This window comes from Leptolyngbya boryana PCC 6306 (assembly GCF_000353285.1).
In the GTDB taxonomy this organism is placed as follows: domain Bacteria; phylum Cyanobacteriota; class Cyanobacteriia; order Leptolyngbyales; family Leptolyngbyaceae; genus Leptolyngbya; species Leptolyngbya boryana.
In genome coordinates, this window is record NZ_KB731324.1 from 2,751,437 (window position 1) to 2,866,779 (window position 115,343).

The following is a 115,343-nucleotide window of genomic DNA, read 5'->3' on the forward strand; positions in this document are numbered from 1 at the left end:
CGCGATCGCTCAGTCAATCTTTTCTCTGAATTGTTGCTCGATCGCTGTGACTTCTGCTTCAGTCAAGTTAAATTCTGCGATCGCTGCCTCTCGTTGCGCTTTAGCCAGCTTTAGCAACCATATGGCTTCAGACTCATTGCGTGGTTTGAAAACACTATCGGGATACGGGTATTCGTAACCGAGCGATCGCAACCGCGCCTCAATATCTGCAAGTTCTAGATCTGGTAAGGATTCCCAGTCAATTTGCTGAGGAACGAAATCCGTTTCAAACGGGCAGATGAAGAATTTCATAGCGATCAATCCTCGCTGTCGGTTGGTTTCTGAGGATTCGGGGCAGAGGAATCAGAAGTGTTTTCTTGTGTTATCCGGCGATCGCATCGTTGTGAGTCCTGATCCTGTTTCGATAACTCTTCGTGTATAGCAACGAGTTCCATAATGATGGCTGAGGATTCGGGGGAAAGTTTTGTGATCTTCATAGGTTTTCCTCGCTTGTCTCGGCTGAGGAGGCGCGATCGCTTTCGAGTTGCGCTTCGGTTTCAGATTCAGTACGGATCTGAAAGTTTGATTGTTCGGATTGAGATTTTAGACGGTCGCGTTTCAAGGATTGATACTTTTTGACAGCATCTAAGAGTGCTTTTTTCTGTTTTTCTGAAAAAACGATCATTCTTCTACTCCAGCCTTTCTTCCAGGCTCTTAAAGTCATCAATATTCTTCGCTATGCTCACCGATCGCACCTCTTAACTGGCTACTTCGGATTCGAGATTCTTCGGCTCTTTGGGCATTTATTTGCCCTCGTCATCGCTTGAAGTTGCGCGATCGTCTTTCTCTATGAGTCCTGCCCAAATTTGTCGAACACGGGCATTAATTTCGTTGAATGGGATCTGAACCCCTTCGCTATTCAATTGCTCGATCGCTTCGTAAAACAGGATTAATTGCTCAACCTGTGCGCCTTCATTTCGCCCATTGCGCTCTGCGATTTGCTGCAACATTTCGCGCAAATCAGTATCAAGCTTGTAATTCACCCTATCTACAGGTCGCGATCGCTTCGGTCTGCCCACAATTCCAACTGTCATTTGTACATCTCCTATTCAACTGTAAAAGTATTACTTCTGCTCACTATACCTGAATTGACTGTTTATCGTCTGTACAAAAAACATCAGTTAAAATTTATTCTCTCCTCTAAGTGATTATCTATTCTCATGTTTTTCATCTGTACAAAAAGCAGATGATTGAATTATATTAGTTTTGTCGGAGCGAGAGACAACGCTTCAGACGAAGGTGAAAGCCCTTCCCGGTAGGTTCGCTCAGAGTGATGCCCTACGTAGAAGAAAGACTTTATATCGTCCGGGGCACGGTAAAGGACGTTAAAGCGGAGTGAGAGCCGTCATCGAACACAACCGCAAGCGGGACTAAACCCGCTCATTAATGCAGCCGATCGTTACCGAGTTGGAGCGATACGTCAGTCCCAAGCCTGGATAAATGCAGAGGGGTGAGTAAAACGATCGAAGGTAATGACGATGGAATTTCATAGCAATATTTCTACTTTTTCAAACACAGACGGAAAATCTTTGCAGTTCGATGCGCGATTAATTGACATCGCGATCGCTGCAAGTAAAGACTGTCGGTTCGACAGTGTTGAGTTCAGTTCAGTTATGCAGGACGCATCTGGATGGATTCCTGAGATTTATTTGAATCTTGGGAAATTAAGCGATCCGCTTCGCAAGCTCATGATTGTTCTTCAGATTCGGGACGATATCCCGCAAGTTTCTACCTACCATCTCGATAACGCTTACGAAAACTTCGTCCCCTTCGAGAGCTTAGATCAGTGCGTGAAACTCGCTCGCGCTACCTTTCAGCAAAGCTGAGTAAGTTTCTAAAGCAGGATTGCACCCGCCATCGAACACAACCACAAGATTTCAGCGATCGCGCTTCTCCGATACAGAAGCCGATCCGGTGAAATCTTCACCGCTCACTTCACTACGAGGATTCAATAATGCTCACTTTATTGATTGCTGCATCGATCGGTGCTTATGCCTCACAGCGCGTTTCTCTTGTTCGCGATGGCGAAATTGCTTCGATGTCGCTCGACTATCAGCGAGTTTGGAATGACGCGATCGCATTCTTTGCGGCGATCGGCTTCATCTGCCCATCCGCAGATGAAGCCGATCGCAATGCTCGGAGTTACTTCGATGGGGCGATCGTGCCTTGGTTGAACAGCTTCGGGATTTCGGTAAGTTTGCCGACTCTGCAACTTCCAGCAATGCCAACTGCTCAGATTGACGCTTAATTTCCAATCAAAAAGCCGTCCCCAGACTCGCAATCGTCGGACGGCTAAACCCAAATCACCTAGGTTTCAGTCAATGTTAAACCCTTCTGAACAAATCGAACAGTATTTCGGACTTGATCGCTCTCCTTGGAAATTGCTCAATCTGCAAAGTCGATTGAAGAAAGCCAAATCGCCAGAAGCAAGAGCAGCAATCAATCAAGAGATTGAGAACACAGTGCGATCGTTAGCTCTGCTTTACTCCAATCTGCATCAAGAAGGCTATCAATCCGGACTTGAATTTGGCAAGCAGAACGCGCAGTTTTATGCGGATGCAGAGCAGTATCAGCAACGCGCACCACATCTAAAAATCGAAGTTCGTAGACACGATCGTACTCCGGTAATGGTCGTAAACGGTAGAACAATCGATTAGGTTCAGTCCCCCCGGATACTCAGAGCTTCATTCAATCAAAGGACAAAACTATGAATTCAATTCCAAAAGTTCAATTCAGCGAAATTCCCGATGGAATCGATCCAGAACTCTACAAAGAGGTTGCGATCGCAGCTTTCCAAGGCTTGCTATCAAATTCGGGTCTTATTCAATCAATGCAGGCGGAAGATTTTCATGCGATCGCAAAGTATCAAGATTTCGACCCCTGGCAAAACAGGATTGCTTATCTCGCTCTCGAATGCACCGATTCTTACTTGCGCAGGTTAGTCAAATGTTGAGCGATCGCAGCGTGAAATAACCTCCGTTGGTTCTAGTAACCACTCATAACCAATTCAGGCAGCTAGAACCAACTCAAACCAATTACAACCACTAACAAAGGACAAAAACAGGTAACTATGAATATTGTTCGGCAGCTAGAGCCAATCACAACCAATCACAACCAATTTCAACCACTGGGTTTAGACATTGGCAACGGGGCAACAAAGTTTGTGATCGATGCCCGTGAAATCCTTATCCCGTCTTATGTTCATGCCATTCATGACATCGGTTCGACTGATCCAGAGTTGGGATTGGTTGAATATCTCGGAGGTGATCGAACAGACTTAATCGGCTCCAAATGGTTTGCTGGAAAATCAGCCGCTCAAGTTGCACCTTTAACTTTTCAGCGAGTCGTTGATGATGCAAAAGGCAAGATTAAATTTGCACTTCAACTGCTAACAGGCGCGATCGAAACAATGCCTCATCAGTTGCGATGGAAGTTTGCGATCGTGCTTTCGTCCCAAGATTCACAAACGTTCGGGGATGAATTAGCCGATTCGGTGCAAGGTGTTCACAGCATCCGATTTCGAGGCTCTGACGTAACGCAGATTGAAATCGATGTGCTGTCAGTTGTTGAAGAAGGCATTGGAGCGATCGCCGTCGCCAGTGCTGACATTGATATCAAAGGAACAGTCATCGTGAACGACTTGGGGAACGGAACACTAATTGCGTCTGTGTTTCAGGGTGGAAAGCTCATCGATCGTAAAGTGATTCTGCGAGGCGTGGAACCGTTGATCGATGACATTGCCAACCACAAGGAAACCCGCAAAAAACTATCGACTCCAGCCAGAAAGGACTTGATTCGAGCAGGAATTGAGAACAAAACCTTCGACTATGGCAACGTCGCTGTGACTGGGTTCAACTTTGAGCAAATCTATCTTGCAGAACTTAAAGAGTGGATTGTTTCGGGCTTAGCTCAATTGCTCAAAGCGACCTCGGAATGGAGCGCTAACGCAGACGCTTCGATCGCCATTGGCGGCGGCGCACAACTGCCAAAAATCACGCCGTTGCTAGTTGCTAAGGGAATCACACCGATCGCTGATTCTCATTGGAGCAATGCGCGGGGATTGTTCAAATTGGCTCAACTGAAGTTGCAGAAAGGAGGCAAATAGAGCATGAGAGCAACGATCAAGGCTTATCAGCGTGATTATGTTCGTCAGATTGGTTCATTGATGGGGACAGACGATCCGACTGAGATTATTTCTCGGATCATTTCCGATCATCAAATGCGGTTGCTAGGTGTCTCTGTCCCAGAAATTCAGAATGATGCTGTGATGTCTCAGGGTAATAGTTCAGAAGTGGATGAGAGCCTGTTAGGACTACTTGGTTAATGAGCTTTGCTCAGACTGAATTTTCAAACTTGGAGAATCACCCATGTCAGACACGTTTGAGCAAATCAAAGCTTTCTATCGATCGCACTGGGAACAGCTTTCTATCTTCGATTTAAGTATGCTGGCTTCTCATTGTGCGATGAGCATTCCGACCGGGAACGCGATCGAGCTTTCCCACTTTGACGGATTTATGCGCCGTAAAAAGTCGATTACGCCCTGTGATCGCACCGATGCAATTGAGGTTTTGAAGCTTGTCACTGATTTCTTAGCTGAGCGTCTGAAGTCAATGCCACAAGCAGAGATTGAAGAACTCGATCGAGTGCAGAGGGTATTGTTGCAAGCTTCCGAACTTCCAAAACGACTCGATAACCGAGATTTATGAAAGTCGGTAATTTCGTTTATTGGCGCAAATGTCCAGGGCATTTATCACAATTTGCGAGAAACCAAGTCATTGAAGTTCAAGGCGATCGCGCTCGACTGAGATTCTTTGCAACTTGGTGCAACATTGCAGATTTGCAAATCGTTGAGCCGACTGAAGATGAGCAGAAATTCTGCAAGCTCTACCACATGTCGATCACGAACGATTGGGACGATTACGACGATTGGTAATCAGCACATCAAAAACCGATCGCTCCTACTTTGGACGGCGAAGCGATCGGCTTATCCATCCAAACTACTGAATTCAGAGGATTTTTCATTATGGATCGAGTCGGGATTTTCGCGGGAATTGCTGCACTTTGTCTCGGAGCAGGAATCACGATTTCACTAATTGGACAGCCTCAACAACATCAAGTACCGAGAGATCGACCAGCAATCACAGATTTCAACCAATATCGATAGGAGGAATCGCCATGAGACAAGACGATATTCAAGAATGGCTCGGTGAGAACTGGCTAGGGATTGCGATCGGCGGCATTTCCACGATCGTTCTAGCAACTCAAATCCCTTCAATTCAGGACACGATTCAGCGCAATCAATCCGTTGCACAAGCCAACAAAGCGAGACTTGAAGAGAATCAGAAGCTGGAAGCTCAAAAGCTGACATTACAAGCGTCTGAAGACATCGCGAACGAGCGCTATGACAAGGGATGCGAGGTAATCGTAACCCTGCAAAATCAGAGGATTGCAACCACGATCCAGGAAGGACAGCCGATCGTATCGGGAGCCTACTCGCATCTCTATCAAAACTCGAATCGTCCCCTGAATCCGCTTCACTTCGTCGGTCGAGATGTCACCGTTTGCGACTTGTACGGAACAACAGCAGTCATGCAGCTAGACCCTAGTAAAAAGTATGCCGTAGCAGGCGCGATCGCTGTGACCCGAGATCGCACCCGAATGAACAAAGCTCAACAACGGATGAAAGGGTTAGAGCGTCCCAACTTCAAAACGAGCAATAAGTAGCAGAAAAGCAGGGGTTAAGCCCTGCTTTCCATCGGTGCATTTGCTTCTCAAGTCAAATTACAACCATCGACCATCATGACACAGACGAATCCTAAGCCTGATTGGAAAACTCGCATGAAAGACGGAATCGCAGACAATGACAATCCTTGGCTGATGTTAGTAGCGATCGTCATTTTTGCAATTCTCATTGCTCTGGCGTTGAAATTGATTCAGGTGAATCTTGCACCTTACATCAAGGTGATGGGAATGCCTGACTTCAAACCGTCCAACATTCCGATCGTCGGTTGGGGATACGATGTCCTGACCCTGCTTTATGTGGCAACCGGAGCCGTAATTTTATGGTTTCTCATCAACCTTGCTCAAGTCGTTTGGATTCTGATCGCCCTGGATCGACGAGCGCATCGAACCGCAGTCAGAGAAAGTAAAAAAGAAGCTGCACTACAAGGAAACCAGTACGAATCAGATGGACAAGTCCGCAAACTCAAGAAACGAGCAACACGGGTTCCATTCTTTTTTATTGCCGCTAGTGGCTGGATTGCTCTTGTCGCGTTCGTTGCAGAGTTTCTGATCAATCTCAAAGCTTATCCACCGATCAGAAGTTGGAATGCGTTTATCGCTGGATTGACGATCGGGGATCTCAGCCCAATCGATATGAATCAAGTCATGCAAATCCTGTGGGGATGTTTCAGTACTGAGCTTGTCATCATTGCGCTGATTGTCGTGGGGCAATGGATTTGGAGCCACAAGAACGCTGACTAATCAAGTTTGTGATGGCATCGATTCAAGATGCCTCTGCATTTGCTTCTCAATCCAATTGCAACACGGAGGGATAATCATGTTTCTGTTCAATGATCCGGCAGAAGTCACCGATATTGAGCTAGTTCACGATCGCGCATTGCCCACTGAAACGAGTGTAGGGATTCCCTTGGCGACAACTGTCATTCTCGGAGTCGGGGGATTTGTTCTGACGGCTAATCCCGTTGTCGGGGGTGCATTAGCAGCGTTTCCTGCTTATGCCATGTTCAAAAAATTTAAGAAAAACTGGAAGGATAACGCCTTCGAGCGTCGGAATCCTGGATATGTCGCCCATCTCATCAAAACCGATGCAGACATGATCATCTGGATTGAGCATCACGGAGTGGATGAAGTGCGATCGCAATTATTGACGGCGCTGAAACATCGGCAGAAGTTAACAAGCTGTGCGAAAAGGACGCTCCATGCACTTTGTCCTGAATCCGAATTGCCACCGAAACGAGTTGAACAATTCCTATCGGCTCAACCTGCCCTACCTGCAACTGAAGGCGTTCGGATTACGACTCAGCTTGGTGAACCCAGTGCGATTAATGTTCCTGCTCAGTCGGTTCAAGAAGGCGTTCCGATCCCAAAGTCTATCTGTGACCATTACCTATCTGATTTGCGATCGACCTTCCTGTGTGCGCCACCGCGCACAGGTAAAGGGATTCTCGCGGCTCAATTGATGCAAGGCTTCAAAGAACGGTTTCCGAAAGGGTGCTTGCTCACCTGCACGATTAAGCAATTCGCGGGTGAGAACTGGTACTGGAGCTACTCAGACGCTCATCTGAATCCAGAGACTAAAACGCCGGATCAACAACTTGCAGCCGCACGGGACATCTTCAACCTGATCAACTTCTGGGAGGCGAGACAATCGAGTGCTGATCAGCCCTGCCTACTGGTGATTGATGAGATTCGCGACACGCTGAATCTCATCGGATCAATCCCGATGAATGCGGTTAGCTCTGATTATGCCGAGTCGAAGAAAACATTCGGGGAATGGATGCTAGGGGCTGCAATCAGTTCTGCAACGCTCAACCAATGTCACCACCGATTCATGCTGATCATTTCCCCAGTCGTTAGTCTTGCTGGACTCGGAGGCATCAAGGGAGTGAGTAAAGACGCACTCGGCTCATTTGTCGGAATCACGCTTGCAGCACCCAAAGCAATGCAATTTGCAACGGGGGATAATGGCACATTCAGCGCACCCAGAATCGACCCAAATGATCCAAGATTCCTGAATTGTCATGCACTGGCGTATTGCAAAAATGACAAGCAATGGTATCCGATCGAGTCGATTCCTAAAGCTGCATTAGACAAGTTAGCAAACTCGAATCCAACTCTAAAAAAGTGGAATTCCGTTAACCTCAATCCGCGCGTTCACCTCGAAAAAAGTTGGACAGTTGAGAGTGACTTTAAGCATGAAGTCATTGCAGTCGTAGAAGATAGCGACGCTGGTAATGGAGAGCTTGAAATCAGAACGGAAATCAAGCGCTTTTTATTGGCAAATGGCGAAGGCTCTAAACCTCGTGACCTTTCTAATAAAGCGCGATCGCCCGTCCGTAAAATGCCTGTTGAAGAAATCAAGCTTTATCTCGATGTGATGACACTGGAAGATGAAATCTACGAGGTTGATGGAACGTTTTTCGCTAACAGTAATTAGCCTCTGTAGCAGCCTGTAGCATGTAGCGAAAATATTCGTGTAGCAGAGCGTAGCAACGACGCTACAGATGCTACAGCCCCTTGCTACAGTGCTACAGCTTGCTACATGCTACAGTGCTACACCCCAAAATGCTACAACGCTACACTCTACAAATGCGCAATCAAACTATCAGCAAATACTCAACTATGCACCACAATTTCAAACAGAAGCTAGCCGCTAAAGGCTGGCAATTTCTACGCAACGGCAAAGGCTCACATCAACTCTGGCAGCATCCAGAGCGCGGTGTTATTTCGATATCGGTTCGAGCAGGAAGAATGCAGATCGCGCGATCCGTTGAACGCAAATTATTTGGACTCTGAAAATGAAACTCTCTGAACTTTTGAATCAATTACTCGATCGAGGCTTCAATCCTGAAATTCTCAGCAGTGGAGAGATACTTTGCCGCATTAATCTGGATTATGCAAGTTTCGGCTTTACCCTCATTCTCGGTGAATTTATTCGCTGCATTGCTTGGAGTACTTACGCTGGACAGAGTTACTTCGATCGCATCTTTCCCGATTTGGAGCAAGCGATTTTTGCGGCACAAATGACGGCAGTTTTTGACGATGCCAGACTGACTGAAGCGATCGCGCATATCGGAGGAAAATTGTGATGCAAGTGGCAGCTTATTTTGTTTCAGAGAACGATCTCTTTTGCCAAATTGGGGTTGAGTTCAGCGCACGATCTCGATCTGGCAATTCGCACAATTTCTTCTGGGTTCCACCATACAAAGAAAACCCAGAATGCTTATTCAAGTGGGTTCCAATGTACGGGCGATTGATCCGAACTGGCGTATGGAAAGAGTTGTCGATCGAATCTGCTCTGCCATCCAAAAGGCGAATCCAGGTTAAAGAGTTTTGGCAAGCTCAAGAAGATGTCGGACTATGGATCGCTCACTCAAAACAGTTGACTAATTTGAACGTCAATCTTAGAACATCTGCATAAATCAATCCCGGAGATCGCATTCCAACGATCGCCGGGATTTTCGTTTGTCAATGAGCGCGTTAACCCAAGATTTGATCTAAGAGGATGTCTGAGAAGACAATGAAATAGGAAAGATCTCAAAACGATAGGCTGTCAATTAGAACAAAACACGACAGCATTCTGAGATTTTTTCTATGTCGCGAACATTCGATTGATGCTACGTTGTTTGGATTAATAGTCTTTTCAGACATCCTCTAAAATAATCAGCCAGATCGCTGGAAAGAGCGATCTGGCTTTGTTGTTCACGGATAATCATTTAGAGAGCCATCAGTTTGGATAGCTTATCCAGGCCCCAAACTCTAAATAAATTGGGCAATGAAATCGACTACGATCTTTGTCGCAGAATCGCAGAGGACAACATTAGATCCAATGACAACCAACTCATACTGAGCCGGAATATTGAGGTATGTGTTAACTGTTTTAGGCAAAATCACTTTTTTAGCAATGCCAGGGGGCAAGCCTTTCCCACGAGCTAACCGCTTTTGAATTCCACGGGGCAGGGAAGAAATTTGGCTAGCGACCAAATTACGAGTGCTGACATTCAGAACATCATTGCGGATCACTCGGCCGCTGAGCAGCGCTGTTAACTGGGTTCGTTGTTCGGAAGAAAAAGAAAGTGTAGTGGTTTGGGTAGAAGACGTAGTGGGGTGCACTAGGATTGATTGTTCACCTTTTTTGCCCTTGCTAGGTTTTGCCTCAGCAGCAGGAATGCACAAGCTGCTCAAAATGGCGGCTCCTAATAATACCGCTGTAAATTGTTTCCAAGTTGCCATAATTCTTTTTCTCAGCAATAAGGTGAATAATTTCAGGCGTGTTTGACTTGTTTAGAAACACCCTAAGAATTAACTACGCTCAAAGACACCATGTAGTTGGTATAGTTCCCTCTTTTTTAGTGATAATTACTGCTCAAAATTGTGATCTAAATCAACGACTTTATCCACATCTAATGTACGGCTTTGGCTCAGAATCAGAAGCCAAATTGAAGGGTATTGCAGCAGCTTTTCTGCTCCTCAGACATCCTCTAAGGGAAATGGATAATCTCGTCCCATCGTTCTCTGTGTGCTGTTTCTGAAAAATTCGGCTTCTGCCCACGCCATTAGGAAAATAGCTGGTCCATCTTTTTTGTGAAGAACGCAGGGCAATCGATCGAGCTTAATGCCCAAACTAAGACTAGGCTTCTGTTTCAATTCATATTGTTTTTCGTTGATCGATTGACTAAGCGTTTCAAATTCAGTCATCAGTTTGAACAATTTCCGGCTGTTTTCGTTGATGCGATCGCCCAGTTCTCGCAACCGATGCACATCTTCACCCAAATCAATTTCGACCTGCTTCAACCGTTCTTGCTCTCGGAGTGTGGCGAGTTGTGATTCGATGCGCCGTTTTTGGGTTTCACCCTCAGCAATGCGCGATCGTATTTCTTGCTCACTGGACTGATCGGCGGCGAGTTCGGCGATCGTTGCCTGCAATTCTTTCTCAAGTTCAGCAATTTTCATTTTGAAGTCATTTCAAAAACATGTGTTCTATTCTGAACCAATTTAAGAGAAGGCGATCGCTGTCCTGTTCTCAGTATTAATGCCTGATCAATCCTGTGTACTAAAGCATAAGTACGTAGGGTAAAGGATTTACAATCAAATTAAATATTTTCAGTAAAGATACGCAAAACCTTAGTGATAAGAGATGAGAGACACGAATTGACGAACAGCCCTCAAAGCCCCTGAGTCTTGCTATGAGTCGTTTCAGTAATAATGGTAAAAATTATCTCTATTACGGAGATAATCTTGATAATTTGCGACGTTTCGTTCCCGATGAATCAGTAGATTTGTGTTACATCGATCCGCCGTTCAACTCCAAGCGGAATTACAACCAAATTTATAACCGTATTGGAAAAGAAGACATTGCCCAAGCTCAAGCATTCATTGATACTTGGATGTGGGACGACCTAGCAAGAAAGGGCTTCTCTGACATTGTTCAAAACTCGAATGGGTTATTCACAAACCAAGCAACTAATTTGATCATTGGGCTAGAAAAAGTGTTAGGGCAGGACAGTTTGTTAGCCTATTTGGTAAGCATGACACTCCGAGTTGCTGAAATTCATCGTGTTCTGAAGCCTACTGGAAACTTCTATTTCCATTGCGATCCAACCTCTAGCCATTACTTGAAGCTGATTTTGGATTCGATCTTTTGCTCCCAAAGTGGCGACTTTAAGAACGAGATTATCTGGAACTATTCGGGTTGGAATAGTAAATTAAAAGATTCGTTTAGCAAGCGTCATGACGTAATTTTCTTTTACTCTAAAGGTAAAACGCAGACTTTTAATTCCTACTCATTACCTTACGAATCAAAAGAGCAATACGTTAGTCGAAGAAAGCAAAAAATTTTCAGAGATGAAACCGGAAGAGAATATGTGCTTTCTGATCGTGGGGGCGGTCAACGAATCAAGCGTTATCTGGATGAAGCGATGGCTTATGGTCAGCCAATCGATGATGTTTGGAAAATTGATAAGCTCAATAATTCATCAAAAGAAAGACTCGGCTATCCAACCCAGAAGCCGGAAGCCTTGTTAGAACGCATTATCAAAGCCAGCACCAACGAAGGGGATATCGTTTTGGACGCATATTGCGGATGCGGAACAAGCGTTGCAGTTGCCCAAAAACTGAATCGTCGCTGGATTGGTATTGATATCACCTATCAAGCAATTAGTGTCATCCTGAAACGTCTCGAAGACACGCACGGTAGCCAAGTTTTAGACGATGTGATTCTAGATGGCATCCCGCGAGACATCAATTCAGCCGAGGCACTAGCAAATCGAAAAGACGATCGCACCCGCAAAGAATTCGAGAAATGGGCAGTTCTTACCTATTCCAAGAACCGCGCCGCAATCAACCAGAAGAAGGGAGCCGATCAAGGTGTGGATGGTCGCGCATTCTTTCCAATCACCGATAAAGAGTTCGGCAGCATTATTTTCCAGGTCAAATCAGGCAAAGTTGATGCGCGAGATATTCGCGACTTGGTAGGCACAATGAGCCGTGAGAAGGCAGATTTGGGCGTTTTCATCACGCTCAAATCACCCACGCAACCGATGATCAAGGAGGCGAAATCTGCCGGACTCTACCATTACCAATTCTTCGATCGCGATATTCCGAAAATTCAAATTGTCACTGTCGAAGAGATCATTAATGGGGACGCTAAATTTAATGTCCCGCTCGTTGCAGGCGTGCTGAAATCTGCGCCGCGTAGCAATGATGACGGTGGGGAACAGTTAGAACTCGTTGCAGGGTAGTGAGTTCTAACTGCTAACAAGGCAAGGGAAAGAAGTTGATCGATCTGGGAATCCCCAGATCGGCATTTCTAGATTATGGTTCTTGGTTTGACGCGGTTCGCATGGCAACCAACTTCATCAACTCATTGAAGTAGTCGTTATTGGCAGTTGATTCAAACCGTTGGCGGTTCAGAATAAAGAGCGGAGCAGGACGAAGATCAATGCGATCTAGAACTTTGATCGAGTCCAGTAATCTGATAAAACGCAAGACGGTATTGGGTGAGGTAGCAGCCTTCTCTGCAATATCTGAAGTCGTAAACCACTGACTATTCTGAATCGCTACAAATACGCGACAATGTGCTTCACTCGGGTGTTTGAAAGACTTCATAATACCCCCTTAACTTGCTGCCAAACGCTCAGAGCGCCCTCGCACCATCCTTCCAAATAGGCTGGAAGATCAGGATTTTCAAGGTACTGAACCCGACGAGAGTTCAACCACTCTCGAAGATCTTCAGTTAAGCCGTCAGATTCCAGCTGCCTAAATTCGTCATAGGACAGTTCAGCTGCGTCTTCCTGACCATCCACAACGCCATCTTGCTTCCAACTGCCCTCAGATTCCTGCTTTTCAATGCGTAAACGCTCTACCAACTTATCCATGATTGGTGCTTCCTTTAATTTAATTTCTTCAATCGTTACTGCCGTTTCGATCGCTTGCTGGCAAACTTGCGAGACGTTGATGTTGGACTTGACTGCCTGGAGTCGCTGGTACAGACGATCTGAGACAGTGATCGTAAGCCTTTCGCTCATTACAATACTTACCTCACTCAACTAATATGTATTCATCATATCAGTAAATATATATTCTGTGTGTACTTATTTTATTTTTTGAGATCGCGGCTTCTTTACCCTCCATTTCTCAAATCACAAAATGAGCTAATAACGATCTTCCTTCTTGCAGACCGGGATCGCTCTGATTCGTCAAAACTCTAACCCATGTGAATCTTTTGCTTTTTTTAATCTGTTTCATCAGTACTTCATCAATATTCCTGAGTAGCTTAAGATTTACATAAACTACGTATCTATACTGAATGCGGTAATTATTATTTTCAGCAAGTTCCTTTTTACAAATCATGCTGAAATCATTTATCTTCGGAAGTTCGATCGCTGCTCTATCAACTCTTTTTCTTCCTGCGATCGCTACTGATTGGCGGACAACGGGTGTATCGACTCGAACAAGAGAAACTGTTGCGATCGATATGGATTCAATAGATCGATCCAACGGTAAATATGATGTGCGGTTTCGATATTTGATTGGCAAAGATTTGGTACAAGCATCGGTGAATTGCGATTCTTCCCTAGTGACTCCGGATCAAGGGAAGCCATTCGTTCCAGACATGACAGGGGCAACGCGAGAAATGATTAAGCTAGCTTGTGGGGAACGTCGTGAGCTAGTGAACCGATATCAAGGCTACGGACAAACTGGCTATCAGTCTGTACCCACAGATCCCGGCTTTAGTTTTCGAGGTTTCTGGGTATCAAGTGAAGCGATCGACAGTACGAATGAGCTTCTTAGTACTTTTCGTAACCCTCTTGCTTACAGGTTTAAGTCGTCCCAAATTGCGGATGCCGTCGCTATGTACTGCCAAGCCCGCGATCGTGGATTGAGCGATCGAGAAATCGTAAACATATCAACAATGTCAGTCATAGAAATGACCGATGCAGATGACGACATTAAAGGTAGACTGCTCCAATATTGGGTTGCAACTCGAACAATTGCTAAGCGTCATGTCTGTCCACAATTTAGCAATTAGCTGGAATTGAATTCTGCAAGCGTCCTCGCTTAAACGAAAAGATATCGAAAAAATGAGACACGAAAAGCGATCGCCCGCTGAATAAATTTAGTCCAAAGCAGCCCATTGCTTCAGTCTTATCTCAGTCTCAATCCGAAAGCCCTTTCTAATCGGCAGTTTCAAAGCGTAGATTTTTCGGGAATTCTGCTCAGTAAGCAGAAGTTCAAAGCGCATGAATCGGTGAAACTATTGCCGGATAAAGATTTGGCTGATTTTGCGTTGATTTCACGGGCGATCGCTTAGTCCAGTGAATGAGACGGGTGAGACTACGAAAGGTTCAGTCACGATCGCCCTCCGATTTGGTGTCTAAATCATCGTTGCGGATCTCAGGTTGTGATTCCTGCTCCTGTTTCAGTTGTTCTTCGTGTATAGTAACCAGCTTCCTAAGTATCCTCGAAGTCTCAGGGGAAAGTTTGAACTTTTTGCCGTCCGCGTTAGGCACGTCTTCAGCCACGATCGTCCCTCCGTTGTGAGTGGTAACTAACGATAAAGCTTGCGGGTAACGCTTTTCAACACAATGTTAAAGAGTCGAAGTCCAATCAACAGGAAAACGCTTTGATTCTATGGGAAAGCCCATACAAAGCCCATAGTTTAGTTCTTACCACGTCGGGTAAAAAGCGTGAGCCAAGGTTAAACACATTCCCGATAAGGGTTTGAGCGATTTAGCGCACCCCTCATGGCTCAAGGTATTCTCGCAAATCAAAATGGACTTGGGGAGGACATTTAACACTAGAGCCGAGGGCGATCGCTCTGCCGAAGTGCTGACTTCCACTCTTAAAAACTGGGTGAAACCCTTGCCGCGCAATGGCTTGATACTGCTGACTTTGTGATTCAGTCCCACCAAAAACGACCCTAAAACGACTGAAACCCTTGCTAGTCGCGTCTTTTAGTCCCATATTGGGCGATCGCTGTCTTTTGTGCCGCACCCCAAACCGTTACCACGTCAGGAGTTGAGTGGTTTTATCGCTCACAGTGCCGCAGTAATGTAGACGGCGGATTTTATGACTTCATAACCTCAAACATGGTCACAGCAACCATTCCACATCTCGGTGGAGCAAAATCGTTACAGGAAATCTTGTAACGGGTATCGGGGGCTGTCCCTAACCCGCCAATGTCGAACTAATGCCACACACTCGAACACCCTGCAACCGTTTACTGATGGTGTTTCTGGGTGTTTTTTTATGTCTCGCCCGAACACTATTGAGCGTTTTTTGTCGAACCGTGAAATCCTTGCTGTGTAAGGATTGCGGCGATCCTTGTTTTATGCGGGTTGAGAGGCGGGAATCCTCGCCTTAAGTCTTGTCACGCGGCTCCATACCGGGATACTAACCCGATCCTTTAGGATGGGGACTTTGCAGTCGAAAAACTAACCGAAACTATTGATACGCATAGGCTTAAGACTGGGGGGTGATGGTAGTTTAACCGCTCCTCAATCCTGCGGAATGCTTGAAGCGTGAGGGATTGAGCGTGGTAGTCTACGCGCTATTTCCAATTACAAGATTTCCTGTAATTGAGCCGTATCAATGGATTGAGCGATCGCTCTCCTGCTGTTGCACAAACCCACATGAAAACACCTAGAAGCCTTTCTACGTAAAGGTTTGAGGGTGGTGCACTACCGCTGCACTAAACCGCTTAAAAATGGCTAAAGCCGTTATAGGGCGATGGGTTTAGGGTGCTGCACTAAATTCGACGTACAAGATCAGAATGTCCCCGTGGAGGACATTTAGCCAGCGATCGCGCCGATGAGGAACAGACTTCCTTACCTTGTAAGGCTTTGAGGTATCTAAAAGCTTTTCCGACGAGGAACAATACCAGGCGATCGCAGAATTTCGGTTGCTAAAATTAATTTAGTTGAATGCGAAAATCAGAAAATGACTCCAGCCGATGTTACTGCTCAAAAATTAATCGAATTAGGGTTAACTCCGATCGAGCAACACTTCAGATCTCGAGATGAGCAGGTGTATTTTTCGAGAGCCGCAATTGATAGATTGTCACTCCTGGATGACGAAAACTACTCCGCGCGTTCCGTCTTAGGCGATGGGTATCCAGACTTGAACAAGTTGCCCGCGATTTACCCGCGCCCATTCTGTCATGGGCTGGGGGATGCAAAAGATCCGACTCTTGAAGATATGAATTCATGGATGCAAGCATCTATAATCGTCAACCTACTCATGGGGCTTCAACCTCTAGAAGTTCCTCCTAAACAAGAAGTCTTAGATGCGATCGAACAGTTTGTAATTGCGTCGCTCGATACTGATGCAAATAAATTGCGTGAAATGATTGATCGAGCGCGATATGATGACAACCTTTTAATCCAAGTCGTATCAGCAGTCAACGCTCGGTTGGAGTCGGGGGAGAGTCTATCCTAGTACAACTGCCCGCCCGGTCTTTGCTGACGAGCGATTTCATTCTGCACAGCACCCCGAATCGACTCACCCAACTTCTGAGGATCGACGCTTGAATTGTCGCTGACAGAAACAGGGACAGTGATCGAGATTTGCTGCCCAGAGCTGAATTTAGCAGCCGCGCCCATCCCGATCGACCCGCTACTCCCATTACGGAAGTTCGGAACTCGACCTTTAACAATTTTGTCGAAGCCCAGAGCAAAAAACATCTGCGTTTCCATCCCGTTTAGGATGTACTCGTCTTTGTTGATAACTCCAACAAATGCGCCGTTGCCTTCACGTCTAACCGCCTGGGCGATCGGGTTTTTACCATCTTTGAATAATTCACCGTTTATAAACGGACGATTATCTGACGCAAATCCGCCCTTAGCAAAGTTGGGGACTAGATTCAGGACAGGAGTTGCGATATCTGGCATTGCAGCCCCGCCGCCCCCACCAAATAATCCGCCTGCGATGCCTAAAACTGAATTCAGGATGCCAAGGAACCCACCGCCGCCCTTCTTGCCGCCGCCGCCGAACAATCCGACGATTCCTTGAATCACACCGGGTAATCCTTGATTCAGTCCACTCAGTAGATTGTCACTCGTTTTGGTTCCCGCGCTGGCGATCATGTCGCTTGCAACTTTAAAGTTTTCAGCGATCGCGAAACTCGAATTTTCAGCAGTCGTGAACAAGTCCTGTGAATCCTTGCCGATCGAGCTAATCGCCTGAGAACTGAGAATCTTAGTGAATCGCATATCATCATTAGATGAAACGTTGCCGCTCCATCCAGAAACCTTGGCATTCCCAAAGCCGTATGAGTCTGCATTCAGGAAATCAATCGGTGAGTTGAACCCTTCCAGATTTGTTAGAGAGAACTTCCGATCGATAACATCGGCTAGATTGCTTTGTTCCATGCCGATTTGGGATTGAGCGATCGCTTCTGCAAATCGATTCCCCGCATCAATAATGATCTGCCCCGCTTGTTCAGTGAGTCCTTTGAAGTTTGTGCCTGCGTCGGTGGCAGCGATCGCTAGCTCTCTCCCCTGCTGATCGTATGTCTTAGTGGGTGAGATAGGCTCAAACATACCCTTGGCATCTTGCTCATTTGCCTTGCGACTCTTCCCGGTGATCAATCCGATTAATTCGTCTGTCAGGTATTTGCTTGCAAGGTTTGCAAGATTTCCAGCGATCGATTGAATCATTTTAGTAAATGCAGAGCCGATCGAATCTGTACCCGAAAGAATGCCACTAAAGAAGCCCTCGAACGCGCCTCTGTTCTGGCTAATGACCTCATTTAATACGCTGTACTGGCGTTTGATGTTGTCAATTTTTACGCTGAGAGTGCGATCGACATTGGATTGAGCAATTTTGCGCTCATCCGGTAACATCGGCGTTTCATTCAATCGCTTCATTTCAGAGGCATACTGCATTCTCGCTTCTACTAGGGATCTTTCTCGCTGAATGTCTTTAGCGAATGTGTCTAGTCCTAGGATTTGGAGCGATTGAATCTGAGCTTCTGCAAGATTGCTGAATGAATTGAAGACTTCTTGACGGGATGAAGCCTCTAACTCTTCTCTCAGCTTTCTAGCCTCGTAAGTGATTTTCTCAAGACGTAGAGCAGCTAACTCTTTCACGTTAGCAATGAGCTTTTCAACCTGCTCTCGGCTCAATTTGTTTTGTCGCCCGAATTCTTCCTGTTCAAGAATTGCAGGCTGAATTGATGACTCAACTTCAAATCTTTGAGCTTCTGAGTTAATGTCGATCGCTTTCATCGGATCTCGCATCCGTTCAGCAGCTTCAGCCGTCAATCTGAAACGTTCCAATGTCTGATCGTCAAATTGCTTCTGGATGACTTGAGTACGTTTAGCGATTTCATACTCTGCCTTTTGCCGCAGATCCAAAACGATGTCTTTGCGGTTTTGTTCAGCTTGAGCGATCGCTTTCTCATCAAACTGCACTGCCTCATTGATTTTCTTCCTAGCTTCTGCAATCTGATCGGATTCGATCTTGAACTGTTCAGACGTGATCCCCTTTAGAGAGTGAAGTTCTTTCAGTGCCGATTCTGCTTTATCTAATTTGTTTAGATCCGTTTGATACTGCCGTAATCGTTTTTGAGCTTCCTCGATCGTGTCTCTCGTATTGCGTTCAATATCCTCAATGTCTTGCTGGAGTTTCGATTCGACTGACGAGATACCCAAGCCGCGACGATTGTTCAGCGCGTTTTCATAAGCCTGACGAGATGCCGTAAACCTGTCTCTAGCCCCCTCAGTTGCACTTAGGAGAGCTTTGCTTCGATTTAGATCTGCCGTGGTTTGCAGGTTGTTATTCTTCGCGGTGGTTAGTTGCTCGATCGATGCGTTGTTCGCTCCGGTTGCATTACTGAGAGATCCTTGAATGCCGCTCAAATCGACAGGAGACATTCCGGCGATCGCTCCTCCTCTTCCTTGCCGCAATTGGGCAAAAATTTCATCGCCATACTTGAACCGCGATTTTTCTTCGCCCGCCCCCCATCGTGTAAATCCTTCGATCGCCTTTTTAACTTGTTCTGGTGTTGCGTTGGGATTTTTTAGCGTTGCAACATGATGCGGAGAATCTTGATTCGCTTCCTGAACGGCGTATTTCACTTGTCCAGCAAAGTCAGAAGGTAAGCCGCGATCTCGCACCCCTTTCTCCCACTGCATAATCCCGCGATGGGTTCCTCTGTCTGCCTTTTCCCATCCAGAACCGCCAGACTCCTGCATAAATGAGCCTGTCAAGTATGCCGCCGCGAGTGGCGTTAAGCCTTGCTGCTGAAGAATCGAAACTGATGTGTTGATCCGATTTGCATCAAATCCACCGACAGCACTGATCGGCGATCGCCCGGTTGCTTGCGGTCTTGACTGAGCGACTGAACTGAACGATCTGGACTGAGGGAGCGATCGCCCGTCGTCACCGTGCCCAGTTTTTAGTACAAGATTACCTTTCGAGTCGTAAACCAGAGCGTAATTGCCATAGTTTCCGCCTGAACCGTATTCGACCTTACCTCCGGGCATCGTCGGAAGCATGATTTGAGCGTTTTCGGCTGATTTGCCGAATCGATTATCGTTTTTATTGGGGATGTAATAGTCGATCGAATCCCATTCTGAATACTGGGAATGGGAATGAGCCGATTGCGCCCGCTTCAGCAACTCGCCACGTTTCGGATCTCGATAATCGTAAATTTCACCCGCAACAGCAGCATTAGAAAATTCAATCTTTTTCCCTTGCGCTTCATAAGCCTGCGCTAATCCATCCATGATGGCGATGCGAGTTGCATCAGACATAGACTTATGGAATTTTGTATCGATATGATATTCTGCTGATCCGCCATTCCGCGCAGTCGGAGCCGTAAACAAACCAGAAGCGATCGCTCCACCTGAATCACCACTAGAGCCACCCATCGGCAATCCACGAGCCAAATCTTGACCTTGCAACGTAGTATCTTCCAGGCTGCGAAGATTGGCAGTCCTTTCTCGAACTGCGTCGGCTACATTCTGCGCCTGCTTATTCGCAACGTCTAGTGATTCAAAAAGAGCACCTAGCAGATCATCGACAAATGATGCCTGCATACCGTTTAAGGCTTTATTCAATCGATCTTTTAGCCCTAACGATCTGATTTCAATCTCTCTCGATTTGATTGTGCTGTTGATATCCTCAACTTGCCGTTGAATGCTGCGATAGTAATCAGCGATCGCTTTATTCGAGTTGTATAACTCCTCGCCGACTTGAGCAATAGACGCGCTTAACTCAGAATCCATTCGGATTGCTTGCTGCTGCAATTCTTTGAGTTGAGCGGTACTCTCGAATACTTTGCGTTCTTGCGATCCTTCAGGAGCTTTTCCGGCTTGAATTGTTAATTCTTGCGCTCCAGCCTTGGATAAGTTGTACTGCCCTAGAACTTTGGTTGCATCCAGCTTTTGAAGTTGCGATTCTAGATCAGCAATTTTTGCTTTTGTTTGTGCAGCGTCCGCCCGCATCCGATCTTGTCCTGCGGTCGTTTTCCCGAATTGGGCTTGCCCCGGCGTAAGCTGCCCAGATGCTTGAGCATTGTTGATCGCAGTGTTTGCAAGATTTTCTTGATTCTGCAATTCAGCCGATGCGTCTTTCATGCGGGCGATCGTTGAATCCCACGCTTTAGCAAATCGCTCTAAACGAGTCGCACTAGATTCAAACGTGCGGTTAAAATTCTGCTGCTCTTGCTCTGCTTCCTTGAGGAGTTTTTTCAGTTCCTCGACTTTTTTGATGAATTTTGGATCTTTATCTAACTCTTCAATGTGGGATTTCAGGCTTTCGATAAATACGGCTGTATTTTTCTGGGCAGTCGCTTTCTTCTCAAGCAGAGATTCTGAGCCTTGCCGTAAAGCTTCCTCTTGCCGCTTCAGTGTGTTCAATCCTTGGATGTCATCGGGGTTCGTCGATCGCAATGCGCGTTGCTTAAGCTGAATTTCCTCAAGCTGTTTATCGATTTGCTTCAATCGCTGTATATCTGCACTACCGCGCAGTGATTGAGATTCTTTTAATGCGGTAGGGGTAAGGTTTTGCAGTTCCTCGATCGAGCGGGTTTTATCTTTTTCGCCTTTGTTTTGCTTGAATCGTTGCCACTGCATACCAAGATCAAGCTGCCCGGTCGTATTGCTTAATGCTTGGTTGAATCTTGCCCATCCTTGCAAGAATGGATTCTTTTCATTTTGAACATACTGATCATACGCAGCGTTTTTCTTCTGTTGGTTGAAGCCCATTATGTCGCGAGAGACATCAACATCTGCCTTCCCGCGAAGCTTTTCTTGCAATGCGTCTAGCGATTTTTTAGCTGTATCCGTTGATGTTCTGAGTTGTCCAGACTGATCTTGGAAAACCGACATTGCCTCTGCTGCTGCCATGATCGCCGCAGTCAGAAGAGTAAATCTCAACGCAAATGTTCCGATCGACGCTGCTGCTGTCCCAATTGACGATCCCATCGCACGGAACGCATTAGAAGCCATCACGCTTAGGCTTGGAAGCATTACAAACTGATTGATAACCGTCCAAAGCGCTTTCACTAATGTCACACCGAGCATGATCGACAATGCGGCGATCGATGACATCAAAGTATTTGCATTGTTATTAACGGCGCTTAATGTTTTAGCGATCGCTTCCGCCCCAAACGCTTGAGCAGGAAGAATTCCTTTTCCTACTGTCGTTTGAACTTGCATGATCGAATTATCAAGTCGGTTAAACGATGCCTGTGCTGATTTACTGGCTTCTTCTGCCGGGATTGCTAATTCAGCTTGTAATTGTTGACCAAATTTAGGGAGAACATCAGAAGTGACCAAACCTTGCTCAATCATCTTGTTGAGTTTGGGTACGTCCACATTCATCGATCGTGCTAACACTGCCGAGACATTCACGCCTTGCATGTTCTCAGCTAATTGCTGGCGTAATTCTTCTTGGCTCAAAGTGCCCTTTTGAACCATCTGCGCCCCGGCAAGATTGACTAATTCTTGCCTTTGAGCGTTGGCATTAGAAGCGATCGCTGCTGTCTGTAAGCCTTCATAAAACTGATTCGCCCCTACTCCTTCTAGCGGGGTGTCTTTTGCCGCTGACGCAATTCGCGAATAACCTTCTGCGGCTTTTGCTGCATTTGTACCGAGTTGATTTGCTTCGTCGTTAATTTGCTTGAGTTTGGCAATCCCTTTATCAATTCCTCCTTCAGTGAATAAGAGCGATCGCTCTAAATTCTGAACCTCTAATGCAGTCTGCGCGGATTGAGCGGCAAAGTCCGCTAAAAATGGGAAGACAAAAGAGAGAGCTTGAAATCCTAAGAACGCTCCGATCGCGCCACGAATTGGAGCCGGAATCATTCCAATTGCTTTCTGAACTAAGCCCGCAACTTTAGCTGCTTCTGGGGCAAGTCCGCTCAGAATGTCTTTAACCTCTTGCATAATCGGCGCAAGCTGTTGCCCTACACCAATCTGTCCGATCGCATCTAATCCCTTTTCTAAACCCGCTACCGCCATTTGCCCAATTCGGACGAATACGCGAGACGGTGATTTAATTTCAAGCTCGTCTTCTGCGCTGTCGATCGCTGCTCTAGCTAATCTCTCAGCAGCAGATTGCACACCAGCAATCCCCTGAGCTAATCCGGCATTCATACCAGACGCAATATTGACCCCGATATCGTTTCCATCCTTTTGAGATCCGGCTTTATTTACAGCGGTTTCAGTGCGGGTAATTTGCGCTCTAGCTTGCCGTGCCGCTTCTTTCAATGGTTTCGATGCGTTTTTACCGATCGCGCTCATTACAGAGTCAATCTCTTTCCGAGACTGAGCGATCGCTGCTTGCAATTCCGACGCAACTGCCGCAGATTCGGGACTACCAGAAGTCGCGAGTTTCGTTTGCTCTGCAAAGACTTGACGCAGTTTTTTGAGTTGAGCGATCGCGTTTTTCTGCGCTTGCTCAATCATGTCTTTTGATGAAGGCAACGGCATTGCTGACTTCATCGGAGTAACGTCAATGATTTCAGCGTCAATAATGTCGCCTTGAACGGACGATCTCATTGTCTGCTGCGGATGAGCAAACATCTCTTTTAATCCGTTCACAAGCTGATTGAGCTTTTTCTCTTGCTGTGCAACTTGTCCTTTTAGTTGAGCAAGCTGATTTCCCTCGATCGTGCTAGTTCTCTGAATTGGGGCTAGTGTTGCAATACCTTGATCAATTTGAGCGCCGATCTGCTTGAGATCTTGCTCAATGCCTGACACAAATAGCTGAGAACGATTAGGACGCGCGGACATCATTCTTTGAGCCTGGTCAATCCCGGCTTTTAGAACACCCATTTTCTGCTGAGTTGCCGCAACGATCGCAGACTGATCTCCGATGATTGCCTCCCCTGCAATTTTTGCGGGAGCAAGCATTGCCTGTCCGCCAACTACCGGAGTGGCAATGCTTGCTGCCCCACTTGCAAGGTTTTGAACAGCACCTTCAATCAAGTTAGTGATTCCCGCTTGCAATGCAGGAGCCAGCTTTGACCCGATTACTGGAATATGGGCGATCGCTTCTCCCATTGAGCTATTAACAGCGGTTGTAATCGCGTCTCCCATCGCTCCAAACGGCAATTGCAGCGCATGACTCATTGCGTTTGTTGCACCTTCTGCCATCACTCCACCACCGGGTAGAGCGTGAGTTGCCATATTAAAAGCGATCGCTGGTAGCGCAATCTGCTGCAATCCTGTTTTTGCGGTCTGACCAAACGGCAGAGCATTTAGAGCAAAATTCTCAACGCCTTTTAACGCTCCGTATCCTTTCCCAACCGTACCTTGCAAGAATTCTAAGACCTTGCCCGCGTCTTGACGAGCGATCGCTCCATATCCACGCCATGACAAATCACTGAATTGTGCAACTTGAGGGCTTGCGCCAGTATCGTCCTTGAAAGCCTCGATTGATGCGATCTTCTGATTTAGCAAAGCCAACCCGCCCGCGTTTGCCGCGTCTTTCGTTGCTTCCACAACTCGCCTGAAAACCGACTTTGTTCGAGATGCAAACTCAGTTGTAGACTTTTCGATTTTGGCTTTAGCGATCGCTACTTGATCGATGTCAAGTTTTGGATTAAACGGTTGCTTCAGCGCCGATTCAAGCTCATTTAATTGAGCCTCTAAACTATCGATCTCCCATGAATTCGGATCTAACCCGACTTCGTGATACTGCTCGATTAATTTTGCGAGACTTGAAACGAATTTCTGCTGAGATTGAACGATCGTCCCTTGCCCACTAGAAGCGTTCTTCGACAAATCGCTTAAGTAGCTCGACAATCCTTGAATGTGGCTTTGAGTTCCCGCTTCTTTCTGGAAATAGCTATATCCATCGACAGAATCACCCCGCATCGCAGAAATAGAGCGCCTGAAATTACCTAATTCAGCCTGAGTTTTGCCGCGATATCGATAATCTTGCAGCGCAGCGCTCATCGATTTATCTGTGTAAATCGGTCGCTCCGATTGCGCTTGCACCGCTTCTGGATAGTATTGCTTCGCCTTTGATAAATCGGGTAAGTACTGGCGATCGCTTGCGAAATGCTTCTCTAATTCAACGTAAAACTCTTCTAGGAATTGAACGTAATCTTCTGCCTCTTGCTTAACAGAACCTTTCGCCTTCTTACTAACATCCCGGATTGCACCGATATATCCTTGCAAATCTTGCAGTCTTGAAAATGAATCTTCTGGCTTGTAGAACCATGACTCACCCTGCATTCCCTGAGACTGAGCGATCGCGTCTCGGATATTGGCAGAATCCGAGGCTTTCTTGGTATAGAAGCCAAGCATATTGCTATAGCCTTTTTTTCCGGTGACATCAGGGTTAATTGATCCGATGCGATCGCCTAAGAATGCCTGAATGTCTTTCTGGACAGATTCTTCTGCCAAGAATTTAGGCAGTAAATGACCCAGACCGACACCTGGATAAACGTCTTGCACGTCTCCGGGCTTGAAAATCCCCATTCCAAACATTCGCTGATAGATTGGGTCTGCTGTCCCAATCTGAGCGCGGAATTTCTTTGGATCAGTAACGTTTGCCAGTCCTGCAAACGGCGTTGTAATCCCTAACCCTTTCGTGTCAAGTCCTAGCAACTCAAGCAAATGGACGGCATCTGCCGCAACGTGCCCACCGCCTGACGTACCGACTAGGTTGATCCCTTTTTCTGGGTAAGCTTGCTTGTAGGCGTAGGCTGTTGCAGCCATCGTGATCGCATCTGGGTTAATCCCTTTGACGATCGCCATCTCTGCCAGCTTCCCGATGTTTTTTACATCTAAATCACCAATTTCTCGTCCTAACCCGGCAAACAGTTTTTTGATGAAGTCATCAAACTGTGTCGCAAATCCTTCAGGGTCATTCGTCGCGGGATTAGCAACACCGACGATATAAGAGTTTGGCAGTACTGGTTTGAGTAAATCTCGGATGAAATTAGTATTCTCTTTCCCGCCCGGTGAGAAGTTTAATCCGCCTGTAGCGATCGTAATGGACTGAGCATTATCAATTGCGTCATTGCGATCGACATTGATTGAACCCTGCCGATTCAAGACCTCTTTTGCTGCGCCCTTAGCAACTTCACGCTTCCGAACTCGGACGGGGGCAAAGCCTGAATCAATCCCTAATGCCGCAATCTCTTTAGACAGAGCAATAATTTCTTTCTTGGCTTCTGCAAAATTGCCCGTGATTGCTTGCTTTAATGTCGTCCCGATCGCGGTTGCGCTTACTTCAGACAAGTCTTCCCACTTTTTAAGGACAGCGTTGAATTCTGATGTCAGGGCTTTTGACCCATCGCTTAAGCCGATCGATTTAACAAAATTCTCGCTGATGTTGCGCGCCAGCTCACTGTACCGAACACCAAAGCTGTCGCCTATTTTCTTGAGATTGATACCTAAATTCTTTTCAACACCCGCAACCATCCCGCTACCGACTCGCAGCGCAAATGATTGCCCGATACCTTCAATAAATCCAGTTTTCAAGCCACCAAGCAAGCTTGTGTCTTGGCGAACTTTAATGACTTGCTCTTTTGGTTTTGTCGATCGCTCTTTTGGTTCAAAGATAGAAGCATCGACTTTGATCTTCTGAGCCTTGATATTTCCGATGCGCTCTTCGATTTTTCGCAAATCAGAATCATCAATTGCTAGTTTGAATGTCTGATTTAGAGATGACTTAATCTTGGCTAAATCGTCGTTTAGCCCCTGTACGTCTCTGCGGAATGATGCAACCTGAGACTGAGCCGCATTCAAGTGGGATAAATCCGTCTTAGGCGTTAACGGATTAGCATCCCACGATCTCTGAATCTGCTTAACGTGCTGATCTTTGAGATTAAGGTGCTTGTTTAACTCGGTTAGTTTTCGATCATCTGTCGTTGCAGCTAAGTGAATTTTTGGCTTGCTGAGGTTATTAAAACTATTCTCGATCGACTTCTTAAATTGCTCAATCTCTTGAGTGTCCGCCTTAACTTTCAAGGGATTGTTATCTAAAACTGTTTGAGCTGACTTCTGAGCAGACTTCGCAGAATCACTCAAAGTTTGCAACCCGCGCGTATCAATTTGCGGTTTGAGATTCAAATTACTTTGCATCTGCAAGCCCATTTGTTGCGTCATCCGATGAGCTTCTTGCAGCTTCTGCTGATAGCTCGTCGAATCAAGCCCAAGTTCTAGAAATAGGGAGCCGACTGAAGTAGACATTGAAAAACTCCCTATGATTGCTCGACGATCGCTACGAGAGAATCAACCTCATACGGTAACAGCGTGATTTCACTTCTGAGTTGATTCCGATAGCCTGAAAGTCTTTGCGCCAGAGCAGGATTTTTCTCGCCAAGTAGTTCGACGAGCCGTGCCACTTCTGAACCATCCAAGCGAAGGTTCCCAGTGCGATTCTGATGGAGCGATCGAAAATCCGTGAGCTTTTTCAACAACGCCGATTTTGCAGTTTTGGATCGTGCGGCTTCAAGGGCAAGCGATCTCTCTTGCAGAAGAGTTTCGAGGGAAAGATTCATGATGATTAATTCATTTGATCCCTCCTGTTGTGACATCAAAGAATTCAGTTTTTTGACTGCCTCATGCTTATTGTCCAAAAAAGTCAAATTACAGCGCGCGCACGATCTTCGATAGCATCACCGTTACTTCATCAATTGCGGCTGCACTGTATTTCCCAGATCCCCTATAGTATTTTTGTTCAAATGATTTGCTCAGAATTCGGCTTCTATCCTTACTCAATCGGCATTTGAAGCGAACGGGGAACGGCTCAAAATCAGCTTTGCCACGGAGTCGAGTTGCGATCGTAAAAGGAATTTCTAGATCAATTTTGAACGTCGTTTTTGGATCGAGTTCCAACAGGGTGCAAATGCGCCGCCACTCACGGTAAGCAGGGCTAAGGTGCAAGTTCTTAGCAACTTTCGCCTTACCTTCGGGTGTTTTTGCACCCGTTGAGTGTTGCCACGGCTGCCAGTCGTGAATATTATGCGATTGGCTCGAATGCGGACGATGCTTGATTTTGATGCGATTCTTATTGCGTGGCATCCGTTCAACTCCAAACTATTTTTAATTTATCTAGAACACCCGTACTCTATTAGTTTGAACGATTTTTGGCAAAGGGAGAACTAAAATCGAGCGCTATAGTTTGAATATGAACAATTCTGAAAAATATGGATATCCTAAAGCACCTTGATTCCCTGAAGGATTTGAAGCTTGCCAATGCTTATGCCGACAGCGTGAGCAGATCGATCGACTTAACGGGCGATCCGAGAGTAGGGATTCGTGCCACAAAAGATCCCGGTTTCGGCGCGGCAACGTCTCTCATGATTTGCAAAGGCAATCTTGTTGAAGGATCAAAAGAACTCGCTGGCTATCTCGGAGCAGTTGACGATCGCGTTCGCGAGATGGAAGAGGACTTTTCTAAAGCCTCCGTTCGAGCGCTGACGGTGCAATTGGTGGTCATGGAATCCTTAACCCTGCAACTCACCAATCTTGCTGCGATGAATTTGAAACAGCCTCAAATCGCACCAGTCATTGTTTGAACTCGCGTTTAAGGCATCAAATTCATGCCGAAAGCTGATTCTAGCGATCGACACCATCAAAAATCCGAAGAAACCGACGCAATTTATTAAAAATTACGTTGACAAGCAACTCAATCAGTTAGGGGGAATAAATAGTGGAGAGATGGACTCAGGAACGGCGAGAGCGACAACGGCAGATGATGCTGACGCTCAAACCGTGGCTCAAATCAACGGGAGCCAAAACCCAAGCTGGGAAACGTCGAGTCAGTCAGAACCGACTGAAAACCGGGAAGCAATCCCAGTGGTATGTCGAAATCCAGCAAACGATCGCACAAGCCGATCGCGTGGCAAGAGAAATTCTCAGTCGGTTGGATGATCAAACAAGCTGACAATCGATTGCCCATCATTCTTCACACAAAAAATCCCGCTACAAGGACGGGACACCACAAATGGCAATGATCTTTTGTTCAGCTTCCCCAAATTTCGCGATTTTTGCGACGCGATCGCGGAAGGTGCGATCGTTCTTGAACTGGATACCGTGACTTTGCCTTTTTTATAAGTTCTGCAAATTCTTCAATCGCATAATTACGATCTCTCACTTGAGCGAGGGATTTTTAATGCGCGATCGCTGGAGCAGAACCATATTCTTTCCTCAGACGGTTTCTAGTTTCTATTGGGATTGATAAGAAGGAGTATGGATCTAACGTTGCTGAGGGAAAGCAAGGATGAATCGCATTGCCATTGTGGATGACAACGAGGCTTGGTGTTTTGCTCTAGCCCTTCGATTACAACAGCTAGGCTATGTCGTGTCTTCCTTTACCCAGCCACAAAACTTCCTGCCCCAGATGGATCGATTTGACGTAGTGCTCGTGGATTTCTCGATGCCAACTCCGGTTTACCAAGGGGACATGGATGGTCCTGAAGTGATCTCTCGAGTACGCCAGCAATTAGAGACACCACCCATCCTAATCTTAATTTCGAGTTTTTTTGCACCAGACAGCCTTGATCAAGCCACAGAACTTTTTCCTGAAGCCGATGCTGTATTGAGTAAGCAGACTGAGTCTACTGAACTCCTTGCTCAGATTCAGCAGCTCCTGATGCGTCGAATCTAATTCCAGGAAAACACTATGATGCAATCCAAGCTATCAGTCTGTACTGAAAGGACACAAAGCGAGTTAAGCGATATAAAGCACAAGACCACGATGCGACAAAAGTGCATCGTGGTCTTGGAGTTATTCATAACTCCAATTGGTTGTTACTCATCTGGAGCGGTTTAATATATAACGCTAAGTGCGCTGTCTTTTCTGTTTGTTAGGTAATTCACTCTAATGCTTCTAAACTATCATCGCGGTATTTGGAACTGGATCTCCCTCGCGAGGGAAGATGAACGCATAGAGAGAAATAGTCTTCCCAATTCCATCCTCGCTCGAAAGAGCGATGCGAGTGATCCACGACTCAGAATTGATGCAGTGAGACTAAGTATTAACGTCAGAATCAGCCATGTCTCTATTGTCATAGGAACTGGGGAACAGGTTGAGGATTTTCAGATTAGGTACAATCTCGTGAATCCTCACACAGTCATCCTGCCCAATCGACAGGATGACTGTGTGACAAATTCTCAGTTTTTGTGCGCGGGCTTCCCAAAGTTGGATGCGATCACAACCAACTTGCTGTTTTGACTGCTCTTGCCTCATTCCAGTTGAAAATTACGCACAACCCGGTCAAGCTAAACAGTTAAGATCTTCTGAGACTTGTTTTTGAGCATTTCGGTGATCATCGCCGCAGGGGCAGGGCGACTAAAGTAGAACCCCTGTGCTTCATGGCAACCCCGACTTTGCAGATAATCCAGTTGTTCTTGCGTTTCTATGCCTTCGGCTGTAACAGTCAGGCATAAGCTTTGGGAAAGAGCAATGATGGCATCCGTTACGGCTGCGCTATTAGGATTGGACATGATGTCTTGCACGAAGGAGCGATCAATTTTCAGCATGTTCACCGGGAACCGCGTCAAGTAATTCAAGGAAGAATAACCTGTGCCAAAGTCATCGAGCGCCAGCACAATGCCCAAGTCTCGCAATTGTCCTAGGATCTCAATCGACTGCTCAATATCGACCATCAACGCGCTTTCAGTCACTTCCAATTCTAGATAAGGCGCTGCCAATTCGGTTTCCTCCAAAATCTGTTTGACGATGTCTACAAGATTCGGTTGCTCAAACTGTCGAGCTGATAAGTTTACCGATATCCGCACCGGGTGGAGTCCAGCTAGTTGCCAAGCCCGAGTCTGAGCACATGCTGTTCGCAGCACCCATTCGCCCAGGGACTGAATCAAATCATTGGACTCAGCGATGGGAATAAACTTTGCTGGAGAAACTAACCCTCGTGTGGGATGCTGCCAACGGACTAATGCTTCCAACGCAATCACTTGCTGAGTCTGCAAATCGATTAAAGGTTGGTAGTAAACGCACATTTCGCCGCGCTCAATTGCCCCATATAGTTCGTTTTCTAACGCTAGTCGTTCCTGCAACTGAGCCGAAATTTCTGGGGAGTAGAACTGGTATTGCCCTCGTCCCTGCTGCTGAGCGGTATGCAGCGCCATATGAGCTTGTTGTAAAAATTGCTCAGTATCATAAGCAGTGACACTATTGATGCTGATTCCAACACTCGCAGTGAGATGAATGAGATGACCTTCGATGGGAAAGGGTTTCATCAGCGTGCTCCGCAGCAATTGCGAGAGATGAATGACACTCTCAAACGAAGAGATTTCTAATAAGGCAATAGCAAATTCATCGTCATTCAAGTGAGCCAGAATATTGGGATGAGTGATGCAGGAGATTAAACGCTGAGCGATCGCTCTCAATAGCATTCTTGAGGTTTCAGGTTTCCAAGCATGGCTCATCTCCATAAAATCATCAATTCCCACCACGAGCACCGCAATCAGTTGCGGGTTATTCTGAGCTTGAGTTTGAGCGAAGCGATCGCAGAATAAATTGCGATTGGGCAAGCCAGTCAGGTCATCATAGTAACTAATGTAGTGAATCAACTCATCCAACTGATGCAGCGTTTTTGAGGTGTTCGCCATTAATGTGCCTACCTCGTCGCTAAATTCTATGGGCAGTTTCGGTAATGTTTGCGTGCTCAGATAGTTCTGCAAGGTAGCAGAGGTCAAAATGACTGGCGCGAGGAGGCGATGTAGCGCATAAAGTGTAGCTCCTGTTCCTGCCAGAGTTGCGACTAATGCAATAGACAGAACTTGCACCATGACTTCCCACGTATACACATGTGAGATGACAAAATTAAGCAGTAAGGATAACAGGGGGATATGAGTTCCGAGAAAGGCAATTAATATAATTTTGGCAACGTAGCTTTTGTTGACGAGGCTGAAACGGGACAGAAACGAATACAAGTGGAGATTATGGGAAAGTGTCATGGATCTGGGCTGAGATAGTAAGGAACAAACAAGAGCTAGATTATTCTCATAGAAAAATTTCTTCTTCATGCGTTATGGCAACCAACGCCAATGAAAAAGAATGAGTTGCAACATAATGAAAACCGATCTTAATAGTCCAAAATCTTAGGATTCCCAAACGATCTGTCAGCAGAGACACTTCTCTTCTCTCTAAACAAAAAATCCCGCCAGATCTGACGGGGTGCTGGAAAATTAAGTGGATGCACTCAGGATTCCCAAGAATGGCTAGCGATCTTTCCCTGAGGGATGTTATCCCTGTTCGAGACACGGCAGAAGACTATGGTTAAGTTATCGATTTATGCCCCATAAGCAATATCTAATATGTCTGGGGCAAAGTAGATTTTAGGACGTGCGACAATGTCAGACTCAACAAGAATGTTTGCATTTACTAGGCGATATATGTCGGCGCGTGCAGTGTTGTATTGTATTCCACACATGTCCGAAAATTGCGAGACTGTGATAGCTGGTGACTCGAACAGATGGTCAACAAGGCGGCTGAGTCGAATGTTTCCTCCGGTGTGGTTGAGCAACTCCATGTATTGACTACGTAATTTAAGGAGCCTATCGAAGCGGTTTAGTGCATCTTTTGATTGCTCGATCGTTCCACGCAGGCAAAAGGCAATCCAGTCGTTCCAGTTACCTTTCGTGCTTACCTGAAACAAGAGATTGATGTACTCATCTTTGTACTTATCGAAAAAAGCACTCAAATACAACCAAGGTCTACTAAGTTTACATTGCTCATAAATCATTAATGACAGCACAAGTCTACCTACCCGACCATTACCATCGAGAAACGGATGAATTGTTTCAAACTGATAATGGACCATGAAGCACGAGATTAAAGGCTCAAGACTTTTTTCCTGATGAATATATTTCTCCAGGGTGTCTAAGCAGGGCATAACCTCGTTTGGCGGCGGTGGAATAAATCTTCTGTCTGAGCCGATATGGACTTGAGAACGACGAAAATTGCCTGGATCTCTTTGAGATCCGCGAACTCCTGATAAAAGTGTATGATGTATTCCCCGAATCAGATTTAGGCTAAGGGGTTTTTTCTCTAAAAGACTTAAAGCAAGCTCCAGTGCTCTGTTGTAGTTCCAAACCTCCTGCCAAGAATTAACGGGGTCATTAGCGGATTTTGGCTCTCTAGGTTCAATCTCAAACAGCAAGAGTTGCTGAGGTGTAGCGTAGGTTCCTTCTAGGCTGGATGAACGCAATGCTTCTCGTCGCTGTAATGGGCGCAAGAGCAAATTGTAATTTGGCATGTACCGACCTACTCCATCTAGCCTTGCCAGCTCCTCTCGCGCCTGAACTAGCAAGCCCCAAAGCTCAGTGGAGACTTGCCATTCACTTGGCAATGGCTCAGGAATGAATGCCCAGTCTTTCCTACCCTCTACTGAAATTTCCCAAAGCCTTCCGGGTGCACCGTCTACAAAGAGATCTTTGTTCATAATTGCAATATTTGAACGTAAATTGAAACTCATTTCGTCGAGTTTCAATTTTAGACCGATTTTTGAAATTCGTGATCACGAATTTCAAAAATCGGTAGCAACTGGGCTGGATTGCTTCAAATTCAAAGGGTTTGGCTGTTTCAGTCCTCTATCGCTAAGCATTACTGCCAGAATCACTGATGCCGTGATCGTCGTTCAGCGGATGCAAGCTCAAAATTCATCAGATCAATTTTTCGTTGCCATTGGGAAGGAGGCAGGATTAGGGTTCCCAATGGTGAGGTAGAAGCGCGATCTCTGCAGTAGAAGTGCGAGTGTGCGTTATTGCACCTCAGCATTACTCTAGTGAGCGAGCAGATCAACGTTATATCGTAAGAGCGAAGCAATTGAGCGATGGACAGATGGAGAGCATCGATCCTGACATTGAATCAACTAAGCGGCTTTCAGACCTGGAAGAAGGCGATATCGTAGTTCTGACGCTTGATCCTGGGTTTCACATCGATAACCCAAAGTTTGCAGCAATGAATAAGCCCGCAGTCGAAAAAACTGCAAGAATTACGCTCAAACTTTCACATTCGCTGACGGTTGAAGGGAGCCGCTTCTCGATATCCAGCGGCAAAGAGATGGAGAACGTTGGGAATGGGCAATGGCGGATTGCAGCGGGAAGCAAGGTTTATATTTCAGTTCCAACCGAGGAACAACTTGCCAGACTCCCAGACCCAGAGGGAAATTATACAGAAGTTCAGACACGCAGAAGACGTGAAGCAAAGATCGAAGATCTTCTGAGTCGTATCAGAGACCATCTTGATCTTGATTCTCCTGAATTTGATCAACGTGCATCAGCGCTGAATTTCTTTTTAGTGGATGACAAGGAAACTTTGGAGTGGGCGCTCAGTCTATCGATCGAACGTGTCAAAGCTGAAAACAAAGAGTTGAAGTCAAAAATAAGGCAGTTAGCAATACTTCTCGGTCATGCCTCAGCCTTGGCTGACGATCTCAAGTTTGAGATTGACCATTCATAACAAACCCAATTACCGCGCACACCTCGCTGCAACTTCGTGATACGCTTCGCTATTCAGTACGCTTATTCTTATGAACCGGATGCCGCCTGCTCGTGGGGTGGTTTTTTGTTTTGGAACGTTGTGAGGGAATGAATAGGAAATCCGCATTAACTTTCTCCTATGCCCAATCTAAAAAGCCAGTTTATGGTCAGGCGTGAGCAACGTTCAGGCAGATGAAACCGCCGCTCGATTCTGCGCGATCGCCTAGCAATGAATCAAAACATGCTTGAGCAGTAGCAATCCATCGCACGATCTGCTTGTGACAGGACTTACGCAAAAACCATCTGAACGGACAGTGTTTTGAGTAATGCCGTCAGGTAATCAAAGAGCATCCCATAGTTCATTCGATAAACGATTCAGTGATTTTTTCCTTGAGTAAGCCTTGTTGGTTACTCTGCATAATTCACATCATGTGGTCGTATTGGAGAGCAAGGTACCTATCGCTTAAATTCTTTTGTTGGAGGAGAATGCTATGTACAAACAAATTGCTGCAACTGTGATTGGGCTAGGAATGATGACAACGCTCATGGGAGTGACTCAGGCATTTGCAGCGGACAACGGAAACAGTTCAGGGGGCAGACCAGCAATCCCATCGCAGCGAGATCTGGAGGGTGAAGGTTTCAGATGCACACAGAGCGGAATTTCGATGATATGCACCAAAGATGGTGAACGTCCCTATGAATGCGATTTGACTGGAGTTGTTTGCACTCAACTGAAGCCCCGCCAGCCTCAACCGCGTTTCCCTGGTTCGGACATTGTTCCGAGCATACCTGTCAAACAAACCTTGATAATTTCGCAGTAGGGTTTAGTCTAATAGTCTACACAGAACGAAAACATTACAGCGAGACTACAACTCCCATGATACAGGCGAGGACGCTCGCTCTATGAACCGGAGGCCGCCTGCTCATGGGGTGGCTTTTATTTTGGAGCGCGATCGCGCTCATCCTCAAACAAAAAATCCCGTCACTATGGCGGGATAGATGCGTAAACTAACAAATGGAGTAATTTCAGGATTCCCTAAAATCTGTTAGCAGCGACACTGAATCTTTCCCTAAACAAAAAAAACCGCCATTACTGACGGGATACACTCCGATAATAAACGTGCTTCTCTGGCAAAAAAATCCCGTCGGGCAGACGGGAGTCACGAGACAAATCTCATGAAGTTACTACATAGGACTAATATGCCCAAACGGGCGAGCAAGTAACCATCTGAACAATTAGGCTGAAACCACCTTCTTGGAACGCGAGCGGCGCAGTTTGAACATGCCAAAAGCGATCGCGGTGGGACGAGTTCGACGATCAAGCATTGCTGGCTGAGTTTAAGAGCCGGGTTGAGAGTTCCCTTAGTAGAGTTTGTTGATCGCGCCCATCTTAAACAAAAACCCGTCAAAACTGACGGACTCAGGTGCAAATAGAATATGTTCACAATGTCCAACAATCTGTGAGCGATCTCACTGACGGGCTACCCTGAGCGTGTAGTACTTCTTTTTCAAAAAAAATCCCGTCGGGCAGACGGGCGTAATGAGACAAAATACACAGATTAGTATGCCCAAATTCATATGCCTAAACTCATGTCTACACAAAAAATCCCGTCAGAGTGATGGGATGAATAGATGGATGCGCAGACTAACGAGATTAATTTCGGGATTCCCAAACGATCTGTCAGCGGAGATACTTCTATTTCCCAAAAAAAACTCCTGTCGAGCAGACGGGAGTCATGAGTACGCGAAATTACTACACAAGACTAATATTCCCAAACGGGCGAGCAAGTAACATCTGAGCAATTAGGCTGCAACTGATGACTTGGAACACGATCAACGCAGTTTGAACATTCCAGAACTGATCGCGCCCTTCAATCGATCGTCAATCCTGCCGCTCTGCCCAAAATCCCCAAGCGACTAGCCCAAGCCTTAACGCCAGAATCAACTATGCCTCGGTACACATTGGCGCAATCACAGGTTCAAAATTCATCATCAAATCGATTTTTTCCATTGTTAATGGGATAAGAGCACGAGATTAGGGTTCCCAGCTTGAGTGCGATCGTATTGAACTGGATGCCGTGTTCTCCTTCTGTCCGAGTTCTAGTTCGGGGAGAGAGTTCTCTCTGGTTGCCGCTTTTGGTGGGAAAAAACTAGATCCTGTCTTGATGGAAACTGGTAGGATGTGTTCGATCAGAACCAGTGATGAGTTATCCCATTGTTCCCTTCATAATGCTCGCAGGGTAAGTACTGCAGCAATCTTTCTGCCCTGCTCATCGTAGACCGGGCGAGCATTGCCCTCCACTAAGATTTCCGTCTCATCTGGTCGCCGAATCCGCCAGCGTGCCTCTTTTACCACCTCATCTTTGAACACAGCTCGACTTAAAGGGAGATCTGCTGCAGGGTAAGGATGCCCTTCCTCGGTGTAGAGATGATATGTCTCGCTATAGTCTTCCGGCAGAACATCAAGCTGGGCAACCCCGTGCAAGCGTGAGGCAGCATCATTGACAAACGTAATTCGCCCCTCCACATCGGTCACGATCACCCCTTCTATCAGTTGCTGCAAGATGGCATCGCGTTCGGTCGCAAATCGAGCAATGCGCTGTCGTGCCTTTACTTCTTCAGTCACCTCGATATTCAAACTCAAAAGTCGGTCTACTTGTCCACTCAGGTCAAACAGAGGCTGATAGATGATATTAAAGTACCCTTCGTACAGTTCACCGCTGCCGTCGCGATCGTAACGCGCGACCATTTCCTTGCCCTCGTAGGCTACGCCAGTCGTGTAGACCTGATCGAGCAGCTCAAAGAACCCTTGCCCTTCCAATTCTCGAAAGGCATTGCGGACCGTTAATCCCTCCAAGTTGCGTCCGCCGATGAGCTGCTGGAACCTGCGATTGTGCATCTCGATGCGATGCTCCGGTCCCCGCATAATCGAGATTGAGATCGGGGCTTGTTCGAGAATCGCCCGGATTTCAGCCTGTACTGCTTCATCGCGGAGAGCACGAACTCGGTCAGAAATATCTCGACTAAATAGGAGCAGCCCATTCTCAGTGGGAACAGCCCGGACTTCGTGCCAAGCATATAACTTGGGCAGGAATAACTCAAATTTGACGCTAACTTGCGCTGCTGCTGCTTGTCGGAGTTGTCCTTCTGCGGGCGTATTCAAGAGGTCAGGAAAAACGGCCCAGATGGAACGCCCCAACAATTCGTTGCGTTTGCGTCTCAACAGCAGTTCTGCACTGTGGTTGACGCAGATGTAGTTCCACTGGGTGTCAAGTGCGGTAATGGCATCAGACGTGTATTCTAAGACGGTCTCCAGATTCAACTTTGCTCTCCTTGGTGCCCAGAATACTTGATCGCTCCGTTCGCTCAGAAGCGTGATTCGAACGCAAAATTCGCCCTCGAATTTCTAGGATTTGCTTCATTATCGCAGTGCGCTGGTCAAAACTATGCGCTTTCAGCGCGAAGCTTGAGCTGCTACCGACCTCTACAAAAGACTAAAAACGCAATACGTTCAAATTTATCGATATTTCAGCGATCTCGGTCTCACTGCTGCACTGGAGATATTCCAAGTTTCGGTCTGATAGTCGATCCGTCAGCACTCATCTCTATAGAGAATCGTTCTTGTTCCATCTGGAGAAAATCTGACGCACCATTCCCCATCCGCCAGCCAGACCCGCAACGGATGGTGGACAAACTTACCGTAGATGAAGGCGAGAATCACGATAAGCAGGAATGAGACTCCTATCCCTTGAACTACTTTCCAGGGGCGGGCTGTCCATTGATTTTCCATTGGCGCAAATCTTGAGGGAACGGGCTTAGGGTTTCCCTGCTGTGCCTGAAGATTTCCGCAATGCTTCCCGATGCCGCCGCCGAAGCGACTTCACAAGTTTACGAAAATCCTCGGTTAACTCAGGCTCCTCCCAGTATTCAGGAATCAGCCTTAATTGAAAATTCGCCCATTTATACGAGGCTTCGTCTTTGCTATAGTTTCTAGCGGTGTAGAGAGCGGTGGCGATCGCGTTTCTAATCATGGGATTGAGTTCCCGCATTTGTGCGTCGCTCAGGTATTTGCAATGAAAGTCTTCCATCTCGTTGCGGACAGTCATCGCAATCAGCATCGCTAGGTTTTTTGTGCCTTTCAATAATCGGGGGCGCTTTTTTGTCATCGCTGAGTATCTACTGAGATTTATCTCAATATTAATCATGAGCGCTTCTCAAGCGAAAAATCCTGTCAGATCGTCAAGCGCATCGCTTCACTCAAAAACTCAAGTCATCAGCCCAAGCATTACTGCCAGAATCAGCCATGCAGCGGTTGGCTACGTCGTGCCGGAAGGCATTGTCATGGGCACGATGCCACTGGGGATAAGAGACAGGTTCAAGGTTTCCATTCATAGAGCGCGATCGTTATGCTGAGTTGAATTGGAATTTCTCATAGCGCGATCGCGCTATCCATTATGAATGTCCTTTACTTAGAAGGCTTATAAACCACTTTCCAAGCTTTGACGGTTCCTTCACCAATATCGTTATTGATCGTACCGCCACTACCCTCTAGGGTAATGCGAATCTTTGCTTTTCCCGGTGGAGCGTTGTATAGCGCGGTTGCGAGTTCTGGACTCACTGGAAAGTTACCATTTTCACCCCGCAGATTGAATACTTGATCGCCAATACGAATATCTAGAGTTTTTGTTTCTAAACCTGTCCGATCGACCTCTCTACAAACCACATTCAAAAAACCACACTGTTTTCTCAGCGTATACGCAAATACTCGAACGCGGTTCTGTGCCCAATTACTAACAATACCCGTCTCAGAGACAATGTTTCCGCCTCCACTTCGCTTGTAATTTTTATCCAACACTGCCAAATAATCACCGTCGAAATCGTCCTTCACGATCGCGACCTTTGACCACGGTATATCTTGGGCTGTTCGCCAGTCCTGCCGATTTAGAACGGCTGCATCGGGATAGAGCACTTCTAAATTCGTCGATGCGATTCGAGTATCGTTTTTAGTTCTCAACGACTGGTAATCATGAGAGAACCCAGTATTCGAGAAGTTCAATGCTACAGATATTAGACCTAATAAAACAAAACGATTCAACATTTCAAACCCTCAGAGCTTGTGCTGTTGAATCGTATCCGTAAAACATAGAGGCGTTTACGGGTTTGTCGAATCTTCATAACCAGAGCGCAAAAAGAGTCTAGATACGGGATTCCTCACCTCAAAACTCTTAGATACTATTTTCAAATTGGTCAAAAGGCAGAAGTGGCAGAAGTCCATTGTTGAGCGATCGCCGAAGGTGAAAACAAACCGAGGACGATCGCAGATGAGAGCAGTAATTTCTTCATGGTCTAAAACTAGCGGTGCATTGCCCGTTTAGAATTCCCCACACTCAGCGATCGCACTTCTCCCCATAAAGAATCTTTCCGGTGCCATCTGGGGAGAACCGAGCAGTTGATTGCGAGCAATTATTCATCAGAGATAACACGATTCTCGCAAGCGAGAAACTGTTTGAGGTAGTCCCTGTCGAAGCAAAGTTCCTAAATATTCTTCTGGATCTTTTGGAGGTTTTTTAAGGCGTTGGCGCTGCCTCTCTGCTGCTGTGCAAACCGCCAGAGGCTTCAAATCTAGAAGATATAGAATGAACTCATCTGGATGCTGTGCATCAATGTCATATAGCTTTAACGTGTCTGCGGGAAAGTCTTTCAAATTAAACGTGACAATGACACTGGCGTTACAGCGAATAGCAGCAGCAAGCACATGACGATCATCCGGGTCGGGAAGCTCAATCGCTGGAATTAATGTTTCATAATTCGTCACTACTGAATCTCGAACATGACTGTTCATTAATTCCTTAGTCTTATTAAGTTGCTCAGCCGAAAGATCAGGACGGCTCTTAAGAACATTCCGAATCCATTCTTGGTGAATAGATTCTGACCACCTTGCTCTAAATAAGTCAGTTAGAGCAAGTTCCATCAAAAAGTCGCGTAGTGGAGCAGGATAGAGAACACACGCATCGTAAACAGCCGTGAAATTAGACATCCCAATTACTCATAGCCCATGTTTAGCTCTTGGGCTTGAGCTACAAGCTCATCCAGCGCATTACTTCTAAGGCTGTCTTCACGGTTTTTGTATTCCATAAGATCTTGGAAAAGAATGCGCCGATGCTTTCCAACTTTTCTAAAAGGCAATGCCTTGTCCTCAAGAAGCTTAACTAGATAAGGTCGGGACACTTTGAGTAAATCAGCCGCTTCCTGAGTTGTAAGCTCTGCGTGGATTGGAAAAAGAGTAACAATATTCCCCTGCGCCATCTGCGCAAGGATTTCAACCAACATCTGAAGCGCTGCTGTCGGCAATACGATCGTCTCACCAGTTGCCTCGCCCTGGATCACGCTGATCTTACTCGTCGATTCATGACTTGGAATGGATCGAGCAAGCCTACTGCTGCTTTCTTTCGCCAAACGGATATCTTCTAGGGTCGGAGGACTGGACTTCTGCAATGTAATTGTCATAATTTTTTCTCCAGCTTCAACGGGTTACACAATTTTATCGAAATAATCGAAACAGACGCAAGAAACGAAAGAGAGAAACTGTCACATGACGGTTCAAATTGAATCAGAGTCTTGCAGTGCCAGCCACTCTGCCCAAAGTCCCCAAGTCACTAGCCCAAGCATTGCTGCCAGAATGACCCAAGCTTTGAGTGTCACCGGTGCAGATGCAAGCTCAAAATTCATCATCAACTCGATTTCTTCCATTGCCACTGGGAATAAGGGGATGGGTTAGGGTTCCCAGGGTTTGAGTTTGTCGATCAATTTGCTGGGCTGCATTGGGATCTCTCATTGTGCGATTGCACTTGCCGTCTTTCATTGGGATTTGCAGCGAAGATTGGCATGAATTAGCGATCGCACTCGGAGCCGTAGAGGACTTTTCCTGATCCATCTGGAGAAAATCTTAAGCACCATTCTCCATCTGCCAACCAGATACGCAACGGATGGTGAATGAACTTGCCGTAGATGAAGGCGAGTACCACGATAACCAGACATGAGATTCCCACCCCTTGAACTACTTTCCAGGGTCGGGCTGTCCATTGATTTTCCATTGGCGCAAATCTTGAGGGAACGGGCTTAGGGTTCCCATTGGTAGATCGCGATCGCGCTTGATACATGTGAACTTTAGTACCCGTGCACAGATCTTGTAGTCTCTATACTCTTATTACAGAATTCGTGCACCAAACAAAAATGGCGGTATCAAAATCGGTATCCGTAAGCTTTTAATGGTTTTTTATTCCCTTAAAAAGCTGTGAATATGCTTTGATATCGCATCTCACTTATTCGGTTGTGTTTCGGTTTTGGGGAAGATTTGGGGAAGCCCTTAATCTTTAATCCTTGAAACCTATCGGGATGACAGGATTTGAACCTGCGGCATCCTGCTCCCAAAGCAGGCGCGCTACCAAGCTGCGCTACATCCCGTAACAGACTCGAACTAGTATAACGTAATCCTTGCGCAATAAGTCCGATTTTTTCAATGAATTTTGAATTTCTAGAGGGCGATCGTTAGAGATCGCGCTCTAGTTCTCTATTCGCTTGTCTTGACGCGCTTGCTGGTGCCAGTCGATTTCTTAGCTGCAGCAGCTTTTGTCGTGGTTTTCTTGGTCGTGGTTTTGGTTGCGCGCTTCGCGGTTGTTTTCTTCGCGGTCGTCGTTTCTGATTTCTTCTTCGATCGCGTTGTCTTTTTCGTTCCTGCTTTCGCCGCTAATGCCTCGACTGCAACATCCATCGTGATCTCTTCGACCGTCTGACCTTCCGGTAAAGAAGCATTCACCTTGCCGTGCTTGAGATACGGACCATAGGGGCCTTCATAGATATTGACTGGCTCTCCATCATTCGGATGTGCCCCCAACTCCCGAAGCGGTTTGGCTGCTGCACGCTTGCCGCGAACGGCTTTGGGTTCGGCAAATAGCTCTAAAGCCCGTTCCAGCGTAATCGTTACCACATCATCTGGGGCTTTAATCGATCGATAATCCTTCTTCGGCTTACCGTCTTCGTCTTTGCCCAAGTCATGCACAATATACGGTCCAAACCGTCCCAGTGACGCTTGAATTTTGCGACCCGTTTCGGGATGAACTCCCAGAGTCCGGGGCAACGTTAACAAGCCCAACGCCATTTCCATCGTCACTTCTTCAGGCTTGATCTTCGGAGGAACCGAAACATTCTTCGGTTTCGGATTCTCTTCAGTCTTGTCGCCAAGCTGAATGTAATGCCCGTAAGGTCCCAATTTGACGTAGATCGGTTCTCCCGTTTCAGGATGCGATCCCAGCTTGTTCGGTCCTTTCAGCAGAGTCTCGACCTGAGCAGGATGGAGATCAGCAGGCGGCAGATCTCTGGGCAAATTGACATTGCCATTCTCAGACTCGATATAGGCTCCGGTTCGGCTGATCCGAATTTTGGTTCCGAGATCGTCTAGATGAATCGTGCGGGCTTCCTTGGGATCGATATTGCTATCGCGCTCTTTGACTTGAGTCTCTAACCCTTGATCCCCAGAGTAGAACTGAGTCAAATACGGCAGCCAATCGACTTCCCCAGCGGCAATATCGTCTAAGGTTTGCTCCATTTTGGAAGTGAACCGCAAATCGACAATATCGGGGAAATGCCTTTCCAATAAATCGACCACCGCAAAAGCCGTGAAGGTCGGAACAAGCGTATTGCCAACCAGATGCGCGTACCCTTTGCGCTCATCGGTGATCGTGCCAATAATGCTGGCATAGGTCGAAGGACGACCGATTCCCTCACTTTCTAGAGTTTTCACCAGCGATGCTTCGGTGAATCTCGCAGGAGGTTGGGTTTCATGTCCGATCGCTTCTAGATTCCGGCAGTTCGGATGATCTCCAGCTCGCATCGGTGGCAAGATGATTTCTTGGTTCTCGATCGCAGCATTCGGATCGTCTGATCCTTCAACATAGGCGCGGAAGAAGCCCGGAAAATCAATGCGTTTGCCGCTAGCTCGGAAACCCGCATCTTCGACTTGAATTTGCGCTGTAACTTGAGTTTGCCGCGCATCTGCCATTTGAGTGGCAACGGTACGTTTCCAGATCAAATCGTAGAGTTTTAACTCTCGATCTTTTAATCCGGTCTGTTTCGGAGTGCGGAACGTGCTGCCTGCCGGACGAATCGCTTCGTGCGCTTCCTGTGCGCCTTTGCTCTTGGTCGTGTATTGGCGAGGAGATGGGCTGAGATACTCTGCCCCATACATTTCTTCAACACAACTGCGGGTAGCCGCGATCGCTTGTTGGGACAAGTGCACCGAGTCCGTCCGCATATAGGTGATATACCCTTGCTCATACAGACTTTGAGCCGTTCGCATCGTGTCGCGAGCAGACAGCCCTAATTTACGGTTCGATTCCTGTTGCAGGGTTGAGGTCGTAAAAGGTGGGGAAGGCTTGCGAGTGACCGGACGTTCTTCGAGATCCGAAACAGTCCAGGTTTTCCCATCTAAGCGAGCTTGTAATGCTCTCGCTTCCTCTTCACTTAACAGCACAACGTTTCGACCTGCGGCAACTTGCCCGGTTGATTCGTCAAAATCTGCACCAGTTGCAAGTTTTCGACCTGCTAAGGTCACGAGTTTTGCTTCAAATTCTTGCCGGGAATCAGCTTCGATCGCGAGCAGTGCTTTGAGATCCCAATACGCGCCTTTTCTGAACGCACGACGTTGCCGCTCTCGATTCACCAGCAGACGCACAGCAACAGACTGAACCCGTCCTGCCGAAAGTCCATAGGCGATCTTTTTCCACAAGAGCGGCGACAGTGTGTAACCGACTAAGCGATCGAGAATTCGTCTGGTTTCTTGCGCCCGCACGAGTCTTACGTCAATATCGCGGCAGTTCTCGATCGCGCTGTGAATCGCTTCTTCTGTAATTTCGTGAAACACCATTCGCTTCACGGGCACTTTCGGCTTGAGCAACTGAAGTAAGTGCCAGCTAATACTTTCACCCTCGCGGTCTTCGTCAGTCGCCAGCAATAACTCGTCCGCTTCTTTCAAAGCGTCCTTTAAAGTCTTCACAACCTTTGATTTATCTTTTGGCACCAGATAAATTGGCTCAAACCCTGCCTCAACATCGACACCGAGTTCTCTAACACGCTTGTCCTTAATGGAATCAGGCACGTCACTGGTCGATTGGGGCAAATCGCGGACATGACCCATTGATGCCTCAACGCGGAAATCACGAGGCAAATAATTGCGGATGGTGCGAGCTTTCGTCGGGGATTCGACAATAACAAGAGTTGGCATGAGTCTGTCTAACTAGAAATCGCGGGTCAACAAGGATTCGCACTGAGTGTCTGTATTGCTATCAATATCACTCAATTTGCTCGATCGGGAATACGGAAAACCAACCTGAGGGGTCGTGCAGGCTGTAAAGCTCAAGATTTGAGTTACAGACGCGACATCGTGGAAACCAGCCTGCTTCTAACTTATAACCATACCCAACTGCACAAATTGATTCACTATATAAATAATCAAGATTCAGAAGACTGGCTAAAGTTCGGGGAGCAAACACCTAAGTTTTAGACTGTAGACTATTCGTTCGCAATCGTCCATCTTTTCTGATGGATTAAGTCTTTCTTCAGAGGGTTGCACGATCAATATAGACCAAAGTTGATAGATGGATCTCGTGATCCCAATTGCGGCTTTGGGCAAAGAACTCGGATTTGACGAAAACCAAGTTGCATCCCACGTTAAAATCCCTAACAGGTGAAGTATTCGTTTGCTTCAAATAAAAGTGCGACTAGCATAAATTTTTGTTAATTCCTGCTCATACGGACTCCGTGCTATGGATTTTGCTTCTCTTGCGGCTCAACTGAATGCCGGAACGATCCTGCCAGAACTGATTGTGATCGTAACGTTACTCACTGTGATGGTGGGTGATCTCATTGTGGGACGACAAAATTCCGCAAAATGGACACCCTATGTCGCGGTGGGTGGCTTATTGACGGCGACAGGTGCGCTGTTTACCCTCTGGGATAGTCCGAACCCGATCGGATTTATTGGCGAATTTAATAGCGATGCCCTCAGTATCGTGTTTCGGGGAATTGTCGCACTTTCGGCGGCAGTGACGATTCTGATGTCCGTTCGCTATGTCGAGCAGTCTGGAACGGCTCTGGCAGAGTTTATTACAATTCTGCTGACCGCAACGGTGGGCGGTATGTTTCTGGCTGGGTCGGATGAATTTGTGGCAGTTTATGTTTCGTTGGAAACGCTCAGTATCGCGTCTTATTTGCTGACGGGGTATACAAAGCGCGATCCGCGATCGAATGAAGCTGCGCTGAAATATTTATTAATTGGTGCGTCGAGTTCGGCGATTTTCCTATACGGCGCGTCGCTGCTGTATGGATTGTCCGGCGGCGAAACAAAATTATCGACGATCGCGGAAAAGATTTCACTCGCTGGATTGGATAACTCGATTGGGTTAGTGATTGCGTTGGTATTTGCGATCGCGGGGATCGCATTCAAAATTGCGGCAGTTCCATTCCACCAATGGACGCCTGACGTATATGAAGGATCGCCCACGCCCGTTGTTGCTTTTCTATCGGTTGGATCGAAGGCGGCTGGATTTGCGTTGGCGATTCGGTTATTAGTCACTGCATTCCCTCAAGTGACCGAGCAGTGGCATTTGGTGATGACGACGCTCGCGATTCTGAGTATGGTGCTTGGAAACGTCGTTGCCTTGGCACAGACGAGTATGAAACGCCTGTTAGCATATTCGTCGATCGGTCAAGCTGGATTTGTGATGATCGGGTTAGTGATCGGCTCGGATGCCGGATACGCCAGCATGATCTTCTACTTGATGATTTATCTGTTCATGAACTTGGGTGCGTTTACTTGCATCATTCTGTTCTCGCTCCGCACGGGCACAGACCAGATCAGTGAGTACTCGGGCTTGTATCAGAAAGATCCGCTCTTGACCTTGGCGTTGAGCATCTGTCTGCTGTCGCTCGGTGGGATTCCACCCTTAGCTGGCTTCTTTGGGAAGTTGTACTTGTTCTGGGCAGGTTGGCAGGCCGGAGCTTATCCGCTGGTGATTTTGGGCTTGGTCACCAGTGTCATCTCGATTTACTACTACATTCGAGTGGTGAAGATGATGGTCGTCAAAGAGCCACAAGAAATGTCAGAAGCGGTGAAGAATTATCCGCCGATCGCTTGGAATCTGCCTGGATTGCGTCCGTTGCAGGTTGGATTGATTCTGACTTTGGTGGCAACTTCGATCGCTGGAATTCTCTCGAATCCGCTGTTTACGTTGGCAAATGATTCAGTTACCAAAACACCAATGTTGCAGCAGGCGTTGACCAAAACACGCCCGATCGCGCAGGGAGTCGAGCAGAAAACCGCTGAATTGCCGCAACCGGAAATTCACAGTTAGACCGACTTGTGATTTAACGCGGTTCGCCTGATCGACACACTGATCAGGCGATTTTTTATGACTGCTTTGAATCTCGGCTTCACTCGCTTTTAAATCTGACAATAAAAATTGTCCAATTCGGTTCAGACTTTAGTTCGATCTTGCCTTGCAACGATTCAACTAAGCATCTCACTAATGCCAGCCCTAAGCCTGACCCGCCCTGTTTCCAAGGATCAGCATTGGGAACCCGATAAAATCGCTCGAAGATTTTATCGATCGCTTCATCAGGAATCTCAATGCCAGAATTCTCGACTCGAAATTCAATCCAGGGTGCAATCCACTCCGCGCTGACAACAATCTGTTCATTTGGAGGTGTGTATTTGCAGGCGTTATTGATCAATTCAACGAGAACTCTTTCTACAGCAGCTCGATCGCAATTCAATATCGGAAGACTAGGATCAATAATCACATTGAACTCTTGCTGTCGGGTTTCTGTGCGCCGATAAAACGGCTCTAGCAGCGTCGGTAGCCAGGTTTGAAGTTCGATCGATGTGGATTGCAAGGGCTGCTGCCCAGACTCGATTCGCTGCAAATCTAATAAACCATTGACTAAATCTGATTCTCGATTACATTCGTTTTCTAAAATTTGCAGATAATGCTCTTTCTGGGTTTCAGTGCTCGCGATCTTGAGCAATTGAATTGCCATTTTCATATTCGTGAGCGGGGTGCGCAACTCGTGAGAGACTGTGCTCAAAAATTCATCTTTCAGTTCACTGAGTTGATTGAGTTCTTGAATTTGATCGCCTAGATTGAGTTCGATCGCTTTGCGAATGGTGATGTCTTCTAGCGAGACTAAAACACCATCGGTCTGCACACTCAGCGGTTCAACTTGTAAACGAAACCACTTTTGCTGATAAAACTTTTCGACGAAAACAGTATGTGGTTGCGCTAAAACTTGCTGCCACTGCTCCAAACACAGCCATTCTGGAACCAAAATCGCTTCGAGTGCTTGATCAATCTCGACATGGAGCAGCGAAGTCGCGATCTCATTACAAAACCAAACTTGCCCCCTTAAATCGGCTGCAATTAGCCCGATCGCTAAACTATGTGTGATTGCCTGTTGAGTCAATTGTGCTTGTCCCAGTTGGTCGGCTAGCGTCGTGAGTTGAGTAATCTCACGAATAGAAGTCGCTTCGGGAACGGGACGAGTCACAACTGTCGTCTGATAGCGTTGCTGAAGTTGATCAACTTGCTGTCTGAGAGCAGCATTCATGCGCGATCGCTCGATCAAGGCAGTCGCAATGGTACTACTGACCACTAACCCAATCGGTAGCGCAACGGGCAGTAAGTAATTCGCTTGCAGTGCGGTGACACTGCCCCCAATCCAACCCGCGATCGCAAAACCTGCGATCGCCACCTGTATGCCAGTTCGGTAAAAGCTTAAGAGAATGCTAAATCCAACTCCGCCGATCGCAAAAATTAAGAGCGTAATCACCGGATGACGCATCGAGTGTACCGGATTGCCTTGCAGAACGTTATCGATCAACGTTGCTTGCAAATGGACTCCACTAGCAAGCGGATAGCGATTGAACGGAGTGGGAGTCGCATCCATTCCAATCGCCGTCATTCCCACGATCACGATTTTGTCTCGAAAGGCTGAATCTGGAACATCACCTTGGACGACGCTTGCGAAGGAATATTGTTGGATCTGATCAGCACGTCCTACCCAATTGAGCCAAATCGGGTGACTGAGATCAGGCATCGCGATCGCGGCTTGCATCATCGAATACGACATGACTGTCGCAATCCCAAATGCTAAAGTCCCATTGATTTGGGGTTGGATAGCTCGGGTCATGCCATCCGTATCTGCCCAGATGCGAATATGACCACTTGCGACGGCTGCATCTCTCAGTTCTGGAATCGGCAAGAGCGGCTGTCCAGATTCATCTTCGGCTTGAGCGAGTACGACTCGCTTCGATTTCAGCATCGCTTGGGCAAAGGCGGCATCATCTGGACTCGACTCTGAAAATAAAACATCGAACGCGATGATACTCGCATCAGCTTGAGTGAGACGATCGAGCAAATCAGCATAACGGCTTCTTTTCCAAGGAAATTGTCCGAATTGTTTGATGCTTGGCTCATCAATTTTGATTAAAACTAAGCGATCGTCCCATTTTCGTTCTCCTCGCAATTGAAATAGCGTCGAATATCCAATCTGTTCGAGGGGGCTGAGTAGACCGAAATGAAACAAGCTTGCCATCAGAATGGTGGCGATCGCACCTGGAAGAAAACGCCATCTCACCTCATCGGAGCGCCAGTTCATAGGATTGAGTTTTTCCCAATGGAGTAGTCACCGTTACATTGATCCGCAAAAATGAGCGCGCAAAAACTTCAGCGGTCGTAAACTGTCCATTGCGATCGGTCGATTGGGGCTGTCCATCAACGGTGACGACATTGACAGGATCAACTTGACCAACCAGTTGAACCTTACGAATTCCTCGATCGATCGTTTTCACAAAGTTCGCTTTCAAACTCGGATCATCGCGAAGCGGAACTGCCGCAGAAGGAGGCTCTCCTGGAATCGTGAAATTCTGAAAGCCAGCAGGAACGGAGACTTCTGAGCCTTGTGCTGAAGTCATCACCGCGCCTTCAAGTGTTGCAACCCCAGTCTTGCCGTCGGGCTGTACAACTACGCCAAAGTCTGTTCCTCGAACCCCACTGATACCTGCAGGAGTCCGAATTTCTACTTCGGAGTTGGGACTAGTAAATCGCCGCAACTTGAGGCGAACTTGTCCCCGAGTCACATCTAAATGGGTAATGCGTCCATCATCCGCAGTTCTGTCCATGCGCCGAACTCTCAAATTTGTGTTCTCTAGCATATTAAGCACACCCACTCCCGTATCGAATAGGAGCGAAGCTGCTGATCGAGTGCCGGTCGTAACCCCATCGCCAACGGTTTCTAAGCGATCGCCTACTCTTGCCGCCCTAGTTGCAGACGCACGATTGTAGTTAACGGTTCCTGAAATTTGCTGAATGGCTAACCATCGCTCAACCCGCACATTCACAGGTTGGGCAGTAGCGATGGTTGGAATTAAGAGAGTGGAGAGAATGCAAGGAAAAAGGATGAATTTCATGAAAAAGATTCTTGCATATTTTGTAAATGTCGCCTAGTTTAGTTCAGTTAAAATTACATCTGAAAAGCTTTAGATATGAAATTATTCTTACGGTTGGGAATTGGAGCGAGTGTCATAGCACTATTTTCAATGTTCCGAGTAGAGGCTGCGACTTCACGCTCGATCGATCAAGAAGTAAATTGCGAAGTCGCGATCGTCGGTGGAGGACTAGCGGGAGTGGCAGCGAGCTACGAAGCGTTGAAAGCGGGACGAACAGTCTGCATGACCGAAATTACCGACTGGATCGGCGGACAAGTCTCGTCACAGGGAACTTCCGCTTTAGATGAGAAACCGACTCAGCGATCGCGATTACTTTTTCCACGCGGTTACGCTGAATTTCGCAAGCGCATTTTGGCGGAAAATCAAGGCAAAAATCCAGGTGCCTGTTGGGTGAGCTTGGTGTGCTTTATGCCCAAAGAAGGCGATGAAATTCTACGATCGCTGCTAAAAGAAGCAGAAAAAGAAGGCAAAGGAAAACTCTACTTTTTCCCAAATACCGTTGCAAAATCTCTGAGTATCGAAGGCTCTGAAATTCGATCGATTCGTGCGATTCAACACAGTCCTGCTCCGAATGCTCCGCCTCTCAATACCTATCCTCTGTCTCAAACAATTCTCGATAGCTATACCGAACAAAATTCGCAACTGTTTCAGAAAAAAATCATTCGCTTCGTTCCACCAAAATCGGGTCGCTGGTACGTACTAGATGCGACCGAGACGGGAGAGCTAGTTGCCCTGACGGATGTTCCTTATCGGTTAGGACTGGATGCGCGATCGTATCGCAATCCTTCGTCATCGAGCGAAACGGATTATGCCTACTGCCCCCAGGGCTATACTTACACCTTTGCAATGGAAGCGACGGCAACTCCTCAATCTGTGACGCCTCCTGATTTCTACCCTCGCTATGCTCAGTCTTATAGCTTTAACGATCAGCGCTATGCAGAAGCTCCTGAGCTAGTTTTTACTTATCGCCGAATTCGGAGTGTCGATCCAAAAGCGGGAAGTCGCGTGGTCAATCCGGGTGATATTTCCATGCAGAATTGGAACTGGGGCAATGACTATGCGCCTGGAACAAGTTTAGATAACTATTTGCTGTCGCGTGAGCAATTGCAATCGACTGGACAGCTTGCAGACTGGATGGGCGGGTTTCGGGTCAGTGGATTGCAGGGTGGTGAAGAACAAGCGATCGGCTTTTTTCACTGGTTCCATTCGGGAACAACGGATGCGAAACAACCGATTAAGAAGCCTGTCCCGAATCTGCGTTACTTGACGGGATTGGATTCGCCGATGGGAACTGTGCATGGATTGTCAAAGTATCCTTACATGCGAGAAGCGCGTCGAATTGTTGGACGACCGACTTATGGCTATCCGAACGGCTTCTTCATGGATGAAGTAACGGTATCGCGCAAAGATTTCAGCGATCGCTTTTACACGGAAAATCTTGATCCTGAGACGTTTCGGAATTTGTCAGTCTCGATCGCTGGATTGCGGACGATTGCCGTGATTCGAGGACAAGTTGAGCCGCAAACGGTGAAATCAAGAGGTCGATCGCACATCTATCCTGATAGTGTTGGGATTGGACATTATCCGCTCGATTTTCATCCTTGTATGGTTGAATCCCCACCTGAAAAACCTGGAAATCAGGAGCGTCCTGGAGAGCGACAAGGTGCAGGTGAAACGTTTCCATTTCAGATTCCACTCCGAGCGATGATTCCCCAGAAGATCGATAATTTGATTGTGACTGGGAAAAGCATTGCGATGAGTCATATTGCGGCATCGGCGTATCGAGTGCATTCGATCGAATGGTCTGCGGGGGCAGCAGCGGGAACGACGGCAGCATTCTCACTCGAAACGGGAATTGCTCCGTATCAATTGGTTGAGAATTTACCAAATCCAAGTCCAAATTTGGAGAAATTGCAAAAGCGACTGAATGAAAATAATAATCCGACTGCTTTTCCAGGTACGACGATTTTGAATACGAATTGGCAGAACTGGAAGTAGGGATATCGAAAATGTGCGATCGCACTGAGAGATTCAGCGATCGTGCATTTTCACAAATCCTTCAACTCGGAAAGCCGATCGATAAAATTCACTTGCATTTCAGCGATCGAACTCCGAATAATTTCTCTGCTATAGTTCAGGAATACCGTCGCATTCTGGACAGGCTCATGGTACATCCTGCATTCATTGAGATTACCGACGAAGAACTGATGCAAATGAGTTCCAAAAATCCTGAACTGCGATTCGAGCGGAATGCAGACGGGAGTGTGGTGACAATGCCTCCAACGGGCGGACTTTCAGGAAATCGAGAAGCAAAAGCTGGTGCGTATCTTTTAGTTTATGTTGAGCGAAATGATTTAGGTGAAGTTTTTGGGCCGACGACTGGCTTTCGCTTATCAAACACTGCGGTAAGATCTCCCGATGCTGCGTTTGTTGCAAAAGATCGATTGCCCCAAAATTGGCGACAACAAGAAGATCAATTTATTGCTGTCGCACCTGATTTTGTGATTGAGATTCGATCGAAAAGCGATTCACTCACAGAATTAAAAGCAAAAATGCAGGAATATATCGAAAACGGCGTGCGCTTAGGTTGGCTGATCGATTGTAAAAACAAAACGGCTTTTGTCTATCGTGCAGATGGTTCGGTGACACAATACCCCGAATCAGCAACCTTGAGTGGAGAAGATGTCGTCCCAGGATTTACTTTGGCATTTCAGGTTTTTCTGTAAAACGTCGATCGCTTTATCGATCGCAGAATTAAGACAACGTTGAAAAGGTTCTCTTTACTCTACTCATGGTTGCCACTTCATCGACTTCTCAACCCAGACCCGCAAAAGTCATTCATCATCTGACCTGGAAGCAGTTTGAGGAACTCGATCGCTCTCTCGAAGATATTGCTGGTATCAAATTGATTTATCTGGATGGAACTGTTGAGGTTATGCCTGTTAGTGAAGAACACGAAGACTTTAAGGTGCTGTTTCGACGACTGTTAGAAACTTACTTTGAAGTCTTTGGGATTCGCTTTTATGGTCGGGGCAGCGCGACGATGGGCACAGAAGCGATCAAAGCCAGAAATGAGCCAGATGAAGCTTATAACTTGGAATATAAGAAGCCCCAACCTGATTTAGTGGTTGAAATCACCGTTACAAGTGGAGGTGTGAATAAGCTAGAAGTTTATCGTCGATTGGGAGTCTCGGAAGTTTGGTTTTGGGAAGATGGAACGCTTGAAATCTATCACCTTCGCGATCGTTATGAAAAAATAACGCAGAGCCAACTTTTGCCAGATTTCCCGATTGAGCTTTTCTGCCGCTACATGACTTACTATGACCAGTATGATGCTGTTCGGGAATTTCGAGCGGCACTGAAGCGCTAAAAAACTTCGTCTGACTCCAACCATTTTGGATCGCTGATTGCTCGATCGAACTCTGCCTTACTGCCAAACCCAAGCGCCTCTGCTCGCGCAAAATTTGCAAGCTCCTCTTCATCCGTATCAGCAGGCTCCCAAATCGCGTCGATCATCCATTCCAGCCAGCTAGCAGGCGGTTTCCACGGGCGAAAGTACTCAATCTTCTCAGCTTCAGAGTAATCTTTTGCTTCCCACCAGTCTGACCACACCTCGATATGTGCTTCTCCACCGCCCATCCGCCAGCAGAGACTATACGGATGTTCGTTGAAGACAACCCAAGGAGGCGGAACGGTTCCGTACTCTAATTCAAGCTTGCGGATTGCTTCTAATTGCCATGCTTCCATAAACTTCTAGACCCGATTTTTACAAATTTGGATGAGAATAGATTGTAGATGCCGTTGGTCTAATTTGCTTTGAGTCAAGCCTCTCCTAAATCGCGTCCGAATCCTCAAGAAACCCACCTCAATCGAGCGCGGGCAAGTTTGCGTCAGGCGCTCACGAATTATTCCCAGTTTTTACGATCGACCAAAAATCCCGCTCTCCAAACCGCGCTCAAGGCTGAACTTGAGACAATTTCGACGAATTTAAGTAAGCTTGATCGCTTTGTGCTGAGAATTGCTGTGTTTGGCTTAGTCAGTCGCGGTAAATCGGCGATTTTGAACGCGCTGATTGGCGAGAAAATTTTTGAAACGGGTCCGTTGAATGGAGTCACGCAACAGCCGAGGCTCGTCACCTGGTCGCCGAAGGGCGGATTTGTGGCGGAGGATCAAGCGATCGTGCCGGAGTCTTCCAGCAAGATTCAGATTGAATTGATTGATACGCCAGGATTAGATGAGATTGATGGACAGGCGCGAGCCGACATGGCGCAGACGGTGGCTCGGCAGGCGGATTTAATTTTATTTGTAATTTCTGGCGATATCACTCGGACAGAATACAAGGCGCTTTGTGATTTGCGGCAGGCTCAAAAGCCATTGATTTTAGTATTTAACAAAGTCGATCTGTATCCGGATCAATCACGAGAAGAGATCTATCGAAATTTGCAAAATTTAGGCATTCGCAGCAATAGTAGCGATCGCTTAGAGCATCTGTTGACGGCGGATGAAATTGTCATGGTTGCGGCTGAACCTGCGCCGTTACAAATGCGGGTGGAATATCCGGATGGCCGGGTCAGCTACGAGTGGGAATCGCCCCCGCCGCAGATTGAAGAATTAAAAGCAAAGATTTTAACGATTCTGAATCGAGAAGGTCGATCGCTGTTAGCTTTGAATGCTTTGACTCAGGCGAGAACCGCTGAAACTGAGATTGCAACGAAAGTCATGGAGTTGCGAGACGTGGAAGCGGAGGCTTTGATTTGGAAGTTTACGCGCTATAAAGCGATCGCGATTGCGTTGAACCCGATCGCATTTCTTGATCTGATCGGTGGAGTGGCATCCGATCTGGCTATGATTCAAGCGTTGGCGAATTTGTATGGATTGCCAATGACGCGCCATGAAGCAGGGAAACTGCTGAACACAATTTGGGTGAGTTCAGGGAGTTTGCTACTCGGTGAAATTGGTAGTGGAATTTTACTAGGAATGGGAAAAAGTGCAGCGGCTTTGGCAACTGGAGTCGATGGCAGCGCTGGCTTTTCGGCTTTGGCGGGAACTGCGATCGTGCAGGCTGGCATTGCTGGATATGGCTCGTATTCTGTGGGACGAGCGGCGCAGATTTATTTAGAAAATGGCTGTACTTGGGGAGCGCAGGGAGCAAATACTGTGATTCGAGAAATTCTCGATCAGGTAGATGCGAAGACGATTATTTATCGATTGCGTCAGGAATTGCTTTAGCTCGAACACTGAGGCGAATAGATTAAGAATTGGCTGTTGTGATTTGAGAAATTCTGAATCAATCGGCTTTGTTGGATGAATAGCCAAAGCAACAAAAGTCGATCGCTTCTAAGCACATTTCAAGGCTGAATCTGGAATTCATTCGCGGTTGATTCTACGATCGTAGTCCCATCTTCCTTCAGTGCTTGCACTTTCCACTGTAACCGCTGCTTTATTTTCTCCTTCAACCAAGGTGGAGCAGTATAGCTCATTTGATTTGCTCCTAGCAGAGCAGAGAGTACCACAACCTCACCCTGTCTAACCTCTAGCTTGTAACTATATGCTCCATCCACTCCCTGCCATTTAAATTGAATTGATTGTTGAACCGATAGTCTCGCTCCATCGTTTGGCTGTACTAAGTTCAATGGGCGCTTATCGTTGGTTACGAAGTAGCGGAGCACTGGCAGGGGAAATCCAGCAACTCCGCCAGAATTTACAACTCCAATCCCCGTATCTGAATTGCCTTCACGATCGTCTGTCGCCTCAATCCTCAGCAAAATGAAATGCAGCCCGGTAGAACCTTTGGGTAAGGTATTTGGACTAGGCCCTGGGATGAACACTCGTCCTGTGGGCGGAACAAACATATCAAAGCGCTGAAGGGTCGTGTAGCGACGTTGCAACGGACGTTCTTCGATCGGCAGCGTTGCTTCGGTAAGCCGATCTCGCTCACTCGGCAGAGGATCACCTGGTAACACAACTTCCCATCGTCCTTTTAGTCGTCCAGTGCCGTTGTAGGAGATTTCAGCCCCAAATCGGGGCAAAGTTTCTCCAGTCGCGATCGCTGGCACTGGCTGACCATCTTCAAATGCTAAGCGCACCTCAGTTAGCGCGAGCGGAACCCGTGCCCCGCCTCCTGCAAGTCGGCAAGTGACAGCAACAAATTCATCCGGAGCGCCCGTCCTGCTCACAAACCGTCGGACATAGAAAAACTGCGACGAATTCCCTCGAATCGCGTCTTGATAGGCTCGTCGAGCGACCGAAGGCGGAATGGTCATGATATCGGTATAGTTGTTCGATCCGCTTAACCGGGAGCGATTACTACGGGCTGGAAGCTGACCGAAGATTGTCCCAGGCACACAAGATTGATCGGCATTAATCGCACCGCACCACAGCCCTTCCGCCGGAGTTTGATTGTTTAGCCCCACAAACGTGAGAAACACCGTAGTTGCTCCGAAGGTACGAACATTCACCCCTTTCGGGCTGACAATCACGGCTTCGGCAGTGGGCATCCTCATCAACAATCCAAAGATAGCTGAACCCATGAATATGCTCAATAATTTCAGTTTTAGTTTCATTACCTCTCCACTGATTCCATTGTTAAAAACTAAAATTTAATCCTGCACTGACCGTCTGAATCGTGGCATTCGTATCCACATTGAATAGAGGGTCATGTGCGATCGTAGATTGTGCCCCATAACGGATAAATGCACTTGCTGGAATCTCTCGACCCAAGCTATGCATCTGAAATTGCCAAGTGAGTAAGGCTTCCAAATTCGTGGCGCGTGTGATTTTTTGATTCAGCGAATCTGTCTCATCGGTACGGTTGTAATTGAATGCGAGCGTTAAATTCGGAAACATCACCCAACTGATACTAAGCGTTGGGCTACTCGTAAAGCGAGTAATGCCTTGCTCAAAGCTTTTTGCGCTTGTGAAATTGTAGCCCAAGGCAAGATTCAATCGTGGATTCACTTGCCAAGCGATCGAGACTTGGTGATTCATCGTGCTAAAGTCTGCCAACTCTCGCGTAGGTTGGCGATTGTCTTGAAAAGTATTCGAGTATTGATAGCTAAGGCTGAAATTGTCGATCGACCAAGCTGTCCCAAATTTATGGCTTGTGGTGAGTTGATCAGGAATTTCCGAGGGATCAAACCCAGATAGAGCCTCAACTGGCTGATTTGCTCCAAACTGATGAGTGCGTTGAAAGCTGTAAGTTAAGGTTGGTAATAACTGATTGCTGCTGTTTAAGATCGTTTGTAAGGGCGCATTGATAGTTAGAGAACGGTTTTGAGTTTTGGTTTTTAGAATAGTCGCGATATTTGCTAGATTGTCTTCGGACTGATCGGTTTGAAATTGAATGGTGGCTCCTGCGATCGCAGCATTGACCCCGAAGCGAGTTCGGAGTTGATCAACCGTCACACTTGCTCCGACTGTGCCAAACTGTGGATCAAGCCGCTCATGCCGAAAGTTAAATGACAAATCTAGGGTGCGAGTGGCATCCAGTTTGACCTTTTTGAGCAAATCATAGCTTGTCTCAACAAACCAAGCACTGCGGGTCACAGGCTGCACTCTCGCCACAGTTAGATTATCAACCAATTGTGGATCAGCCGTCGGATTTGTAAAGCGACTGCGGACATAGCCTGCATCAAGTTTCAACCGACCAGAGGGATCTGTGCCAAACAACCGCACCCCGAATCCTTGGCTTTTTTCTGCATCGACTACTTCACCAACATTAAAGTTCTCAATCGGTTGACGAGACCCCCGCATAAAGGTCGTTTCTAATCGAACTCCGCCTGCGGGATTATCGAGCAGTTGCATACCGAGCGTTGCGGCTGTCAGGGTATTGTTTTGGTGCTCTATGCCTAAGAAATTGTCAAAGCCCACTACACTCGTGGTGCTGATATGAGCGATCGACAAATTGACCCGCTTACTGATTTGAATCTTACTGCTTAAGCCACGCGAGCAGAGATTGTCTAAGAGAAAGGGATGATTTCCATAACATTGATGTCCAACAGAAACCTGTGCATTTCCCACTTTCACATCGAGCAAGTAATCACTCAAATCGATTTGGGGTGCAGCTTCTTTTAAGGTGTTAAAGCGCAATGCCTCTTGCAGATTGGTGCTACCTGCGAGATTAAAGTTCGCTTGAACATTAAAGTTATCTCTCTGATACTGAGCGGCGAATCCACCTGTCAACGCCAAATCAGCAAAAGTTGGACGCTCCGATCTGCCTGCATCCGGCGTGCGGGCTTCAGCGACTTGAGATTTGAAGTTGACGTTCAGCTTCGGAGTGAATTTGAGATCTTCGGCGCGGGTAGTAGTAGGCTTTGGAGTCTCAGATGTGGGTTGTTCTGGAGTTTTTGGTGTTTCAGGCGATGAATTGGCGGGGCGGGATGGATCGGAATTCGGTGTTACAGGTTGCGGGGTAGAAGATGATTGATTCGACGATTGAGGCGTTTGTGCTGTGGTCGGATCTACTTTGAGTACAAAAGTCTCTAAAACGATCCACTGTTCTGCACTCTTAACCATATAGACAGTGAGAGTGTGCTCACCAGGTGTGAGGGGCAATAATCGCGATCGATAAACCAGCTCATTGCCCGTAATGGCAACTTGAGATGTGACATCAACTTGATTTAGAAAAACGGACAGTGTACCTTCGTTTGTTGTAGGAAGATGAGCTAGCTTGAGCCGTATTTCTTCAGTTGAACGGACTGTAAGTACAGTTGGCTTGCTAGAAAATTGTTCAGGTTTGAGTGGTTGGGAAAGTCGTTTCAGGGGAGATGAAGGTTGAGGAGAGGCTTGTGAGTTCATCTGTGTTATTAAGTTGGGCACGGATTGAACTTCTGAGTTTGCAAAACAGGCTGGAATTCCCCAACTCAACCACACCAAAAATCCGATGCTCCCATTGATGAGCCATCGCATAGTTCACCTCTAAGGTGTTGATTGGGTTGTACTGAAAGATTGTCCGAGTCGATCAAGCGAATTGTTGTTCGTTGCCCTTTGCGCCTAATCGACCTAGGAATGATTGAAATAAAAACGCGCGGTCAATGTGCATGATTGTGTTTCCTGCGTTGTGTAACGTGTGTCAAGCATTTAAGCTTGTGATGAGTTACACGATGGAAAGTCAGAACATATGCAAGGAGACTGAAAATTTTTTGAAAAAACCGAAAGTTTGTCAGGATCGCATCCGCATGATCGAGATTGCCAAACCTGATAGCTATCGAGTTGAATCGTAATCTCGGCTTCCTTCACCCCCGAAATAGTCGCTTTTGCTATTCATGCACCAACGCCGAATCAATCTATAAAATTGGCGCAAACAGTCGTGCAATCCGTGCAACCAACTTCAGCCACAGGGATTGTTGCTGATAATCCGAAGGGGTTACTAAATAACAAAGCTGTAAATCATCCTGCAACATTGCTTCAACTGCTTCCACAAATGCCTGATGAATTACAAATAACGTCACTTCAAAATTCAATTGAAACGATCGATTATCTAAATTCACAGTTCCGACTCCCGCGATCGCATCATCAATCAAAATTACTTTTTGATGCATAAATCCAGGCTGATAGCGGTAAATTCTCACGCCAGCCGTCTGCATTTCCATGTAGTAAGAAAATGCACAAAAGTAGACCATGTAATGATCAGGACGATTAGGTAGTAAGATTCGCACATCGACTCCCCGAATGGCTGCAAGTTTGAGAGCCGTCGCGATCGAATCATCTGGCACAAAGTAAGGACTTGCAATCCAGAGCCGTTGCTTTGCTTGATTAATGGCATTGACAAAAAACAACGTACAAGCCGGAACCTGATCAGCAGGTCCCGTGGGCAAAACCAATGCCACTTGATCAAATTCTGGTTTTGGATCAACATTCCACTGAACTTGCGGAAGCCTGCGAGTTGCCCAAAACCAATCGCCTAAGAAGCTGCCTTGTAAGCATTTCACAGAGGTTCCTTGCACTCTCACATGCGTATCTCGCCAAGGACTCAGCGGCGGTTTATATCCTAAATATTCATCTGCAATATTCAGTCCACCCACAAACCCGATCGCACCATCCACAATCAAAATTTTGCGATGATTTCTAAAGTTGATTTGCCAGCGATTTCCGCGTCCTTTCGTACTCTTAAATGTATTAACTCGAACGCCTGCTTGCCGCAGCGATCGCAGATACGATCGTGCTAATCCTCGCGTGCCAATTCCGTCATAAAGCAAGTAAACTCGCACACCTTGCATTGATTTATGAATCAACGCTTTACAGAATTCATTCCCAATCTGATCATCGTCTAAGGTATAAGTTTGAATCAGGATATAGTCTGTTGCATTTTGTATTGCCGTTAGCATTGCTGTAAATGTTTCTTTCCCATTCACCAGCAATTCAGCAAAATTCCCCGTTGTAAATGGAATGGTGGTTAATGAGTCTGCTAGCTCTTGCAAAGGAGAAAACTCTGGAGGTAATTCTGCTTTGCATTCTAGAATTTCTTGATAGGCTTCTTTTGCCTGAGCATTATGCTCAATGTATGCCGCTTGCAACGCTTCTGCATAACCATAAAACCGATTCCGTCCCAAGATCCAATACAACGGAATCGCAAGCCACGGAATCGTCAGCAGTGAGATGCTCCAAGCGACTGCTCCGCGTGACGATCGTACATTCATCACCGCATGAGCCGCATTCACAATTCCCAATAGGTGTACGACGATCGTGAGAATGCTAAAAATCTGAACCGAACTGCCAACGCTCAGCATAGATTTTGGTTTACAAATGGAACTCGACCAGCATCGGCTTATGATCAGACGACTGAATCTGATCGAGCACCCGCGCCTGTAAATAATTCTGATGCAGCCCTCGGTAGAAAATGTGATCTAACGGAGGAGACATTAAAAATCGTTTGATGTTTTGTGTATCTGCTTCTGAAAATTTCGCTCGTGATAGCCCTAGCCTGCGCGTCATCTTATCTAATAATTGCCAGCGCGATCGATTCCACGTATTAAAATCCCCTGAAAAGATGATCGCTCCATCGTGATCTGCGATCGCAGTTTCTAATTCAACTAATTGCGTTTTGAATTTATCTAGCTCAACAAAATTAATTAAGTGCGAATTGATCGTCAGTAGGGTTCCTTGTGCAAAAGGGTGCTCAGTCACTAAGGACACTTTAGGCGTATTAGAAACGGGTTCAGCATGTTCTGTGATCACTGCCTTACGAGTCACACAAGAAGCCCGAGAAGCCGTCAAAACGCCTGCATAGATGTTTCGATACGTATCAATAAAATTCGGCGCAAAGCTCCAACCGAGTTCAGCGAGTTCAAAATGCTTGAGTTCGGTGCAAAGCTGAACTTCTTGAAGAAAAATTAGATCCGGCTGATAGCGATCGACGATCCAATCAAAATCTTTTTGCCAACTGCGATCGTGATTATTTTTCGCAATATTCCAATTCAACACCCGAATGGCTTTCTCATTGAGCGGAGAGGGCTGGTGCGGTCGATGCAGAATCGTTTCGTCCGTCGGAATAAATCGGTAAGGCGGAAGTAGCGTTTTGAAGGGAGTTGTAAATATTTCAGAACCTAACTTCGCCATGATTTGATTCCAGATGCAACCATTTGAACCCTATCTTAAGATACTTTTCAAACGATCGTGGTTTTCTGCATCACTAGACCTCCAAGCTTACGGGAAACTCGGAGGTCTAGACGATTTGGCTAGCACGCCTTACCGTACCATCACTTGCACATTGGCATTTTGTAATCCAGGACGCTTCACCTGATTCAACGTTTGCTGCACTGCGTACTTCTGATTCACTGAAGTCATCAATTCTGCAAGGTTATGCTTTCTGGCGACACCCCAGAGATCTGCCACAATGCTAAACGTTCCATCTTCATTATGAATCCAACCGATATCGTAGCTGCCATCCAAGACTGCAACGATGTCTGCATGAACACGCTGACATCCCATGCCTCGGACTTCTGCATTTGTTTCAACTGTGAAACCCAAATCGCGCAAAGAAGACTTGAGCAATTCTGCATCCGTAATCTTGCTGCGGAGTGTACTAAAGTGCGACATAGCTATATACCTTGCTTTAAATGAGTAATTGCATCTACGGTAGCAAGCACCCTTAGCTGCGACCGTCTATCCAAAGGCTGCATTTCTCATCTTAGGTCAGGCTTTCCGTAGAAAATGAGTAGTTAAATTGAGTTATGTAACAATTTCAATTACAGTTTCCATAAGATTCAAAGCGCATTTTGGAGAAAAAAATGACTGTTGCCCCTTCTCAGCGATCGCTCATTTCAACGATTCTGCAATCTGACCTCAGCCCAAATCCAATCTTCCAAGCAGCTTGGCTTGTAGTTCGCGTTGTGGTTGGGTCATTAATGATTCACAACGGGTTTAGTAAATTAGCCGATGTGCCAGGCTTTATTGAACATGTGATTAATGTGATTGGATTACCGTTTCCAACCTTTTTTACTTACTTAGCGGCTTATACCGAAATCGTCGCTTCTATTTTCTTAATCGCTGGGTTGCTGACTCGATTCAGCGCATTGTCTCTACTCTTCACCATGCTGATCGCGGTTTACTTTCACCTGAAGGATAGCGGGTTTCAGATTCCCCCGTTAGAAACGGCTTCGGTTTATTCGCTTTGCTATCTGGCTCTAGCAGCAGGGGGAGGTGGAAATCTCTCGATCGACCATTTCTTAGTAAAAATCTTTAACAAGCAGTAATACTGTAAAAAATCACAAAATAATGGTCTAGATCATATGATCTAGACCATTGCTTTCGTAGTCAAAACTTTATTCCTCTTCTGTTTCTTGCTCAACGCATTCCGGTTGATCGGTTTCGTTTTGTGCAGCAATCTCTTCGAGTGCTTTCTGAATCCACAATCTTGATAAATCAACCAAGCTAATGCTGTCTGGCACAGTGGTCATTTTGTTAATCCTCCTTATCTATCTAAGAGCGTAGCGAACCACGCCTGAAGTTTCATCAAAAGACTGATTTATTGAAATATTTGTTTACAATTCACAATTCTTTGCAAGCTGCCCGCGCTACCGTGAGTGGTAGCGCGGGCAATTTAAGGCTAATTTAAGGCGCGTTCGGTCAATTTCGTGAGCACCTGGTTCGATCGCTCAACAAAGGCTTTCATCCCATCGGCATCAAAGCCTTTCTGCGCCATCAGGGCTAAGTCATAGACATGATGACAAATCATATCGGCAAGCTCAGCCGACGGAGAAGCAGCAGATCCGGTAACAATTGCGCCTTGACTCAAATTCATTAAGTTTTGAATCATTGGATGCGCTGTATTGACGAGCAGAATATGCTCTTCTGGAAACTGCATTGCTTGTTGCTGCAAGAGTGCATTCATTTCTTGCATTCTGCGCAGTTGTTCAGGCAGTAAGACGATCGCCGGAGGTGCCGCATTATCGCCTTTGAGTGCCTCGGTGCGAATCGTCAATTTTGGCTTGCCTAATGCCTTGAGGAACAGGTCTTTGATCTGTTCTCCCCGTGTTTGATTGGTATTGGGGTCAACGATGTCTTCTGCTTTGTCTTTGTCGATCAGTGTGTCATCGAGTTCGGCATCGACTCGTGAGAACTTGATATGGGAGTACTCTCGTTCTAAGAAGCTGACAAAGTGGCTGTCGATGAATGAATCCATGAACAACACTTCTAAACCTTGGCTCGTATGCAACTGCACATACGTTGCTTGAGTCACTTCATCGGTGCAGTAGAAGACTCGATTCTCATGACGCTCTTTGTTGCGTTCCAGGTATTCTTGCAAGGTGGTGTAAGTCTTGCCGTCGATCGTATTACTTGCCTCTTGCCAGACATCGCCTTCTGAAGTTTCGACTTCAACTTTCGGCTTGCTCAAATCCGCAGTCGTGCGATAGATCAAAATCTCTTCGACTTGCTTTTTGAACTTGTCATCGTTCAGCGAGCCGAATTTTACAAAGGTTCCGAGGTCTTGCCAGCTTCGGATATAAGCTTCTCGATCGTCTCGGTAGAGTTCTTTTAAGCGATCGCCGACTTTCTTCGCGATGTAATCTGCAATCCGGCGGACGGTGCGATCGCTTTGCAAGAAACTTCGCGAAACGTTCAATGGAATATCAACGCTATCGATCACCCCTTGCAGTGGGAGTAAGAATCGTGGCACAACTTCTTCGCAGTTGTCGCTGACGAAAACCTGATTGCAGAAGAGTTTGATCTGCCCCTTGCTGACATCGACATCGGGCTTGAGTTTGGGGAAGTAGAGAATGCCGTTGACGACAAAGGGATAATCCGTATTCAAATGCACCCACAACAGCGGCTCATCTTGGAACGGATAGAGGTAGCGATAAAACTCTAGATAATCTTCCTTGGTGAGATTGCTAGGTGACTCTTTCCAAGGTGCTTTTTGGCGGTTAATTTGCTCAGGTGCAGTTGCTTCCTGTCCTTCAGATGCTAGGGTTTCTAGCTTAATCGGGAAGGGCAAGAAATCGCAGTACGTCTTGATCAGTTGGCGAATTCTGTAAGGCTCTAAGTATTCTAGTTCTTCTTCTTGGAGGTGAAGTTTTACCGTTGTCCCACGAGTCGATCGCTCAGATGCCGACAATTTGAACTCAGTCGAACCATCACAGATCCAATTGACCGCTTGTGACCCTTCTTTGTAAGACAGGGTATCAATTTCAACCTGCTTCGCCACCATGAAGGACGAATAGAATCCCAATCCAAAGTGACCAATGATTTGCTGATCGCTGCTTGCCTGGTACTTTTGCACAAACTCTTCTGCGCTAGAGAATGCGACTTGGTTGATATATTTTTTAATCTCGTCTGCCGTCATCCCAATGCCGGTATCCGAGATGGCGAGGGATTTGTTTGCTTTGTCGATCGTAATGACAATTTCCGACTCGCCTAGTTCGCCTGAAAACTCACCAGAGCGAGACACCATGCTCAGTTTTTGCAGCGCATCGACCGCGTTTGAAACCAGTTCACGCAAGAAGATCTCATGGTCTGAATACAGCCATTTTTTGATAATCGGGAAAATATTCTCAGTATGAATTGAGATATTCCCCTGCTCTAGGATGGTGGTCATAGGCTTAAGGAGAAATTCTGTTTATAGGCAACGCATTTATTGTGCGTGATGATTGTGCCCTGCGTCTCTATTTTGCTAAGTGCGGGTTTCCCCACCTGCGGAAAGTGGGGAGTGGGGAGGTGGGGGATGATCTACGTCGGAACCTTCACCGTCACATACAACGCCGGACGCATCGGTAATCCCAATGACTCCCACAACACCACAGGCTCGATCGCTGGAATTGCATTCACCTCGATCGATAAGGCTTGATAGTCTTCTAGTTCTGGGGATAAAAATTTTGGCTCAAGCTGTCGATGTTTTTTGAGCGAAGATAAAGCTTCTGATAATAATGGCTGGTCACCCCAAGCAGGCGTATCCCAAGCGCTGATGACGAAAGCTAAAGCGACTTCTGGAAGCGTCGGCTTTTTCTCAGCGCAGCAATAGTTGTAGCAGTAGATATTGAGAGCCGCCTTGCCCATCAACGACTGAGACGGTGGATTAAAATCAACCCGTTCAACTTCATTCAGAGAAGTCTCGATCGCCAGCACATTTGCTAGCGCTTTAGAAATGGCAGGAATCATTATCGTATGTAGCGATTAAAGGGGACAGTTTATGACGATCACAGAGAAGAGATCGTTAGCCGTAAGTCGAACTGAGTCAATAGAAACGATGAAAACCGAGATGTAGCGGGCAAAAGATGGCAATTAGCACCGTATAGAGTACCGATGCGAAATTAGGTCTTTACAAAATAGGTGTTAAATAAATTGCCTCCCTCCGGGAAATTACTGAGATATTTATTAGAATCCGTGGGAATTTTGAGGACTTTTCGGACTCTGGGTTATACAAAAGTATGGTTCTTTATCAATGTGCTTAACTTGTAACCGATCGTATTGGATTACAAGCAAAAAGCACGCACTTTTTAAGATATTTTGTCGTGTTTCCCTAACTTCGGATTCTTGTGGTGTTATGCAAGCTGTCCATTCATTTAAGCGGTTTCCCTCTGCGATCGTATCCCATACGGTCGAGCCTTCCACAGTTGCTGAGAATCCAATTCAAGCGTTTTGTCGGTTGCAAATTGAGCAGATTTTGTCTCAATTTCCAGATCTCGGCATTCGTTTAGTTTTTCATTCTCCAGAGCATTCAAAACGTCAGTGTTTGCTTTATGGTCGCGAATTTTGGTCAGTGTTAGATACGGAGGCTCAAGCATTTTTGGCATCCGAAACTTGGTGGATCAAAAATTCGATCGGGCGATTGATTAAAGTTTTTACAAAATCAAAACCTCGATTCTATGCTTGCCCGATTAGTCCCACCAAACCGGAATACCTGTTGCTTGGAACCCCCAAACTTCTTACGGCAAAGCAGAAAAGATTGATAGAAAACTGCGCAAATCTGTTGAGCCATCATCTCTCAATGGTGCGCGAACTTTATACACAACGCCAGTCGTACCAACAGTTAGAGCAAAAAAACAACCACATTGAGCATCAGGTGAAAAGTCCGATCGCGCTAGTTCAAATTTATACTGAGATGCTACTGACGACTGTTTCTGAACAGCACTCCAGATCGCATCTCGAATCAATTCAGGCATCGATTCAGGATATCAGCCGTCATCTGAAGCAATTGACCGTCAAACAAAAACCGCTGCGAATTGCGGAACACAATTTGAGTGAACTGATCACGGAAAGTCTCAAACAGTTGCAGCCTTGGCTGACTGAGAAGGACATTACTGTGAACTATTCGCGATCGCTGATGCTGATCGATGTCGATGCCTGGCAATTTAAGCAGGTGTTGGATAACTTGATTTCCAATGCGATTCATTTCAGCCCTATCTCTAGTCAGATTGATTGCCACTGGGAAGTGACCGACCAGGAAATCGTGATCGAAATCTCCGATCACGGTGTGGGTTTGTCTGAGAGTGATGTCGAAAATCTCTGTACTCCGTTTTATTCTCGTCGTCCGGGTGGAACAGGATTAGGACTTTCGATCGCTCAAAAGATCATTCACGCGCATAATGGTCGCCTATGGGCAGGCAATTTACCAGAAGGCGGCGCGAAGTTTTCGGTGGCGCTGCCTCGATATAGCCCCAAATTATCGATCGTGCCTGCGATCTAACGGTTCCATTTTTACGAGTTCACTATGTCCACTCCTGCCACTATTCAGCAAACCTCTGTTCTGCTTGTCGATGATGATGCTCGGTTCCGTCAGGGTCTACAAACCTTGCTTCAGTTCTATAACACGACGAATGATCAACGATTTACAGTAGTGGGTGAAGCAGCTTCTTCACAGCAAGCGGTGCAACTGGCAATGGAGCAGCACCCTATGCTCATTCTGCTGGATATGGAGCTAGCAACCGGAGATGGGATTGCGACCTTGATGGAGTTAGCAAAGCTAGATCTACGATCGCGCATTCTCGTTTTGTCTGGTCATCAAGAGGATGAATGGGTGTTTCGAGCAATGCGGGCTGGCGCAAATGGCTATGTCGTGAAGGATGATCTGGCGACGCAGTTATTTCAAGCGATCGAGACGGTTTTGAGTGATCAGATTTATTTGTCTCCAGAATTGGCAACGCGATTTTTTCAGACGTTCCGGTTTTACAACGGGCAAGCTTCAGAAGCGAAGGTAAAGTTACACTTGACGGAGCGCGAGCAAGAGGTGTTGCACTGGTTGGTGCAAGGCGCTTCTAATGAGGAGATTGCAGCCCATTTATATATTTCAGTCGCGACAGTGAAGGCGCATTTGACGGCGATTTTCAATAAATTAGGTGTGACAAGTCGAACGCAGGCAATTATTAAAGCGTTAAAGATGGGACTAGTCGGTTATTCTTGATGCTGCCTACGAAGCGAGTTAATCTTTGGGAATTGATAAAGTAGGCAACGATGGGCGAGACGATCGCTCTGGTAAGGCTCGCATTGGCGCTCGTCGAGAAGATTCAGTCGAAACTTTCATCGGTGCAGGGCGATGCGACAAATGCCACCATCGCAAGGCTAACGCGATCGTCACCGTGCTCAATCCGAAAATCACCAATGAAGTGCTTTGATCAATTCCACCGATCGCGACATTCATTGCACCCGCAGTCAGAATAAATCCTGTGATCGGCTCTTTACGATAAACCGTTCTCAAGATGCGAAACCATAGAGCATTCATCATAGTCATTTCATATTCAGGATTTTGAAACGTGACCTCCGAGTCCTGGGGAAACTGAGAGGTCATACCTTTTCTCTAGCTTAGCTAACCGCAACGGATTCAGACAGCGAGATCTGAGTCACGATCGTGTTACATCCTAGCCATTGCTGTGCCAATTGCATGAATGGTTTCGGATCACCGCTGACATAAAACCGCGTCGGCATCGGAGAACGCTGATTTCGCAGTCCCAAGATCTCCAATTCCTGAGCCGCTGCTTTCGCCACATGCACTGCCGGGTCTACAAATTGCACTGACGAAGGCACGATCGATTTCAATACAGGCGCTAAATGCGGATAATGCGTACAGCCGTAAATCAGCGTGTCAATTTCTTGGTCGAGTAACGGTTGTAAATAGCTTTGAGCCACTTTGTGGGTGTAAGGATCGTCGATGCGTCCTTGCTCGATTAAGGGCACAAATTCAGGACAGCCGACCTGCCAAACTTCAGCCGTGGGATCGACTTCGAGAATCGCTTGACGATAGGCATCGCTTGCAGCCGTTGCTGGCGTTGAGATGACTCCGATGCGTCTTCCTTGTCGGACTGCTGCACTGGCACCCGGTAAAATCACGCCCAAAATCGGTAAGTTGGGATATTCCTGACGTACCGTTTCGATCGCTAAAGCCGAACTCGTATTACACGCCATGATCACCATTTTGGCGCGGTGAGCCACCATCCAATCGAGAATTTCGCGCACGAATTGAATAATCTCAGACTGCGATCGCGTTCCGTAGGGCAAGCGCGCTGTATCGCCAAAATACAAAAGTGATTCATTCGGTAATTGACGGTACATTTCGCGCAGCACGGTCAAACCGCCGACCCCGCTATCGAAAAGCCCGATCGGATCAGAGCCATTCGGGAGATCTCGCAGAAATCCCCCAAAATTCGATACTTCCATGTTCATGCTGAATCCTCACACCAATGTAAAACGCCCAAATCAGAAAAAATTCCTGCTTGAATTGTAAATGTGTACTTCGATTCCTGAACCGTCCTTTTCGGACGTTTCTACAATCAAAATCCAAAATCTAAAATTCAAAATCTTCTATCTGACTGTTAACTTTTTTCTAAGTCTAGGCGGTCTTGCTCAGAGGCTCAAGATCGACTTCAGAGAAGAAATCATGAATTCTATTTGCAGAAATACTTGAGAGGAAAGCGCGATCGCTTCTGTCGTGGTCAGATTGTTGAACAGGGTTGCAAATGTTGTCGGGCTGCATTCCGGGGAAGTACGGATAATTCTGCGTCAGAGGGTTAGAATCTGAGGAAGTTTCGTAGAGTGTGGATGGGTTATGAGTACTGCCTCTAAGCTTGAACTGATGCTGAGTTTTCAAGATGCGGAGAGTCCTGAGAAGCAGGAGAAATTGACACAGACGCTCTGGCAGCAGATGAGGCAGATTGACGGAGTGAAGATCGATCGCGTCAGTGATGACAATCCGCCGGAGGGCAGTAAGGCGTTTGGGTCGTTTTTGTTGGGGTTGCTGAAGGCGACGGTGACGTTGGAGGGGTTGAAGTCGCTGTTTGGGTTTTTGGGCGATCGCTTGGGGAATAAGCCGATCAAGATTAAGGCGAAGTTTGCGGATGGGCGTGAGGTGGAACTCGAAGCGAGTAGTCGTGAGGAGTTGGCGCTGGCGGAAGAAACGTTAAAGCGGTTGGCTCAAACTTTGTAGGACGATGGCAAAGATAGCGTTGCTGATTGGCGTGAGCGAGTACGCTGAGGGGTTGAAGTCGTTGCCTGCGGCGGTGAAGGATGTGGCGGCGATGCGATCGATATTGAGCGATCCAGAGATTGGTGGGTTCGATCGCGTTGTGCCGCTTGAGAATCCAGATTTACAGACGATGCAGGAGGAGATTGCTACGCTCTTTAGCGAGTGTGGTGAGGAAGATCTATTGCTGCTGTATTTTTCGGGGCATGGGATCACGGATGAGTTTGGCAAGTTTTATTTCAGCAATCGGAGTTCGAGAAAGTTAGCGGATGGCAGGCTGAATAAGGGTACGGCGGTTCCTGCGAGTTTTGTGCATGACCAGATGGAGAATTGCGAGTCGCGGCGGATGGTTGTGATTTTGGATTGCTGTAATAGTGGGGCGTTTGGGGCGAATGTTGCGCGGGATGAGGGGACGATCGACTTTTCTCGGCAGTTGGGCGGAGAGGGGCGGATTGTGCTGACTTCTTCTTCGGCGATCGAGTATTCGTTTGAGCGGTCTGGGGAGGAGTTGGCGGTTTATACGCGTTATTTGGTGGAGGGGTTGCGGACGGGAGCGGCGGATCTCGATGAGGATGGGTTGATTTCGGCGAATGAGTTGCATGAGTTTGTCAGGACGAAGCTGACGCGGGCGATGCCTTCAATGCACCCGGAGCGGTATGTGGTGCGGGATGGAGAGAAGATTGTTTTGGCGCGGGCATTCGTTGATGTTGCTCAGAAGTATCGCAAATTGGTCGAACAGTATTGTGCAGAGGGTGAGATTCGTCCGGCGGGGCGGAGAATGCTCGATCGAAGAGCGCAAGGTTTTGGGCTGGATGCGGCGGTGGCGAGGCAGATTGAGGATGAAGTGCTTCAGCCATATCGGGAACATCGGGCGAATTTGGCAGAGTATGAAGAGGTTTTGCGCGAATGTAAGTTTCCGTTGGATGAACGAGATCGACGAGAGCTAAAAGAACTTCAGCAGGAATTGGGGCTGACGGATGAGAGTGTTTTAGAGATTGAGCGGCGAATTGTTCCTGACGCAAAGGATGTAGAGGTTCCGGCTTCTGTAGAGCCTAAACCGACAATCAAAGAGCCTTTAAAGCCTTCGCTTCCGGTTTTTAGCTTTGAAGTGATTACGGTCAACGATCGAGGACAGGAAATCGATCGTCGTCAAAGCCAAGCGAATTACCGTCGAGAAGAACTCGCGAAAGGTGTCTTTCTCGATATGGTTTGGATTCCAGGTGGAACCTTTTGGATGGGTGCGGCAGAGGGAGAGTTAGAAGCAGAAGATATTGAGAAACCTCGGCATCAAGTGACGATCGAGCCTTTTTTCATGGGTAAGTATGCGGTGACTCAGGCGCAATGGAAAGCGATCGCTCAATTCCCCAAAATCAATCGGGCTCTCGAACTAGATCCATCCAAGTTCAAAGGCAATAATCGACCTGTTGAGCGAATTTTTTGGGAGGATGCTATCGAGTTTTGCGAACGATTAACTCGAAAAACGGGAGAGCGATACCGATTACCGAGCGAGGCTGAATGGGAATATGCGTGTCGGGCTGGAACGACGACCCCGTTCCATTTTGGAGAAACAATTACGTTTGACTTGGTAAACTACAACGGCAATAACACTTATGCGTATGCAGCGAAAGGGAAGTATCGCAAAACCACGATCGATGTCGGGAGTTTTCCTCCGAATGCGTTTGGTCTGTATGAGATGCATGGAAATGTATGGGAATGGTGCGCTGATCCATGGCATGACAGCTATACAAATGCGCCTGTAGATGGTCGTGTTTGGGAAGTGGAAAGCGATCGTGAGAACAACCGCAGAGTGTTGCGGGGCGGCTCCTGGTTCAACTCTCCGAGGTATTGCCGTTCTGCGGCTCGCCTCTTTAATGCTGCGGGGATTCGCCTCAACCTCAACGGTTTTCGCGTCGTGTGTTCTGCGCCGAGGACTCTGTAGCCCTTTGCCCTCTTGCCTTTTTGCCCTTTGCTCTTGTTTCTTTTCTCTTCTTATTCGCGCTCTGCGCGATCAAAATTTTTTGGACAATTTGGGAAAGCGATCAATGGATGTGTGATCGTGATTCATCGATCGTCGTCTGTGATTCATTAGATGTCGATCGCGAGGGGTTGATCGTTATTGACGATTCATCGATCGACGTTTACGAGAGATCGAACATCGTGAGTGCATCACTGTAATATCATTCGCGATTCATCGATCAACGCTCGTGAGAATTTGAACATCAAGGGTGAATGTTCGATCGTCATTGGAGATGTATTGATCATCGTTTGCGAGGATTTGAGTATCAAGCGTGAATGTTCGATCGACGTTGGAGATGTATCGATCGATGTTGGAGATGTATCGATCGACGTGACCCATAAAATTTCCGGCGTTGCTGAATCACAGTATGTTTTCTTCGTTTGAATCGGTTGCAGCCCTCACCCCAACCCTCTCCCAAATTGGGAGAGGGAGCCAGAATTCTAGTTCCCTTTCTCCCAATTTGGGAGAAGGGGTTAGGGGATGAGGGCAGAATTCATGCCATTATTCAGCAACGCCGAATTTTCTTTAACATATGCAATAATCTATAGAGCGCTTGTACTTATCACATCACATTTCCGTTTCCAATGACGCGACAGCCCTTCGACGAATTTTCCAAACAACTCTTTGAAGCGCTCCTCACACCTTACGGACGAGTCACCATCGATCGCACCGTTCCCGGAGAAGCTCGTCGCATCGACATCTACTTTGAGCCAGACGACTCAGTTCAACTCGACCCCAACGAACTGGGTCAACTCGCCCAATTAAGCACAAGCAAATCCCTATTTGAGCCATTTCGCAATCCTCCAACCGCAACCGATATCCGTAGCTGTGTTTCAAAACTCTATTTCCTTCATGCCGAACTCGATCGCGCCGCCGAACAAACCCTCCCAGATTCAGAACAACCGCAATTATGGATTCTGGCATCTTCTGTTTCAGATCGAGTTCTAAACGACTTTGGCGGCAAACTTCAGGAAGAAGACGGGATTTATCTTTTCGATCGAGGTTGGCGAACAGGCTTAATCAACATTGCTGAATTACGCTCAACTGAAGAAACTTTATGGCTCAGGCTACTCGGCAAAGGCACAACTCAAGAACAAGCGATCGAAGAGCTACTCATGCTGCCAGAAAACACCCCAAAGCGTTCCACAGCCCTTGATCTATTAGCCCGCTGGAACCTTAGTATAAAAGTAACTGAAACTCTTGACGCAGAGGAGAAGCGATTTCTAATGGCACTCTCAAAAGCATATTTAGAATGGGAACGTCAAACGCTCGCGACCGGAAGAAGACAGGGAATTGAGCAAGGAATTGAGCGCGGGAAAGCTGAACTGATCTTGATGCAACTGCGATCGCGCTTCTCTCTGCCCGAACCCCTCGAACTTCAAATCCAGCAACTCCCGATCGCACAACTTGACCAACTCGCGATCGCACTGTTGAATCTCAGTACGATCGCAGAATTAGAGCAATGGTTGGCAGAACCCCGCTGATCCTCAAAACTAACTGCGTCTACCCAAGTACTCAAGAATCCCACGTGCAATCGATTCTGCCATCCGTTGCCGGAATGTCGTATCTGACAACCTGCGCGCATCATCTCGCCCTGTGACAAACCCAAGTTCGAGTAAGACTGAGGGCATTGAGGTGCGCCGCAGTACATAAAATCGAGCGCTGCGAACTCGGCGATCGGGCGCGCCAGTGCCCGCCAAGATATTGCGATGAATCGTCTGGGCGAGTTCCAATCCACTTTGGAAATAGTAGGTTTCGACTCCATTGATATCGGGACGGCTCATGCTGATTGCATTCGCGTGAATACTGACAAAAATTGTGGCTCTAGCGCGTTCAGCAATATCGACACGGGGCTGCAAATCGAGATCAATATCTGCATTGCGCGTCATCACAACCTGAACATTACTACGTTCTAAGATGTCTCGCACGCGGCGGCTGACATCGAGAACGATTTCTTTCTCTTGAATTCCACCAATTCCGACTGCTCCAGGATCGGGTCCACCATGTCCGGGATCGAGGATAACGACTTGACGACCGCTTGGGATCGGGCGGGGAACTGGGGTGGGAGTGGGACGAGGGGGGACGGGGATCGGATTGGTTGTGGGGGGTGGGGTGACGGGTTGTGGGGTGATAGGGGGTGGGGTGACGGGGAATAAGCCTGATCGAGTAAATGGAACCGTCAATTGTTGTGGGCTAGACTGCACAATCGCGCCAATTTGGTTGCCAGACGCAGGAATGATCAAGACTGCAACGTCATTGCCTTCTTGCCGAACTTGGGCACGAAGTAGGGGACTGTTGGCAGGGAGTTGAATCGTTCTAAGATCCGTACGGGCAGAGCGAATCAGGATACGATAAGCTCCTGAAGGGCGATCCCATCCGGCGCTGTAGTTGAGAGCCTGATTGCCTCGGATCACGAGTTGACGGTTGGCATCTAGTTCTACGGATTGGACGATCGCGGTTTGCGAAACGGGCTGTCCAGGACTCGCTCCGATCGTTTGGGGCAGAATTATCAAGCCCCCGGAAGGACTGACACTCGCCTGCCAATTTGGGCTTTGTTCAGAGAGTGTCAAAGTCACACGAACCACATCTGGCGAAAGCTGGGTAATTTGAGCGCGAGAAACGCCATTCAAATTGACGGGCAAATCACGCGGGGAAAGATTTGGAGAAATCGTTGCGCCGTAAAAATCGAAAATCATTTGGCGGCGATCTCCGGATCTCAAGGAACGAATCTCCGGTGCACCTCCGGTCGATCGCAGAAAGAACCCATCTCCAGTCGCTTGCAGACTTTGTAGAAACGCGCGCGCATTAGTCGCAGGAGGAGTCGAGGAAATCGGCGGCGGGGTAACGGGTGAAGGCGTAACGGGTGAAGGATTAATCACGCCTGAAATTTGGGGATTCGGCAACTGCACCGACCATTGATTGGCGGCTCTCGGTTGGAACTGCACCTGATTAGGGTCGATCGTGTATCCGGGCGCATATTCAACGACCATGCGAGTCGTACCAGGAGCAAATTGCCCCACTCGAATCGCGCGAATCGCACCGTTATAGGATTCTGTGACTTGGGGGCGACCGAACGTGACACCGGGCATATCAATCACAAGACGAGTCGGATTGCTCAACAATTGCGCGGTGGGCTGCACGCCGTCATCGGTGAAAAATTCTAATTGAGTTTGAGTCGGACTTAACCGCCAGGACTGTAATCGGGCAGCCTGAGCCGGGAAAGTCAATAGTAAAAAATAAAAAGAGCAAATCAAAAAGAAAGCTTGAACGCAAGATGTTTTCTGAGATTTGCTTGCGCGAGATGCCTTAATTTTTGTACTCATCGTGTGAAGACCGCGTTCCAACTTTTCTCTCCTTTGATGCGTGGTGTTGCACTCATTTCGTCAGCAACTTTTATCATTTGACCGTCAAAATTCGGCGGCAAAATGTTAAAGATTTCGCCTACAAATTCAATGATTCTGAATCTATTTTCAGTCCTCGCTCACCCACGATCGATGAATCCTTGCTCGGCTGAATCCTTGAATTCATGCCAGTATTCACCTCAGAAATCTAACCTTTATACACCAAATATCTTGAATCAGAATCAACGATACTGGATCGACTGACCTAATATCCTCAAACTCGTTCCTAGAATCTGGAAACTCTGTTCAATTGATTTGAGAAATCGGTTTGTTCTCTTCGATGAAGCTCGACGCAAAAAAACTCGATCGAGTTTCTGAATGGTTCGATCGAGTTTCTGGGAAATAGCGGTTGCATAAATTCAAAAGAGGTGAAACAACGGCATCTCTAACTCAACAGGGTGGAGTTAGGCTAGAGCATTCTAGTACAGATGCCGGGATCACAGCATATTTTTTTGCTCATATATCGTCTGGCGCACTGAGAACTGGAGCCGACTCTTCTCGTTGGAAAACCAGCCGCAGTAAAGGCGGTGCGACGAATGTGGTTAAGATCACCATGACGATAATCGCAGCTTGTAAGGCATCGGAGAGAATGCCTGTATTTGCCCCAAATGACGCAAACACGAGTCCAACTTCGCCTCGTGGAATCATCCCGACTCCGATCGCGAGTCGATTTAATCCAGGCTGACCAAACACCGTAAATCCAGTCACGACTTTTCCTAAAATCGCCACAACAATTAGAAATCCGGACATGATCAAGCCTTCATGATTCGCTGGATCGAACGGGTTGAGGACGCTGACATCGGTTCTTGCTCCGACAACGACGAAGAAAACTGGGACAAGCATATCTGCGATCGGCTTAATCTGAGCTTCGAGTTCTTCACGTTTTTCGGTTTCCGCCAAAATTAATCCGGCAGCAAACGCCCCTAAAATCGCTTCTAACTGAATCACAACCGCAATATCCGACAGAATGAATGCCACAATCAAAGCACTGACGAGCAATTGACCACGTGTTTTCAATTCATTGACCAGCGTGACAAAAAACGGGCTAACTAATCGTCCTAACCATAAGCTGCCAATCAAGAAAATTGCCGCGCTAATAATCAAATAAATGACGCTCGAAACCTGCACTTCGCCAGTTTTCGCCAATCCTGCGACGACTGCCAGCACAATAATTCCGAGCACGTCATCGAGCACTGCCGCACCGATAATGATTTGTCCTTCTTTCGAGCTAATGCGCTGAATTTCGGACAAGACTCGTGCGGTAATGCCGATACTGGTCGCTGTCAAAGCAGCTCCTGCAAAAATCGCAGGAATCGCAGGCACGTGAAAGAGGAGCATTAAGCCTGCGGTTCCCAATCCAAATGGCACAGCCACCCCCACACAGGCGACCACCGCAGCTTGATAACCGACTCGAATTAATTCTTTGAGATCAGATTCTAGTCCGATCTCAAACAGCAGAATCACGACTCCGATTTCTGCCAAGACTGAGATCACTTCACTCTGCGATTCAAATACGCTATTGAGTGCTTCGGGGCTGAGGTTGGCAGTCATTTGCAGGGCTTGCATGATCAGCGATCGACTGGCATCAAAATCGGCACTGGGAAACACCAACAAATGCAGTGCCGAAACTCCAACCACAACCCCTGCAACCAATTCGCCTAACACAGAGGGCAAATCAAGGCGGGCACAAATTTCTCCGCCGATTTTACTTGCGAAATAGACAACGACTAGGCTTAACAGAACGCCTGCGAGAACAAGAGACCCGCTTTCTGCGCTGGCTTCTGCAATGAGCGGATGAGAAAAGACGAGTGAGGAAAGGGAATTGATCATAATCCGACCGATCGAAAATCCCTTTAACTGTACTTGGTCTCAGGGATTTCTTCAGCCAACGAGCTTACCGAATCGATCGTAAATGAAAAGGACTTGTTACAATCCTTTATAATGTTAGAAAATCACTCTCTAAAACCAATATGGAACCAGCATTCGCGCTGAATATCTCGCTCTGTGTAGCGATCGTTGGACTGACCGGATACGCGATTTACACTGCTTTTGGACCGCCTTCGGTTGATTTGGATGACCCGTTTGAAGATCATGAAGACTAAAAATTAGAGGGTGTCGAAGGATGCCCTCTTTTTGTGAGATTTATAATGAGGGAGCGAAAAGATTTAGTCGCGCACTGTTTCCAAGGAATCGCTCATCATGCGGATTACGATCGATCTTCCTCAAGATTTGCAAGTTCACCTCGCTGAACAAGCTCAACAACTTAATTTGTCGGTTGAAACGCTCATTCTTCAGTCCCTTCAAGAGCGGTTTCAAGCTCCTGATCCAGATGAAACTCCAACGGAGACGGTGATTGAGGGAATTCATCAGGGGTTATATGAAGCGCTAACGGGGCAGACGATTCCGCTGTCGCAGATGTGGGATGGAATTGATGCCGACTGATTTGCCTTTTGTTCGGATTGAACTTGCTCCCCGTTTCAAACGAGACTTACGCGCTCTTGCTAAATCGTATCGCCACGTTCGATCTGATCTTCAACCGCTGATCGATCAACTTCAGGCAGGCGAGCTTCCTGGAGATCGTATTTCTGGAGTCAAATATGCGGTTTTCAAAGTTCGTCTAAAAAATCGTGATGTTCAGAAAGGAAAGAGCGGCGGCTACCGAGTAATTTACTATCTCAAAGCAGGTGACTTGATCATTCTGGTTACGATTTACTCCAAATCAGACCTTACCGATGTTGGTGCTGAAGTGGTTGAAGACGCGATCGCAAAGTACGAGAAAGAACTCCAGTCTGATTCTTCCGATTTGGAGGAGCGCTAGACATAGTTACCCCTTCTTTTCAATTCGATAAGACCGAATTTGCCAGGGTTCGATTTTCGTGGAAGTGTTGATCGGTCTTTCGAGTAAATCAACGGCTTCAATGATCTCGAAGTCGCCTTTTAAGTTGAGTTCTGCAGGTTCTCCGTGGCATTCGTAGCAGCGCAGAATGTACTCGTCTGGATTGTCCTCGGATTGCTTCAGGCTAGAGAGGATAAGATTGTCTGCTCCTAGATCGAGGAATGAATGAACGGGGGGAAGTGTGCCGTTTTCGGGGATTTTTTCCAGTACGATCGCTTGCATTGGATTGCAAAATTCTGCGGCTTTGCGAACGGTTTGAGCTTCTTTCCAGTTTCCAGCGTGCGGATAGATTGCATAGCTAAATGTATGGTGTCCTAAGTCGGCTTCTGGATCAGGGAATTCTGAGCCGCGTAGTAAGGTGAGTCTAATCTGATTGGATGTGCAATCGTACCCATGTTTGGATTCGCTGAGAATGCTAACTCCGTAATTTTCGTCGCTCAAATCTGCCCAACCGAGGGCAGGAACTTCCCATTTTGCTTTTTCGGCTTCGGTTTGGGGAATTGTAGTGCGCTCGATCGCGCCTCCTGCAATTTCATAAGTTGCAAAATTCGCTTCAATGTTAAGCGGAAATGCTGTTTTCACAAGAACATGCCGTTCTTGCCAATTGATAGTGTTCAGAACATTTAAGATAGGCGCATTTTGTTCAAGGCTATAGGTTTGGACGAAGGTTGACTGCCCAATTCGACGACGTACAGAAATATAAGATTGAAAAGAATGTTGAGGGTTAAATGTAGAACCTAGAGGTGGATGCACTAGACCCAGTTTGATATCTAGCAGTTCTGGACTTGGTAAGGCATAGTTGGAGTAATTTGGATCAATATTCCAAGCGTCCCAATACTGACCTTCATCCCGAAATACTTGGATCTGAGTACCAGAAGCGCCCAGAATCTCGCGCTGATCTTGTTTATCAAAAATACTTTTTAAATTACCAGTTTCCAGATCAATAGAAACCTTTAAAAAATCATTTTCAAGTGTTGATGTTTCTGGGAATTTAGGTAAGAGAAGCTCTTCAGTTTCAATTGGAATAAGCCAAAAGCATTTATATCCTATCGCTGGAATATCTTCAGCGTAGAAATCAATCAAATCGCTCTTTAACTTTTGATTTGAATTGTAGTAGTAACATTGCTTTTCGATCTGATTACCTTCTAAATCAGTGATTCGCCATTGTAGAGAATTATTATGTAAAAGCTCGATATCATTTGGAATCCAAGTATAAACTAGTTGGCTTTGTTGCCAATTCAGTGGATTAAAGACCACAACTAACTTGGCATTCGGATGTGGTAAAGATGGAACTCGAATGTGCGCTCCGATTGACTGCTTTGCTCTCATGCTGAATCCCGTAGCCGAAAAACATGCGTCTTTCCAAACTTTATTCGCGTCCCGAAAGACTTGCTGAATTGAAGTTCCTGGCAGAATATCGTGAAATTGATTAAATAAAACTTGCTTCCAAGCCTCTTCTATTTCTAACTCTGAATTAAAATTTTGTTCTGCAATCCCTAGCTGTGATGTCCAAATGTCTGCTTCTCGTAATACTGCTTCACCCCACCGATTGAAACTTTTCTGATCGCCATGTGTCGTATAGCAGCCGCGATGAAATTCTAAATAAAGCTCATCATTCCAAGTGTCTTTCGGAGCTTCTAGGCTTTCTAAGTACTTCAATGCGGTAGTAAATTCTAGCTTTGGAAAGAACGGCGATCGCTTCCACCGCTCTGCAATTTCCAACATGTCGCGTGTGGGACCTCCGCCATGATCGCCTACACCGAACAACCACAGTGCATGAGGTTGACCCGTTTTCTTCACCCAATCCCAAGCAAACTGTGCCATTTTGATCGGATCAATTCCTTCCCCGATCGGCGAAGACATCAAACTCTTTACTTGGCTACCATCCGGTGCTTGCCAGTTAAACCATTCGTAGGGAAATTGCGTTGTATCATTCCAGCGCAGCTTTTGCGTCACAAAGTAATCAATGCCTGCTAGCTTCAAAAACTGCGGCGTTTGCCAATTGAAGCCAAAGGTATCCGGCAGCCATGCGACTCGGCAGATTTCACCAAACTTTTCTTGACAGTACCGTTGACCATACAAGAGATGACGCGCGATCGATTCTGCATTGATCAAATTCATCTCTGGCTCAACCCACATGCCGCCGACAATTTCCCAGGTTCCAGCTTTTACCTGTGCTTGAATCTGAGCAAATAGCTCCGGTCGATTCTGTTCAACCCATTCAAATAAAGCTGGAGTCGTATGGCAAAACGTCAGCTCAGGAAAGTCTTTCTGCAAATTGAGTACCGAAACAAAGGTACGTTCTGCGGCTCTCCATGTTTCTTCCACATTCCAAAGCCAAGCCATATCTAAATGAGCATGACCGAGAAGGTAAATCGTATGTTGTTTGATTTGGGTACTAAATGGTAAAAGTGAATTTCTTAGTACTGCTAGAGATTGATGAAACTGCGATCGGTTACTAACCTGCCAATCTAATTCAAATTCAAGCTTGTCTAACTCAAACGCTTCAACATAGCTCTGAATTACTTCCAATTCATCCGCAACAAAGCCCGGATCGATCTCGTCGTAATTCGACTCGTAAATTAGACGCGATCGCATCAATCCGCCAATGTCATGTCCCGGACTGACCAATCGAATCGCAACTGCAATCTTCTCGCCTGGAACTGTGGCAGAACTCAACACAATCCGACAAGAATGATCAAATAAATCCCCTTCCTGAACCTTCTGCCCGTTCACAAAGACTTCAGCTAGTTCCGCCCACCAGGTTAATGCCAACCGCAGCGTTAACCCTTCTAAGGGATAGCCTGTTAAGTCTTCCGGCACGCTAAACTCTTGATAGAACCAGCGAACCTTTCGCCCCTTCTCCCACACTAAATAGCGTTTCTCATTCAGCTCAAGTTTTGTAAAAGATTGTGTCGATAAATCTGCGATCGTACAATCCGTTTCGCAGACGAGCCAATGCTCGATCGCATCTGCTTGAACTAAATTTCTCAAACGCTCAATAAAAGAAGTGACAAATTCAACCATACCGATATGATATTGGGGTGGAAAATCGCGATTGTTACGATCGTCCTCAGTTTATGACCTCTCAACGCTATCAAAGCCAATTGTTTAACTTTGTCACGCAAAAGACTCAGAAATTTGCGGACAAGACGAGTACCTTATTGCGGCACGCCAAACTTGCTGCCATTTGGGGCACTCAAATTTTGCTGTATCCGGTCTACGCCCTCTTCCAGGGCACACGCTACGTTGGGCAGCAAATCGGGCAACGAGTGGAAAAAACAGTATTACGCTTGAAGATGAGTCGAGAGGAAATCGCGATCGACCCCGATAACAACCTCAGCGATGCGCCGATTCAAAATGTTCTGGTCGCTGTCAAACGCGCCTTAGTCAGCGGCGGCAATCTTCCCGTTCTCAAAGAACGGCATCCACTCGTCGTAATTGGACGATTCTTGTTCCGTCGCGACGAAGAAGCCCTAATTGTCTCGAATCCGTATCAAATTACCGCGATCGCTTGTACCGTTGATACCCAAAAAATCGTTTTGATTCTCGAAGATAATGTCATCTTCGACATTCTCACTCCAGAACAACAGCGTCAGATCGGACAGCGCATCCGACTCGAACTCGCCCGCTACTGGCAATGGCGACGGAAGCTGTATCTCAAATCCGCTCCCTTATCCCTGCCCGAAGATCGAGAAACTTTACTAGCTCCGATTCGAGTCTTCCGGCAATTAATGGCTTGGGTGCAGACTAGCCCAGTTGCGATCGCTGCCAACCTGTTCAACGAATCAGAACTCGTCGAAGTTGCAGAACTCACCTGGTTTGTTCCGAATGTTCCACTGTCGGCTTGGAATCCCACCGGACTGATTCCCACGCCTCCGAGCCGCAAAGCAGTCACCACTTGGTTTGCTCAAGCTCCGAACTTAGCTGATTTAGAAGCGTTAATCTGGGCAGCCATTCACTATTTCTTTGGCAACAAGCCTCGCTTGGCAACAGCAAATGGTGCTTTGTCAGACACGGTGGACTCCTCGCCTTGGTTAAGCTTTACCGATGTCTTTGGTGGGGCGTTGCCGAATCAAGCTGTCAGCGAAATTCAGATCTTGGAAGGCTCGGCTGCCTTTAATGGAGTGTTGATGCCGAATCAAGCTCCATCGTTTACAGAATCGCTCTTCGAGCATGTTCAGCGCCATCTGAGAAGATTTTCTGGAAAAATCATTCTGCGATCGAAACCCAAACAGCGCGCTGCAAGCTTAAGCCGCATCGAAACCCGAATCACCCAAGTGTCGATCGAGTCCGCACAGCCGCTCGATTTTGGCACACCCACCGAACTGGCAACGACTCAAAAAGCATCTGTACCTGCGGTAAGACGGGTCGAACGGACTCAAGTAGAGACAGCATTTGATTGGATTGAAACCCCGGCGACTGAGGTCGAATACATCCTGAGCCGTTGGCAAAAAATTCTCAAATGGCTGGACAATTTGGTGCTTTGGATCGAGGAAAGAATCATTGCCTTCTGGCATTGGCTCCGCGAGCGCAATTAACAACGATCCCGTCCTCCTGTAAGATAAAGGGACTAATTTCAAACCCCGCCCAACCAGTTTGGAGTCATTCATATGATCACACTCAAAATCGTTGTCTATATCACGGTCTTCTTCTTTATCGGTCTGTTCGTCTTTGGATTTCTCTCGAACGACCCCTCGCGCAACCCCAACCGCCGTGATTTAGAATAATCCATTCTCGATTTTGAGAATGAAGAGGGCAGACATCTGCCCTTTTTTTTTCAGTCAATGCCGCAAGAGCGATGCGCGATCGACATTACTATCGATCAATCTCTAAAACCTACAAGGCTCTAACCGAACTCGTGGAATCAATTTGCTGAAATTCCCGTCAATCCGTTAAAGTGCCAATGCTGCCGTCTGCCTTCTGTTCCGAGTCGTATTTCTAAGACTATGCCCTATCTGGTTCAACCTCCTGCGATTGTTCAACCTGCCCCTGCCCCTACGCAGAAGCCCAACCTAGCGATCAAGCTTGCTCAAACCGCTCCGCCAGAGAAGCTTCCCGTTGAGTCAAAAAAAGCAGAAGACCTAACTGGAACTCAATCCATTTCAGCGATCGAACCCGATTGGCAATTTGCAACCTCAACCCCCCTCTCCCAAACCCCCCCACCCCCCACTTCCTCCCCACTCCCCATCTCCCCACCCCCCACTTCCTCCCCACTCCCCATCTCCCCACCCCCCACTCCCCTACCCCCCACTTCCCCCACTCCCGGCAACATCCCCACCGAACGCCTCACCAACCAAGGAATTCTCGAACTCAAAGCCGATCGCCAAGACTACGACACAAATCGCCAGATCTTCACCGCCGAAGGAAACGTCTCACTTCGATTTCGAGGCGCATTGCTGACGGGCGATCGCTTACAGGTGAATCTCGTGAATCGCCTCACAGTTGCAGAAGGCAACGTGACGCTGACTAGGGGCGATCAAGTCCTACGGGGGCAACGATTCCGCTATAACTTGATCCAAGAAGAAGGAACCGTTGAACAAGCCAGTGGAGAAATTTTTATTCCAACGGCTGGAACCGATCTCAATCCCAACTTACCTACTAACATTACGGCGGGAGTTGTCCCCGTGGGTTCAGTCGGCGATCGAGTGACTGCGGCGCAGAATAACATTTCTCTAGCAGGCAGTGCGCGGATTAATGTTGGCTCAGAGCAAAATTCGAGTGGATCAACGATTGTTCGACCTGCCGGGGGAACTGTTCGACGCTTACGATTTGAGGCGGCTCAAATTGAGTTTTATCCAGAAGGCTTTCAAGCTCGAAATATCCGAGTCACGAATGATCCATTCTCGCCGCCTGAACTGGAACTGCGCTCAGATCGGGCCGAACTCAGACGCATTTCACCGCTCAGAGATGAACTTCGCGTCAGCCGTAACCGATTGGTCTTTGATCAAGGGTTTACGCTGCCATTGCCGAGTCGAACGCTAGTCCTCGATCGCAATCAGCGATCGCCTGCTTTGTTCAACTTCGGATATGACGGTGAAGATCGAGGTGGACTGTTTATCGAACGCGATATTAATGTTTTCCCACAGTCGCCGATTCAATTCACACTCACTCCGCAGTTTTTCGTGCAAAGAGCGTTTCAAGATCGCAGTAATATTGCCAATCTCTTTGGTCTACGAGCGCGGCTTGCGGCTCCCTTGAGTCCTCGAACTGTGATTCGAGGCGAAGGTGTCTTAACTAGCTTAGACTTCAATCGGAGTGAAGAAGCATTACGAGGCAGCTTGCGAGCACAACAATTGATTGGTACACATACCTTAAGCTTAGAAGCAAGTTACCGCGATCGCTTATTCAATAATTCCCTCGGCTTCCAAGACGTTCAAAGTAGCATTGGGGCATTGTTCTTTTCACCGATTGTTCCGATCGGTAAAACTGGGATTAATCTCAGCTATCAAGTGGGATATCAATACGTCACAGCAGACACCGATCGCCTTGATTTACTAGAACCAATTCGATCGAACAATCGCATTAGTCTGGGACGATTCCAAGCAAGTGCTGCTTTGAGTCGAGGCTTTACACTATGGCAAGGAAATGCTTTACCTGCAACCCCGGATCAAGGCTTGAAGTACTCTCCGATTCCAATTCGTCCTTACATTGGTGTGGGTGTAGGAGTAACAGGTGTTGCGACTGCTTATAGTAACGGGGAAAGTCAAAACAGCATTAGTGGTGCTGTGAGTTTACAAGGACAATTTGGGAACTTCTCGCGCCCGTTTTTTGATTACACTGCGTTTAACGTCACTTACTCACAAGCCTTTCGCAATGGTTTGTCGCCGTTCTTATTCGATCGGATTGCAGACGATAAAATCCTCTATGCAGGGATTACGCAGCAGCTTTATGGACCAATTCGCATCGGGTTTCAAACGGCTTACAACATTCAAACAGGTCGAGAGATTAGTACGGATTACTTTTTAGAGTACAAGCGTCGGACTTATGGCATTACACTCCGCTATAATCCGGTTCAGCAGATTGGCTCTGTAGGTTTTGAAATTAGTGATTTCAACTGGAATCAGGGCAGTGGAGAGCCTTTCGCAGGCAGTGGTGTCATTCCGGTAGAAGGCGGAGTTATTCGATCTCCTCAGTAGAGATTCAGAAAATGTTTTAAAACTTTCGCGGCGGTTACATCCCATCTGTGATTGGAAGTCATAGTCTATTGAAACAAAGTTTACTAAAGGAACTGAAAGCCATTTTCAGTAAGCTATTTACTTTGTTTCAATAGACTTCGTTCCGATAGCTCCGACTCCCAACCGAGGGGCAGATGATGAATGAATGAATGAATGAATGAATGATTCCCGTTAAAACATCCTCTTACACTCAGTTCCAGCCTTTCCTGTAAAGTCAGAGAACTTAAAATACCGATAAATTTCAAGCAATCTATGATCAGCTTGAGTACTCTGCTAAGGAATTGCTCGGGATGTAGATGACCCAAAACGAGTCAGCAAGTTCTGGCTCTCAGTGTTGACTGAGCTTCAGAATCACAGGCTGAAGGACATTCTCATTGCGTGCTGTGATGGACTTACTGGCTTTCCTGATGCCAGTACTAGAGGAATAGCACAAAGAATCAGAAAATTCAGCTTTACCTTAATTTTCTAAAAGATGACTTTCAGGTGAATTACCTAGGAACCTTCTATCCAGAATTGGACAGGAATCATAACAGCCGTGCTTGAGAAACTTCTAGGTTGTGATAAATAAATCCGATGAAATTTGAGCAAGCTTGCATAAACGCAAAAGTGCAAACGTGTATCTCCTCAGAAGCTTAAAACCTTCACACAACACTAGGAGAAAAAACCATGCTACGTCAACTTCTTTCTGCCTCTGCGTTAATGCTTGCGACTGTTCCTGCCCTCTCAATGTCTGCGATCGCTGCATCAGCCCCACGAGTCACCGTATTCAATCAAGGTGGATATGTCGCAGACTATCAAATTAACTACAGCATTAATGGACAACGTAAAGACTTCAAAGTCTCTGGAATCATTGTTGGTGGTAAACGAACAGTAACATTGCCACTTGGCAGCCAAAACATTACAGTGCGGGGTCAAATGCAAACCGGGTTGTTCTGGGAGCCGAGACGAGAAATCTTCAATCAATCTGCTCGTGATGGAAGCTGCTTCAAGACCTTCGGTACTATCTTCAGAGGAGAATGGTCACGCGATTGCACAGCTGATTTCTAACTTCAACGAAATCCTCGGTTTGTTCACCCTCAGAGTTCTTCAGCCTAGAGAATTTGTGCTTCGCTACTAGTTCACCACAATAAATTTGATAGGAGAATAGGGAGCAATCTGAGTTTAGGGTCTCCTCACTCCCTACTCCGCAACATTGCTGCGGTTGACGACGACTTCAATCGTTATAAAGCCTTCGCAATCCGATGCAACCAAATGAAATCCTCGCCTTCTGGAGAACACTTCGATTGAATTAGCTCATTCGAGTAGTGCAGATTTTCCCCACTCAGATCCGTACGATACCCCCATTCTGTCCATTCTCCGTAAGGATCATTCACCCAAAATCCTGTTTCGTCATAGCCGCGAATCAGAATAATATGACCGAATCCTGTGAAATAGCCATGAACAATGCAAGGCTTTCCTTCTGCGATCGCTTTACGAATATCATATAAACTTCCACGATTGGTGTAGTCAACCTTTAAGCCGTAAGCCTCTCCGAGTTTGACTAAATCCGATGGCTCATGTCGTGAGAGTTGATGATCTTCCATATATTGGTAGAGTTCATCTTCAAGCTGGATAAAGCTATCACTCTGACCTTTACGCTGCCAGTACACCATTGCCATCGCATAGCAAGTTACATTGCAAGCACCCGTCGGGTTCAACTCATTGTCAAGCTGGCTCTTGTAGAGCACACCCAATTTCTTTTGAGCAGGTAGCGCTACTTTCTCTACCTGAGGTTTCGGACGCTCAACTTGAATCGGAACGATCGCACCTTGATTGTCGATCAGTTGAACATGTTCTACAAACACATACCACTCAGTTTTTGTAGGATTGCCAAGCGATTGCCCTAACATCGCAACTTTGAGATGCTTGGGATCAACTGCTTTCCAAGAATGCAGTTCAAACGTTTGCCCCCCTGCAACTGAGACTTTATCCGCATCCGCTAACTCTCCAGAACTTGCCGTCGATTGCTTAAAAATAGTATTTTGCAGAACACTAAGTTTCATCGTCTATCCTCGAATATTCATACTAAGGATAGATTTCCCCCTGAGAAACAGATTTTGATGTTCTCAGCGCGATCTCGGTAAATTTGCGAAACGTTGCGAAAATTGACGATCGGTTGAGTAACGGCAATTTATTTCGTTGAAATCTGTAAACTCTATAACACTTAAGCAAGAGATTTGAGATCGCTTGCACAATTGAAATAACAGGCGACACTTGTGATCCCGCCCTGTTTCTTGAAGCGATGGCAATAACCAACCGACTGCCCCAACAAGCTGAAGCTGAAACGCGCACTCGTATTCTCAAAGCAGCGCTGAAGCTGTTTGCGAAGCAAGGGTATGATGGGACGACTACGCGAGATTTGGCAGAAAAAGCTGGAGTCGCAGAAGGAACGTTATTTCGCCATTTCACCAATAAAAAGGCGATTTTGATCGAAGTTGCAACCCAAGGCTGGATCGAGATTTTGACCGATTTGCTCACCGAGTTAAGCGAAATGGGTAGCTATAAAGCGATCGCTCAAGTGATGCGAAAAAGGATGTTGAACATGCATCAGAACGCAGACTTATTCAAGGTCTGTTTTATGGAAGCGCAGTTTCACCCCGATTTGCGCGATCGCATTCAAATCGAAGTCGTCGAAAAAATGACCGACGTAGCAGAGGCATTCTTTCAAACCGCGATGGATCAAGGCATTTATCGGCAGATGAGTCCAAGATTGGTAGCGCGGGTATTTTTAGGAATGTTTACGATCGCGGGATTCAGTCAAGATACAATCATGTCCCCTGGAAGTTCTCCGCATGAAATGAAGGAGATGGCAGAAGGGATTGCAGATATCTTTCTGAATGGAGTTCTGGCACAACATGAATCAGTTGGCTGATACGCTCAAATCTCGACGACAAAAGCTTTCTAAGTTGGTGAATTTTCCGGTGATTTTACGATCGGGAAGTCGGAAATCTCGGAATTTTCCAGCAAATACTTATCCATTTCGCGCGAGTAGTCATTTTCTCTACTTTGCAGGATTGTCTTTAGAAGATGCGATCGTGAAAATTGAGGGTGAGCGATTAACACTGTTTCTCGATGATCCGAAACCCGCCAGTGCGCTTTGGCATGGAGAATCGCCGACGCGCGATCAGATTGCAGAAGCGATCGGAGCGGATGCGGCTTACCCACTTTCAGAGATCACTTCAGGCATTGAGATTGACAATTTAGAATTGCAGAAAGCCATCATTGAATTGCGGCTCATTCACGATGAAAGTGCGATCGCCGAAATTCGCAAAGCGATCGCAGTCACCGTTGAAGCTCATCAAGCCGGAATCCAAGCCACCTTAAGCGCAAAAACTGAAGCTCAGATTCGAGCAGCCATGGAAAGTGTGATTCTTTCGCACAATATGACCTGTGCTTATAACAGTATTGTGACCGTACACGGTGAGGTGTTGCACAATGAACAGTATCATCATCCTGTACATCCTGGGGATTTAGTGCTCGCAGATGTAGGCGCAGAAACCCAAAGCGGTTGGGCTTCAGATATTACGCGAACCTGGTCAGCTAGTGGAACGTTTTCGCCGACTCAAAAAGCGATTTATGATGTGGTACTAGAAGCGCATGATCGAGCGATCGCAAAGATTTGTCCTGGGATTGAATATCGCGATATTCATTTGCTCGCTTGTGAAGTGCTCGCAGAAGGTTTAGTCGATTTAGGAATTTTGCGGGGTCAACCTGCAGATTTAGTGGATCAAGATGCTCATGCGTTGTTCTTTCCACATGGGATCGGGCATTTGCTAGGTTTAGATGTCCATGATATGGAAGACTTGGGCGATCTAGCAGGATATGCAGCCGGGCGATCGCGCAGTGCTCGATTTGGATTGGGATATTTACGACTCGATCGACTGTTAAGAGCGGGAATGATCGTAACGATCGAGCCTGGATTTTATCAAGTTCCGGCTATTTTGAATGATCCAGAGCGCAGAGAAAAATATCGCGATGTAGTGAATTGGCAGCAACTCGAAAAGTTTTCAGATGTCCGTGGGATTCGGATCGAAGATGACATTTTGGTAACGACAGAAGGTTCAGAAATCTTAAGTGCTGCTCTTCCCACCTCTGCAAATTAACCAATTAAAAAGCGCTCTTCTTCTGAAAAGCGCTTAGAGAGAAACAATCATTTAGCAACTAGCTCAAACCGACATTACTACGATCGTAGTTTTCAATATTTCCATGATGATTGCTTTGCATCACCTGGGCAGATTCCGAAGGCATTCCAACTTCGTTTGCTTGACGAGTCAACATGGATTGCTCACGGTTGCGAATCATTTGGCGGTGACGAACCATTAATGCGCGAGCTTGATCTTGAATGGACATACTCATTTCTCCTGGTCATTTCTTGTCTATGAGACTAATATACCAGATAATTTCTGTATCAACAACTACCGTTTCTTAAACTTGTCATAGATTTGTGACAATAGATTGTTGATCCCGAAACACGGTAAGCTCACAAAAAAGCTGTGGAGAGCGGGATTATGTCTGAAACGGGGAAGCGAATTGAAGTTGGAGCGCTAAATTGGTTTTACCGAGATGCCGAACCGACGAGTTCTTCTGATCGCACTCCGGTCATTTTGCTCCACGGTTTAGTCTCTCAGGGCTACAGTTGGCGCAATGTCTTGCCTGCGTTGGGTGCAGAAGGATTTAGAGCGATCGCGCCAGATTGGATCGGCTGTGGATATTCGAGTATGCCGGATCGCCGAGATTTCGATTATCAACCCGAGACGTATCTCTCTGTCCTCGAAGATTTGATTGCAGCATTTGAATTTGAGCAAGTCTCGATCGTCGCTCAAGGCTTTCTGGGTTCCGTAGGAATCCAATACGCGCTCAGACATCCCGACCAAGTAGAACGACTGGCAATTTTTAACTGCCCAATTTTCCAAGCTGCGAAATTGCCTTGGAAACTAAAACAGATGAGCATTCCTCTCGTCGGAGACATGATGACGCAAGACCCGCTGCTCGTCGATCGCACCCTGGAAGGGGGAGGCGGATATCGGATTGAAGATGCTGACCTTGATGTCTATCGTCGTCCGTGGTTAAAAACTTCAGATGTGGGGCGGGCATTATTCGCGATTCTGCAAAATCTCCAACTCAAGCAAGTTACGGCTGAGATCGAAACCGGATTAAAAGACTGGAAAAAGCCATTATTAATCGGTTGGGGAGCGCGTGATCCTTGGCTCGCGATCGAGACTGCAAAATCCTTGTATCCAACCTTGGTTGAACTCGATGAAGTCGGACATTATCCTCAAGAAGACTGGCACGAAAAGGTGAATGAAATTCTCGTGCCATTTTTAAGACAGAAAGTGGTTTAGAAAATCCCGAAACAGAAATCCTGAAACAACGGGATGATAAACTCGTCCGAACAAATAGCGGCATCATTGAATCAAGCTATGTATTATCGTGGGTTGTTCCTAGCTGGAGTTTTAGGGTTTGGCATCATGCCCCCCCTGCAAGCACAAGAATCGGCTTGCCCTGCTCCAGCCTTGTCTCGGTTATCTCGTCACACAGTTGCAGCAGGCGAAACACTCGACTCGATCGCAACGAAATACAATCTCATTTCCACAACGATCATGGGGTTGAATCCCGATACGCGATCGGGAAAAGTTTCGCCTGGACAAACGCTCCTAATTCCGCCCTTTAACGGCATTCGGGTGGAAGTTCCGGCGGGAACGAGTTTCAAGGATTTAGCAGCACGTTATCGAGTCCGGGCAGATGTCCTATACGAAGTGAATGGCTGTCAGCGATCGCCCAAAGTTGTCTTTGTCCCAGGTGTAAACTGGTCACCGAATAGCGGTACTCAACCCGCAGCAGTTGGCAAAACTCCGGTTTTATCTGGTTCACCTTTAACGGGAGAAACCGCTTCAATTGCGCTAGGTTTTGGATGGTACTTGCCAGCAGGACGTGAAAAGCCAGTCTTTCATAGTGGAACGGATCTGCTAGCAAATGTGGGCACACCTGTAAAAGCGATCGGGGATGGAACCGTCGCATTTGCAAGCAACCAGGGAAACTATGGAAATCTCGTTGTGATTAATCATCAACAGGGCTATCAAACCCGGTACGCTCAGTTGGCAACCATCAATGTCAAAGTCGGACAAGTAATCAAACGAGGGACAGTCGTTGGAAAGGTTGGACAAACCGGATCACCGAGTACAGTACAACCACATTTGCATTTTGAAGTGCGAACGAATTCCAAATTAGGCTGGGTCGCAGAAGATCCGATCGCGTTTATTCGTCGGTAAAGGATTTCTCTTTCCTGTGATCGGATCGTTATTTGAACCCGAAGATCGGAAAGTGTGAATTGTTTACGATCGCAGTCTGCAAAACTCCCATCTGCTGCCGACTGCAGAAAACTAAAAAGCGAGGCAAGAGTGCTACTCTTGCCTCGCTTTTTTAATACCCCCAAGGGAATTCGAATCCCTGTCGCCTCCGTGAAAGGGAGGTGTCCTAGGCCTCTAGACGATGGGGGCACACCTCGCAGCGCGTTGTTCAGCGCGTTTGACATTTACTAATATAAGCGACAAAACTGTAACTGTCAACACCTAAGTTATTCGATTTTAGAACTTAGGGTTTGAAGCTGCGAGGAAGGGAGCCTTGCAAAAAGAGTCAGTGATTCGTTCTAAATTCGTCAATCAGCCACCCCTAGAACTGTCCTCTGATAGAGCCGCACGATCGAGAAAACCCACTACCGTAAATGGAATATAAGGATCATCTACCGACCCTAGAAGGTACGAGTTTTATTCTGCTATGCTTCTGATTGACTTCATGCGCTCGCCAAAATCCCCCAAATCTCATGGCGTATTGACTCGCCCCGGTCTTTCCATGCCTCTGTCTCAATCTTCCGCTACTGCAAAGGAGCGACTTTGTTCTGCCGAATCCGAGTCAACCGCTCGTCCGCCCGTGGAAATCCCAAATTCTATTGTTCAATCTACCCGCTCGCGCTGTCTTCCGTGGCTGGCTTCTATTGCTTACCCGCTGGCGCGATACCTTGTGCTTCCGTTCTACTTTCGTCGGATTGAAGTCACGGGTCGAGAGCATTTTCCAACGACAGGTCCAGTGATCATTGCCTCAACGCATCGATCGCGCTGGGATGCATTCATGGTTCCTTATGCGGTTGGGCAAGATGTCACTGGACGCGTGTTGCGATTTATGGTGACTGCCGATGAGATTAAAGGGCTGCAAGGTTGGTTTATCCGACGTTTAGGTGGCTTCCCTATCAACACACGTCACCCTGGAATCTCCGCTTTGCGTCACAGCGTTTGTCTCCTTCAGCACGGCGAAGTCTTAGTCATCTTTCCGGAAGGCAATATCTATCGTCAGCCAGCACCGCTTAAACCGGGACTTGCTCGACTTGCACTTCAAGCGGAAGCGAGCCAGCCAGAACTAGATGTTCGGATCGTGCCGATCTCCATCCAATACAGCAAGCCGCTTGTCCCCTGGCGCACCGCCGTCAAAATTCATGTCGAAAAGCCCTTGAGTGCGATCGTCTATGCCTCTGACCATCCCAAACAAGGTGCAAAACGATTAACTGAAGATTTAGAAATCATTTTGCGATCGCTCTCGAACTGCCCATAAAAAAAGAGACGCATCGCTGCGCCTCTTTAGAGTTGAGAAGATGAAACTTAGCGACCGATACCGATGTAACGGAAGCCTGCTTCCTCCATCACAGGTTGGTTGAGGAAGTTCCGACCATCGATCAAAATTGGGGTGTTCATCAGTTTTGCCATCTTGATGTAGTCGAGACTGAGGAACTGTTCCCACTCGGTAATCAGAGCGAGTGCATCACAGCCATCGGCTAAGCGCTCTGCATCGGTTTCGACGATCACATCCGAAAGACCATGACGCATTCCGGTCTGAGAAATAATCGGATCGTATGCCTTCACTTTTGCACCGAGCCGAGCCAAGTTCTCAATCACATTCAATGCAGGAGCATCACGCAAATCATCGGTGTCCGGTTTGAAGGTCAAGCCCAGTAAGCCGATCGTTTTTCCTTTCAAGATTTTCAAAGCTTGCTGCAGCTTCTCAACCACGATCAACCGTTGACGCTCGTTGACACTCACTGCAGCCTTGAGCAGTTGAGTTTCGTAACCATAATCATCAGCGGTGTGAATCAATGCCGAGACATCTTTCGGGAAGCAAGATCCACCCCAACCGAGACCTGCTTGAAGGAATTTGCTGCCGATCCGAGAATCTAAACCGATGCCTTTCGCAACCTGGCTCACATCTGCCCCAACGCGATCGCAGATATTCGCCACTTCGTTGATAAAGCTGATTTTGGTTGCCAAAAATGCATTCGCTGCATATTTGATCATTTCAGCTGAACTGAGATCCGTCACAACCACGGGAACTGGAGGCACAGATTTAACTTCTGCAAATTGACGCTCTACGATCGGAGCATAGAGTTCTTTCATCAATTTGATTGGACGATCGTTGTTATTGCTGCCTAAGACAATACGATCGGGGTTGAACGTGTCAAATACAGCCGAACCTTCGCGTAAGAATTCAGGATTACTGACGACATCGAAATCATAGTCGCCTGTTACTGCACTGGGCATGACTTCATCCACTCCGCCGCCCGCTGTCGCGAGGACAGGCTGTGCTTCAGCCTTTTGACGCTCCGCGATGCCATCAAGCACGATCATTCTCACCCAGTCACCCGATCCAATCGGAACCGTAGACTTATTCACAATCACCTTATAGCCGCCTTTGAGGTTTGAGCCGATGCCCCGGGCTACTGCTTCAACATAGCGGGTATCACTTTCCCCGTTTGGTAATGCAGGCGTGCCAACCGCAATAAATAAAATTTCGCCATGTTCAACACCCGCTGCGATATCAGTGGTAAATTCCAAGCGTCCAGACTGAATGGACGACTGCATGATTTCAGACAATCCGGGTTCAAAAATTGGGGACTGTCCCGCCTGCATCAACTTGACTTTTGCTTCGTTGTTGTCTACGCAAATGACATGATGACCAATATGCGAAAGGCAAGCACCTGTTACCAAACCTACGTAGCCTGTTCCAATAACGCAAACGCGCATAACTCTAGACTCCTCAAAACAAAGGTCAGTTTATTTCTCGCTAGCATTCCCGAATTTCAGAAATTCGGGAATGTTTGATTAATGCGTGGTGATGCTAGCCGCATCCAATTGAGATTGTGCTTCGGAAGCTTCAATACGGCTGCGAAAATCTGCGATCGTACGCTCTAATCCGTCTCTCAGCGAGATTGTCGGTTGCCAACCTAGGTGCGTTTGAGCACGAGTGATGTCCGGCTTGCGACGACGCGGATCATCTTGCGGCAGTGGCTCAAATTTCAACGCAGCTTCAGGATTGACCATATCCTGAACCGTTTGCGCGAGCTGTAAAATTGTATACTCGCCTGGGTTACCCAGGTTCACAGGCCCAATAAAGTCACCATTCATCAAGCGATAAAGTCCGTCTACGAGGTCGGAGACATAGCAGAAGCTGCGAGTCTGAGATCCATCTCCGTAAACTGTTAAGGGAATCCCACGCAGTGCTTGAACGACCAGATTGCTGACAACGCGACCGTCGTTTTCGAGCATTCGAGGCCCATAGGTATTGAAAATTCTGGCAACACGGATATCAACATCGTTTTGGCGATGATAATCAAAGGCAAGGGTTTCCGCGACTCGTTTCCCTTCGTCGTAGCAGCTGCGAATCCCGATCGGGTTGACGTTACCCCGATATTCTTCCGTTTGAGGATGCACTTCTGGGTCGCCGTAGACTTCTGAAGTGGATGCCAGCAGAAATCTTGCCTTGACACGCTTCGCCAATCCCAGCATGTTGAGCGTGCCCATCACGTTGATTTTGACAGTTTTGACTGGATTGTACTGGTAATGAACGGGTGAGGCAGGACATGCCAAGTGATAGATCTGATCAACTTCGAGCCGAATCGGTTCTGTAATATCGTGACGGATCAATTCAAAATTGGGATTTCCTAGCCAATGTTGAATATTGCGTTTATGTCCGGTATAAAAGTTATCCAAGCAAAGCACTTCATGACCTGTGTTCATGAGGCGATCGATTAAGTGAGAGCCAATAAAACCCGCACCACCAGTGACAAGAATTCGCATAAGTCCAGAATCTGTTGAAGTTGCAAACGAACGAGGGTCGGAGTTGCAAGGTGCTCAATCTTACGATTGAGTCAACTCTTGCTTGCCAAGATTGTACCCATTAAATTAACGAGCATCGCGGAGTGCATCCGGATGGAGCAAGCGGAAAGAGCTGATGTGAAACGAGCTTTTGCAGTTAGCACCATAGCAGAAGCCTTTGAAATGGGGGGTTCGTGTCGATCGAGTTCACCGAATCTTCAATCCCCAAATGAAAATCGCTCCAACTTTTTGGGTAGGAGCGATTCGAGCGTGTTAACTTTGTTCGTTTGAGAGTCGAAGCACTGCCATAAAAGCTTCTTGGGGCACATCGACCGTCCCGATCGCTTTCATGCGCTTCTTGCCTTTCGCTTGTTTTTGCAGCAATTTCTTCTTCCGTGAGATGTCACCGCCGTAGCATTTGGCTAGGACATCTTTACGCAGCGCTGGGATATGTTCACTGGCGATAACTTTGCTGCCGATCGCGGCTTGAATCGGGATTTTAAATTGATGGCGTGGGATCAGTTCGCGAAGTTTCTCTGTGAGCGCACGACCGACTCCATAGGCTTTGTCGCGGTGAACGATCGTTGCCAGCGAATCGACCGGATCACCGTTGATCATGATATCCAACTTCACCAATGCGTTTTCTCGGTAGCCGATCAGTTGATATTCCATGCTGGCGTACCCGCGCGATCGTGACTTCATCTGATCAAAGAAGTCTGTCACCACTTCTGCGAGCGGCAATTCATAAATCAGCGTGGTGCGTCCAGGGGTGAGATACTTCATATCTTTGAAGACCCCACGCCGATTTTGGCAGAGTTCCATCAACGTCCCCACATACGTTTCAGGCGTGATGATATCGACTTGAACATAAGGTTCTTCGATCTTTTCGCGCTCGGTAGGTGAGGGAAGTTTACCTGGATTATCGATCAAGACAACTTCGCCTTTGATCGTAGTGACTCGATAAACCACCGAAGGCGCAGTGATAATTAGATCCAGGTTATATTCGCGTTCCAGCCGTTCTTGGACAATTTCCATGTGCAGCAAGCCGAGGAAGCCACACCGGAAGCCAAAGCCCATCGCACTGGAAGTTTCTGGTTCAAAATTCAATGCAGCATCGTTGAGCTTCAATTTGTCGAGTGCTTCTCGCAATTCTGGGAACTGGTCGGCATCGGTCGGGAACATGCCGCAAAACACCATCGGTTTCGCTTCGATGTACCCAGGTAGAGGTTCAGAAGCTTTCTTCGCCGAGAGGGTAATTGTGTCGCCGACTCGTGCATCTTCTACTGCTTTAATCGAAGCCGCAAAATAGCCCACTTCACCTGCATGAAGTGAATCAACCTGGACTTGAGTGGGAGAGAGAACGCCCAGTTCATCGATCTGATATTCCTTACCCGATGCCATCAGGTAGACTTTATCGCCTTTTTTCACCTGGCCATCGACGACCCGGAAATAGACAATGACACCGCGATAAGCATCGTAATAACTATCGAAAATCAGAGCGCGGAAGGGATCGTTGGTTGTGTCTGCAGGGGGCGGAACTTTTTGCACGATCGCTTCTAAAATGTCGGGCACACCAATGCCTTCTTTTGCCGATGCCATGATCGCTTCCGAGCAATCTAACCCAACGACATCTTCGATTTCTTGGCGCACGCGATCGGGTTCTGCGCCGGGCAAATCAATCTTGTTCAGAACCGGAATGATTTCCAAATCGTGTTCCAGTGCCAGATAGACGTTTGCCAGCGTTTGAGCTTCTACGCCTTGAGAGGCATCGACGACGAGGAGCGCACCTTCGCACGCTGCGAGAGATCGCGAAACTTCGTAAGAGAAATCGACGTGTCCAGGCGTGTCGATCAAGTTCAAGACGTACTGCTGTCCATCTTTTGCGGTGTAATTCATTCGGGCAGCTTGCAGTTTGATCGTGATCCCGCGCTCCCGCTCCAGATCCATACTATCGAGGAACTGTTCTTTCATTTCCCGTGCGGTCACGGTTCCCGTTTCTTGGAGCAAACGGTCAGCCAGCGTAGACTTGCCGTGGTCGATATGAGCAATGATCGAAAAATTGCGAATGCGGTTGACGGGTACGTCAGTCATAAACTTCAGAAGGTGCAGGAGCAAAGGACAGGCACTCTCAGACAAAAGAGATGCTTAAGATATTTTAATGCTTTCTTCACTGAGTTCGAGAATTTGAGAGGCTATTAATAAAGAAACATCAGTTACGATAATTTCTCCTGGTGTCAAATTTGCCTCGAAGCTATCAATGAAAAAATGTTAAAACTTTGATGAATCTAGGTAAAAAACGGTACATCCATTTTATGGGGAAAGATCGCAACTGGGTGATTTTTACTGAATTGCCCCGACTCTTCAACCAACCTTCTCAGAGAAGGTGATTGCCTTATGAATGATAAAGTTCAAATTCCCGATCGACACAAAACCGAATTAGCCATTCAGATTGATTCTGATCTATTGGATCAAGTCCGTCATTTGACGAACGATCCAAGCAAAGTGGTGGAAGTGGCGTTGCGGCAGTGGTTGAGAAGCGAAATGTACCGGGACGAAGATAATGCGCGGACGCTGCCAAGAAATCCACCTTTGCCTCCCCGAGGGGAATGGAACGATTAGGATAAGAAGTGAGCGATCGGGCATTGTGATCGGGCTATCTAGGTTAGGGTCGCGTTTGTGATGCCAGGTGTTGTTGCTTCGAGATTCAGGTCAAATGGTCACTTCTGTGGATCTTTCTACTTCTCTGTCTGATTCTTCTTACTCGATTGACTCGTCCGCGTCTGATTCTGCTGCACCCAGGGTTGCAGAGTTGATGATGATCCAAGATGCGGCGGGAGTTTTGATTGCGTTCGACTGGCAGAGAGCAGCAGATTTTCAGATTCAACCTGAGCATTTGTTGGGCAGATCGATTCAAGCCGCATTTGCACCCGTCTCTCGTTCAACCTATCTCGATCGTCTGAAACGAGTGCTTGCCTCTCAAACGCCTGAACAGTTTCGATGTCTGTTTGAGTGCGGCGATCGCACCGTTCTCTTCGACTTGGTGATGAGTCCGGTAATTTTGCCAAATGGAACAGCGGCGCTCGTTGCTGTGACTGGCGAACAGGCGAATGAGCTAGATGAGATGCGATCTCCCTTGCAAGCAGTTGAATTGTCGCGTGGCAATTCGCTCGATCGCTATCAGCAGCTTTTGACCCAAATTGTCTGGAATGCACGCCAGAATTTAGACCTCTCGACGATTTGGCAGGTCACCGTAGACGGATTGGGCATGGCACTCGATGTCAGTCGGTGTGTGATTTGTCCCTATGATCCCAAGCGATCGAGCATTAAGTCGGTGGCAGAATTTCGTCAAGATTGCATGACTTCATTGAAAGGGGCAACGTTTGACATTCAGAGCGATCCTTTACTCCAGAAAGCTTTGACAACACTGAACCCAATTCGGGCAGTGCGCCAAGCTCCCGAAGAGATTGAATTAAATTCGAGTCTGGATGTTCCTCAAACGCGCTTGCTGGTCGCCACCCATTATCAGGATCAGCCGAATGGGGTGATTATTCTCGATCAGTGCGATCGCGATCGCGTTTGGACACAAGCGGAATTAGATTTTGTGCAAGAGTTAGCCGATCAGGTGGGAACCTCGATCGCTCATGCGGCATTGTTGATTGAACTGCAACGTGCGAATGATAATTTGATGCTGAAGCACCGCGAACTCGATGAAGCACGCCATCAAGCCGAGGAAGCATCCAGACTCAAGAGTGAATTTTTAGCCAATACCTCGCATGAGTTGAGAACGCCGCTGAATGGAATGATTGGCTTTTTGAAGCTGGTTCTCGATGGGATGGCAGAAGATCCCCAGGAACAGCGAGAATTTATCGAAGAAGCTCATCGATCGGCAATGCACTTGCTGGACATTATTAACGATGTCTTGGATATCGCCAAGATTGAAGCTGGAAAGATGCAGATCGAATGCAGTCCAGTGAGCTTGCAAGAATTACTCGATCAAGTAGAAACGATGACTCGAACTCAGATTCGCCAAAAGAATTTGAGTTTTGAGGTGCAAATGCCTCAGACGCACGATGAAATTGTTGTGTATGGCAATTATCAGCGTTTGCTTCAGGTGTTGCTGAATTTGATGGGAAATGCGATCAAGTTCACCAATGAAGGCGGTGTGACGGTGAGCGCTGAGGTGATTAAAAAGCGAATTGTCGTGCAGGATGAGGAATTGCCCGGACTGGTGAAGATTCGGGTCGCAGATACCGGAATTGGGGTTTCATTAGACAAACAAGACAAACTGTTCCAATCGTTTAGTCAAGTCGATGGATCGCTGACGCGGCAGTATGGCGGAACAGGTTTAGGGTTGGCAATTTCTCAGAAATTGGTAGAAGCCATGGGCGGAGTTGTCAACTTCTACAGTATGGGTGAAGGCTTGGGATCAACTGTGACGTTTACAGTGCCGTTGTATCAAGAGCCTGTAATGATTGCAGCAGATTAAATCGAGCCTGCTGGCAGCATCGACTCGATGAAGTTCAATCCTACAAGCGAGTTTGTGCCAAATTCTCTAAACTAGAACAAGAGAAGTAACGGAGATCTAGGATGACGACTGTGCAAACCGATGCTCGTGCTTTGTTTCGGGCTGCTTACGAAAATCGGTACACCTGGGATGAGAATTTTCCGGGCTATACCGCAGATGTAACCTACCGCGAAGGCGATAAGACTTACAACGCAAAGTGCCGCATCAATCCTGATTTCACCTTTGATGTATTTGACATTGAAGACGGAGAAGGCAAGAAAGCGATTCACGGGCAAGTTTGGGAAATTGCAGTGCATCGGGTTCGTCGGGCTTTTGAAGCGACGCATGGCGAGAATACATTTACGCTCGGCGCAACTGATCCAGATGGGAGCGTTGAGCTTTTAGTCGGCGGGAAGGGAGAAGGCGATCGCTATAAAATTCGGAATAACGAAGTCAGCCTTGTGCATCGTCACATTCATGGTGTCGTCGTGACGATTAATACCTTCAGCAGTCACGATACGGGCAGTGGCTATCTCTCGCATCGCTACGATTCGATCTACAGCGATCCGAAGACTGGCGCAGTCAAAGGCGCAAGAAGCGAATTTGAAGACCTGTACGAAGAAATCGGTGGGTATTACATTCTGACCAGCCGGACGATCAAAACCGAGCAGCATACGAGTGAATTTTCGTTTGCGAATGTGAGATTGTTGGAGCCTGCGAGCGTGGCTTAGTAGAGGGTGGGGAGTAGGGGGTAGGGAGTAAAAGAACTTTCTCCCCACTCCCCACTCCCCACAGCCTGCCAATCAAAGCTACGATGAGATCAACAAGTTGTTAGTAGGTGAACTATGTCTTTGACACTTACGCCCGAAAATGTCGAAACCGTTTTGGACGAAATGCGTCCCTATCTGATGTCAGATGGTGGCAACGTGGAACTGGTGGAATTAGATGGGCCGATCGTGAAACTGCGTCTTCAAGGTGCTTGCGGCAGTTGCCCAAGCTCAGCGATGACTTTGAGAATGGGAATTGAACGACGTTTGCGCGAAATGATTCCAGAAATCGCGGAAGTCGAACAGGTTTTGTAAGGAAATCCTGAAAATGAAATGGGGGGCAAGCGGTAGACTATTAAACTGAACAGGTCTATCCCAAGCCTCCATTTTTTATGCCGTATCCGCTTCACGTCGCTTTCATCTGGCATCAGCATCAACCGCTTTATAAAAGCCGTGGCGATGCGAATTATTATGCTGCTTCTGAGGGGCAATATCGCTTGCCTTGGGTGCGGCTGCATGGAACCAAGGATTATCTTGATCTAATTCTGTTGTTAGAACGTTATCCAAAATTGCATCAGACGGTGAATCTTGTGCCGTCGCTGATCATGCAGATTGAGGATTATGTGGCTGGAACGGCACTTGACCCGTATTTGATCGCGACCGTTACGCCTGTAGAGAACCTCGATCGCGCATCCAAGGAATTCGTGATTGAACATTTCTTTGATGCGAATCAGCATACTTTAATCAATCCGCATCCGCGCTATTCAGAACTCTACGGGCAGCGGCAGGAACGGGGACGCGGTTGGTGTCTGGAGAATTGGCAGGAACAGGATTATAGCGATCTGTTGGCTTGGCATAATTTGGCGTGGATTGATCCGTTGTTTTGGGATGATCCAGAGATTGAGGCTTGGTTGAAGCAGGGGAAAGGGTTTACGTTGAGCGATCGCCAAAGAATCATCGCGAAGCACAGAGAAATTCTCAGTCGCATCATTCCTCAACATCGCAAGATGCAAGAATCGGGTCAGCTTGAGGTGACGACGACCCCTTATACGCATCCGATTTTGCCGCTGCTCGCAGATACGAATGCGGGACGGGTAGCTGTACCGAATATGACGCTGCCAGAATCGCGCTTTCAGTTTGCAGAAGATATTCCTCGGCATTTGAACAAAGCTTGGCAGATGTATGAGGAGCGATTTGGCTGTGCTCCACGGGGCTTGTGGCCTTCGGAACAGTCGGTGAGTCCTGAAATTTTGCCGTATGTTGCAAAACAGGGATTTCAGTGGCTGTGTTCGGATGAGGCAGTGTTGGGTTGGTCGCTGAAGCATTTCTTCCATCGGGATGAGACGGGGAATGTTTATGAGCCGGAGAAGCTTTATCGTCCGTATCGGTTGGAAACGCCTGCGGGAGATTTAGCGATCGTATTTCGGGATCATCGGTTGTCAGATTTGATCGGGTTTACTTACAGCGCGATGGAGCCGAAGCAAGCGGTGACGAACCTTGTCGGACATTTAGAAGCCATTGCGCGATCGCTCAAAGATAAAGCGGATCAACCTTGGTTAGTGACCATTGCATTGGATGGTGAGAACTGTTGGGAGTTTTACCCACAAGACGGTAAGCCTTTCTTAGAACTGCTTTACCAGACTTTGAGCAATGATCCAGATATCAAGTTAGTTACCGTTTCAGAATTCATTGAGCAATATCCACCGACAGAAACGATTCCTGCACAACAATTGCATAGTGGTTCTTGGGTCGATGGAAGCTTTACAACCTGGATTGGTGATCCTGCCAAAAATAAAGCTTGGGATTTGCTCACTGCGGCGCGTCAGACTTTAGCAAACCATCCTGAAGCAACGGAAGAAAACAATCCCGAAGCTTGGGAAGCACTGTATGCAGCAGAAGGATCGGATTGGTTCTGGTGGTTTGGGGAAGGACATTCCTCGAATCAAGATGCCATGTTTGATCAGTTGTTTCGAGAGCATTTAGCAGCGTTGTATCGATCGCTGAATGAACCTGTGCCTGAGAATGTTCGCCAGCCTGTTGAGGTTCACGAAGCTCGTGGAGATCATACGCCGCAAGGATTTATTCATCCGATGATCGATGGTCGCGGCAATGAGCAAGATTGGGATAAAGCGGGACGAATTGAAGTCGGAGGTGCGCGCGGAACGATGCACCAAAGTAGCCCGATTCAGCGCCTTTGGTATGGGGTGGATCACTTGAATCTCTATTTGCGCTTGGACTTTCAGACGGGAGTACAACCGGGGAAAGAGATTCCGCCAGAGTTGAATTTACTGTGGTTCTATGAGAATCGCCCGATGCACAATAGCCCGATTCCACTCGTCGATTTGCCGGAGCAAGCGCCTTTGAACTATGCATTTCACCATCATTTAGGAGTGAATTTGCTCACTCAGACAGTTTGGTTACAAGAGGCGGGTGAGTATTCACGCTGGCAGTCACGGGCAAGTCGGGCGCAGGTAGGAATCGATAGTTGTGTTGAGATTGCAATTCCGTGGGCAGATCTTCAGGTGGAGCCGGATTATGGATTGCGCTTAGTTATCGTGTTCTCAGAGGGTGGACGCTATCGACAGTATTTGCCAGAGAATGGAATGCTTGCGATTTCGGTTCCGTAAGATGGGGGCGATCGTCGTTTTGGGCGATCGCTTTAATTTCGTTTTGGGCGATCGCTTTAATTTCGATCAAGAGTTTTAACTGCTACTTTTTGCAACTCCGCAATAGTCAGTGGGAATAAATAATCGAAAATTTCTTGGTTGCGTGCATAAGCAGCGAGATTAAGTGCAAAATCTTTGTCCGGTTCCAAAGCTCCTCGTAAATTAACATCAGCACCTAATTCAACTAATAGTTTGACCGTTTCAAATGAGCCTTCGTGAACTGCGCGCATTAATGCAGTCCAATCACCCATATGATCTGTAGCATCAATGTCTAGCTGAGCAAGGGCAAGGATCTGCGTTGATTGCCAGTCTCCAAACTCGATTGCTAAGAAGAGTGCTTTGCTAATTTCATCAGAGTCAACGTCAAAATGCTGAGTCCATTCAGCATTACACGTTCGCAACCAATTTCTTATATTCATATTTTTCAGATGTCGCTCGAACAACAGACAAAGTTATATGTTTGAACGATAGCTTTACTTCACATTAGTTAAGCGAGTGCGCGAGAGCAAAGAGTGTAATCGCTAGTTCTGCGGAGCGTCATTCATTTGTTGTTGAAGGTGTTGGACTTCTTCGATCGACAAACCTGTTCCACGGGAAATTGCCTCGACTGGAAAGCCTTCACGTAAAAGATTGATAGCGATCTCACGATCTCTTGATTTTTTCGTCTCTCTTTGGATCGCACGATAAACAGAGGATTCTTGCATAATATCTCTCCGCAATACACGATAAATGATCTCGTCTTCTAATTTTAGTCCAGCAAGGATGGCTGAAACTGCTGACAGATTAGCTTGAATCGTAGAATCTGAAATTTGATCGATCACTTGTGCTGCTTGCCGCAATGTTGATTCTGGATTCAGCGTCTGCTCTAGAACCGCAAAGGGAATTAAGCCAGGATACTGCAAGAATAAATCATTAGGTTGCTCCCACAAACGGATGACATCAAATTCGTGGCGTGTGCGTTCTAAGGTAAAGTCAGTTTTATGAACTAGGTCGGATGCTGTTTGCTTGAGATAAATCACGACTTGGCGCATCGTTTTTGTTTTATCTCGTCTGTATCCTCGCCCGCGATAATCGAACATTCTGAATGGAATATCTGGGTCAGGACGGGTTTGAAATTCTAGGTGCAAAATCACGTTGTCTGACTCTAGTAGAATCAGAGCATCAGCGCGAATTGGGTCAAGTGAAAGCTCTGAAGGCTGAATCTCAGTTAAGATAACGGGTTCTCCAAGTAACCAACTCGCAAAGTCCGCTGAGAAGTTTTCAGCTAAAAAGCGACAAGCATCGTCGTACATTTTTCCGGTCTATAAAGCAATACAAATATACTGTATAATTGCGTTTCAAGCTAGTCTAAAAAGAGCGATCGCGCTTTCCACTCACGCAACCAGCATCCTTCATCACAGGCTAGACATCTGAATGAGCGTTCAGATATTCTGAAGACAGTCTTTGAAGGTTGAGCCGCAGCATTCTAATGCATCATCATCACCATCACGATCATTCAACCGTTCGATACGATCGCGCTTTTCTCATCGGTATCGTTCTCAATTTAGGCTTTGTAATGGCTCAAGCGACGTTTGGTTGGTTGACGAATTCTCTCGCTTTACTCGCGGATGCGGGACATAATTTAGGCGATGTTTTGGGACTTGCGATCGCTTGGGGCGCATATACGCTGGCACGTCGTCGTCCTACGAAACGTCATACTTATGGACTGCGGAGAGCTTCGATTCTCTCACCACTGATTAATTCTAGTTTGCTGCTCAGTGTGACGGTCTTTATTGCGATCGAAGCGATTCAGCGCTTGATTGATCCGAAGCCTGTCGAAAGTCTGACCGTGATAATTGTCGCTGCGATCGGGATTTTGGTGAATGGTGCAACAGCTTTGATGTTCCAGAAAGACCATCAGCATGATGTCAATGTGAAAGGCGCATTTCTGCACATGGTTGCAGATGCTTTAGTTTCGGTGGGTGTGGTCTTGAGTGGGTTGATCATTACTTTGACTGGGTGGCAGTCAATTGATGCGATCGCAAGTATGGGAATTGCGATCGTGATTGGAATCGGTGCATGGAATTTGCTGCAAGAGTCGCTCAGTTTGGCATTAGATGGTGTGCCTGCAAATGTAGATTTACGAGCGATTCAAAACTATTTACTAGACTTACCCGGAGTTGGCTCGATTCATGATTTACATGTGTGGGCACTGAGTTCAACAGAACCCGCTTTAACAGCACATCTCGTCATGCTTGCAGGCGTACCTGGATCGGATTTTCTAGCTCGGATTTCTCACGACCTGCACGATCGTTTTGGAATTGAACACAGTACGATTCAGATTGAGACAGGTTCAGCTTTTCTGCCTTGTATGCAGAGCGATTGCGGTATGTAGAGCCTAAACACGGCAATTAAGATTGGTCTTGAATCGCTGAATAACATTGTTCGATCGATTGATTCTCCTGCAAAGCAACGACTAACGCGTCGTAGGCTGACTGATGATTTTTCAGCAGATCTTTCGCTCTCAAAATAGATAAACGCTCCCGCTGAGGCAATTCTGACGCAGGAATACGTAATTTCGTTAAAGTCTCACGGAATTTCTGGCGATCGTCTGCGCCCCCTTCTGAATTGCCATACGCTAATTGCTCTGCCGCAATTCCTGCCATCCAAACCGTACAGTAACGCTCAAGCAATTGGGATGAGAGCTTGCCTTGCTGAAGTTCCGCTTCTAATTCCTGAGTATCAAACTGCACACCGCCTAGTCCAGCTTGCCCTTGGCGAAACGCTTGCCACGCATTTAAGGTGTAGCCCACGACCGGAATTTGCAGTTGTTGAGCAACAAGAAAATGTCCCGCTTCATGCCGCAGAACGCGATCGCGATGAGCCGGAGAAAACCGAGCAAGCCAATCGAGGCAGAGTGTGCCAAACTTCCCTTGCCACTGAAATGAATCCAGCGTTGCAAGTCCAAGAATGCTAAAGGTTGCGATCGCAGGAATCGCAGGCGAAAAATTCAGCAACGGACTGAGCAAGGTGCTCATCGTCATAGTGAAAATGCCGATCGCAACGAGATTCAATGCAGTTTGATTCATGGATTTGGGGTAGGCGGATTTTCTTGCTTGAATTCTTTCGCTCTGTAGAAGGTTTCTAAGCTTTGCTTATCCCCTACAAATCGCCAATGCCAAGGCTCATAAGTCACGCCCTGTTTGTTTCCCTGGGGAAAAGAGAGTTCAAAATTAAATCTTGTTGCATTGGCAGCCAGCCATCGGTAGGCAGGAGTCTTATCGAAATCTGGACTGAGATTTACCGCTGGAACCCTGCCATCGCCAATATCGATCGCGTATCCAGTGTGATGTTCACTATATCCAGGCGGCGCACTGACTAAAGCACGCTGTTCTGGGGTCTGTGCCCGTTCTGCTTTGACATCAAAATAAACTTGCTGCTGTTCTTGAAGCGATCGAAATCCGGAAAGCGGATTGAGAATTACGCCTTCGGCATTCGCTGCTGCCACCATCTCTTTGAAGGCTCTAGCGGCAGGAGTTCGCATTTTTATTCCACCATCAGCAGAAACGGCTTCGAGGTCGTTTAGCGGTGCTTCGGGATAGGCAAAATGATTGAGAAGTCTCCCATCATCCGGAGATTTTGCGTCACTCGGCTGTGGGCTTTCCGCGACAGGAGTCGGACTGGCAATGCTGCGACTCAGCCACCATTGATAGGCAAGCCACCCGCCTCCGGACAGTAGCGCGATCGTCACCAGTCCGCCTAGCCATAGCCAAAACTTCGAGCCAGACTGAACCGGAGGCGCAATCGGAGATTCGCGCTCAGCAATCGGAATGTCATCAAAAGACGGTGCTTGATCTTGCGGAGGTTTTCCCGGCTGACTGGCATTACTCAAGAGGGGCGCTCCTCAACTCCACGGCTCACAGTATTACAGAATAGCAATAATCCGGGATTGCGATCGCAGCGTCATTCCACTTTCTCCAGTTCCAGCAGATCAGAGGGCTTCATATCCTCGTATTTTTCAAACGGCTGGTGAATCCAGGGATTATCCGCCAAATAATCGACGTAATAGTCAGGCTTGATCACCGAGCAATCTTTATACCAGAGAACCCCGGTGCGCATTTCTTCGATATAGAAGCCGTAATGCTGTTTGAGCCAAGGAATCGTTTTTTGCAGCGTCACACCCGAATCAACGAGATCATCCACAATTAAAACGTGGCTACCCAGATTCAGAGTCGTCATACTGAGATCTTTGGAAAAGACTAACGCACTGCGCGATCGCGATCCACTCCGATAGGAAGAAGTAGACAACACTGCCAAAGGCACATCAAACATGCGAGAGAGGAGATCTCCAATCCGTAATCCGCCTCTAGCTAAACAGACAATCTGATTAAATTCCCATTCAGATTTGTAGACCTGAAGGGCAAGTTTCTCGATCAAGCGATGATAGTCTGACCAACTGACATAGAGATCCGACATAGAGTTGAGGATGAATTATAGAGTTGAGGATGAATTAAGTTTTTCTGCGACTTGTGCGATCGCAGCCGAAGCCGAAGAAAATAATACAACTTGTTAACCCGGCTTGTGCGATCTGTTATGAACAATTCTGCTAATGAATCGGTCTCTGAAAAGCTTAACTTAAAGACGAAGGTGGCGTATGGAGCAGGGGATTTAGGACCTGCAATTACGGCAAATATTTTAATTTTTTATCTGTCGCCTTTTTTAACCGATGTCGCAGGACTCAATCCAAGTTTGGCAGGGCAAACGCAGTTAATCGGAAAAGTTTGGGATGCGGTGAACGATCCGATGGTCGGGGTGATGAGCGATAAAACGCGATCGCGCCTGGGTCGTCGCTATCCCTGGATTTTGGCGGGTGCGGTTCCGTTTGGGTTTTTCTTCTTCTTGCAGTGGATTGTGCCGAAATTTAGCGATAACGCAGGTTCGCAGCAGTGGGGATTGTTTTGGTATTACACGTTTATTTCGATCGTGCTTGGCTGGCTGTATACAGTGGTGAATTTGCCGTATACGGCGATGACTCCTGAAATGACGCAAGACTATGACGAGCGTACCAGCTTGAATAGTTTTCGATTTGCATTCTCAATTGGGGGCAGTATTCTGTCGCTGATTTTAGTCGGCTTGATTAGCTCTAGATTTCCAAATTTGAGTGACCGATATGTTGCGATCGGGATTGTGTGCGGTGTTTTGTCGGTGTTGCCCTTGTTTTGGTGCGTTTGGGGGACATTCGATCGCATGAAAGCTGTCGGATTGCAGCATCCAGAGGCGGAGATGCCTGTGTCGATTCCGATCGTGCAACAGCTTAAAATCGCGTTTAGTAATGGGCCTTTTCTGTTTGTGGTGGGAATTTATCTCTGTTCGTGGCTGAGTTTTCAGCTGACAGCAGCGATTATTCCTTACTTTGTTGCAAGTGTGATGCGGTTGAATGATGCTTGGGCAGTACCGAGTGTCGTTTTAGCTGTGCAATTAACGGCGATGCTCATGCTTCCTGTTTGGAATCAATTGAGTCATCGGATTGGGAAGCGGGGGGTTTACTTTGCAGGCATGGTGCTTTGGATTATTGCTCAAGGTGGCTTGTTCTTTTTGCAACCGGGACAAATGACTTTGATGTATACCTTGGCGGTGATGTCGGGGTTTGGAGTGTCGGTGGCGTATTTGATTCCGTGGTCAATGTTGCCGGATGTGATCGAACTCGATGAGTTGCGGACAGGACAGCGGCGCGAAGGCATTTTTTATAGCTTTGTGACGTTTTTGCAGAAGGTCTGTTTGGGAGTTGCAGTAGCAGTGGTATTGCAGCAATTGGGGAATGCGGGATATGTTCCGCCGACTGATGCAGTTCCTTTGCCTGTGCAGCCGGAGAGTGTGTTGTTGGCGATTCGATCGTCGATCGGACCTGTGCCGACGGTCGCTTTGCTGATTGGAATGGTGTTGACGTATTTCTATCCGATTACGAAGGATGTGCATACTCAGATTCGCTTGCAGTTGAGTGAGCGGAAGCGCGATCAGGGTCAGTAAGTAGGGAGGGAGGTGAAATAAATTGGAAGATAGTCGCTCTCGTTTGCGTCCCGCCCTGAACTGGAAGTTCGGGCTAACCGTGCGAAGTGGGTTGAAACCCACTGAAGAAAGAGTTGTCTTTGGCTGTTAGTCCCAGCGTGGACTTCGCACTGGTAGCCCCGAATTCATTCCGGGGCGAGTCAGCAACGAAGCGAGAGAACTTGCCGAACTGATATTTAATTACGCCCATCTACTTAGTGAAATGTGCGATCGAGCGATTGGGTATAGCTAGCTGATTTGAAGGTCGGATGGCTTGGGGTTGCTTTCTAAATCCCCCAAAATGGGGGATTTTAAGCCGTTGCAGATTTTTTAAGCTGGCTGAGCAAGTTTGGCTTTGCGTTGGGGGCGTTTGCGATCGGATTTTTTTTGTAAGCCGATTGCTTCGACTTCGTTGCCATCATCTCCATATTGGGCAATGACGGATTGTTTTAGGACGAGAATGGCGTTGTGGAATTTCCATTCGAGTTCTTGAGCCGTATTTTGTGCGGCTTGATATTGGGCTTTGGCTTGCAGTTCGGCTTCTTGAGCGAAGCGCATTTTGGATTCGAGGTCGGATAGGAGATCGGTTCTTGCTTCGGAACGGAAAGGGGTATAGTTGGGCAGTCCTTTGGCTCCCTGTAAAGCTTTGATGTCGTCTTGAATGATGCTGTTTCTCAAGCGTTTACTGGTATCGACAGTTGCCATTGTTTGTCTCCTTTGGCTGAATATTACTGTCGATGTTCCCGATGTCGGTGCAACACATACAGCGATCGTGATTCAAAGATGGGGCATCAGATAATCGTGCCGTGAATTGGGATTCCAGGGATGGGAATGGCGTTACAGGGTTTGGAATTGCGATTCCGAGGGTGGGAATGGCATTACAAGTGGGGGAATGGAGGAATGGGGAAGAGCGATCGTAAAATCAAAACCTAGTCGCGAATGGAATTTCTTGATTTTTCTCGCTAGAGTATGAGGCATCGAACAATACTTTGCCTTGAAGGGTAAGACGATGAGCGCGATCGAGATTTTCCTCTCCTACGCTTCTCAAGATGAATCATTGATGAAAGAGTTGGAGAAGCACCTCAGCACCTTGGAGCGACAAGGGATCATTAGGGCTTGGCATAATCAAAAAATTACCGTAGGGGCTGAACGGGCTGAACAGATTGATCATCATCTCGAATCGGCTCAAATTATTCTGCTGTTGATTAGCTCAGATTTTCTTGCTTCTAAAAAACGCTATGAAATCGAACTCAAGCGGGCAATGGAGCGGCATGAATCGAAGGAAGCACTTGTGATTCCAGTGATTCTACGTCCGGTAGATTGGAAAGGTGCTTCATTTAGCAAATTAGAAGCATTACCACGAGACGGTAGAGCGATTACCCAATGGGCAAATCAAGATGAGGCGTTTGAAAGTGTAGTGAGGGGAATTCGTCGTGCAATTGAATTTCCAGACTCAGAGATAGATCCTATCGTGCAATCTATCCGTCAACGGATCAGTCGAGATATTCAAAAACGCTGTGGCACGATGCGGGTGTTGGATATGGAGCAAAGGATTACGATCGATTCGATTTACACAACCGTCAATATTCTAGAAAAGCTTACAGGAAATCAACGGCGGAGTATTGAGCAATTGCTCGAAGGTTGTAATTTTGAAGACTTCGATCGCTTTAGTTTAGGAAGAGTGCAGCAAAAACGCATCCCCGGATTAGAAGCAGTTCAAAAGCATAACAAACTCTTAATTTTAGGCAAGCCTGGAGCAGGTAAAACGACTTTTCTCAAGTGGTTAGCTCTGCAATGTCAGGCAGGACAACTGTACAAAAATCACATTCCGATCTTTGTCCCTCTGAAGGAATTTGCAGAAGCATCAGGACAACCAAGCTTGATCGAATTTATTGCAAAACAATTTGCTGAATGTGGAATCGAGAATCCTGAAATCGTCAAAAAGATTTCGCTGGCGGGTCGATCTCTGATTTTGCTCGATGGCTTAGACGAAGTGAGGGCGGAAGATCAAAACCATATCTTAAATACAATTCAGCAGACTTCGCGACAGTTCGATGGCAATCAATTTGTCATGACCTGTCGGATTGCAGCCAAGGAATATACGTTTGAGAGCTTTACAGAGGTAGAAGTTGCTGATTTTGACACGGAACAAATTGCTGACTTTGCGTTCAAGTGGTTTCAGCACAAAGATCCAACTAAAGCCACAGAATTTTCAAAAGCATTAGAAGCACATCCAGGTTTACAAGAACTTGCAACGAATCCTCTCTTGCTTACTCTGCTGTGCTTGGTTTACGGCGAACAAGCTGGATTTCCAGCTAACCGAGCAGAACTCTACAAAGAAGGCTTAGATGTCTTGCTGAAAAAGTGGGATGGCAAGCGAAACATCACGCGAGATGTCGTATACAAACAACTCTCGCTCAACCGCAAAGAAGACTTACTGAGCCAAATTGCTTTTAATGCGTTTACGCGAAGCGAGTACTTTTTCAAGCAGAGATTTGTTGAGGAGGAGATTCAAGACTACATTCGCAACTTACCCAATGCAAATCTTGACCCAGAAACCTTGCAACTCGATCGCGAAGCGGTGTTGAAGTCGATCGAGGCACAGCATGGCTTACTCGTTGAGCGGGCACGCGGAATCTATTCATTTTCTCATCTCACTTTTCAGGAATACTTCACTGCTCGAAAAATTGAAAAGTCTGAGGGAGATTTCAAAGAGATTGTCTGCCATGTCACCGAAAAGCGTTGGCGAGAAGTCTTTTTGCTAACAGTTGGAATGCTAAGAAATGCAGATAAGTTTTTCTTGGCAATGAAACGAGAAATCGATGGCATTCTAGCGAAAGATGAAAAACTCCAACAATTTCTCACTTTTGTTGAGCAAAAGTCTTACTCAACAAAAGCTTCCTATAAACCTGCTGCAATTCGAGCTTTTTACCTCACCCTCGACCGCGACCACACCCGCGCCCTCGACTATGCCCTCGGCCTCTACCTCTACGGCGCCCTCTACCTCGACATCGAGTTCGCCCTCGCCCTCGCCCTCGACCACGCCCTCGACCACGCCCTCTACCGCGAGGTCGACCTCGACCGCGAACTCGACCGCGACCGCGAACTCGACATCGAACTCGACCTCGACCTCGAACTCTACCGCGCCCTCTACCTCTACCGCGCCCTCGACGGCAACCACACCCGCGCCCTCGACCGCGACCGCGAACTCGCCCGCGCCCTCGACCGCGACCGCGAACTCGCCCGCGCCCTCGACCCCAAATTGAATCAAAAGCTCCAACAGCTTAAATCACAACTTCCCTCAATAGAAAACAGGGAACATTTCAAACAATGGTGGAAAACAAATGGACAAAATTGGACTGAACAACTCAGAACTGTAATGATTCAGCATCGCAACATCGGGCACAATTGGCAATTTACCACGACTCAGAAACAGCTTCTCAATCAGTACTACGAAGCTAACCGTCTCCTTGTCGCCTGCCTCAACAGCGATTGCTACGTCAGCCGCAAAGTCCGCGAGGAAATCGAAGCGACCTTACTGTTGCCCTACAATCGCTCCGGCATCAGCACACAACCCAAGCCAAAGACACAACCTCAAAACGTTGGAAACGCGATCGACTATCTCAAAAACGCAATTCGATGGACTGATCGATAGGATTGTGGAATGCGATCGGAAATGGCGATTGGAAATAGCGATCGTGAAGGCGGAATTCTTGCTGCGTTTCATTCGGCTTCAGCCCCCTAAACCCCCCATTCTGGGGGACTTTGAGTAATTGGAATCGTATGAATTTAACGATCGTGCTGCATCAATAACACCACCCACTTCTCAGAGGGTATTTTAAAAGTATCAACCGTTTCCTCGCTCCGTTCTATCTCGCCCCGGAATGAATTCGGGGCTAACGGTGCGAAGTCCTTTGAAAAGGACTGAAGACCTGATTCTGATTGGCCGTTAGTCCCTTCAGCGGACTTTGTTCAACTAGCCCCGACTTTCAGTCCGGGGGCGGGTGAATGTGTCTCAACGATTACTTTTTAAACATCCTCTCAGATTGGCAAGCTGTCATCATTGATCGCAACCACAACACCGAGCAAACCAAACTCCATCCGAGTGTGATCGCTCCTCAACGGCGAACAAGTCCACTGCATTTTTCTCAACGAACTCGGAGACATCGAATCGCTTCCGCTTTCAGTCGCCACACTCGTTTTGACTTGGATTGAAGAACACACAAATCAATGACCTTCTCTATCTCTGCATCAGAACTCGGTGCGTCAGTCGTACAATCCGTAGAAAATAATACAGAAAAGAAAGGGACTGAGGCAGCGCAACCAGTTGTCGATCGCGCTCGTTGGGGACTAGACGCATTCCCACCACTATCAAGGTCGTTGCCAAAAATTGCAGACTAATCACTACGCCATGCCATGCCTGATCAACCGTTCTAAGCTGATACCAAAACTCTGACCAAAATGGGTCTGTTGGCTGAGTTGGACGATCAATTTTGGTCACAATCTGCTGAGCGACCTGCTCAGCGATCGCTTGTGTTTCTTGAATTTTAGTCAGCACTTCCACAGGCAATGGGACTTGTAGAAGTTGGGATACAACACCCAACCCAATCATGACAAGTTTCCGAACTCGCAGTTGATCGGCAACTTGCCAAACTTGATGCCAATCTAGAGCAGGGTAAGCACAAATTAACTTTGCTAGATCACAAGCTTGTTTCAGCGACGATCGTCGAGTGGGTTCTTTGACCGTATTGACTGCCTGAATGACCAGCGTGACCTCGACTGAAAACGTTTGAATCGTCTGGAGCGCAATTGAGCGGATTTGTAAGTTCTGCCAGAGCATATCAGGATACTCTCGTCGCCACCTTCGTCGGGGAGGAATTCCCCAATGCAGATCTAAAACACTCGATCGCGCCGGATTCAATAATGAAATTTGACAGTACCGATTAGAGGTCAATGCTTCTTGAATGGCAGTTGACCCTGGACTATATTCTTGAGTCATTAAGACTGCTTTTGCTTGCCAGAAATCTTGATAGCGCACCAGCAAATCCAAATCCCCAAACTCCCGCATCGCTAAATTGCCGTGAGCGATTTCGGCGAGCACCAGTCCCTTAAAAGGAATAGCCGTAATTCCCTGCTCTTTGAGCCGCGCAACAATCTGAAGCAGTTCTTGCATTCGCACCAAATTGAGATAATTTGTCATTCGGACTGTTTCAGAAAGACGATCCAGCACAGCAGCAGGAACCGTTGGCGAGGTCTTCAAGCTCTGATACACCACTGGAGCAAGACTATTGAAGTAAGCTAAGTCGAGCAAGTCTGACCAATTGACAGTACTGAACTCCAGTTCGGTCGTAGTTCCACAATAATATCGAACGCAGTCAAGTAAGCAATCAGCGGCAGCAGCACGGATCATGCGGAGGAACAGTCCGGGGTTATCTCAACATTTCACTGTACATTTGATAACTCAATTAGTCCGGATATTTACTGAATAACGCCGTAAAGTAGAGCGGAAAATATCTTGTCAATCCTATGCGGCGATTGTTTCATCAAGTTTCCTGTTGGTTTGCGCTTTCTCCGCCTGATCGGACTCTGTTCCTGCAAGCCTTTTTGTTGTTACCGCTGACAGCTTGGAGTCTAGAGATTGGCGGATTGCGACAGACACAGCGCTGGTTGAATTGGCTCACTGCACACTGCTCCAAAACGGCAAACGACCCTGCTCAACTGCATCATATCGCTCGAATCGTCAACTTAGCCGCGCAATCTAGCCCCTGGGGAAACTGTCTGAAGCGATCGCTTGTTCTTTGGGTGCTGCTGCGCTATCGAGGCGTTGAGACCACCTTACAAATCGGAGTCCGACGACAACAACAACTGTTTTTAGCTCATGCTTGGATCGAGTTTGAAAACCTTGTCCTGAACGATCATCCTGATGTAGCCCACCAATTCAGCCCCTTTACCCAGTTGGTACCCCGAACCGAATGATGTCTCTTCCTGGCAACGCTACCTTGCTAAAGCAACCCTGTTTTGCGATCGTCAAAAACATTCTTGGCAACGCGATCCAGCATCAATTTGTGC

At 47.0% G+C, this 115,343-nt stretch carries 109 protein-coding genes, 2 tRNA genes and 1 pseudogene; 60 read left to right on the plus strand and 52 right to left on the minus strand.

All coding sequences use genetic code 11. The annotated features are described in order from the left end of the window. Positions 1-9: 9 nt before the first annotated feature. The 3 genes from LEPBO_RS0113815 to LEPBO_RS0113830 form a co-directional block, all read right to left on the minus strand. On the minus strand, positions 10-291 hold the full coding sequence (locus tag LEPBO_RS0113815; protein WP_017288168.1) for a hypothetical protein: 282 nt from the start codon (positions 289-291) through the stop codon (positions 10-12). Positions 292-472: 181 nt separating this feature from the next. Further along, positions 473-664, minus strand: coding sequence for a hypothetical protein (locus LEPBO_RS0113825; protein WP_017288170.1), 192 nt, complete (start codon positions 662-664; stop codon positions 473-475). A gap of 118 nt (positions 665-782) precedes the next feature. Beyond that, the gene (locus LEPBO_RS0113830) at positions 783-1,073 is read right to left on the minus strand and encodes a hypothetical protein (protein ID WP_017288171.1); all 291 of its coding nucleotides are present in this window, start codon (positions 1,071-1,073) and stop codon (positions 783-785) included. A 444-nt stretch (positions 1,074-1,517) separates the two neighbouring features. On the opposite strand from LEPBO_RS0113830, the gene LEPBO_RS0113835 reads away from it, so the two are divergent. The 15 genes from LEPBO_RS0113835 (at position 1,518) to LEPBO_RS0113905 (ending at position 9,202) form a co-directional block, all read left to right on the plus strand. Continuing rightward, positions 1,518-1,865 carry a hypothetical protein gene (locus LEPBO_RS0113835; RefSeq protein WP_036044599.1) on the plus strand — a complete coding sequence of 116 codons (348 nt, stop codon included), beginning with the start codon at positions 1,518-1,520 and terminating at the stop codon, positions 1,863-1,865. Between the two features lie 128 nt (positions 1,866-1,993). Beyond that, positions 1,994-2,287 carry a hypothetical protein gene (locus LEPBO_RS0113840; RefSeq protein ID WP_017288173.1) on the plus strand — a complete coding sequence of 98 codons (294 nt, stop codon included), beginning with the start codon at positions 1,994-1,996 and terminating at the stop codon, positions 2,285-2,287. Between the two features lie 73 nt (positions 2,288-2,360). Beyond that, complete coding sequence (locus LEPBO_RS0113845) at positions 2,361-2,696, plus strand: hypothetical protein (RefSeq protein WP_017288174.1); 336 nt, start codon at positions 2,361-2,363, stop codon at positions 2,694-2,696. A gap of 50 nt (positions 2,697-2,746) precedes the next feature. Continuing rightward, positions 2,747-2,992, plus strand: coding sequence for a hypothetical protein (locus tag LEPBO_RS0113850; protein WP_017288175.1), 246 nt, complete (start codon positions 2,747-2,749; stop codon positions 2,990-2,992). Positions 2,993-3,109: 117 nt separating this feature from the next. Next, complete coding sequence (locus LEPBO_RS0113855; protein ID WP_017288176.1) at positions 3,110-4,144, plus strand: ParM/StbA family protein; 1,035 nt, start codon at positions 3,110-3,112, stop codon at positions 4,142-4,144. A gap of 3 nt (positions 4,145-4,147) precedes the next feature. Further along, on the plus strand, positions 4,148-4,363 hold the full coding sequence (locus LEPBO_RS0113860; protein WP_017288177.1) for a hypothetical protein: 216 nt from the start codon (positions 4,148-4,150) through the stop codon (positions 4,361-4,363). A gap of 43 nt (positions 4,364-4,406) precedes the next feature. Continuing rightward, positions 4,407-4,745, plus strand: coding sequence for a hypothetical protein (locus LEPBO_RS0113865; protein ID WP_017288178.1), 339 nt, complete (start codon positions 4,407-4,409; stop codon positions 4,743-4,745). After that, positions 4,742-4,972 carry a hypothetical protein gene (locus tag LEPBO_RS0113870; RefSeq protein ID WP_017288179.1) on the plus strand — a complete coding sequence of 77 codons (231 nt, stop codon included), beginning with the start codon at positions 4,742-4,744 and terminating at the stop codon, positions 4,970-4,972. Before LEPBO_RS0113865 ends, LEPBO_RS0113870 begins: the two co-directional genes overlap by 4 nt. A 90-nt stretch (positions 4,973-5,062) precedes the next feature. Further along, on the plus strand, positions 5,063-5,203 hold the full coding sequence (locus LEPBO_RS42895) for a hypothetical protein (RefSeq protein ID WP_017288180.1): 141 nt from the start codon (positions 5,063-5,065) through the stop codon (positions 5,201-5,203). A gap of 11 nt (positions 5,204-5,214) precedes the next feature. After that, entirely contained in the window at positions 5,215-5,763 is a 549-nt protein-coding gene (locus LEPBO_RS0113880; protein ID WP_017288181.1) for a hypothetical protein, read from the plus strand. 75 nt (positions 5,764-5,838) lie between these two features. Beyond that, positions 5,839-6,522 carry a hypothetical protein gene (locus LEPBO_RS0113885; RefSeq protein ID WP_017288182.1) on the plus strand — a complete coding sequence of 228 codons (684 nt, stop codon included), beginning with the start codon at positions 5,839-5,841 and terminating at the stop codon, positions 6,520-6,522. A 76-nt stretch (positions 6,523-6,598) separates the two neighbouring features. Then, positions 6,599-8,218, plus strand: a complete 1,620-nt coding sequence (locus tag LEPBO_RS0113890) for a hypothetical protein (protein WP_017288183.1) — start codon at positions 6,599-6,601, stop codon at positions 8,216-8,218. Positions 8,219-8,403: 185 nt separating this feature from the next. Beyond that, complete coding sequence (locus LEPBO_RS43330; RefSeq protein WP_017288184.1) at positions 8,404-8,577, plus strand: hypothetical protein; 174 nt, start codon at positions 8,404-8,406, stop codon at positions 8,575-8,577. Between the two features lie 2 nt (positions 8,578-8,579). After that, entirely contained in the window at positions 8,580-8,870 is a 291-nt protein-coding gene (locus LEPBO_RS0113900) for a hypothetical protein (RefSeq protein ID WP_017288185.1), read from the plus strand. After that, positions 8,870-9,202 (plus strand): hypothetical protein, encoded by a 333-nt coding sequence (locus LEPBO_RS0113905; RefSeq protein ID WP_017288186.1) that lies wholly within the window; start codon positions 8,870-8,872, stop codon positions 9,200-9,202. The genes LEPBO_RS0113900 and LEPBO_RS0113905 overlap by 1 nt, the downstream gene beginning before the upstream one ends. A 338-nt stretch (positions 9,203-9,540) precedes the next feature. Here the strand turns inward: LEPBO_RS0113905 and LEPBO_RS40055 are convergent, their stop codons facing one another. Both LEPBO_RS40055 and LEPBO_RS0113915 read right to left on the minus strand, forming a co-directional pair. Further along, positions 9,541-10,014 (minus strand): hypothetical protein, encoded by a 474-nt coding sequence (locus LEPBO_RS40055; RefSeq protein WP_017288187.1) that lies wholly within the window; start codon positions 10,012-10,014, stop codon positions 9,541-9,543. Positions 10,015-10,251: 237 nt separating this feature from the next. Then, positions 10,252-10,734 (minus strand): coiled-coil domain-containing protein, encoded by a 483-nt coding sequence (locus LEPBO_RS0113915; protein ID WP_017288188.1) that lies wholly within the window; start codon positions 10,732-10,734, stop codon positions 10,252-10,254. 233 nt (positions 10,735-10,967) lie between these two features. Between LEPBO_RS0113915 and LEPBO_RS0113920 the strand changes: the two genes are divergently transcribed. Beyond that, positions 10,968-12,521 carry a DNA methyltransferase gene (locus LEPBO_RS0113920; protein ID WP_017288189.1) on the plus strand — a complete coding sequence of 518 codons (1,554 nt, stop codon included), beginning with the start codon at positions 10,968-10,970 and terminating at the stop codon, positions 12,519-12,521. A 73-nt stretch (positions 12,522-12,594) separates the two neighbouring features. Here the strand turns inward: LEPBO_RS0113920 and LEPBO_RS0113925 are convergent, their stop codons facing one another. Both LEPBO_RS0113925 and LEPBO_RS0113930 read right to left on the minus strand, forming a co-directional pair. After that, positions 12,595-12,888, minus strand: a complete 294-nt coding sequence (locus tag LEPBO_RS0113925; protein ID WP_017288190.1) for a hypothetical protein — start codon at positions 12,886-12,888, stop codon at positions 12,595-12,597. Beyond that, positions 12,885-13,307, minus strand: coding sequence for a hypothetical protein (locus tag LEPBO_RS0113930; RefSeq protein WP_017288191.1), 423 nt, complete (start codon positions 13,305-13,307; stop codon positions 12,885-12,887). The genes LEPBO_RS0113925 and LEPBO_RS0113930 overlap by 4 nt, the downstream gene beginning before the upstream one ends. A gap of 323 nt (positions 13,308-13,630) precedes the next feature. Here LEPBO_RS0113930 and LEPBO_RS0113940 point away from each other — a divergent pair, with 323 nt between their 5' ends. Beyond that, positions 13,631-14,311 carry a hypothetical protein gene (locus LEPBO_RS0113940; RefSeq protein ID WP_017288193.1) on the plus strand — a complete coding sequence of 227 codons (681 nt, stop codon included), beginning with the start codon at positions 13,631-13,633 and terminating at the stop codon, positions 14,309-14,311. Between the two features lie 105 nt (positions 14,312-14,416). Then, positions 14,417-14,593: a hypothetical protein gene (locus tag LEPBO_RS42900; protein ID WP_017288194.1), complete on the plus strand. Its 177-nt coding sequence runs from the start codon at positions 14,417-14,419 to the stop codon at positions 14,591-14,593. A 431-nt stretch (positions 14,594-15,024) separates the two neighbouring features. Here LEPBO_RS42900 and LEPBO_RS42325 read toward each other — a convergent pair whose 3' ends face one another. After that, a complete protein-coding gene (locus LEPBO_RS42325; protein WP_144056197.1) occupies positions 15,025-15,276 on the minus strand; it encodes a hypothetical protein in 252 nt (83 codons plus the stop codon). A 945-nt stretch (positions 15,277-16,221) separates the two neighbouring features. Here LEPBO_RS42325 and LEPBO_RS0113955 point away from each other — a divergent pair. Next, a complete protein-coding gene (locus LEPBO_RS0113955; RefSeq protein WP_017288197.1) occupies positions 16,222-16,719 on the plus strand; it encodes a hypothetical protein in 498 nt (165 codons plus the stop codon). Here LEPBO_RS0113955 and LEPBO_RS0113960 read toward each other — a convergent pair. From LEPBO_RS0113960 to LEPBO_RS0113970, 3 genes are all read right to left on the minus strand, one after another. After that, positions 16,716-26,939 (minus strand): tape measure protein, encoded by a 10,224-nt coding sequence (locus LEPBO_RS0113960; protein ID WP_017288198.1) that lies wholly within the window; start codon positions 26,937-26,939, stop codon positions 16,716-16,718. The genes LEPBO_RS0113955 and LEPBO_RS0113960 overlap by 4 nt on opposite strands. A gap of 11 nt (positions 26,940-26,950) precedes the next feature. Continuing rightward, positions 26,951-27,250, minus strand: coding sequence for a hypothetical protein (locus LEPBO_RS0113965; protein WP_225885697.1), 300 nt, complete (start codon positions 27,248-27,250; stop codon positions 26,951-26,953). 88 nt (positions 27,251-27,338) lie between these two features. Continuing rightward, positions 27,339-27,773 carry a hypothetical protein gene (locus LEPBO_RS0113970; RefSeq protein WP_017288200.1) on the minus strand — a complete coding sequence of 145 codons (435 nt, stop codon included), beginning with the start codon at positions 27,771-27,773 and terminating at the stop codon, positions 27,339-27,341. A gap of 125 nt (positions 27,774-27,898) precedes the next feature. On the opposite strand from LEPBO_RS0113970, the gene LEPBO_RS0113975 reads away from it, so the two are divergent. From LEPBO_RS0113975 to LEPBO_RS0113985, 3 genes are all read left to right on the plus strand, one after another. Continuing rightward, positions 27,899-28,270, plus strand: a complete 372-nt coding sequence (locus LEPBO_RS0113975) for a hypothetical protein (RefSeq protein ID WP_017288201.1) — start codon at positions 27,899-27,901, stop codon at positions 28,268-28,270. Positions 28,271-28,404: 134 nt separating this feature from the next. Continuing rightward, entirely contained in the window at positions 28,405-28,638 is a 234-nt protein-coding gene (locus LEPBO_RS0113980; RefSeq protein WP_017288202.1) for a hypothetical protein, read from the plus strand. Positions 28,639-28,974: 336 nt separating this feature from the next. After that, entirely contained in the window at positions 28,975-29,361 is a 387-nt protein-coding gene (locus LEPBO_RS0113985) for a response regulator (protein ID WP_017288204.1), read from the plus strand. Positions 29,362-29,975: 614 nt separating this feature from the next. Here LEPBO_RS0113985 and LEPBO_RS0113995 read toward each other — a convergent pair. Then, positions 29,976-31,505, minus strand: coding sequence for a putative bifunctional diguanylate cyclase/phosphodiesterase (locus tag LEPBO_RS0113995; protein ID WP_017288206.1), 1,530 nt, complete (start codon positions 31,503-31,505; stop codon positions 29,976-29,978). Positions 31,506-32,008: 503 nt separating this feature from the next. After that, on the minus strand, positions 32,009-33,160 hold the full coding sequence (locus tag LEPBO_RS0114000) for a Fic family protein (RefSeq protein ID WP_036045873.1): 1,152 nt from the start codon (positions 33,158-33,160) through the stop codon (positions 32,009-32,011). 398 nt (positions 33,161-33,558) lie between these two features. On the opposite strand from LEPBO_RS0114000, the gene LEPBO_RS0114010 reads away from it, so the two are divergent. Together LEPBO_RS0114010 and LEPBO_RS0114015 are read left to right on the plus strand one after the other, a co-directional pair. Next, positions 33,559-34,179, plus strand: coding sequence for a hypothetical protein (locus tag LEPBO_RS0114010; RefSeq protein WP_026148635.1), 621 nt, complete (start codon positions 33,559-33,561; stop codon positions 34,177-34,179). Between the two features lie 511 nt (positions 34,180-34,690). After that, positions 34,691-35,020, plus strand: coding sequence for a hypothetical protein (locus LEPBO_RS0114015; protein WP_017288210.1), 330 nt, complete (start codon positions 34,691-34,693; stop codon positions 35,018-35,020). Between the two features lie 1,403 nt (positions 35,021-36,423). On the opposite strand, the gene LEPBO_RS0114020 is transcribed toward LEPBO_RS0114015, so the two are convergent. Then, on the minus strand, positions 36,424-37,521 hold the full coding sequence (locus tag LEPBO_RS0114020) for a PAS domain-containing protein (RefSeq protein WP_017288211.1): 1,098 nt from the start codon (positions 37,519-37,521) through the stop codon (positions 36,424-36,426). A 493-nt stretch (positions 37,522-38,014) separates the two neighbouring features. Further along, on the minus strand, positions 38,015-38,365 hold the full coding sequence (locus LEPBO_RS0114025; protein ID WP_017288212.1) for a hypothetical protein: 351 nt from the start codon (positions 38,363-38,365) through the stop codon (positions 38,015-38,017). Positions 38,366-38,402: 37 nt separating this feature from the next. On the opposite strand from LEPBO_RS0114025, the gene LEPBO_RS42330 reads away from it, so the two are divergent. Continuing rightward, entirely contained in the window at positions 38,403-38,612 is a 210-nt protein-coding gene (locus LEPBO_RS42330) for a hypothetical protein (protein WP_144056198.1), read from the plus strand. 52 nt (positions 38,613-38,664) lie between these two features. Here the strand turns inward: LEPBO_RS42330 and LEPBO_RS0114030 are convergent, their stop codons facing one another. From LEPBO_RS0114030 to topA, 7 genes are all read right to left on the minus strand, one after another. Continuing rightward, positions 38,665-39,297: a hypothetical protein gene (locus LEPBO_RS0114030; RefSeq protein WP_017288213.1), complete on the minus strand. Its 633-nt coding sequence runs from the start codon at positions 39,295-39,297 to the stop codon at positions 38,665-38,667. A 372-nt stretch (positions 39,298-39,669) separates the two neighbouring features. Further along, entirely contained in the window at positions 39,670-40,236 is a 567-nt protein-coding gene (locus tag LEPBO_RS0114035) for a PIN domain-containing protein (protein WP_017288215.1), read from the minus strand. 5 nt (positions 40,237-40,241) lie between these two features. Continuing rightward, positions 40,242-40,706 carry a helix-turn-helix domain-containing protein gene (locus LEPBO_RS0114040; RefSeq protein WP_017288216.1) on the minus strand — a complete coding sequence of 155 codons (465 nt, stop codon included), beginning with the start codon at positions 40,704-40,706 and terminating at the stop codon, positions 40,242-40,244. Between the two features lie 93 nt (positions 40,707-40,799). After that, positions 40,800-40,955: a hypothetical protein gene (locus tag LEPBO_RS42910; RefSeq protein ID WP_154660829.1), complete on the minus strand. Its 156-nt coding sequence runs from the start codon at positions 40,953-40,955 to the stop codon at positions 40,800-40,802. A gap of 134 nt (positions 40,956-41,089) precedes the next feature. After that, entirely contained in the window at positions 41,090-41,293 is a 204-nt protein-coding gene (locus tag LEPBO_RS41755; protein ID WP_081614741.1) for a hypothetical protein, read from the minus strand. Positions 41,294-41,589: 296 nt separating this feature from the next. Further along, positions 41,590-41,663, minus strand: a tRNA-Pro gene (locus LEPBO_RS0114055). 106 nt (positions 41,664-41,769) lie between these two features. Further along, complete coding sequence (topA, locus tag LEPBO_RS0114060) at positions 41,770-44,478, minus strand: type I DNA topoisomerase (RefSeq protein WP_017288219.1); 2,709 nt, start codon at positions 44,476-44,478, stop codon at positions 41,770-41,772. A 541-nt stretch (positions 44,479-45,019) separates the two neighbouring features. Here topA and LEPBO_RS0114065 point away from each other — a divergent pair. Beyond that, complete coding sequence (locus LEPBO_RS0114065) at positions 45,020-46,606, plus strand: NAD(P)H-quinone oxidoreductase subunit N (RefSeq protein WP_017288220.1); 1,587 nt, start codon at positions 45,020-45,022, stop codon at positions 46,604-46,606. A gap of 79 nt (positions 46,607-46,685) precedes the next feature. Here the strand turns inward: LEPBO_RS0114065 and LEPBO_RS40060 are convergent, their stop codons facing one another. Both LEPBO_RS40060 and LEPBO_RS0114075 read right to left on the minus strand, forming a co-directional pair. Beyond that, on the minus strand, positions 46,686-48,908 hold the full coding sequence (locus tag LEPBO_RS40060; RefSeq protein WP_017288221.1) for a CHASE2 domain-containing protein: 2,223 nt from the start codon (positions 48,906-48,908) through the stop codon (positions 46,686-46,688). Continuing rightward, a complete protein-coding gene (locus LEPBO_RS0114075; RefSeq protein WP_017288222.1) occupies positions 48,889-49,719 on the minus strand; it encodes a FecR family protein in 831 nt (276 codons plus the stop codon). The genes LEPBO_RS40060 and LEPBO_RS0114075 overlap by 20 nt, the downstream gene beginning before the upstream one ends. Before the next feature lie 75 nt (positions 49,720-49,794). Between LEPBO_RS0114075 and LEPBO_RS0114080 the strand changes: the two genes are divergently transcribed. From LEPBO_RS0114080 to LEPBO_RS0114090, 3 genes are all read left to right on the plus strand, one after another. Then, positions 49,795-51,756 carry an FAD-dependent oxidoreductase gene (locus LEPBO_RS0114080; RefSeq protein WP_026148636.1) on the plus strand — a complete coding sequence of 654 codons (1,962 nt, stop codon included), beginning with the start codon at positions 49,795-49,797 and terminating at the stop codon, positions 51,754-51,756. 11 nt (positions 51,757-51,767) lie between these two features. Further along, complete coding sequence (locus LEPBO_RS0114085) at positions 51,768-52,484, plus strand: Uma2 family endonuclease (RefSeq protein WP_017288224.1); 717 nt, start codon at positions 51,768-51,770, stop codon at positions 52,482-52,484. A gap of 65 nt (positions 52,485-52,549) precedes the next feature. Beyond that, positions 52,550-53,128: a Uma2 family endonuclease gene (locus tag LEPBO_RS0114090; RefSeq protein WP_017288225.1), complete on the plus strand. Its 579-nt coding sequence runs from the start codon at positions 52,550-52,552 to the stop codon at positions 53,126-53,128. Here the strand turns inward: LEPBO_RS0114090 and LEPBO_RS0114095 are convergent. Beyond that, entirely contained in the window at positions 53,125-53,505 is a 381-nt protein-coding gene (locus tag LEPBO_RS0114095) for a hypothetical protein (RefSeq protein WP_017288226.1), read from the minus strand. The genes LEPBO_RS0114090 and LEPBO_RS0114095 overlap by 4 nt on opposite strands. 69 nt (positions 53,506-53,574) lie before the next feature. Between LEPBO_RS0114095 and LEPBO_RS0114100 the strand changes: the two genes are divergently transcribed. Beyond that, positions 53,575-54,987, plus strand: coding sequence for a GTP-binding protein (locus tag LEPBO_RS0114100; RefSeq protein ID WP_017288227.1), 1,413 nt, complete (start codon positions 53,575-53,577; stop codon positions 54,985-54,987). Between the two features lie 119 nt (positions 54,988-55,106). On the opposite strand, the gene LEPBO_RS0114105 is transcribed toward LEPBO_RS0114100, so the two are convergent. The 5 genes from LEPBO_RS0114105 to LEPBO_RS0114130 form a co-directional block, all read right to left on the minus strand. Continuing rightward, positions 55,107-56,288: a hypothetical protein gene (locus LEPBO_RS0114105; RefSeq protein ID WP_017288228.1), complete on the minus strand. Its 1,182-nt coding sequence runs from the start codon at positions 56,286-56,288 to the stop codon at positions 55,107-55,109. Positions 56,289-56,343: 55 nt separating this feature from the next. Beyond that, positions 56,344-58,665 (minus strand): hypothetical protein, encoded by a 2,322-nt coding sequence (locus tag LEPBO_RS0114110; protein WP_017288229.1) that lies wholly within the window; start codon positions 58,663-58,665, stop codon positions 56,344-56,346. A 377-nt stretch (positions 58,666-59,042) separates the two neighbouring features. After that, positions 59,043-60,485 (minus strand): cardiolipin synthase, encoded by a 1,443-nt coding sequence (gene cls, locus LEPBO_RS0114120; RefSeq protein WP_017288231.1) that lies wholly within the window; start codon positions 60,483-60,485, stop codon positions 59,043-59,045. A gap of 10 nt (positions 60,486-60,495) precedes the next feature. Further along, positions 60,496-61,314, minus strand: coding sequence for an endonuclease/exonuclease/phosphatase family protein (locus LEPBO_RS0114125; protein WP_017288232.1), 819 nt, complete (start codon positions 61,312-61,314; stop codon positions 60,496-60,498). A gap of 129 nt (positions 61,315-61,443) precedes the next feature. After that, the gene (locus LEPBO_RS0114130; protein WP_017288233.1) at positions 61,444-61,794 is read right to left on the minus strand and encodes a DUF1257 domain-containing protein; all 351 of its coding nucleotides are present in this window, start codon (positions 61,792-61,794) and stop codon (positions 61,444-61,446) included. Between the two features lie 191 nt (positions 61,795-61,985). Here LEPBO_RS0114130 and LEPBO_RS0114135 point away from each other — a divergent pair, with 191 nt between their 5' ends. Continuing rightward, the gene (locus LEPBO_RS0114135; protein WP_017288234.1) at positions 61,986-62,450 is read left to right on the plus strand and encodes a DoxX family protein; all 465 of its coding nucleotides are present in this window, start codon (positions 61,986-61,988) and stop codon (positions 62,448-62,450) included. A gap of 69 nt (positions 62,451-62,519) precedes the next feature. Here the strand turns inward: LEPBO_RS0114135 and LEPBO_RS44435 are convergent, their stop codons facing one another. The 3 genes from LEPBO_RS44435 to LEPBO_RS40065 all read right to left on the minus strand — a co-directional run bounded on the left by LEPBO_RS44435 (position 62,520) and on the right by LEPBO_RS40065 (position 65,352). After that, positions 62,520-62,654, minus strand: a complete 135-nt coding sequence (locus LEPBO_RS44435) for a hypothetical protein (RefSeq protein WP_017288235.1) — start codon at positions 62,652-62,654, stop codon at positions 62,520-62,522. Between the two features lie 149 nt (positions 62,655-62,803). After that, entirely contained in the window at positions 62,804-64,792 is a 1,989-nt protein-coding gene (gene htpG, locus LEPBO_RS0114145; RefSeq protein WP_017288236.1) for a molecular chaperone HtpG, read from the minus strand. 131 nt (positions 64,793-64,923) lie between these two features. Next, entirely contained in the window at positions 64,924-65,352 is a 429-nt protein-coding gene (locus LEPBO_RS40065) for a Pvc16 family protein (RefSeq protein ID WP_017288237.1), read from the minus strand. 385 nt (positions 65,353-65,737) lie between these two features. On the opposite strand from LEPBO_RS40065, the gene LEPBO_RS37085 reads away from it, so the two are divergent. Both LEPBO_RS37085 and LEPBO_RS0114160 read left to right on the plus strand, forming a co-directional pair. Then, the gene (locus LEPBO_RS37085) at positions 65,738-66,880 is read left to right on the plus strand and encodes a sensor histidine kinase (protein ID WP_017288238.1); all 1,143 of its coding nucleotides are present in this window, start codon (positions 65,738-65,740) and stop codon (positions 66,878-66,880) included. A 24-nt stretch (positions 66,881-66,904) separates the two neighbouring features. After that, a complete protein-coding gene (locus tag LEPBO_RS0114160) occupies positions 66,905-67,594 on the plus strand; it encodes a LuxR C-terminal-related transcriptional regulator (RefSeq protein ID WP_017288239.1) in 690 nt (229 codons plus the stop codon). Positions 67,595-67,612: 18 nt separating this feature from the next. Here LEPBO_RS0114160 and LEPBO_RS0114165 read toward each other — a convergent pair whose 3' ends face one another. Together LEPBO_RS0114165 and murI are read right to left on the minus strand one after the other, a co-directional pair. Then, positions 67,613-67,978 carry a hypothetical protein gene (locus LEPBO_RS0114165; protein ID WP_017288240.1) on the minus strand — a complete coding sequence of 122 codons (366 nt, stop codon included), beginning with the start codon at positions 67,976-67,978 and terminating at the stop codon, positions 67,613-67,615. 14 nt (positions 67,979-67,992) lie between these two features. Then, positions 67,993-68,850: a glutamate racemase gene (gene murI / locus LEPBO_RS0114170; protein WP_144056199.1), complete on the minus strand. Its 858-nt coding sequence runs from the start codon at positions 68,848-68,850 to the stop codon at positions 67,993-67,995. Between the two features lie 382 nt (positions 68,851-69,232). On the opposite strand from murI, the gene LEPBO_RS0114180 reads away from it, so the two are divergent. The 5 genes from LEPBO_RS0114180 to LEPBO_RS0114200 all read left to right on the plus strand — a co-directional run bounded on the left by LEPBO_RS0114180 (position 69,233) and on the right by LEPBO_RS0114200 (position 73,147). After that, entirely contained in the window at positions 69,233-69,610 is a 378-nt protein-coding gene (locus tag LEPBO_RS0114180) for a hypothetical protein (RefSeq protein WP_017288243.1), read from the plus strand. 4 nt (positions 69,611-69,614) lie between these two features. Beyond that, entirely contained in the window at positions 69,615-71,585 is a 1,971-nt protein-coding gene (locus LEPBO_RS0114185) for a caspase, EACC1-associated type (RefSeq protein ID WP_017288244.1), read from the plus strand. 20 nt (positions 71,586-71,605) lie between these two features. Then, positions 71,606-71,821, plus strand: coding sequence for a hypothetical protein (locus tag LEPBO_RS0114190; RefSeq protein WP_017288245.1), 216 nt, complete (start codon positions 71,606-71,608; stop codon positions 71,819-71,821). After that, positions 71,808-72,047: a hypothetical protein gene (locus LEPBO_RS42335; protein ID WP_017288246.1), complete on the plus strand. Its 240-nt coding sequence runs from the start codon at positions 71,808-71,810 to the stop codon at positions 72,045-72,047. Before LEPBO_RS0114190 ends, LEPBO_RS42335 begins: the two co-directional genes overlap by 14 nt. Before the next feature lie 200 nt (positions 72,048-72,247). Then, entirely contained in the window at positions 72,248-73,147 is a 900-nt protein-coding gene (locus tag LEPBO_RS0114200) for a DUF4351 domain-containing protein (protein WP_017288247.1), read from the plus strand. A gap of 9 nt (positions 73,148-73,156) precedes the next feature. Here LEPBO_RS0114200 and LEPBO_RS0114205 read toward each other — a convergent pair whose 3' ends face one another. Continuing rightward, complete coding sequence (locus LEPBO_RS0114205; protein WP_197693266.1) at positions 73,157-74,890, minus strand: N-acetylmuramoyl-L-alanine amidase; 1,734 nt, start codon at positions 74,888-74,890, stop codon at positions 73,157-73,159. 630 nt (positions 74,891-75,520) lie between these two features. Continuing rightward, positions 75,521-76,894, minus strand: a complete 1,374-nt coding sequence (locus LEPBO_RS37090) for a cation:proton antiporter (protein WP_017288249.1) — start codon at positions 76,892-76,894, stop codon at positions 75,521-75,523. Between the two features lie 140 nt (positions 76,895-77,034). Here LEPBO_RS37090 and psbN point away from each other — a divergent pair, with 140 nt between their 5' ends. From psbN to LEPBO_RS0114225, 3 genes are all read left to right on the plus strand, one after another. Next, positions 77,035-77,166 carry a photosystem II reaction center protein PsbN gene (gene psbN, locus LEPBO_RS0114215; RefSeq protein ID WP_017288250.1) on the plus strand — a complete coding sequence of 44 codons (132 nt, stop codon included), beginning with the start codon at positions 77,035-77,037 and terminating at the stop codon, positions 77,164-77,166. Between the two features lie 97 nt (positions 77,167-77,263). Further along, positions 77,264-77,506 carry a type II toxin-antitoxin system RelN family antitoxin gene (locus LEPBO_RS0114220; protein WP_017288251.1) on the plus strand — a complete coding sequence of 81 codons (243 nt, stop codon included), beginning with the start codon at positions 77,264-77,266 and terminating at the stop codon, positions 77,504-77,506. After that, the gene (locus LEPBO_RS0114225; RefSeq protein ID WP_026148642.1) at positions 77,487-77,882 is read left to right on the plus strand and encodes a type II toxin-antitoxin system RelE family toxin; all 396 of its coding nucleotides are present in this window, start codon (positions 77,487-77,489) and stop codon (positions 77,880-77,882) included. Before LEPBO_RS0114220 ends, LEPBO_RS0114225 begins: the two co-directional genes overlap by 20 nt. A 6-nt stretch (positions 77,883-77,888) precedes the next feature. Here LEPBO_RS0114225 and LEPBO_RS0114230 read toward each other — a convergent pair whose 3' ends face one another. Then, a complete protein-coding gene (locus LEPBO_RS0114230; RefSeq protein WP_017288253.1) occupies positions 77,889-80,987 on the minus strand; it encodes an alpha-mannosidase in 3,099 nt (1,032 codons plus the stop codon). Between the two features lie 17 nt (positions 80,988-81,004). Between LEPBO_RS0114230 and LEPBO_RS0114235 the strand changes: the two genes are divergently transcribed. From LEPBO_RS0114235 to LEPBO_RS0114245, 5 genes and pseudogenes are all read left to right on the plus strand, one after another. Continuing rightward, positions 81,005-82,501 carry a hypothetical protein gene (locus LEPBO_RS0114235; protein WP_017288254.1) on the plus strand — a complete coding sequence of 499 codons (1,497 nt, stop codon included), beginning with the start codon at positions 81,005-81,007 and terminating at the stop codon, positions 82,499-82,501. Positions 82,502-82,573: 72 nt separating this feature from the next. Then, positions 82,574-82,690, plus strand: coding sequence for a photosystem II reaction center protein I (locus tag LEPBO_RS40970; RefSeq protein ID WP_071596159.1), 117 nt, complete (start codon positions 82,574-82,576; stop codon positions 82,688-82,690). 219 nt (positions 82,691-82,909) lie between these two features. Next, positions 82,910-85,099: a DUF3769 domain-containing protein gene (locus LEPBO_RS0114240; protein WP_017288255.1), complete on the plus strand. Its 2,190-nt coding sequence runs from the start codon at positions 82,910-82,912 to the stop codon at positions 85,097-85,099. A gap of 352 nt (positions 85,100-85,451) precedes the next feature. Next, positions 85,452-85,550: pseudogene (locus LEPBO_RS42340) on the plus strand (transposase); the annotation flags it as partial. Between the two features lie 254 nt (positions 85,551-85,804). Next, positions 85,805-86,185 (plus strand): hypothetical protein, encoded by a 381-nt coding sequence (locus LEPBO_RS0114245; protein WP_017288256.1) that lies wholly within the window; start codon positions 85,805-85,807, stop codon positions 86,183-86,185. A 173-nt stretch (positions 86,186-86,358) separates the two neighbouring features. Here LEPBO_RS0114245 and LEPBO_RS0114250 read toward each other — a convergent pair whose 3' ends face one another. Beyond that, positions 86,359-87,180 carry a C39 family peptidase gene (locus tag LEPBO_RS0114250; RefSeq protein WP_017288257.1) on the minus strand — a complete coding sequence of 274 codons (822 nt, stop codon included), beginning with the start codon at positions 87,178-87,180 and terminating at the stop codon, positions 86,359-86,361. Positions 87,181-87,419: 239 nt separating this feature from the next. Between LEPBO_RS0114250 and LEPBO_RS0114260 the strand changes: the two genes are divergently transcribed. Both LEPBO_RS0114260 and LEPBO_RS0114265 read left to right on the plus strand, forming a co-directional pair. Continuing rightward, positions 87,420-88,049, plus strand: a complete 630-nt coding sequence (locus LEPBO_RS0114260) for a TetR/AcrR family transcriptional regulator (RefSeq protein ID WP_017288259.1) — start codon at positions 87,420-87,422, stop codon at positions 88,047-88,049. Beyond that, positions 88,033-89,280, plus strand: coding sequence for an aminopeptidase P family protein (locus tag LEPBO_RS0114265; protein WP_017288260.1), 1,248 nt, complete (start codon positions 88,033-88,035; stop codon positions 89,278-89,280). The genes LEPBO_RS0114260 and LEPBO_RS0114265 overlap by 17 nt, the downstream gene beginning before the upstream one ends. Before the next feature lie 58 nt (positions 89,281-89,338). Here the strand turns inward: LEPBO_RS0114265 and LEPBO_RS0114270 are convergent, their stop codons facing one another. Beyond that, positions 89,339-89,527 (minus strand): hypothetical protein, encoded by a 189-nt coding sequence (locus LEPBO_RS0114270; RefSeq protein WP_017288261.1) that lies wholly within the window; start codon positions 89,525-89,527, stop codon positions 89,339-89,341. Between the two features lie 158 nt (positions 89,528-89,685). Here LEPBO_RS0114270 and LEPBO_RS0114275 point away from each other — a divergent pair, with 158 nt between their 5' ends. Then, complete coding sequence (locus LEPBO_RS0114275) at positions 89,686-90,519, plus strand: alpha/beta fold hydrolase (RefSeq protein WP_017288262.1); 834 nt, start codon at positions 89,686-89,688, stop codon at positions 90,517-90,519. Between the two features lie 78 nt (positions 90,520-90,597). Then, positions 90,598-91,446, plus strand: a complete 849-nt coding sequence (locus tag LEPBO_RS0114280; protein ID WP_017288263.1) for a LysM peptidoglycan-binding domain-containing M23 family metallopeptidase — start codon at positions 90,598-90,600, stop codon at positions 91,444-91,446. Positions 91,447-91,601: 155 nt separating this feature from the next. On the opposite strand, the gene LEPBO_RS0114285 is transcribed toward LEPBO_RS0114280, so the two are convergent. After that, positions 91,602-91,674, minus strand: a tRNA-Glu gene (locus tag LEPBO_RS0114285). A 352-nt stretch (positions 91,675-92,026) separates the two neighbouring features. Between LEPBO_RS0114285 and LEPBO_RS0114290 the strand changes: the two genes are divergently transcribed. Further along, complete coding sequence (locus LEPBO_RS0114290) at positions 92,027-92,779, plus strand: lysophospholipid acyltransferase family protein (protein WP_144056354.1); 753 nt, start codon at positions 92,027-92,029, stop codon at positions 92,777-92,779. Between the two features lie 47 nt (positions 92,780-92,826). On the opposite strand, the gene LEPBO_RS0114295 is transcribed toward LEPBO_RS0114290, so the two are convergent. The 3 genes from LEPBO_RS0114295 to lepA form a co-directional block, all read right to left on the minus strand. Further along, positions 92,827-94,242, minus strand: coding sequence for a UDP-glucose dehydrogenase family protein (locus tag LEPBO_RS0114295; protein WP_017288265.1), 1,416 nt, complete (start codon positions 94,240-94,242; stop codon positions 92,827-92,829). Positions 94,243-94,320: 78 nt separating this feature from the next. Then, positions 94,321-95,295 (minus strand): UDP-glucuronic acid decarboxylase family protein, encoded by a 975-nt coding sequence (locus LEPBO_RS0114300; RefSeq protein ID WP_017288266.1) that lies wholly within the window; start codon positions 95,293-95,295, stop codon positions 94,321-94,323. A 291-nt stretch (positions 95,296-95,586) separates the two neighbouring features. Further along, the gene (gene lepA / locus LEPBO_RS0114310) at positions 95,587-97,404 is read right to left on the minus strand and encodes a translation elongation factor 4 (protein WP_017288267.1); all 1,818 of its coding nucleotides are present in this window, start codon (positions 97,402-97,404) and stop codon (positions 95,587-95,589) included. 303 nt (positions 97,405-97,707) lie between these two features. Between lepA and LEPBO_RS0114315 the strand changes: the two genes are divergently transcribed. The 5 genes from LEPBO_RS0114315 (at position 97,708) to LEPBO_RS0114335 (ending at position 103,211) form a co-directional block, all read left to right on the plus strand. Next, positions 97,708-97,932 (plus strand): type II toxin-antitoxin system CcdA family antitoxin, encoded by a 225-nt coding sequence (locus tag LEPBO_RS0114315; protein WP_017288268.1) that lies wholly within the window; start codon positions 97,708-97,710, stop codon positions 97,930-97,932. Positions 97,933-98,026: 94 nt separating this feature from the next. Next, positions 98,027-99,799 carry a sensor histidine kinase gene (locus LEPBO_RS0114320; RefSeq protein ID WP_017288269.1) on the plus strand — a complete coding sequence of 591 codons (1,773 nt, stop codon included), beginning with the start codon at positions 98,027-98,029 and terminating at the stop codon, positions 99,797-99,799. Positions 99,800-99,900: 101 nt separating this feature from the next. After that, entirely contained in the window at positions 99,901-100,548 is a 648-nt protein-coding gene (locus LEPBO_RS0114325; RefSeq protein ID WP_017288270.1) for a DUF3386 domain-containing protein, read from the plus strand. Between the two features lie 114 nt (positions 100,549-100,662). Continuing rightward, positions 100,663-100,899 (plus strand): NifU family protein, encoded by a 237-nt coding sequence (locus LEPBO_RS0114330; protein ID WP_017288271.1) that lies wholly within the window; start codon positions 100,663-100,665, stop codon positions 100,897-100,899. Between the two features lie 77 nt (positions 100,900-100,976). Beyond that, positions 100,977-103,211: a glycoside hydrolase gene (locus tag LEPBO_RS0114335; RefSeq protein WP_017288272.1), complete on the plus strand. Its 2,235-nt coding sequence runs from the start codon at positions 100,977-100,979 to the stop codon at positions 103,209-103,211. Between the two features lie 56 nt (positions 103,212-103,267). On the opposite strand, the gene LEPBO_RS0114340 is transcribed toward LEPBO_RS0114335, so the two are convergent. Then, positions 103,268-103,669, minus strand: coding sequence for an ankyrin repeat domain-containing protein (locus LEPBO_RS0114340; RefSeq protein ID WP_017288273.1), 402 nt, complete (start codon positions 103,667-103,669; stop codon positions 103,268-103,270). 102 nt (positions 103,670-103,771) lie between these two features. Continuing rightward, positions 103,772-104,542 (minus strand): Rpn family recombination-promoting nuclease/putative transposase, encoded by a 771-nt coding sequence (locus tag LEPBO_RS0114345; protein ID WP_017288274.1) that lies wholly within the window; start codon positions 104,540-104,542, stop codon positions 103,772-103,774. A gap of 176 nt (positions 104,543-104,718) precedes the next feature. Here LEPBO_RS0114345 and LEPBO_RS0114350 point away from each other — a divergent pair, with 176 nt between their 5' ends. Beyond that, positions 104,719-105,624: a cation diffusion facilitator family transporter gene (locus tag LEPBO_RS0114350; RefSeq protein ID WP_017288275.1), complete on the plus strand. Its 906-nt coding sequence runs from the start codon at positions 104,719-104,721 to the stop codon at positions 105,622-105,624. A 16-nt stretch (positions 105,625-105,640) separates the two neighbouring features. Here LEPBO_RS0114350 and LEPBO_RS0114355 read toward each other — a convergent pair whose 3' ends face one another. From LEPBO_RS0114355 to LEPBO_RS0114365, 3 genes are all read right to left on the minus strand, one after another. Further along, the gene (locus tag LEPBO_RS0114355) at positions 105,641-106,318 is read right to left on the minus strand and encodes a hypothetical protein (protein WP_017288276.1); all 678 of its coding nucleotides are present in this window, start codon (positions 106,316-106,318) and stop codon (positions 105,641-105,643) included. Next, positions 106,315-107,121, minus strand: a complete 807-nt coding sequence (locus LEPBO_RS43335; RefSeq protein WP_017288277.1) for a D-alanyl-D-alanine carboxypeptidase family protein — start codon at positions 107,119-107,121, stop codon at positions 106,315-106,317. The genes LEPBO_RS0114355 and LEPBO_RS43335 overlap by 4 nt, the downstream gene beginning before the upstream one ends. A gap of 71 nt (positions 107,122-107,192) precedes the next feature. Further along, entirely contained in the window at positions 107,193-107,705 is a 513-nt protein-coding gene (locus LEPBO_RS0114365) for a phosphoribosyltransferase (RefSeq protein WP_017288278.1), read from the minus strand. A gap of 117 nt (positions 107,706-107,822) precedes the next feature. On the opposite strand from LEPBO_RS0114365, the gene LEPBO_RS0114370 reads away from it, so the two are divergent. After that, positions 107,823-109,256 carry an MFS transporter gene (locus LEPBO_RS0114370; RefSeq protein ID WP_017288279.1) on the plus strand — a complete coding sequence of 478 codons (1,434 nt, stop codon included), beginning with the start codon at positions 107,823-107,825 and terminating at the stop codon, positions 109,254-109,256. A 348-nt stretch (positions 109,257-109,604) separates the two neighbouring features. On the opposite strand, the gene LEPBO_RS0114375 is transcribed toward LEPBO_RS0114370, so the two are convergent. Then, a complete protein-coding gene (locus LEPBO_RS0114375) occupies positions 109,605-109,979 on the minus strand; it encodes a hypothetical protein (RefSeq protein ID WP_017288280.1) in 375 nt (124 codons plus the stop codon). Between the two features lie 304 nt (positions 109,980-110,283). Between LEPBO_RS0114375 and LEPBO_RS37095 the strand changes: the two genes are divergently transcribed. Continuing rightward, a complete protein-coding gene (locus tag LEPBO_RS37095; RefSeq protein WP_017288281.1) occupies positions 110,284-112,929 on the plus strand; it encodes an NACHT C-terminal helical domain 2-containing protein in 2,646 nt (881 codons plus the stop codon). 386 nt (positions 112,930-113,315) lie between these two features. Here LEPBO_RS37095 and LEPBO_RS42350 read toward each other — a convergent pair whose 3' ends face one another. Then, positions 113,316-113,498, minus strand: coding sequence for a hypothetical protein (locus tag LEPBO_RS42350; protein ID WP_144056201.1), 183 nt, complete (start codon positions 113,496-113,498; stop codon positions 113,316-113,318). Positions 113,499-113,514: 16 nt separating this feature from the next. After that, positions 113,515-114,684, minus strand: a complete 1,170-nt coding sequence (locus tag LEPBO_RS0114390; protein WP_017288283.1) for a nucleotidyltransferase domain-containing protein — start codon at positions 114,682-114,684, stop codon at positions 113,515-113,517. Positions 114,685-114,800: 116 nt separating this feature from the next. On the opposite strand from LEPBO_RS0114390, the gene LEPBO_RS37100 reads away from it, so the two are divergent. After that, positions 114,801-115,250, plus strand: coding sequence for a lasso peptide biosynthesis B2 protein (locus tag LEPBO_RS37100; RefSeq protein WP_017288284.1), 450 nt, complete (start codon positions 114,801-114,803; stop codon positions 115,248-115,250). Positions 115,251-115,343: the final 93 nt, after the last annotated feature.

Excerpts from the sequence above, each read along its gene's own strand:
- LEPBO_RS0113815 (WP_017288168.1), bottom strand. The coding sequence starts at position 291 with ATGAAATTCTTCATCTGCCCGTTTGAAACGGATTTCGTTCCTCAGCAA.
- LEPBO_RS0113825 (WP_017288170.1), bottom strand. The coding sequence starts at position 664 with ATGATCGTTTTTTCAGAAAAACAGAAAAAAGCACTCTTAGATGCTGTC.
- LEPBO_RS0113830 (WP_017288171.1), bottom strand. The coding sequence starts at position 1,073 with ATGACAGTTGGAATTGTGGGCAGACCGAAGCGATCGCGACCTGTAGAT.
- LEPBO_RS0113835 (WP_036044599.1), top strand. The coding sequence starts at position 1,518 with ATGGAATTTCATAGCAATATTTCTACTTTTTCAAACACAGACGGAAAA.
- LEPBO_RS0113840 (WP_017288173.1), top strand. The coding sequence starts at position 1,994 with ATGCTCACTTTATTGATTGCTGCATCGATCGGTGCTTATGCCTCACAG.
- LEPBO_RS0113845 (WP_017288174.1), top strand. The coding sequence starts at position 2,361 with ATGTTAAACCCTTCTGAACAAATCGAACAGTATTTCGGACTTGATCGC.
- LEPBO_RS0113850 (WP_017288175.1), top strand. The coding sequence starts at position 2,747 with ATGAATTCAATTCCAAAAGTTCAATTCAGCGAAATTCCCGATGGAATC.
- LEPBO_RS0113855 (WP_017288176.1), top strand. The coding sequence starts at position 3,110 with ATGAATATTGTTCGGCAGCTAGAGCCAATCACAACCAATCACAACCAA.
- LEPBO_RS0113860 (WP_017288177.1), top strand. The coding sequence starts at position 4,148 with ATGAGAGCAACGATCAAGGCTTATCAGCGTGATTATGTTCGTCAGATT.
- LEPBO_RS0113865 (WP_017288178.1), top strand. The coding sequence starts at position 4,407 with ATGTCAGACACGTTTGAGCAAATCAAAGCTTTCTATCGATCGCACTGG.
- LEPBO_RS0113870 (WP_017288179.1), top strand. The coding sequence starts at position 4,742 with ATGAAAGTCGGTAATTTCGTTTATTGGCGCAAATGTCCAGGGCATTTA.
- LEPBO_RS42895 (WP_017288180.1), top strand. The coding sequence starts at position 5,063 with ATGGATCGAGTCGGGATTTTCGCGGGAATTGCTGCACTTTGTCTCGGA.
- LEPBO_RS0113880 (WP_017288181.1), top strand. The coding sequence starts at position 5,215 with ATGAGACAAGACGATATTCAAGAATGGCTCGGTGAGAACTGGCTAGGG.
- LEPBO_RS0113885 (WP_017288182.1), top strand. The coding sequence starts at position 5,839 with ATGACACAGACGAATCCTAAGCCTGATTGGAAAACTCGCATGAAAGAC.
- LEPBO_RS0113890 (WP_017288183.1), top strand. The coding sequence starts at position 6,599 with ATGTTTCTGTTCAATGATCCGGCAGAAGTCACCGATATTGAGCTAGTT.
- LEPBO_RS43330 (WP_017288184.1), top strand. The coding sequence starts at position 8,404 with ATGCACCACAATTTCAAACAGAAGCTAGCCGCTAAAGGCTGGCAATTT.
- LEPBO_RS0113900 (WP_017288185.1), top strand. The coding sequence starts at position 8,580 with ATGAAACTCTCTGAACTTTTGAATCAATTACTCGATCGAGGCTTCAAT.
- LEPBO_RS0113905 (WP_017288186.1), top strand. The coding sequence starts at position 8,870 with ATGCAAGTGGCAGCTTATTTTGTTTCAGAGAACGATCTCTTTTGCCAA.
- LEPBO_RS40055 (WP_017288187.1), bottom strand. The coding sequence starts at position 10,014 with ATGGCAACTTGGAAACAATTTACAGCGGTATTATTAGGAGCCGCCATT.
- LEPBO_RS0113915 (WP_017288188.1), bottom strand. The coding sequence starts at position 10,734 with ATGAAAATTGCTGAACTTGAGAAAGAATTGCAGGCAACGATCGCCGAA.
- LEPBO_RS0113920 (WP_017288189.1), top strand. The coding sequence starts at position 10,968 with ATGAGTCGTTTCAGTAATAATGGTAAAAATTATCTCTATTACGGAGAT.
- LEPBO_RS0113925 (WP_017288190.1), bottom strand. The coding sequence starts at position 12,888 with ATGAAGTCTTTCAAACACCCGAGTGAAGCACATTGTCGCGTATTTGTA.
- LEPBO_RS0113930 (WP_017288191.1), bottom strand. The coding sequence starts at position 13,307 with ATGAGCGAAAGGCTTACGATCACTGTCTCAGATCGTCTGTACCAGCGA.
- LEPBO_RS0113940 (WP_017288193.1), top strand. The coding sequence starts at position 13,631 with ATGCTGAAATCATTTATCTTCGGAAGTTCGATCGCTGCTCTATCAACT.
- LEPBO_RS0113955 (WP_017288197.1), top strand. The coding sequence starts at position 16,222 with ATGACTCCAGCCGATGTTACTGCTCAAAAATTAATCGAATTAGGGTTA.
- LEPBO_RS0113960 (WP_017288198.1), bottom strand. The coding sequence starts at position 26,939 with ATGTCTACTTCAGTCGGCTCCCTATTTCTAGAACTTGGGCTTGATTCG.
- LEPBO_RS0113965 (WP_225885697.1), bottom strand. The coding sequence starts at position 27,250 with ATGAATCTTTCCCTCGAAACTCTTCTGCAAGAGAGATCGCTTGCCCTT.
- LEPBO_RS0113970 (WP_017288200.1), bottom strand. The coding sequence starts at position 27,773 with ATGCCACGCAATAAGAATCGCATCAAAATCAAGCATCGTCCGCATTCG.
- LEPBO_RS0113975 (WP_017288201.1), top strand. The coding sequence starts at position 27,899 with ATGGATATCCTAAAGCACCTTGATTCCCTGAAGGATTTGAAGCTTGCC.
- LEPBO_RS0113985 (WP_017288204.1), top strand. The coding sequence starts at position 28,975 with ATGAATCGCATTGCCATTGTGGATGACAACGAGGCTTGGTGTTTTGCT.
- LEPBO_RS0113995 (WP_017288206.1), bottom strand. The coding sequence starts at position 31,505 with ATGGTGCAAGTTCTGTCTATTGCATTAGTCGCAACTCTGGCAGGAACA.
- LEPBO_RS0114000 (WP_036045873.1), bottom strand. The coding sequence starts at position 33,160 with ATGAACAAAGATCTCTTTGTAGACGGTGCACCCGGAAGGCTTTGGGAA.
- LEPBO_RS0114010 (WP_026148635.1), top strand. The coding sequence starts at position 33,559 with ATGGAGAGCATCGATCCTGACATTGAATCAACTAAGCGGCTTTCAGAC.
- LEPBO_RS0114015 (WP_017288210.1), top strand. The coding sequence starts at position 34,691 with ATGTACAAACAAATTGCTGCAACTGTGATTGGGCTAGGAATGATGACA.
- LEPBO_RS0114025 (WP_017288212.1), bottom strand. The coding sequence starts at position 38,365 with ATGACAAAAAAGCGCCCCCGATTATTGAAAGGCACAAAAAACCTAGCG.
- LEPBO_RS42330 (WP_144056198.1), top strand. The coding sequence starts at position 38,403 with ATGAGCGCTTCTCAAGCGAAAAATCCTGTCAGATCGTCAAGCGCATCG.
- LEPBO_RS0114030 (WP_017288213.1), bottom strand. The coding sequence starts at position 39,297 with ATGTTGAATCGTTTTGTTTTATTAGGTCTAATATCTGTAGCATTGAAC.
- LEPBO_RS0114035 (WP_017288215.1), bottom strand. The coding sequence starts at position 40,236 with ATGTCTAATTTCACGGCTGTTTACGATGCGTGTGTTCTCTATCCTGCT.
- LEPBO_RS0114040 (WP_017288216.1), bottom strand. The coding sequence starts at position 40,706 with ATGACAATTACATTGCAGAAGTCCAGTCCTCCGACCCTAGAAGATATC.
- LEPBO_RS41755 (WP_081614741.1), bottom strand. The coding sequence starts at position 41,293 with ATGGAAAATCAATGGACAGCCCGACCCTGGAAAGTAGTTCAAGGGGTG.
- topA (WP_017288219.1), bottom strand. The coding sequence starts at position 44,478 with ATGCCAACTCTTGTTATTGTCGAATCCCCGACGAAAGCTCGCACCATC.
- LEPBO_RS0114065 (WP_017288220.1), top strand. The coding sequence starts at position 45,020 with ATGGATTTTGCTTCTCTTGCGGCTCAACTGAATGCCGGAACGATCCTG.
- LEPBO_RS40060 (WP_017288221.1), bottom strand. The coding sequence starts at position 48,908 with ATGAACTGGCGCTCCGATGAGGTGAGATGGCGTTTTCTTCCAGGTGCG.
- LEPBO_RS0114075 (WP_017288222.1), bottom strand. The coding sequence starts at position 49,719 with ATGAAATTCATCCTTTTTCCTTGCATTCTCTCCACTCTCTTAATTCCA.
- LEPBO_RS0114080 (WP_026148636.1), top strand. The coding sequence starts at position 49,795 with ATGAAATTATTCTTACGGTTGGGAATTGGAGCGAGTGTCATAGCACTA.
- LEPBO_RS0114085 (WP_017288224.1), top strand. The coding sequence starts at position 51,768 with ATGTGCGATCGCACTGAGAGATTCAGCGATCGTGCATTTTCACAAATC.
- LEPBO_RS0114090 (WP_017288225.1), top strand. The coding sequence starts at position 52,550 with ATGGTTGCCACTTCATCGACTTCTCAACCCAGACCCGCAAAAGTCATT.
- LEPBO_RS0114095 (WP_017288226.1), bottom strand. The coding sequence starts at position 53,505 with ATGGAAGCATGGCAATTAGAAGCAATCCGCAAGCTTGAATTAGAGTAC.
- LEPBO_RS0114105 (WP_017288228.1), bottom strand. The coding sequence starts at position 56,288 with ATGGGTTCAGCTATCTTTGGATTGTTGATGAGGATGCCCACTGCCGAA.
- LEPBO_RS0114110 (WP_017288229.1), bottom strand. The coding sequence starts at position 58,665 with ATGCGATGGCTCATCAATGGGAGCATCGGATTTTTGGTGTGGTTGAGT.
- cls (WP_017288231.1), bottom strand. The coding sequence starts at position 60,485 with ATGCTGAGCGTTGGCAGTTCGGTTCAGATTTTTAGCATTCTCACGATC.
- LEPBO_RS0114125 (WP_017288232.1), bottom strand. The coding sequence starts at position 61,314 with ATGGCGAAGTTAGGTTCTGAAATATTTACAACTCCCTTCAAAACGCTA.
- LEPBO_RS0114130 (WP_017288233.1), bottom strand. The coding sequence starts at position 61,794 with ATGTCGCACTTTAGTACACTCCGCAGCAAGATTACGGATGCAGAATTG.
- LEPBO_RS0114135 (WP_017288234.1), top strand. The coding sequence starts at position 61,986 with ATGACTGTTGCCCCTTCTCAGCGATCGCTCATTTCAACGATTCTGCAA.
- LEPBO_RS44435 (WP_017288235.1), bottom strand. The coding sequence starts at position 62,654 with ATGACCACTGTGCCAGACAGCATTAGCTTGGTTGATTTATCAAGATTG.
- htpG (WP_017288236.1), bottom strand. The coding sequence starts at position 64,792 with ATGACCACCATCCTAGAGCAGGGGAATATCTCAATTCATACTGAGAAT.
- LEPBO_RS40065 (WP_017288237.1), bottom strand. The coding sequence starts at position 65,352 with ATGATTCCTGCCATTTCTAAAGCGCTAGCAAATGTGCTGGCGATCGAG.
- LEPBO_RS37085 (WP_017288238.1), top strand. The coding sequence starts at position 65,738 with ATGCAAGCTGTCCATTCATTTAAGCGGTTTCCCTCTGCGATCGTATCC.
- LEPBO_RS0114160 (WP_017288239.1), top strand. The coding sequence starts at position 66,905 with ATGTCCACTCCTGCCACTATTCAGCAAACCTCTGTTCTGCTTGTCGAT.
- LEPBO_RS0114165 (WP_017288240.1), bottom strand. The coding sequence starts at position 67,978 with ATGACCTCTCAGTTTCCCCAGGACTCGGAGGTCACGTTTCAAAATCCT.
- murI (WP_144056199.1), bottom strand. The coding sequence starts at position 68,850 with ATGAACATGGAAGTATCGAATTTTGGGGGATTTCTGCGAGATCTCCCG.
- LEPBO_RS0114180 (WP_017288243.1), top strand. The coding sequence starts at position 69,233 with ATGAGTACTGCCTCTAAGCTTGAACTGATGCTGAGTTTTCAAGATGCG.
- LEPBO_RS0114185 (WP_017288244.1), top strand. The coding sequence starts at position 69,615 with ATGGCAAAGATAGCGTTGCTGATTGGCGTGAGCGAGTACGCTGAGGGG.
- LEPBO_RS0114200 (WP_017288247.1), top strand. The coding sequence starts at position 72,248 with ATGACGCGACAGCCCTTCGACGAATTTTCCAAACAACTCTTTGAAGCG.
- LEPBO_RS37090 (WP_017288249.1), bottom strand. The coding sequence starts at position 76,894 with ATGATCAATTCCCTTTCCTCACTCGTCTTTTCTCATCCGCTCATTGCA.
- psbN (WP_017288250.1), top strand. The coding sequence starts at position 77,035 with ATGGAACCAGCATTCGCGCTGAATATCTCGCTCTGTGTAGCGATCGTT.
- LEPBO_RS0114220 (WP_017288251.1), top strand. The coding sequence starts at position 77,264 with ATGCGGATTACGATCGATCTTCCTCAAGATTTGCAAGTTCACCTCGCT.
- LEPBO_RS0114225 (WP_026148642.1), top strand. The coding sequence starts at position 77,487 with ATGGAATTGATGCCGACTGATTTGCCTTTTGTTCGGATTGAACTTGCT.
- LEPBO_RS0114230 (WP_017288253.1), bottom strand. The coding sequence starts at position 80,987 with ATGGTTGAATTTGTCACTTCTTTTATTGAGCGTTTGAGAAATTTAGTT.
- LEPBO_RS40970 (WP_071596159.1), top strand. The coding sequence starts at position 82,574 with ATGATCACACTCAAAATCGTTGTCTATATCACGGTCTTCTTCTTTATC.
- LEPBO_RS0114240 (WP_017288255.1), top strand. The coding sequence starts at position 82,910 with ATGCCCTATCTGGTTCAACCTCCTGCGATTGTTCAACCTGCCCCTGCC.
- LEPBO_RS0114245 (WP_017288256.1), top strand. The coding sequence starts at position 85,805 with ATGCTACGTCAACTTCTTTCTGCCTCTGCGTTAATGCTTGCGACTGTT.
- LEPBO_RS0114250 (WP_017288257.1), bottom strand. The coding sequence starts at position 87,180 with ATGAAACTTAGTGTTCTGCAAAATACTATTTTTAAGCAATCGACGGCA.
- LEPBO_RS0114260 (WP_017288259.1), top strand. The coding sequence starts at position 87,420 with ATGGCAATAACCAACCGACTGCCCCAACAAGCTGAAGCTGAAACGCGC.
- LEPBO_RS0114265 (WP_017288260.1), top strand. The coding sequence starts at position 88,033 with ATGAATCAGTTGGCTGATACGCTCAAATCTCGACGACAAAAGCTTTCT.
- LEPBO_RS0114270 (WP_017288261.1), bottom strand. The coding sequence starts at position 89,527 with ATGTCCATTCAAGATCAAGCTCGCGCATTAATGGTTCGTCACCGCCAA.
- LEPBO_RS0114275 (WP_017288262.1), top strand. The coding sequence starts at position 89,686 with ATGTCTGAAACGGGGAAGCGAATTGAAGTTGGAGCGCTAAATTGGTTT.
- LEPBO_RS0114280 (WP_017288263.1), top strand. The coding sequence starts at position 90,598 with ATGTATTATCGTGGGTTGTTCCTAGCTGGAGTTTTAGGGTTTGGCATC.
- LEPBO_RS0114290 (WP_144056354.1), top strand. The coding sequence starts at position 92,027 with ATGCCTCTGTCTCAATCTTCCGCTACTGCAAAGGAGCGACTTTGTTCT.
- LEPBO_RS0114295 (WP_017288265.1), bottom strand. The coding sequence starts at position 94,242 with ATGCGCGTTTGCGTTATTGGAACAGGCTACGTAGGTTTGGTAACAGGT.
- LEPBO_RS0114300 (WP_017288266.1), bottom strand. The coding sequence starts at position 95,295 with ATGCGAATTCTTGTCACTGGTGGTGCGGGTTTTATTGGCTCTCACTTA.
- lepA (WP_017288267.1), bottom strand. The coding sequence starts at position 97,404 with ATGACTGACGTACCCGTCAACCGCATTCGCAATTTTTCGATCATTGCT.
- LEPBO_RS0114315 (WP_017288268.1), top strand. The coding sequence starts at position 97,708 with ATGAATGATAAAGTTCAAATTCCCGATCGACACAAAACCGAATTAGCC.
- LEPBO_RS0114320 (WP_017288269.1), top strand. The coding sequence starts at position 98,027 with ATGGTCACTTCTGTGGATCTTTCTACTTCTCTGTCTGATTCTTCTTAC.
- LEPBO_RS0114325 (WP_017288270.1), top strand. The coding sequence starts at position 99,901 with ATGACGACTGTGCAAACCGATGCTCGTGCTTTGTTTCGGGCTGCTTAC.
- LEPBO_RS0114330 (WP_017288271.1), top strand. The coding sequence starts at position 100,663 with ATGTCTTTGACACTTACGCCCGAAAATGTCGAAACCGTTTTGGACGAA.
- LEPBO_RS0114335 (WP_017288272.1), top strand. The coding sequence starts at position 100,977 with ATGCCGTATCCGCTTCACGTCGCTTTCATCTGGCATCAGCATCAACCG.
- LEPBO_RS0114340 (WP_017288273.1), bottom strand. The coding sequence starts at position 103,669 with ATGAATATAAGAAATTGGTTGCGAACGTGTAATGCTGAATGGACTCAG.
- LEPBO_RS0114345 (WP_017288274.1), bottom strand. The coding sequence starts at position 104,542 with ATGTACGACGATGCTTGTCGCTTTTTAGCTGAAAACTTCTCAGCGGAC.
- LEPBO_RS0114350 (WP_017288275.1), top strand. The coding sequence starts at position 104,719 with ATGCATCATCATCACCATCACGATCATTCAACCGTTCGATACGATCGC.
- LEPBO_RS0114355 (WP_017288276.1), bottom strand. The coding sequence starts at position 106,318 with ATGAATCAAACTGCATTGAATCTCGTTGCGATCGGCATTTTCACTATG.
- LEPBO_RS0114365 (WP_017288278.1), bottom strand. The coding sequence starts at position 107,705 with ATGTCGGATCTCTATGTCAGTTGGTCAGACTATCATCGCTTGATCGAG.
- LEPBO_RS0114370 (WP_017288279.1), top strand. The coding sequence starts at position 107,823 with ATGAACAATTCTGCTAATGAATCGGTCTCTGAAAAGCTTAACTTAAAG.
- LEPBO_RS0114375 (WP_017288280.1), bottom strand. The coding sequence starts at position 109,979 with ATGGCAACTGTCGATACCAGTAAACGCTTGAGAAACAGCATCATTCAA.
- LEPBO_RS37095 (WP_017288281.1), top strand. The coding sequence starts at position 110,284 with ATGAGCGCGATCGAGATTTTCCTCTCCTACGCTTCTCAAGATGAATCA.
- LEPBO_RS0114390 (WP_017288283.1), bottom strand. The coding sequence starts at position 114,684 with ATGATCCGTGCTGCTGCCGCTGATTGCTTACTTGACTGCGTTCGATAT.
- LEPBO_RS37100 (WP_017288284.1), top strand. The coding sequence starts at position 114,801 with ATGCGGCGATTGTTTCATCAAGTTTCCTGTTGGTTTGCGCTTTCTCCG.